This window comes from Streptomyces marokkonensis, assembly GCF_039539045.1.
GTDB lineage: Bacteria > Actinomycetota > Actinomycetes > Streptomycetales > Streptomycetaceae > Streptomyces > Streptomyces marokkonensis.
This window is the reverse complement of the sequence record NZ_BAABCQ010000004.1, coordinates 1-110,505: the sequence shown is the minus strand read 5'-3', so window position 1 is coordinate 110,505 and position 110,505 is coordinate 1. Positions and strand designations below refer to the sequence as shown.

Genomic DNA, 110,505 nt, shown 5'->3' with positions numbered 1-110,505 from the left:
GCGTGGCCGTCCCCTCACGTAGAGTGCCGAAGACGACACACAGCCCCGTAACTCTTTCGAGTGACCGTCGTTGAGAGTGCGGAGGCGGTTGAAGGAACAAGTGCTCGGGCGGACGTCCGGGACGGTCGACCGCACAGGTGACGATTTCGTACCAGCCTGGAGGCTCAACGTGACGCGCATCAGCTGCGGAGGACGGCCATGACTTCCGTCCTCGTCTGCGACGACTCCCCGCTTGCCCGAGAGGCGCTTCGCCGGGCGGTCGCGACCGTGCCCGGCGTCGAGCGCGTGACGACGGCCGCCAACGGCGAGGAAGTCCTCCGCCGCTGGGGTGCCGACCGCTCGGACCTGATTCTGATGGACGTGCGCATGCCCGGCCTGGGCGGCGTCGAGACCGTCCGGCGGCTGCTGTCCGCCGACCCCGGTGCGCGCATCATCATGCTCACCGTCGCCGAGGACCTGGACGGCGTGGCCCTCGCGGTCGCCGCCGGTGCCCGCGGCTACCTGCACAAGGACGCCTCGCGCGCCGAGCTGCGCGCCACGGTCACACAGGCCCTCGCCGACCCGACCTGGCGGCTCGCCCCGCGCCGGCTGCGCTCGGCCGAGATGGGTGCCGCGCCCACCCTCACCGCGCGTGAGATCCAGGTCCTGGAGGGCATGAGCCACGGCCGTTCCAACGCGGAGATCGGCCGTGAGCTGTTCCTCTCCGAGGACACCGTCAAGACCCACGCGCGGCGGCTCTTCAAGAAGCTCGGCGCCTCGGACCGGGCGCACGCGGTCGCGCTCGGCTTCCGGTGGGGCCTGGTCCGCTGAGGGCACCCCGTGTGGTGGAGGCCGAAAGGGCCCGTCGGGGGCGTCATGGGCCCCGCTTATCGCGAGGTGGGCGGGGCGGACAAGGCGACCCGCCGGGTGCCCGCTGCTCGTTTCGCCGCGGATGACGCATCCTTGAGGTGTGGAGTTCCTCGGGGACGAGTCGGTCGAGCGGAAGGGGAGGGCGCAGGGTATGAGTTCCGGCGCACCTGCTCATAACGCTTCGGTGCACAACAACGGGCACGGAGCCACGGATCGGACAGCCGCAAGGCACCATGGACCGATGCGTGACGACGAGGCGGCCCCTGATCAAGGGACGGTCGGTGGGCTCGTCCACCGCGCCGTCGACGGGGACGAGCAGGCCACGCACGACCTGCTCGCCCATGTCCACCCCCTGGCACTGCGCTACTGCCGCACCCGGCTGTCCCGGCTGCCCGGCGACGCCCGGCACTTCGTCGAGGACCTCGCTCAGGAGGTCTGCGTCGCCGTGCTGCTCGCGTTGCCCCGCTACAAGGACACCGGCCGCCCGTTCGAGGCGTTCGTCTTCGCCATCGCCGCTCACAAGGTCGCCGACCTCCAGCGCGCGGCGATGCGGCACCCCGGTTCGACGGCCGTCCCCTCCGACGAGATGCCCGAGCGGCCGGACGACTCGCTGGGCCCGGAGGAGCGCGCCCTGCTCAACAGCGACGCCGCCTGGGCCAAGAAACTCCTGGCCAACCTGCCGCAGAACCAGCGCGAGCTGCTTCTGCTGCGCATCGCGGTCGGGCTCACCGCAGAGGAGACCGGGCAGATGTTGGGAATGTCACCAGGCGCCGTGCGGGTCGCCCAGCACCGGGCGCTGAGCCGGCTGCGGGCCCTGGCAGAGCAGTAGTCGGCGCCGGCCGGCGTCCTGAAGGGGTGGCGGCCACCGTGCGTACGAAGCTACGAAGACGGCGGGCTGCCTTGATCGTGGAATGAGCCACGTCCACTTCCCGTTAGCATGGACATCCGCACCGATCAAGGCCATTTGGGGAAGGTGTCATGACTGCAAACGTCGACGGAGTGCCCGAGAAATTCGCGACGCTCGGGCTGACCTACGACGACGTGCTGCTGCTGCCGGGCGCATCCGAGGTGCTCCCCAACGCGGTCGACACCTCGTCCCGCATCTCCCGCAACGTCCGGGTCAACATCCCGCTGCTCTCGGCGGCGATGGACAAGGTGACCGAGTCCCGCATGGCGATCGCCATGGCCCGCCAGGGTGGTGTCGGTGTGCTGCACCGCAACCTCTCCGTCGAGGGCCAGGTGAACCAGGTCGACCTCGTCAAGAGGTCCGAGTCCGGCATGGTCACCGACCCGATCACCGTGCACCCGGAAGCCACGCTGGCCGAGGCGGACGCCCTGTGCGCCAAGTTCCGCATCAGCGGCGTCCCGGTCACCGACCCGGCCGGCAAGCTGCTCGGCATCGTCACCAACCGGGACATGGCCTTCGAGTCCGACCGCGCGCGCCAGGTGCGCGAGGTCATGACTCCGATGCCGCTGGTCACCGGCAAGGTCGGCATCTCCGGTGTGGACGCCATGGGGCTGCTGCGCCGCCACAAGATCGAGAAGCTTCCGCTGGTCGACGACGCGGGTGTCCTCAAGGGCCTCATCACGGTCAAGGACTTCGTCAAGGCCGAGCAGTACCCCCACGCCGCCAAGGACGCGGAGGGCCGCCTGTTGGTCGGCGCCGCCGTCGGCGCCAGCCCCGAGGCCCTGGAGCGCGCCCAGGCCCTGGCTGCCGCGGGCGTGGACTTCCTGGTCGTCGACACCTCGCACGGCCACAACAGCAACGCCCTGAGCTGGATGTCGAAGATCAAGTCCAGCGTCGGCGTGGACGTGATCGGCGGCAACGTCGCCACCCGTGACGGCGCCCAGGCCCTGATCGACGCCGGCGTCGACGGCATCAAGGTCGGTGTCGGCCCCGGCTCCATCTGCACGACCCGCGTCGTCGCCGGCATCGGCGTCCCGCAGGTCACCGCCATCTACGAGGCCTCCCTCGCGGCCCGCGCCGCGGGCGTCCCGCTGATCGGCGACGGCGGCCTGCAGTACTCGGGCGACATCGGCAAGGCCCTGGCCGCCGGCGCCGACACGGTGATGCTGGGCAGCCTGCTCGCGGGCTGCGAGGAGTCGCCGGGCGAGCTGCAGTTCATCAACGGCAAGCAGTTCAAGTCCTACCGCGGCATGGGCTCCCTGGGCGCCATGCAGTCCCGTGGCCAGGGCAGGTCCTTCTCGAAGGACCGCTACTTCCAGGCCGAGGTGGCGTCCGACGACAAGCTCGTGCCCGAGGGCATCGAGGGCCAGGTGCCCTACCGCGGCCCGCTGGCCAACGTGCTGCACCAGCTCGTCGGCGGTCTGCGCCAGACCATGGGGTACGTGGGCGCGGCGACGATCGAGGAGATGGAGTCGAAGGGCCGCTTCGTGCGGATCACCTCGGCCGGTCTCAAGGAGAGCCACCCGCACGACATCCAGATGACGGTCGAGGCACCGAACTACAGCCGCAGCAAGTAGGCAGAGAAGTAAGCAGAAGAAGTAGGCAGAAGAAGTAGGCAGAACGCCTTCCAGGGCGGCCCCGGGAGCATCCGGGGCCGCCCTCGGCGTGCCCGTCGGGGAGACCCGCCGCGCCCGTCGGGGATACTGGAAGGCGCTGCAACGCATCAGGGAAAGGCCACAGACGTGACTGAGATCGAGATCGGGCGCGGCAAGCGCGGCCGCCGGGCGTACGCCTTCGACGACATCGCCGTCGTCCCCAGCCGCCGTACGCGGGACCCGAAGGAGGTCTCGATCGCCTGGCAGATCGACGCCTACCGCTTCGAGCTGCCGTTCCTGGCCGCTCCCATGGACTCGGTCGTCTCCCCGGCCACCGCCATCCGCATCGGCGAGCTGGGCGGCCTCGGCGTGCTCAACCTGGAAGGGCTCTGGACGCGGTACGAGGACCCGCAGCCGCTGCTCGACGAGATCGCGGAGCTGGACACGGACAACGCGACCCGCCGCCTCCAGGAGATCTACGCGGCTCCCATCAAGGAGGAGCTGATCGGGCAGCGCATCAAGGAGGTGCGCGACTCGGGCGTGGTCACCGCCGCCGCGCTCTCCCCGCAGCGCACCGCCCAGTTCTCCAAGGCGGTCGTCGACGCGGGCGTCGACATCTTCGTCATCCGCGGCACCACCGTCTCCGCGGAGCACGTCTCCGGCTCGCACGAGCCGCTGAACCTGAAGCAGTTCATCTACGAGCTGGACGTCCCGGTGATCGTCGGCGGCTGCGCCACCTACACCGCCGCCCTGCACCTGATGCGCACCGGCGCGGCGGGCGTCCTCGTCGGCTTCGGCGGCGGCGCGGCCCACACCACGCGCAACGTGCTCGGCATCCAGGTGCCCATGGCCACGGCAGTGGCGGACGTGGCGGCGGCTCGCCGCGACTACATGGACGAGTCCGGCGGCCGGTACGTGCACGTCATCGCCGACGGCGGTGTCGGCTGGTCCGGCGACCTGCCCAAGGCCATCGCCTGCGGCGCCGACTCGGTGATGATGGGCTCGCCGCTGGCCCGCGCGACCGACGCGCCGGGCAGGGGCAACCACTGGGGCATGGAGGCCGTCAACGAGGAGCTGCCCCGCGGCAAGAAGGTCGACCTCGGCACGGTCGGCACCATCGAGGAGATCCTCACCGGCCCCTCCCGCAACCCGGACGGCTCGATGAACTTCTTCGGCGCGCTGCGCCGGGCGATGTCGACGACCGGGTACAGCGAGCTGAAGGAGTTCCAGCGCGTCGAGGTGACGGTGGGGGACTCGCAGCACCGGCGGTAGCGGTAGTCGTCCGACGGCTCTGACGGCTCTGAAGAGGCCGGTCGCCCCTGACGGGGGCGACCGGCCTCTTTCGCATGCTCAGGGGCGTACGCGGGGGCGCGTGACACGGTCACCCAGCGCGCCCCCTCCTCACAACCGGTGCGCCGCCCCCGTGGGCGTCGCCCCCCGCGTGTCCAGCAGCAGCTGGGCCTTCACCGACAGGCCCTGGAGGTCGTACGTGCGGTGCTGCTGGAGGAGGATCGTCAGGTCGGCGTCGGCGGCGGTCTCGTAGAGCGAGTCGGCGCGGGGGACGGGGCGGTCCAGGACCTTCCAGGACGGGACGTGCGGGTCGTGGTAGCTGACGGCGGCGCCCATCGACATCAGGCGGGTCGCGATCTCCTCGGCCGGGGAGGCCTGCTGGTCGGCGAGGTCGGCCTTGTAGGTGACGCCGAGGAGCAGGACACGGGCGCCGCGGGCCGACTTGCCGTGCTCGTTGAGGAGGGCGGCGGCGCGCTGGACGACGTAGCGGGGCATCTGGGAGTTGACCTGCTGGGCCAGTTCCACCATGCGCAGGCTGTGGGGGGCCTGGCCGGTCAGGTCCTGCGGGACGGAGTGGCCGCCGACGCCGGGGCCGGGGCGGAAGGCCTGGAAACCGAAGGGCTTGGTCTCGGCGCAGCGCAGGACGTCCCACAGGTCGACGCCCAGGTCGTCGCAGAGGACGGCCATCTCGTTGACGAGGGCGATGTTGACGTGCCGGAAGTTTGTCTCCAGGAGCTGGACCGTCTCCGCCTCGCGGGGGCCACGCGCGCGTACGACCTTGTCGGTGAGGCGGCCGTAGAAGGTGGCGGCCGACTCGGTGCAGGCGGGGGTGAGGCCGCCGATGACCTTCGGGGTGTTGGCCGGGGTGAAGTCACGGTTGCCGGGGTCGACGCGGCTGGGGGAGTAGGCGAGGTGGAAGTCGCGGCCGGCGCGCAGCCCGGAGCCCCGCTCCAGAAGGGGGCGCAGGAACTCCTCCGTCGTCCCCGGCCGCACGGGTGACTCCAGGATCACCGTGGTGTGCGGGCGCATGTGGGCTGCCAGGGTGCGGGCGGCCGCCCCCACCTGGGTGAGGTCCAGGCCGCCGTCCGCGCCGGGTGGGGTGGGTGCGCAGATGACGGCGGTGCGGACGCGGCCCAGCTCGGCCGGTCCGGCAGGGGTACGGAAGCCCGTCGCGAGCATCCGGCGCACCTCGGCCGGGGTGAGCGGGTCGGCCTCGGGGCCGGTGCGGTAGCCGAGGGTGGGGATGCCTGCGGTGACGGCGGCCTGGGCCAGGGGCAGGCCGTACGGGCCGAGTCCGATGACGGCGAGATCTGCGGGCATGGCGTGGGCCGTCCTTCCCAGTAACCGAAGCGGGACAGGTGCGCAAGCCCGGTGGACAGGATGGGCGAGCACAACGTCAGACTAGGAGTAAATATGACCGATTTGCGGGATTGATCGGCCGGGTTTCGGCGAGTGTCGGGTGGCGACCCTGAGCTGCGGGGAAGTTGTCCACAGGTCGGCGGGGAAGTTGTCCACAGGTTGAGGCTGTGCGGCGACCGATGTCGGGCAGGTCGGTCAGAATCTGGGCATGGTGGGTACCAGGAACCGAGCTTCGCCCCGACGGGCGCGGCCGACGCGACCGACAGCGGGAGGCAGCAGTGAGGACAGCGACCCTGGGGCCGGCGCAGCGCGCCGAGTCACTCGCGGCCATGGCCGAGCGCGAGCTTGACGTACTGGTGGTGGGCGCCGGCGTGGTCGGCGCGGGCACCGCCCTCGACGCGGTGACGCGCGGCCTGTCCACCGGCCTGGTCGAGGCACGGGACTGGGCGTCGGGCACCTCCAGCAGGTCCAGCAAGCTGATCCACGGCGGCCTGCGCTATCTGGAGATGCTCGACTTCGCCCTCGTACGGGAGGCGCTGAAGGAGCGCGGACTGCTGCTGGAGCGGCTCGCGCCGCATCTCGTGAAGCCCGTGCCGTTCCTGTACCCCTTGCAGCACAAGGGGTGGGAGCGGCTGTACGCCGGCTCCGGCGTCGCGCTCTACGACGCCATGTCGATGGCCCGCGGACACGGCCGGGGCCTGCCGGTGCACCGGCACCTGAGCCGCGGTCACGCCCTTCGTGTGGCACCCGCGTTGAAGAAGGACGCGCTGGTCGGCGCGCTCCAGTACTACGACGCCCAGATGGACGACGCCCGCTTCGTGGCCACGCTGGTGCGCACGGCGGCGGCGTACGGCGCGCCGGTCGCCAACCGCGCGCGCGTGACCTCCTTCCTGCGCGAGGGCGAGCGCGTGGTCGGCGCGCGCGTCCAGGACGTCGAAGCGGGCGGCGAGTACGAGATCCACGCCAAGCAGATAGTGAACGCCACCGGGGTGTGGACCGACGACACCCAGTCGATGGTGGGCGAGCGCGGCCAGTTCCACGTCCGCGCCTCCAAGGGCATCCACCTGGTCGTGCCCAAGGACCGCATCCACTCCAGCACCGGTCTGATCCTGCGCACCGAGAAGTCCGTGCTCTTCGTCATCCCCTGGGGCCGGCACTGGATCATCGGCACCACGGACACCGGCTGGGACCTGGACAAGGCCCACCCGGCCGCCTCGAGCGCGGACATCGACTACCTGCTGGAACACATCAACTCGGTGCTGTCCGTACCGCTCACCCGCGACGACGTGGAGGGCGTGTACGCCGGTCTGCGCCCGCTGCTGGCCGGTGAGTCGGACGCCACCAGCAAACTGTCGCGCGAGCACACCGTCGCGCACCCGGTGCCCGGCCTCGTCGTCGTGGCGGGCGGCAAGTACACGACGTACCGGGTGATGGCCAAGGACGCCGTGGACGAGGCGGTGCACGGGCTCGACCTGCGGGTCGCGGACTGCGTCACCGAGGACACGCCCCTGCTCGGCGCCGAGGGCTACCGTGCGCTGTGGAACGCGCGGGCGCGGGTCGCCGCGCGCACCGGACTGCACGTGGTCCGCGTGGAGCACCTGCTGAACCGGTACGGCGCCTTGGCCGAGGAGGTGCTGGAGCTCATCGCCGCCGATCCCTCCCTCGGCGAACCGCTGCACGCCGCCGACGACTACCTGCGCGCCGAGGTCGTCTACGCCGCCTCCCACGAGGGCGCGCGGCACCTGGACGACGTACTGACCCGGCGCACCCGCATCTCGATCGAGACCTTCGACCGGGGCACGCGCAGCGCCCGCGAGGCCGCCGAACTGATGGCACCGGTGCTGGGCTGGGGCAGGGACCAGGTCGAACGGGAGATCCAGCACTACGAGAAGCGAGTGGAGGCCGAGCGGGAGTCGCAGCGCCAGCCGGACGACCTGACGGCAGACGCGGCCCGCCTGGGAGCGCCGGACATCGTGGCGCGATAGGGCACCCGTCGGGGCAGGCGGGAGGCACGCGCCAGGGCAGGTGGCAGGGGCCGCCGAGGCAGGTGTGACGCAGGGTCACCCTGCCGTGTCAGCCGCCCCTCACCCGCTCGGCGCCAGAGGCACCCTGGGCGTCGAGCACTTGTCGGGTGAGGGACAATGAAGGCTCTGTCAGGGCGGGTTGCATGAGGGGACGCATGTCGGAGGCGGAGCGGGCGGGGACATCCCGTACGGACAAGAGCGCACGTCTCCTCGCCGGGCGGTACCGGCTGGGAGACGTGCTCGGCCGCGGCGGCATGGGGACGGTGTGGCGGGCGGAGGACGAGACCCTGGGTCGCACGGTCGCCGTCAAGGAACTGCGGTTTCCGGGGAACATCGACGAGGAGGAGAAGCGGCGCCTGATCACGCGCACGCTGCGCGAGGCCAAGGCGATCGCGCGGATCCGCAACAACAGCGCCGTGACCGTCTTCGACGTGGTCGAGGAGGACGACCGGCCGTGGATCGTGATGGAACTCGTCGAGGGCAAGTCGCTCGCCGAGGCCATCCGTGAGGACGGCCTGCTGGAGCCGAGGCGCGCGGCGGAGGTCGGCCTCGCCGTCCTCGACGTCCTGCGCTCCGCGCATCGCGAGGGCATCCTGCACCGCGACGTGAAGCCGTCGAACGTACTGATCGCCGAGGACGGCCGGGTCGTCCTCACCGACTTCGGCATCGCCCAGGTGGAGGGCGACCCTTCCATCACCTCCACCGGCATGCTGGTCGGCGCCCCCTCCTACATCTCCCCGGAGCGGGCCCGTGGCCACAAGCCGGGGCCGGCCGCCGACCTGTGGTCGCTCGGCGGACTGCTCTACGCGGCGGTGGAGGGCTCTCCGCCCTACGACAAGGGCTCCGCGATCGCGACGCTGACCGCGGTGATGACGGAGAACCTGGAGGAACCGAAGAACGCCGGCCCGCTGCGGGACGTCATCTTCGGGCTGCTCAACAAGGACCCCGCCCACAGGCTCGACGACGCGGCTGCCCGCGCGATGCTCAACAAGGTCATCCACGCCCCGGACAGGGCGGCCGAGACCGAACCGGCCGACGCCACCAAGGTGGTGCCGCTGCCGCCGCAGCCGGACGGGCGGCCACGCCGGGGCGGTTCGGCGGGCGCCGGGGGCAAGCGGGGCGAGGAGGCCGGGGAGCGGTTGCGCGGGGCACTGCGTTCCGTGCGCAAGGCCGCCGTGGGGGCGGGTGCGGCCGGTGCCGCGGCTGCCTCCCGTACCAAGCAGGGCGGGGCCGACCGGGCAGCCATGCCGGGTTCCGCCGGATCGGCTGGTTCCGCCGGAACCTCCGGATCGGCCGGATCCGTCGGTGCCGCTGCCGCCCAGGGGCCCGTCGGGACGGGTTCCGCCACCACGCCGGTGACGGGTGCGGGTGCCGGAACCGGCCCCGGAGTGACAGCAGGAGTGGGCTCGCAGCCCGCGTCCAACGCGCCCGCGGGTGCCCGTAGGTCCGGCTGGCCCGTCGTACCGCCGCCGGACCTGCCGCCCCGGCCCGTGCGCAGGGCGCCGCTCACCGACGTCGTGCCCCGCCGGACACTGGTGATCATCGCCGTCGTCGTGGCGCTCGCCGTCCTCGGCACCGTGCTGGCCCTCACGCTCGGCGGCGGCGACGAGAACGCGGCCGATGGCGGAAGCGGTGACAAGGCCGTCGCCTCCGCCACGGCGAGCGGCGACACCGGGCAGGGTGAGGGGAACGGGACCGGTACCGACGGATCCGCCTCGGATCCGGCGGCGGACGGGGCCCCGGGCGGCGCTCCGGGCTCCGGAGCGAGCGCGTCCGGTGACGCCGGCACCGGGTCCGGCTCGGACGATGACGACGACGCCGAAGAGTCCGGCGACGACGAGGGCGCGGACACCACCCACCAGGGCAAACAGGGCTACAGCATCGGACTGCCCGAGGACTGGAAGTACCGGTCCACGGGCTCCGCGGGCGACCGGTTCACCGGCCCCAAGGGGCAGAAGCTGCTCGTCGCCTGGACGTCCACGCCCAAGGGCGACCCGGTCGAGGACTGGAAGAACCAGGAGCGGTACATGGTCCGCTCCCAGTACAAGAAGATCCGCATAGAGAAGGTCGGCTACCGCGGCTGGAACGCGGCGGACTGGGAGTTCACCTACACGGACGGCGGCACCAAGTACCGGACCGTGGACCGCGGTTTCGTTGTCAACGACCACCAGGGCTACGCGCTCATGTACACCGCGAAGGCCGCGGACTGGGACAGTGACCTGCGCCGGGACACCTGGCGGACGCTGACGAAGACCTTCCAGTCCAAGTCCTGAAGCCAGGGGCTCAGGGTTTGAGCGGCCCGATATCTGGCATCCCCTCTTTGTGGGTTGCCTCCGGCACGTATCGTGAGTGCTCGCGGACCGTACGCAGCCGGAACGGCCCGCCGGGCGAACGGAATTGACCGACGGGCTGCCGGGGGTGGCGACGTGGACGACTATGCGGGACGGGTACTCGCCGACCGCTACCGCCTGCCCCTGCCGCCGTCCGACGAGTACGAACTCACCGAGAGCCGGGCCTTCGACACCTACAGCGGTCAGGAAGTCCTGGTCCGCCAGGTGCCGCTGCCGGAGGTCGTCGAGGCCGAGGTGCTCGACGCGGACGGCCTGCCCGAGGGCTTCACGGCCCGGGACGGCGGCGTCCGGCACCCCGGGAGACGGCAGTCGGACGCGCGCGGCGGCCCCCGCCGGCCCGTCGACCCGGTGGTACGTCGAGCCGTCGCGGCGGCGCAGGCCGCGGCCGCCGTCCCCGACCATCCGCGTCTGGACCAGGTCTTCGACGTGTTCGCCGAGGGCGGCTCGCTGTGGATCGTCAGCGAGCTGGTGGCCGCCAGGCCACTGGCCGCCCTGCTCGCCGAGGAGCCGCTGACGCCGTACCGGGCGGCCGAGGTGGCCTCCGACGTCCTCCTGGCACTGCGTGTGCTGCACTCGTACGGCTGGGTGCACCGCAACATCACCGCGCGCACGGTGCTCGTCTGCGACGACGGGCGTGTGATGCTGACCGGCCTGGCGGTCGGGGCGGCGGAGGAGGCGCTGTGCGGGTACGACCCGGTCCCCGCCCCCGAGGACGACGACGACCGGGCCGCGGCGATCGCCCCAGACGGGACCTTCGGCCGGGGGAGTGGTGCGGAGAACGGGGCCCTTGGTCCCGGCGGTGCCGAGGGCGGGACCGGGGCCGAACTTTCGGGACCCGGTGGTGCGGGTGGTACCGGGTCCCGGGCCGTTGGTGCCGGTACTGGGACGGGTGGTCCCGGTACCGGGGCCGGTGGTACCGGCACCGGGCTTCCCGGTTTCGGGGGTGCCGGGGGAGTGGCGGTGGCGGGGCTTCCTGGTCCCGGTGGTGCCGGTCCCGGGCTTCCCGGCCCCGGTCGGGCCGGCTCCGAACTTTCTGGTCCCGGAGGTGCCGGTTTCGGGGACACCGCTCCCGGGGATGCGCAGACCGGGATGCTGGGACCGGGCGGTGCCGATCCCGAGGCCGCCCGGCGGGCCGCCATCGAGGCGCGGACCGTGGGCGGGCTGCCGGTGACCGGGGGTCAGAGGCCGGGCGGTGCCGCCGGGGTCGCCCCGGCGCAGCTCGACGCCGGCGGAGACGTCCGCGCAGCGCGCGCCGGAGCGATCGCGGCGTACCGCGCCGGTGCCCGGGCCGCCGCCCGCGTCCAGGAGGCGCAGAACGGCCGCGCGGCCCTGCCCGGCGCCCGCCCGGCCCCCGACGGCGACACCGACACCGCCCAGCGGTCCCGCACACCCGGCACGCCCCCCTCCGGCGCGCAGCCCACCGAGGCGGCCCGGTCCGACGCCGCCCCGCCCGGGCAGATCGACGACCCCTACGGCGTACGTACGACTTCCTGGCACGGTGCCACGCCCCGCCCCACAGGCAGCCCGGCCCCCGCCGACCCTGCCACCTCCTCCACTCCCTTCGCTCCGCCGGCCGGACGGGCCCGGCCCGGCGCACCACGACCGGAGCCCGGTCCCGAGACAACGGCCGTCGGCGCCGCGTCGGCCGCAGGAGGCCCCGGGCCGGCCGCCGGGCACTGGGACGACCCGGTCGCACGCAACCCCGCACCGCGCGGCCCGGCCACCGCACTCGCTGCCGAACGGGCACGCCAGACGCGGATGGCCGTGGTCGGGCCGGTGACCGAGCGCTGGGCTCCGGAACAGGCCGGCCCGGTGCACGAGAACTGGCAGCTGGCCGCGCCCATCGGACCCGCCACCGACCTGTGGGCGCTGGGCGCGCTGCTCTTCCGTGCCGTACAGGGGCACGCGCCCTACCCGGAGGAGTCGACCGCCGAGCTGGTGCAGATCGTGTGCGCGGAGCCCCCGGCGTTCGCCGAGGAGTGCGGCCCGCTGCGGCCGGTCGTGGAGTCGCTGCTGCGTCAGGACCCCACCGAACGCATCGACTTCGAGGAGCTGAGCGGCTGGCTGCGGTCGCTGGTGCGGTCCGCGCCCGAACCGGAGGCCGGCCTGCACGTCATCTCGGCCCCGCCCGCCGTGACCGGCCGACTGCCCATCGTGCGCCGGCGGGGTGAGCTGGTGCGCAGGCGGCGCGCCGGGCTGCCCGCGCACCACGGACGGCACAAGCGGGGCCGGCAGGAGACGCCCCGTTCGCCGCGCAGTCTCGGCCGGACACTGCTCCTGCTGATACTGCTCGCCCTGGCCGGAGCCGTCGCCTACGCGATGTTCTTCATGCCGAAGGGCGACACGAGCGGCACCGGGGCCACCGACCGTACGGGCGCCGCCGGCGAGGCGAGCCCGGCGCCGCCCGAACGCTCCCCGGACGTCAGCAGCGAGCCCCGGCCGGAGCAGTCGTCCCCGAAGTCCGACCCCAGCGCCTCTCGGACGGAGAGCGGCTCCACCGGGACGCAGACCAACGACCCCGACGTCGCCGACGGATTCACACTGCGCAAGGACGCCGAGGGATTCCGCGTCGCCGTCGCCGAGGGCTGGGACCGCACGCCCCGCAACGGCAGCGGCCAGGTCGTCTACGCCAAGGGCGACTTCGAGCTCATCGTCGTACCGGGCCGGGATCGCGCGTCCGAGTACGGCGACGACCCGATGGCCTACCAGCGCGACAGCGAGCCGGAGTTGGAGTCGTACCGCGCCTCCAGCTGGGCCACCTCCAGCGGACTGAAGACCATCGAGGTCGGTGGACGGACCATGGTGCAGGGGCAGTTCACCTGGTCCGCCGCCGACGGTGGCGAGCTGTACGTGCGTAACCTCGCGACGCTGATCGACGGGCGCTACCACGTGCTGCAGGTGCGCGGCCCGGAGGCGGAGCGCGATGAGGTGACCCGGCTGTTCGAGCAGGCCTCGGCGACCTACCAGTACACGGGCTGACGGCAGTTCGGCCCGATGGTTGCCTCCTTGCACGGAAAGCGACAACCGTCACAGAGCGGTTCCCAGGGCACCCCACCCGTTCCCCGGGCGCGGTCCGGTCCCTAGTCTGGCCCTGACAAGAGCATTGCGGGGCAACGTGAATCAGATGCAGGGCCGGCTCGTCGCGGGCCGTTACCGGCTCGGCGAGACCATCGGCAGCGGCGGCATGGGCCGGGTGTGGCGCGCGCACGACGAGGTGCTGCACCGGACTGTCGCCATCAAGGAGCTGACCGCCGCACTCTACGTCTCCGAGAGCGACCAGGCGATCCTGCTGAAACGCACTCGGGGCGAGGCACGCGCGGCGGCGCGGATCAACCACTCGGCCGTCGTCACCGTGCATGACGTACTCGAACACGACGGCCGGCCCTGGATCGTGATGGAGCTGGTCGAGGGCCGCTCGCTGGCCGATGCGGTGAAGGAGGACGACCGGGTCGAGCCACGGGAGGCGGCCCGTATCGGACTGTGGGTGCTGCGGGCCCTGCGCGCCGCGCACACCGCCGGAGTCCTGCACCGCGACGTCAAGCCCGGCAACGTGCTCCTCGCCGACGACGGCCGGGTCCTCCTCACCGACTTCGGCATCGCGCAGATCGAGGGCGACTCCACCATCACGCGGACCGGTGAGGTCGTCGGCTCCGTCGACTACCTGGCGCCCGAGCGGGTCCGCGGCCACGATCCCGGCCCCGCCTCCGACCTGTGGGCGCTCGGCGCGACGCTGTACACGGCGGTGGAGGGCAGGTCGCCGTTCCGCCGCACGTCACCGCTCACCACCATGCAGGCGGTCGTCGAGGAGGAGGCCACCGAGCCCGGGTACGCCGGACCGCTCGGGCCCGTCATCAGCGCGCTGTTGCGCAAGGAGCCCGCCACGCGGCCCGACGTTACCGAGACCGAGCAGATGCTCGCGGAGGCGGCGGAGGGACGGCGTTCGAACGCGGCCCAGGCGTACGTGCCGACGACGTGGTACTCGGGATCACGGGGACAGAGCGACACGCCCCACCCCGGGACACCGGGGCCGGCGGGCGGGGCCCCCGCGACGCCGTACCAGCCGATGGCCGGCCCCCCTGCGGTCGGCCCTACGGCGGTCGGTCCGACGGTTGCCGGTCCGATGACGGCCGGTCCGACGGCGGGTGGCCCCGTGCCGATGGGCCACACACCCGCCGGGTACACGCCGGCCGGCGGCGTCCCGCAACGCTCCCGGCGGCGCCGCCTGCGCACGCTCGCCCTGGTCCTCGCCGTCGCCGCCCTCATCGGCGCGGGCACCGCCGTGCTGCTGCAACAGCGGGGCCAGGACGGCACGGAGGCGGGTCCGGGCACCACCGACTCCCCGTCCTCCTCTCCCTCTCCCTCTCCTTCCGCCTCCGCCACCCCCGGCAAGAACCCCGGCGGTTCCGTCCCGGCCGGCTGGGTCCGCCGGGACGACCCGGTGGGTTTCAGCCTCTCCCTGCCCGAGGACTGGCAGCGGGTGCCATTCGACGAGGACGGCGAGCTCCAGCAGATCGACTACACCCCCGACAACGGCAACCACTTCGTCCGCATCGCCGTCGACACCGCCCCCGACTACAACGACCCGTACGCCCACCAGCTCGACCTCGATCTGCAGCTCCAGCAGCGGCTGGTCGACTACCGGCGTGTCGGCCTGGAACGGACCACCTACCGTGACCACGACAGTGCCCGCTGGGAGTACACCTGGACCGCGCTGCCGAAGGACACCGAGTTCCCCGGGCCGCGCCGCGCCGTCGAGGAGACGTACATGTCCCGGGACGGCGTCGAGTACGTCATCTTCATGGCGGGGCCCGTCGATGACTGGGAGACCACGCGGCAGCAGTTCCGGACGGTGCTGCAGAGCTGGCAGGAGAAGACCGCCTGAGCGCGTGAGTGCCTGAGCGCCTGAGTGCATGAGTGCATGAGTGCCCGACCGCCCGAACCGCGCCGTGTGACGGCCGGATACCGTCGCAATCGCGTCCGAGAGCCCGTCGGTTGTCGGCCACCCGGGTCGCGGCGGCCCGGAGCGGGCCCGTCCGGTGGGGCATGATGGGACGCATGATGACCGAGGGGGCGGGCGGGCGTGTCATCGCGGGCCGTTACCAGCTCCATGAGCGGCTCGGCCGCGGCGGCATGGGCATCGTGTGGCGGGCGACCGACCAACTGCTCGCGCGCGAGGTGGCCGTGAAGGTGCTCCCTCTCGACGAGACCCTCTCGGCGGCCGAGGCCCGGCGACGCCGTGAGCGCACTCTGCGCGAGGCTCGCGCGGTGGCCCAGCTGAGGCACCCTCACGTCATCGTCGTGCACGACGTCGTCGAGGACGACGAACGTGCGTACATGGTCATGGAACTGGTCGACGGCGGCTCGCTCGCCGACCGCGTCCTCGGCCAGGGCCCGGTCGACGCCACGGAGGCGGCCCGGATCGGCATCGCCCTGCTCGACGCCCTGGGCACCGCGCACGCGGCCGGCATCCTGCACCGGGACGTGAAACCGTCGAACGTGCTGGTGGCCGAGGACGGCCGGGTCGTCCTCACGGACTTCGGCGTGGCCCAGGTGGCGGGCGCCACCACCCTCACCGAGACCGGCTCCTTCGTCGGTTCCCCCGAGTACACCGCCCCCGAACGGATGTCCGGCGCCGGGACCGGACCGGAGTCCGACCTGTGGTCGCTGGGCGTGCTGCTGTGCGCGGTCCTCAGCGGCGCCTCGCCCTTCCACCGGGACTCGCTGGGCGGTGTCCTGCACGCCGTGGTCACCGAGGAGATCCGCCCGCCCGCACAGGCAGGGCCCATCCTCCCGGTCGTGCGGGGCCTGCTGGAACGCGACCCGCAACGGCGGCTGGACGCGGCGGAGGCGGAACGGATGCTGAGCGCCTTCCTGGCCACGGGCCGTACGCCCGCGCCGCCCGGCAGCGGTGAGCCCCGGCGCGTGTCGCGGGGCGTGCTCATGGCGGTGCTGCTGGTCGTCGCGGCGGCGGGCGCGGGAGTCACGGCGGCGGCACTGCTCGCGGACGGCGGCGACGGCGGCGGCGGAGGCGGAGGCGGAGGCGGAGGCGGGGGCAGTACGCCGACGAGTTCGGCACCCGTGACGCCGACGACGGGGCCGACGACGGGGCCGACGTCTCCGTCCGGGGTCTCCTCCGGGGGCTCCCCCGACGTCACCTCCGATATGTCCTCGGGGGCTTCCTTCGCGTCCGTGTCCCCCTCGGAGTCACCCGCAACGCACCTAAACAGGAGATAAGCGGCGGCGCGCGTCACGGGTCTGTGACCGCGGGCCACGGGTGGTGGATTCGGACACCTCCGGCGCGATATGGATGGACCCATGAGCAGCAACGGGGGACCCCGCAACGGGTCGGACGAGCCGACGAGTTTCGACCTGCAACCACCGAATCCGCCCGTCGCCGTGCCGCATCCCGGCAACCCGTACGCGGCGCCCACCCAGGTCGTGCCGCACCAGTCGTCACCGTCGCCGCAGTCGGTGTCCCCGTCCCCGTCGGCACCGCGCCCCGGACCCGCCAAGTCGCCCACGCAGGACCCGGGCGCCGGGCGGCTCATCGCCGGCCGCTACCGGCTGACCGCCAAGCTCGGGCACGGCGGCATGGGCACGGTGTGGCGGGCCAAGGACGAGACCGTGGACCGCGAGGTCGCCGTCAAGGAGCCCCGCGTACCCGACCACCTCCCCGAACGCGAACGGGACAACGCCTTCGAACGGATGCGTCGCGAGGCGCGCGCCGCGGCCCGGCTGGACCACCCCGCCGTGGTCAACGTGCACGACGTGGCCGTGGTCGACGACCAGCCGTGGATCGTGATGGAGCTGGTCCGGGGCCGCACGCTGGGCGACGCGTTGCAGGAGGGCACGCTGGACGCGCGCGAGGCGGCCAGGGTCGGTCTGGAGGTGCTCGGCGCGCTGGAGGCCGCGCACGCGGCCGGCATCCTGCATCGCGACGTGAAACCGGACAACGTACTGCTCGGCCGGCACGACCGGGTCGTCCTCACCGACTTCGGCATCGCCCAGATCGAGGGCGAGACCAACCTGACCGACACCGGCGGCTTCGTCGGCTCGCCCGAGTACATCGCCCCGGAACGGGTGTTGGGCCGGCGCCCGGGCCCCGCGAGCGACCTGTGGTCGCTGGGCGTGTTGCTGTACGCGGCGACGGAGGGCGTCTCGCCGTTCCGCCGCAGCAACACCCCCGCCACGCTCCAGTCCGTGCTCAACGCCGCGCCCGCGCCGCCCGCCTCGGCGCGGGGGCCGCTGGCCGAGGTCATCACGGGCCTGCTGGACAAGGACCCGGCGCGCCGCCCGGACGCCGCCCGGGTCCGGACCCTGCTGGACGCCGCCGCGAACCCGCCGGCACCGGCGCCCACCCAGGTCGTACGGGTCGCCGAGGGGCACGGACCGTCCGGGCCGGGGTCCAGGTGGAGCGTCCGGCTGGGCCGCAACGCGTGGATCACCCTCGGCGTGGTGGTCGTCGCGGCGGCCGTGGCGTCGTACCTGGTGGTCGCGGCCCCCTTCGCGGGGCCCTTGCCCGAGGGCTGGAAGCAGCACGAACTCCCCGACAAGGCGGGCATGAGCGTCGCGGTGCCGGCCGACTTCGTGAAGCCGAAGGAGCACGCCGACGGCTGGGACGGCACCAACGAGACGTTCACCGACCCGAGCGGGATGGTCGTCGTCCACGTGGACCGGGACATCAAGGCCGACGACGAGGACGGCGACTTCCCCGCCACCGCGAGCGCCCACGCCTGGTCGGACTGGGACAGGCTCAAGGACGGCGACTACTCCCAGGACATCGCGGACGCTCCCGCTCCCAAGGGCGAACCGGTCGAGACCGAGTACAAGGGCGACAAGGCCGCCGAGAACACCATCGAATACACGACCACGGACTCGCAGAACCCACGTGACCGCGAGTACCACGTGCTCTACTACACGGCCGAGAACGGCGACAACTACCGGGTCTCGATCGACTACCCCGGCAGCGGCTACTTCGTCGACGAGGGACGCGAGATCGCCCGGACGGTGGTCGCCAACTGGGAGGTCGGGAATTCCTGAGGGCAGTCTCGCCCCGTAACGCGCTGATCAGCGGGTTTGTTGCCAGCGATCACTGGCGTTGTGTGAGCACTCGGTGAATCCCGATTACCGACGGGTACACAAAGCCCTCGCGGCGTCATACCCTGCGGCTCATGACGGACGCGCACGCCCCGGAACTGACCGGCACGAACCCTCTCGCCCCCGCCCCCGAGGGCGCCCGCACCGCTGCCGACGTGGTCACGCCCGAGCTGGTCGCCCAGCTCACCAAGGGCGTGGCCGGCTCCGGCCGCACCGCCAACCACACGCCGTTCACCGGTGAGAAGCTGGCCGACCTGCCCGAGTCGACGCCCGAGGACGTGGCCGGCGCCTTCGAGCGGGCCCGCGCCGCCCAGGTCGTGTGGGCGCGCGTCCCGGTACGGCAGCGCGCCGCCGTCCTGCTGCGGTTCCACGACCTGGTCCTCGAACGCCAGGCCGAGGTCCTCGACCTCATCCAGCTGGAGACCGGCAAGGCCCGCCTGCACGCCCACGAGGAGGTCCAGGCCGTCGCCGTCGCCGCCCGGCACTACGGCCGCAAGGCCCCCGCCTACCTGCGGGCCAAGCGGCACACCGGAGCCGTACCGACCCTGACGAAGGTCACCGAGCTGCGTCATCCGCGCGGCGTCGTCGGCCAGATCGCCCCCTGGAACTATCCGCTGGAGCTGTCCGTCGGTGACGCGCTCCCCGCGTTCGTCGCGGGCAACGCGGTCGTCATGAAGCCCGACACCGAGACCTGCCTGACCGCCCTGTGGGCCCGTGACCTGCTCATCGAGGCCGGGCTGCCCGCCGAGGTCTTCCAGGTCGTCCTCGGCGACGGCCCGGTCGTCGGCCCCGAGGTCGTCAGGCACGCCGACTACGTCTCCTTCACCGGCTCCACCCGTACCGGCCGCGAGGTCGCCCAGGGCGCCGCCGCCCGCCTGGTCGGCGTCTCACTCGAACTCGGCGGGAAGAACGCCATGCTGGTCCTCCAGGACGCCGACGTCGAGAAGGCCGCCGCGGGCGCCGTCCGCGCGTGCTTCTCCTCCGCCGGCCAGCTCTGCATCTCCATCGAGCGGCTCTACGTCCACGAGTCGGTCGTCGACGCCTTCCTGGACCGCTTCGCCGCCCGCACGAAGGCCATGCGGCTCGGTACCTCCCTCTCCTACGGCGCCGACATGGGCTCGCTGGTGGGGGAGCGGCAGCTGGAGACCGTGAAGGCTCATGTGGCGGACGCCGTGGAGCGGGGCGCGAAGCTCGTCGCCGGCGGCGTCGCCCGCCCGGACATCGGCCCGTACTTCTACGAACCGACCATCCTCGACGGGGTCGCGGCCCCCATGACCGTGTGCACCGAGGAGACCTTCGGCCCGGTCGTCTCCGTCTACCGGTTCAGGACCGAGGACGAGGCGGTCGAACACGCCAACTCCACGCCGTACGGTCTGAACTCCTCGGTCTGGACGAAGGACGCCCGGCGCGGCCGCGGCGTCGCTACCCGCCTGCGCACCGGCACGGTCAACATCAACGAGGGCTACGCGTCCGCCTACGGCAGCGTCCAGTCCCCGATGGGCGGCATGAAGGACTCCGGCCTCGGCCGCCGGCACGGCTCCGAGGGGATCCTCAAGTACACCGAGGCCCAGACGGTCGCCCACCAGCGGCTGCTGCCGATGGCGCCGTCGCTGGGGATGGACGACGCCGCGTACGCGGCCTTCATGAGCCGGAGCCTGCGCCTGATGAAGGCCTTCCGCCTCCGCTGATTTCCCAACCAACGCCCGTTCTCGACGAGGAGAGCACGTGTCGCAGGAGAAGTCCGTCCAGACCCGGGACGAGAACGGGTACGACTACGACGTCCTTGTCGTGGGCTCCGGCTTCGGCGGCTCCGTGTCCGCCCTCCGCCTGACGGAGAAGGGATACCGGGTCGGGGTCCTGGAAGCGGGCCGCCGCTTCACCCGGGAGTCGCTGCCGAAGAACTCCTGGGACCTGAGGAACTACCTCTGGGCCCCCAAGCTCGGCATGTTCGGCATCCAGCGCATCCACCTGCTCGGCAATGTCATGGTCCTGGCAGGTGCCGGGGTCGGCGGCGGCTCCCTCAACTACGCCAACACCCTCTACGTGCCGCCGCAGCCCTTCTTCGACGACCCCCAGTGGCGTGGCATCACCGACTGGCACGACGAGCTGACGCCGTACTACGACCAGGCCCGGCGGATGCTCGGCGTTCGCCTCAACCCGACGATGACCCCCTCCGACGTGCACCTGAAGGCCGCCGCCGAGCGGCTGGGCGTCGGCGACACCTTCCACATGGCGCCGGTCGGCGTCTTCTTCGGCGACGGCGACGACGCCGACGGCGCGACCAGGGCGAAGCCGGGCGAGCGGGTGGCCGACCCCTACTTCGGCGGCGCGGGCCCCGACCGCAAGGCGTGCAACGAGTGCGGCGAATGCATGACCGGCTGCCGCCACGGTGCGAAGAACACCCTCAACGAGAACTACCTCCACCTCGCCGAGAAGGCGGGCGCCGTCGTGCATCCCATGACGACGGCCGTCTCGGTCACCGAGGACTCGCGCGGCGGATTCGCGATCGCCACCCTCCCCACCGACCGCCGGAAGAAGGGGACGGGCCGCACCTTCACGGCCCGCCGGGTCGTCCTGGCCGCCGGCACCTACGGCACCCAGACCCTGCTGCACCGCATGAAGGCCAACGGGCAGCTTCCGCACCTGTCCGACAGGCTCGGCGAGCTGACCCGCACCAACTCCGAGGCCCTGGTCGGCGCACAGACCGACGACCGGCGCTACCGCAGGGCCACCGGCGAGTCGCGGGCCGACTTCACACGCGGTGTCGCCATCACGTCCTCGATCCACCCGGACGCCAACACCCACATCGAGCCGGTCCGTTACGGCAAGGGATCCAACTCGATGGGCGGCCTGTCCATCCTCCAGGTCCCGTACGCCGGGCAGTCCGCCTCGGGCGCGTCCCGTGTCCTGGGCTTCCTGGGCCACGCGGTCAGGCATCCTTCGCTGGCCCTGCGCTCCCTGTCCAAACGACGCTGGTCGGAGCGGACCATCATCGGCCTGGTGATGCAGTCGCTGGACAACTCCCTGACGACCCACCTGAAACCGACGGGCGTCGGCAAGGGCCTGCTCACCGCCCACCAGGGCCACGGCTCGCCCAACCCCAAGCAGATCAGGGCCGCGACGGAGGGCGCTTCGGCCCTCGCGGCCGAGATCAACGGCTTCGCCGGCTCCAACGTCGGCGAGTTGATGGGCACCCCGCTCACCGCGCACTTCCTGGGCGGCTGCCCGATCGGCGCCTCCCGGGAGAGCGGCGTCATCGACCCGTACCACCGGCTCTACGGCCACCCCGGCATCTCGGTCGTCGACGGCGCCGCGATCTCGGCGAACCTGGGCGTCAACCCGTCCCTGACCATCACGGCACAGGCCGAGCGGGCGATGTCGTACTGGCCGAACAGGGGCGAGAGCGACCCGCGCCCGGCCCAGGGAACGGCGTACGAGCGCCTGGCCGCCGTCGAGCCCAGGTCCCCGGCGGTCCCGGCGGAGGCCTTCGGGGCGCTGCGGCTTCCGTTCCTGGGGATACCGACGGTGCCTCCGAAGAAGTAGCGGAAGCGGTCACCCGCACGGAACACACGGGCACCTGCACGGAACACACGGGCACCCGCACGGAACACGCAGAAGGACCTGCGCCCCCCTCCGAGCGCAGGTCCTTCCCGTCTTGAGGCGGGCCGTGCCGGCCCCGCCGGTTACGCCTCGGCGCCGGTCTTACGGCGCCGCATCGCGAACACCGCGCCGCCACCGAGGACGACGGCGAGTCCGCCGACGAGCCCGATCGTCGGCAGCGCGGAGCTGGAGCCGGTCTCGGCGAGGCTGCCGGTGACCTGCGGCGTGTCGCTCGACGGCTTGTCCACGCTGACGGGAGCCTTGCCGCCTTCCTGCGGCTTGGTGCCCTCCGTGTCCGTGCCGGCGGCCACGATCTGGAACTTGTAGGCGACGTCACCGAAGCCGGTGCACTCGCCGTCCGCGTCACCGTAGATGGTGGCGCCGAGGGTGAAGCCGGCGCCGACGGGGGCGGAGGCCTTCACGTTGATCCGCATCGGGATGTGGACCTCGTAGTCGGGCGCCAGCTCGTCGGTGTAACCGATGTAGCCGACCGCGTAGCCGATGTCGTTGAGGTCCTCCCAGACCTTGTCGCCGGGGTTCCAGGCCTGGAGGCTGACCTTCTTGCTCTCGAACAGTTTCTCGCCGTTCCGGTCGGCGGACGCGCCGGCCAGGTACTCGAGGTTCTGGAGCGTGGAGTCGGAGTTGTTGGCCACGTTCAGCGAGAACTTGTGCCAGCCGGTGCCCACCGCGATCTTGCCGGGCAGGCCCGCGATGTTGACGTCGACCTTGGTGTCCTCGCACACGGACGGCTCGGGGTCCGGGGTCTTCGTCTCCTCGGGAGCGGAGGTGCTCGGCGACGGGTCCGCGGTCGCGGTCGCGCTCGTCTCCGACTGGCTGGGAGTGGGAGTGCCCTCGCCGGCCGTCTCGCTCGCGGACGTGCTCACCGAGGCGCTCGGAGCGGTCGTGGTCTCGCTCGTCGACTCGCTCTGGGACGGGGACGCCCCGGTGGACGGGTCCGTGGTCGGTTCGCCCGTGGAAGTGCTGCTGGACGTGGCGGTCGGGGACGGTGACGCGTCACCGTCCGCGTAGGCGGCCGGGGAGGCGAGCAGCGCGACCGGGGTGATCACTGCCGTGGCGGCCGCTGCCGCCATGGCGCGACGAAGCTTCATGAAGACCTCAGGTGGTCCGGGCGTACCGCGTGCGGCGATACGGGAGAGTCAGGGAGGCCTCCGCGTGTGGGGCGCGGGTGTGGCCCTTGGTTCGGTCCGTACGCCTGTTTGATCAGTGAAACCTGTGAATGGTTGCCCCCGAACTCACAGAACCTTTATGTGGCCTGCGTCACTCCGACAGGCGGGGCAGGCGGGGCAGGCGGGGCAGGCGGGGCAGGAGCCGGCATGGCGAAGGGCCCCGCGGGATGTGCGCCGCGGGGCCCTTCCTCAGCCAGCACCGGCGTCAGGGCGTCGCCGGTGCCTCGGAAGCGGCGCCGGGGGGTTGCGCCGCCAGCTTCGAATGGCAATGCAGTTGAGTGGGCCGAGGGGGACTAGGCCGCCCCGTCGGCCGGCCCCGGGCGTCCCCGGAGCCGGCCGTTCTCTAGGGTGACCGGGCTGCTGTCCCCTGCCGTCCGGTCACTTTCCTGGAGCGAGGTCCCACGACGTACGGCACGGCCGTCCGTCTCATCGCTCCAGCGAGCCACGCGTGGTTCTTTCGGGCCCGCACCTGGCTGACACGGACACCGGGACCAACGATGCCGCTCGCCTCCTGGTCACGCGCCGTACGGGTGAGAAGGCGCCCGAACTGACCTACGACACTCAGACGCGTCCCCGGCACAGCTCCAGCGTCGTCATCGCCAGCGCCGTACCCGGCCGGCCCAGCGCCTGGCGGTAGTGGTCGAGGACCTCCATCTCGCGGGAGAGGTTCACGCGCCGGCCGCCGGAGGCGATGCGCGCCTCTTGGATGACGGCCGAGACGGCCATCCGTTCCTGGATCAGCCCGATGATCCGGTCGTCGAGGGCGTCGATGCGTTCACGAGCGCCGGTGATCACACCGGCGGCCTCGGCAGTGCGGGCGCCGGTCTTTTCCGCCGCGGTGCTCGTGCCCGCCGCGGTGCTCGTGCCCGCCGCGGTGCTCGTGTCGGCCGTGGTGCTCTTGTCTGCTGCTGCGGTGACGGTCATGTCGGTGGCTCCTCGTCGAAGGACGGTGGTGCCCCCGGAGCGACAGGACCCGGAAACGCCAGACGCCCCGGGCCTTGTCGGCCCGGGGCGCCTGGGAAGTCGCTTGTCAGTTGCTCAAGCAGCACGACCATGGCAGCCGGTGGGCCGGTTGCCATAGGTAAAGACGAAGGTCTGGTGCGTGAGCATGGGCTCAGTATGCCCCGGGGACGGACGGTGTCCAAGCCGGTTCGCATGGTGAGACGTGGAGGCGGGGTGACCGTGGTGCCGTGGCCGGGGCGGGGCCACCTGCCCGTCTCGGTAGAATCGGCAGTACAAGACCCCCGCCCGACCGCCGGAAGGCACCCCGTGTCATCAGCGACTCCCGCTGCCGCCGCCCCCGACACCGTCCTGGTCGTCGACTTCGGCGCGCAGTACGCCCAGCTCATCGCCCGCCGTGTCCGCGAGGCGCGGGTCTACAGCGAGATCGTGCCGAGCTCCATGCCGGTCGCGGAGATGCTCGCCAAGAACCCGGCGGCCATCGTTCTCTCCGGCGGCCCATCGTCGGTGTACGAGCCCGGCGCCCCGACCGTCGACCGCGCCCTGTTCGAGGCCGGCGTCCCCGTCTTCGGCATGTGCTACGGCTTCCAGCTGATGGCGCAGACCCTCGGCGGCACCGTCGACAACTCCGGCGCCCGTGAGTACGGCCGCACCGAACTGTCGGTCTCCAAGCCGTCCTCCACCCTCTTCGAGGGCACGCCGGCCGAGCAGGCCGTGTGGATGTCCCACGGCGACGCCTGCTCCGCCGCCCCCGAGGGCTTCACCGTCACCGGCTCCACGGACGTCGTCCCGGTCGCCGCCTTCGAGAACGACGAGAAGAAGCTCTACGGAGTCCAGTACCACCCCGAGGTGATGCACTCCACGCACGGGCAGCAGGTGCTGGAGCACTTCCTGTACCGGGGCGCGGGCCTGCGCCCGGACTGGACCACGGGCAACGTCATCGAGGAGCAGGTCGCGGCGATCCGCGAGCAGGTCGGCGACAGGCGCGCCATCTGCGGCCTGTCCGGCGGCGTGGACTCCGCCGTCGCCGCCGCCCTCGTCCAGAAGGCCATCGGCTCCCAGCTGACCTGTGTCTACGTCGACCACGGCCTGATGCGCAAGGGTGAGACCGAGCAGGTCGAGAAGGACTTCGTCGCCGCGACCGGCGTGCAGCTGAAGGTCGTGGACGCGAGCGAGCGGTTCCTGAACGCGCTGGCCGGTGTCTCCGACCCGGAGCAGAAGCGGAAGATCATCGGCCGCGAGTTCATCCGCGTCTTCGAGCAGGCCCAGGCCGAGATCATCGCCGACGAGGGCCCCGCCGTGGAGTTCCTCGTCCAGGGCACGCTCTACCCGGACGTCGTCGAGTCCGGCGGCGGCACCGGCGCGGCGAACATCAAGTCCCACCACAACGTCGGCGGGCTCCCCGAGGACCTCGAGTTCCAGCTCATCGAGCCGCTGCGTCAGCTGTTCAAGGACGAGGTCCGGATGGTCGGCCAGGAGCTCGGTCTGCCGGACGAGATCGTCCAGCGCCAGCCCTTCCCGGGGCCGGGCCTGGGCATCCGCATCGTCGGCGAGGTCACCAAGGAGCGGCTCGACCTGCTCCGCGAGGCCGACGCGATCGCCCGCGAGGAGCTGACCGAGGCCGGCCTCGACCGTGATATCTGGCAGTGCCCCGTGGTACTGCTCGCGGACGTCCGCTCCGTCGGCGTCCAGGGCGACGGCCGCACCTACGGCCACCCGATCGTGCTGCGGCCCGTCTCCTCCGAGGACGCGATGACGGCCGACTGGTCCCGGCTGCCGTACGACGTGCTCTCCAAGATCTCGACACGGATCACCAACGAGGTCAAGGACGTCAACCGGGTCGTCCTCGACGTGACCTCGAAGCCCCCGGGGACGATCGAGTGGGAGTGATCCCCGGCCCTATGCGCGCCTGACCGTGCGCAGGGACTCCCCGGGCTGCCAGACCTGGACGACCAGGCAGGCGTCCTCGACGCAGGTCCGCACGATCTCCGTCAGCTCGGTACGGAAGAGGTGGAACGGCTCCGGCGGTTCCACCTCTTTCACGTAGGCGGCCCGCCTCTCGGGGTCCTCGACCTCGATCGCCCGGCCGCCGATCCGCACGTCGCCACCGCCCATACCGGTGCCGTCGCCAGGATTCGCCTGCAACGCGAACCGCGGGTCACGGCGCAGGTCGAGCGCCTTCAGCGAGCCCGGCATCATGCCGAGCCACAGCTCGCCGCCCAGGAAACGCACCTCCAGCCCGGTGGTGCGGGGCGAGCCGTCCTTGCGCAGGGTGGCGAGCGTGTGGTGGGTGTACGCGCCGAAGCGCGCCTCGACGGTGGCGGCCAGCGCGGGTTCGACGGCGGCGAACTCGGCCCAGTTGGCGTCGGTGCTCGATGTCATACACCCGAGTGTGGACCCCAAACCCGACACCTTCTGTCGGGTATGAAGTCAGCAAATCCGAAACTCCGAAAATCAGAAACTCCGGAGCACGGCCGCCTTGGTCGTGGCGAACTCCGCGTCCGTGAGCACGCCACTGCGATGCAGGTCGCCCAGCTCGCGCAGTCGGCGCAACAGGACGTCGTGATGATCGGCCGGGGTCGGTACGGCTGGTGGTGGTGAGCCCGCCGCGCGCGGCGGGTAGGCCGTGTGCGTGTGCGTACGGGCCGACGGGTGCGGCAGCCGGGCCGTGACCGCCGTGGCGATCAGCGCGGTGAGCAGGTCGCGGCGGGTGCTGCCCCACAGATCCAGCGCGTACGGGTCCTTCTCCGGCAGCAGCGCGGCGAACGCCGTCTCCCGGGTCACGAACCGCAGAAAACCGTCCTTCGCCCCCGAGTTGGGCAGCCACTCGACCTTCGTCAGATCGCCGACGTCGATGATCCGCGGGCCGGTGGCGCGCTTGACGCGATCGGAGGTGTCGGCCCAGTCGATCCGCACCTGGGCGCCGTCGAAGGAGACCGTGCCGTCCGAGGAACGCGCCGAGACCGGCACCGGCGGCCCGGGCAGCAGGTAGGCCTTTGTGGGCTCTCTGGGGATCTGGTCGAGTAGCAGCGCGTGGCGGATCTCCTCGGCGATGTACTCGGCGACCCCGCAGCGGTCGGTCTCCACCGTCAGCCGGTAGGGGTCCGCCGCGTCGGGCAACCGGCCGCCGGTCGCCTGGAGGAGGGGGTCTGCGCCCTCGCGCAGCCGCAGCCGCAGCCGCCCGCGTCTGCGTTCCGGTTCGAGGGCGACGCCCGTGACCGCCTCCAGCGGCACCGAGACCTCTCCGTACGTCTGCCGGAACAGTGACACCGAGCGGTGCCGACCCGGCGTGATCCGGACCGTACTGCCGTCGAACGCCCAGGTCCCGTCGCGCTGGATGATCTCGGCCATAAGGGAATTCTCGCAGTCGGGTCAACATGGCGGTCCGCGTGTCACCCGCGCTGAGCAGAGCGGACCGGGGGCGGCAGGCGCGCAGGGGGTGGTGTACGGCACAATTCGCTTTCGTCCCATGGGACTTACGGGTGCTGCCGCAGGTGGTTCCTTGGTTGTCGTTGCTGGATTTTCGCAGGGCTGCGGGAAGGCGGGCGTCGGTCGTGGCGGTGCAGGAGGCGAGACGCGGGAGCGGCTCGGACAAAGGCGCGTACGAGGCGGCGCACGGGGGCGGCTGCACCTGCGGGGACTGCCCGCACGGCGCCCGTGAGGGGCACCGCCGGGCGGTCGCCGCGTTCCTGCTCAGGCGGGACGAGTTCGCCGCCGGGCAAGGGCTGCCGGCCGCGGTGGCCCACTCGGCGTCCGCCTCCCGGCAGTGGGTCTCGGAGGAGCTGACCCAGTCCGCGGGGCTCGTCGCCGAACGCGGACGCGCCGAGGGCCGGGCGTGGCTCGCGGGCCTGGGACGCCACACGGCGGCCTTGGTATGGGCCGCGGTCGTGCTGCTGCTCCTCGGGCAGTCGTTCACCGCCATCGGGGCCGGCTGGACGGCGGCGCGCACCGCCGGGCTCGCGGCGGCGCTGGTCGTGGCCGGTGCGCTGACGGCGGCGTCGTGGTTCCACCGGGCGCGGGGCGGGGCGCTGGCCCCGGTCATCGGCGAGGACAACCGCCTGTCCACCTCCCGGGCCGTCGCCGCGGTCTGGGTGCTCTTCGTCGCCTACGCGGTGCTCGTGCTGGCCGGGCAGCTGGCGGTGGCCTCGGGCAACGGCCGACGGGACGCGCTGATCTCCGGGCTCGAACTCGCGCGCGGCGCCGGTGCGGTGACCGTGCTCGCGGTGGTGTGCGGGATCGCGGTTCTGGTACGGCGGGTGGTCGGACTGCGGGTGCTGGGACAGCGGCTGCAGAAGGTACGTGCGGACCGGCCGCGCGCGGCCGACCTGCTGACGGACGACGCGGGACGTGGGTCCTTCGCCGACATCCAGTACGTGGTGATCAGCACCGTCGCCCTGGTGTTCGCGGCGGTACGGCTGGCCCGGCGCCCGGAACAACTGCCCGACCTGCCGTGGGGGCTGGCGGTCGTGGTGCTGGTCTCGGCGGCGACCTACCTGGCGGGGAAGTACGCGGAGGGCGGGCGCCCCGTGGTCCTCTCCGTGGTCCGGGCACGGGAGGCCGGTGACCTGGACGCCCCGATTCGCACCGGCGACGACATCGAGATCCGCGGCGCCGGCTTCGTACCACCGGGTGCCCAGGGTGCGGACCGGCTGTCCCGGATGGTCGTCCGCATCGGCGCGGTCAACGTCCACGTGCCCCTGGTCCCCGTGACGGGCGGCTTCAGCAACCCCTCGGACGACCTGTTGACGGTCCCGGTACCGGCGGATGTGGAACCGGGTCGGGTGGACGTCCAGGTGGTCACGAGCGCGGGTGTGGAAACCAACCGGTACGCCATCGACGTGACGGACTGACGCCCCGCCGCGTCCGCAGCCGACGACAGCCTCTCGAAACGGAAGCTTCCGATCGAAACGGAAGCCTCTCGAAACCGAACGGGAAGAAACCTGTCCAAGGAGGATTGAGCGAGGCCTCCGCGTCGTACGTATGGTCTGTTGAGGGGTCTCTGCACGCGCGGGCGAGAGGCGGCTGACAATGGTGACTCACGGTATGCGGACGGATGCGCACACCTCGCATCCGGGCGGCGGTGGGGACTGGCGGGACCACGCCACCCGGTACGCCCTCCTGCCACTACGGATCTTCTTGGGCGTCACCTTCATCTACGCGGGCCTGGACAAACTCACCGACAGCGCCTTCATGAAGGACGCGGGCGCCGGCTCAGTCGGCGACATGATGCGTACCGTCCGCGATTCCTCGGCCCTCCCCTCTCTGGTCGACCTGGCCCTGAAGAACCCCGCCGGCTTCGGCTACGCCATCGCCCTGGGTGAGCTGGCCGTCGGCATCGGAGCTCTGCTGGGTCTGCTGACCCGGCTGGCGGCGCTCGGTGGCGCGCTGATCTCGCTCAGCCTGTGGCTGACCGTCAGCTGGGCCTCCGACCCTTACTACTACGGCAATGATCTCGCCTACTTGATGGCCTGGACCCCGCTCGTCCTGGCGGGCGCTCCGCTGCTGTCCCTGGACGCCGCGCTTCGCTCCCGGCGACGACAGCGGATGGGCGGCGGATACCAGTAGGCTCCGCCGCGTCGACCGGCGGCCGTGCCGGTCCTGTCGGGCGGAGTCGGCGGAGTCGGTGGAGTCGGCGGAGTCGGCGGCCGGAGTGGTCACCGATGGCCGGCTCGGCGCACCCTCCGACGGCTCGGGGTGTCCTCCGAGGGTCCGTCGTGTAAACGCGTGAACTATTGCTGCCGAGTGTTCACGTCCCGCTCATTTGAGCGGCCGTCACCGCGCAGGGTCGGCCCACGGGTGCCGGCCGTCCGAGTCCGAGCACTGTCAGCTGTCACGCCGAGAGGTCCGCCCGGGGCCCACCCTCCTTCGCTGCGCGGAGCGTCCCATGGCGTCGGTGTACGGCCCGGGTGCAGACTCCGACCACTCCCGCGGTGCAGAGCCCGCCCACGACGACGGGGATCACCACGAACCACGGCGTGTCCCAGAGACCGCCCGCGTCGCCCGCGTAGATGACGCCCGCCAGGGTCAGGAAGAAGCCGGCGACCAGTCGGCCGGGCTGGAACCTATGACGTAGCACGGGTCACCTCCGCCTGTCCGACGCCGACCTGGAGGTCGAGGTCGAGCGTGCCGGCGTTCTTGCCGTCCGTGGTGGGGGACAGGGTGACCTCCTTGTGCTTGCCCGGTGCCACGTCCACGTCCTGGTTGTTGTCGCCGGGCAGCTGGATGTCGCCCACGCCCACCTGGACGCTCAGCCGCACGGTCACGTCCTGCGGCACGACGACCCGTATTCGGCCCAGGCTCACGTCGGCCCGGGTGGTCACCGTCTGTCCCTCGGCCAGGTCCAGCCCGGACAGGTCGAGTGTGCCGCTGCCGGCACCGATGTCGTACTGCTCGCGCACACCCGCCACCGTCGTGGGCTCCCAGGTGGTCCGGACCCACTCGGTGCCGACGTCCTTCGGCACGGCCGCCGTCCCGGCGAGCAGACCCGCCGTGATGACCGCCAGGAAGATCGAACCGGCTCCCGTGCGCCCGAGGAAGGCGCTGACCGCGATGCCGACGCCGAAGACGGCGAGCGCGCAGGCCAGGCCGGTCTGCAAACTGGTGCCGAGTGGCTGCTCGTCCCAGGTCAGCCGGGTGCCGAGGAAGCCCGCGAGCAGGGCGAGGAGGAAGACCCAGCCGCCGATTCCGCGAGGTCCGCGCGGCTGCGGGTGCCGCGGTCGCCGGTCGTCGCCGCCGGCGGCGGCGCGGTCGCCGCCCTGGACTCCGCGGCCGATGTTGACGGCCGCCGCGATGTCACGCTCCTCGGAGTCCGGTGGGCCCCACAGATATCCCGTCCCGCCGATGTGAGTGCCGTCCTTGACCATGGGGTCGCGCCACCAGGAGGGCCAGGTGAGCATGATCGGCGGCGCCTGGGCCTCGGGCGGGGCGTCGGCGACGGCCTGGGCGGAGAGGGGGTCGGGGGCGGGGGCTCTCCGCTGCCGGGACCAGTAGCCGGCGCCCGCGAGAAGGAGGGACAGGACGACGCCGAAGCTCAGCACCCCGCCGTTGTTCAGCATGGTCAGGAAGACCCCGCAGCCGACCAGGGCGAACAGCACGGCCGCCAGTGCGTGGCCGTCGACCCGGCCGGTCAGCAGCTTGCGCACCTCGTTCTCGTCATCGTCGTCGTAGGGGACGAAGAGCCAGGCGAAGCCGTAGAAGATGAGGCCGATGCCACCGGTCGCGGAGAGCACCGCGAGGGTGATCCGGAAGATGACCGGATCCATGTCGCACTGCCGTCCGAGGCCCGCGCACACCCCGGCGAGCGTCTTGTGCCGCCGGTCGCGCCGGAACTTGTGGGGCGGACCGGGGACATCGGGGCCTGCGGGGACGCCCGCCCCGGCTGCGGCACCCGCGGCATCCGCGGCGGGCGCGGCATCCTGCGGCCCGGCGCCCCGTGATGGGCGCGGGCCGGGACCGGGTCCCGGACCCGTCGCGGCGTGCTCGTGATCTGTCATGAGTCCATGGTGACGGGCGCGGCGCCGTGACGGCAGTCGGTTCGACCCTGGTCGGACCCTGATATCGGCCCTGACATGACGCCGGGGGAGCGTTCGAAGCACCGGGCGCCCGAAGATCAGGGGAGTCTCGGGGACCGACCCTGATGCTCCGACTCCCACGGTCGTGTGACCATCAGTGTCATGCCGGAAGCCGCAGCAGCACCACTTCTTGAACAGCGGCCGCCGCGCAAGCTCTACCGCAGCAGCGACGGACGCTGGCTCGGTGGCGTGGCGCGGGGGCTCGCCGGGCACCTCGGGCTGCCCGTCATCTGGGTACGGTTCATCTTCGTAGGCCTGTTCATGGCCGACGGTCTCGGCGCGCTGCTGTACGCGGCCTTCTGGTTCTTCGTACCGCTGGGCGTCGGCGGCGTCGACGCCCAGCGGCCGCCGTCCCTCGTCACCTCCGAGACCTCGCCGGACGGCCGCCGCAGACTCGTCACCCGCAAGCCCGACAGGGGCCAGATCGTCGCCCTGCTCCTCATGGTCGTCATCGCCCTGGTCTTCGTGGGGAACGTCGACCTCGGTGGCGGAGCCAAGGCCTACCTCTGGCCGACGGTGCTCGTCGGCGCGGGCGTCGCCCTCGTCTGGCGCCAGGCGGACAACGCCCGCCGGGCCCGCTGGGCCGAGGTGGGGCGCCATCGGCGCACCGTCACCCTGCTGCGCTCCGTGGCCGGCGTCCTGCTGGTGACGGCCGGTGTCACCGGCATCTTCGTCCTGCAGGGGTCCGCCGCCCACCTCGGCTCCGTTCTCCAGGCGGCCCTCGCCGTCCTCGTCGGCATAACGCTCCTCGCCGGCCCCTACCTGGTGCGGATGACGCAGGACCTCTCGGAGGAGCGGCTGATGCGCATCCGGGCGCAGGAGCGCGCCGAGGTCGCCGCCCACGTCCACGACTCGGTGCTGCACACCCTGACGTTGATCCAACGCAACGCGGAGAGCGCGAGCGAGGTGCGCCGCCTCGCCCGGGCCCAGGAGCGCGACCTGCGCGCCTGGCTCTACAAGCCCGAGGGCAACGGCAAGGACGAGGACGACGAGCCCACCACGCTCGCCGAGGCCGTGAAGCGCAATGCCGCGGAGGTGGAGGACAAGCACGGCGTTCCCATCGAGGTCGTGGTCGTCGGCGACTGCCCCCTCGACGAGAGAATCGCCGCACAGATGCAGGCCGGACGCGAGGCGATGGTGAACGCCGCCAAGTACGGTGGCGAGGGCGGCGCCGTTCAGGTCTTCGCCGAAGTCGAGGGCAGGACGGTCTTCGTGTCCGTCCGGGACCGAGGCCCCGGCTTCGACCTCGAATCGATACCCGCCGACCGGATGGGTGTCAGAGAATCGATCGTCGGCCGCATGGAACGCAACGGCGGCACGGCGCGGCTGCGCGCGGTGCCGGACGGCGGCACCGAGGTCGAGCTGGAGATGGAGAGGGCGGAGAAGACGTCATGAGCGACCCGACCGAGGCGAACGGAAACACGGGAGCGGGCGAGGCGGCCCAGCCCGCACAGCCGGCGAACGGCGGCGCGGCGGAGCGTCACGTACGCGTGGTGCTCGTCGACGACCACCGCATGTTCCGCACCGGCGTCCAGGCCGAGATAGGCCAGACCACCGAGACCGGCGTCGAGGTCGTCGGCGAGGCCGCCGACGTCGACCAGGCCGTCACGGTCATCACCGCGACCCGTCCGGAGGTGGTCCTCCTCGACGTACACCTCCCGGGCGGCGGCGGTGTCGAAGTCCTGCGCCGCTGCGCCCCCTTGATGAGTGACGCGGAGCAGCCCGTCCGCTTTCTCGCCCTGTCCGTCTCGGACGCGGCGGAGGACGTGATCGGCGTGATCCGTGGCGGCGCCCGCGGCTACGTGACCAAGACGATCACGGGCACGGACCTGGTGAACTCCGTCTTCCGCGTCCAGGAGGGCGACGCCGTCTTCTCCCCGCGCCTGGCCGGTTTCGTCCTCGACGCGTTCGCCTCCACCGACGCCCCGCCGGTCGACGAGGACATGGACCGACTCACCCAGCGCGAGCGCGAGGTGCTGCGCCTGATCGCCCGCGGTTACGCGTACAAGGAGATCGCCAAGCAGCTGTACATCTCGGTCAAGACGGTCGAGTCCCACGTCTCGGCGGTCCTCCGCAAGCTCCAGCTGTCCAACCGCCACGAGCTGACACGGTGGGCTACGGCGCGGCGGCTGGTGTGAGCACGCGGGGTGGCCGGGCGGAGGGGGTGCGCCGGTAGAGACTCCCCCTGACGTGGCCCCAGCAGCGTGTGATCATGCGTGCATGGCGTCTGGGCGGATCATCTTCCTCAACGGTACCTCCAGTTCGGGAAAGTCGAGCATCGCTCGGGAGCTTCTGGCGATCCTGGACGACGGCGTCTTCTTTCACATGGCGGTCGACACCTTCAACGCGATGCGGAGCAAGCGAGACCTCGGGGCCGACGAGCTCGATGCCGCGTTGCGGCGGACCCGGATGGGCCTTCACCGCTCGATCGCGGCCATGGCCGAGGCGGGCAACGACATCGTGGTCGACCATGTGCTGAGTGAGCCGTGGCGGCTGCTCGACTGTCTGACGTTGTTGCCGGCCGAGGACGTACTGTTCGTCGGTGTGCGTTGCCCGCTGGACGAGTTGACCCGACGCGAGCTCGCCCGGGGTGACCGCCCGTCGGGCCTTGTCGCCCACCAGTACGAGCGTGTGCACAGCCACGGTGACTACGACCTGGAGTGCGACACGGGCACGGCGAGCCCGCGTGAGTGCGCGCAGCGGATCAGGGATTTCCTCCCACACCGCCCCACCCCCACCGCCTTCACCCGGCTCCGCCTGAGACACGTCGGCTCGCCTCCTCGCTGACCCCAGGCACGCGTGACATCTCGAACCACACCTCCTTGCCGATGCCGCAGTCCCTTCCCTCCGCGCCCCAGTCGTCCGTCAGGGCCACCACCAGCGCCAGGCCTCGGCCCGACACGTCGTCCGGGCAGGCCGTGGCGGGTGTCGGGAGTGTGGCGTCGGCGTCCGTCACCGTGACGCGGAGGCGGTCGTCCGTGAGCAGGCAGCGGGCCCGGATCTCGCGGCCGGCCGGGACCCGGGCGTGGCGGTACGCGTTCGTCATCAGCTCGCTCAGGAGAAGCTCCGCCGTGTCCGTCATGTCCTGCGGCAGCTCCCAGGAGGCCGCCTGATCGCGGAACAGCGCGTGTGCCCGGCCCACGCTGCGCGCGTGACGCGGTAGCCGCCACCCGATGTCCTTCGGTGTCGTCGTAGGCAGTGGCGGCCACGGGGTCTGCATGCGCTGTTCATCCCTTGCGTCGATGTTTGGTGGTTGGCGAGATCACCGTCCCGGCTCGCGCGTAGCCTCACGAGTGACGGAGCGGGTACAGCGAGTGCCTGTACCCTGCGTGGCCCGGCGGAGGTACGCGTGTCGACCGAGGTGAACTCCCAGCCACCGATCGCGTGGCGGTACTGCGGCAGCCAGATCAAGATGTGGCGTGCGGGGGCCGGCGTCGGCCGCGATGCGCTGGCCAAGGAAGCCGGTTACGACTACGAGTACGTCAAGTCGATGGAGAACGGCCGCCGTCGGCCCACGCTGCGGCTGTTGCAGATCGCGGATCAGGTGTGCGGGGCCGGCGGGAAGCTGGTTGCCGCGCAGGAGTATCTGAAGCCGGAGCCGTTCCCGACCTTCTCGCAGGACTTCATCCGGTACGAGTCCGAGGCCATCTCGCTCAGCACCTACGAGCCACTGCTCATCCCTGGGCTCCTGCAGACAGAAGATACGGCCCGATCGCTACTTAAAGCTCACTGGCCCCCGCTGGATGACGAGACCGTTGAAGAGCGCGTGACGGCGCGACTCAAGCGCCAAGACCTACTGACGAAGCAGACCAGATCCTTCAGCTTCGTGATCGGCGAGTCTGCGCTGCGCAACAAGGTTGGAGGAGCCGAAGCGCACTCAAGTCAGCTGCGCCACCTGTTGACCGTGTCGCAGCAACGGAATGTCACGGTGCAGGTGCTTCCCGTCGTTGGCGCACATCCTGGCCTCAACGGGCCACTTGTCTTGTTGGAGACCCCGGAGCACGAGCATGTTGGGTATGAGGAGGGACAGACGGCTGGCGTCCTGTATTCGGATCCGAATCGCGTCAGTATCGCCACGCAGCGCCATGCGATGATCCTTCGACTGGCGTTGAGTCTTTCGGAGTCCGCGCCATTCATCGGCAAGGTGGCGGAGGGGCAATGAACAGGGACCTGCGGTGGTTCAAGTCCACGTACAGCGGTACCGAGGGTGGTAACTGCCTCGAAGTAGCCCTCGACTGGCGTAAGTCCGGCCACAGCGACAGCCAGGGTGGCAGCTGCGTCGAAGTCGCCCCATGCCCCCACACCATCCACGTCCGGGACTCGAAGCTCGGGCCCCGGAGCCCCCGGTTTTCCGTCGACGGAGCGGCCTGGGGTGCCTTCGTCGCGTACGCGCGTACCGGCGCTTGAGCTTCGAGGGGCGAGGCTCGGGAGTCGAGCGGCGTTTGTGAGGAATGGTGGTGGGGTTCAACCCACCCACCGCCCACCCTCCCGGCGGCGAAGGGCCGTTCGTCAAGCCGGGGTGACTTTTCGTGATCGGGTTGCGACGCACTGTCGCCACCCTCTAGCGTTCCCGGCAACAAACAACCCCGGTCGGGTGTTACCAGCACCCGCCGGGGTCTCACCTCAAGATCGAAAGCTAAGGAACCGATCTCGTGGCTTACCAAGACTCTAACGCCGCCCTGCCCGCACCCGCGCTCATCCCATGGCCAATCCCGGCTACGGCAAGCGCACCGCCCCGGTCGAGCCCGGCGCCGCCTTCCGGCCCGTCGACTTCTCGCACCTTCCCGCCCGCGAGGCCTACATCGCCGCCTACGTGCACCGGCTGCCGGAGGGCGCCGCGATGGACGTGAAGAGCCTCGCCAAGGCGCTCCCGCTGTACGGACAGCAGGCCGTCCGCAGCGCGCTCAACTTCCTCTCCCGCGCCGGGCATCTGCACCGTGTGCGGGGCCTCGCCGCGAACGGCGACGGCGGCACGCGCTGGGTGTTCCGTACGTTCTGGTCCAGCACCGCGCGGGACAACGCCTGGTGGGCACGCCTCCTGGGTGGTGACGTCACCGTGGACGTCGCGACGCCGGTCGACGGCACGGGTGAGGCCACCCCACCGAGTGAGCCCGCGCCCGCGCCCGTACCTCTCACCCCCGAAACGCACCGCTCCACCGCCTACCGCACCCTCGCCCGGCTCGGGCGGGTCGAACCGCGCCTCGCCCTGTCCGACGCCGACTGCAACGACCTCGCCGACCTGGTCGTCCCCTGGCTGGAACGGGGAGCCAGTTCCGTCTCGCTGATGCAGGCCCTCACCTGCGGCCTGCCCGACGTCGTGCACTCGCCGCGCGGGCTTGTGGGCCGTCGGCTGCGGGACAAGTTGCCGCCCGTGCCGACGCCCGCCACGGGACCGGACTCGACGCCCGGCGTCCCCGAGCCCCGCCTCCTCGGTCGCCTCATGCCGGAGTGCACCGAGTGCGGCGTACCGGGGCGGCCCGCCGCCTTCGACGGTGGGCTGTGCCAGGGATGCCGTACCGTCGCGCCGCGTGGCGACGCCCGGTACGTCGTCGAGAAGGCTCCGCCCGTCGCCGCGTCCCGTGCCGTCGCGCTTGCCCGCGAGGCGGCGCTGGCGGCCCGTGACCGCCGTCGCCAAGCCGTCACTGTCACACCACCCGCGTAGCCCCCGCGAACGGCATCACGTCGAGCGGGGCGACGCGGACCGGGGCCGACGGGTTCGGGGCGTGGATCATGCGGCCGTCGCCGATGTAGATGCCGACGTGACTGATGCCCGAGTAGAAGAAGACCAGGTCCCCCGGACGCAGTTCGGACCGTGAGACACGGCGACCCGCGTCGATCTGGGCGTAGGTCGTGCGGGGCAGGGAGACGCCGGCCGCGCGGTAGGCGGCCTGGATGAGGCCCGAGCAGTCGAAGGCGTCGGGGCCGGTCGCGCCCCACACGTAGGGGCTGCCGATCTTCTGGTGGGCGTAGGCGACGGCCGCCGCCGCACGGGCGTTGGGCGCCTGGGAAGAAGAGGCGGCCGGGGCGTCGCGGTCGGCCTCCGAGGAGCGTGAGGCGCGGTCGTTCGTGCCGTGGGCGAGGCCGGCGCGTTCCTCGGCGGTCAGCCGGGACAGGAGGCGGCGGGCCGTCTCCAGCTTGCCGGTGACGGTCTCGCGGTGGCTTTTCAGTTCGGCCCGGCGGGACGTCAGTGAGGTCACCTCGATACGGGCGGCTCCGCGCAGCTGCTCGATCTCCCGGAGTTCCTTGCGTACCCGGCCGACGGCGGCCGTCTGCCGGCTGCCCACCCGCTCGACGAACGCGGCGTCGGCGAGATACCGGTCGGGGTCGGCGGAGAGTGCGAGTTGCAGGGCCGGGTCGAGGCCGCCGCTGCGGTACTGGGCCGCCGCGACCGAGCCCAGCGCCTCGCGTGCCGAGTTCAGCCGGCCCTCCTTGCGGGCCGCCTCGTCGCGCAGTTCCTCAAGGCGCTGCTCGGCGGCGTCCGCCCTTTCCTTCGCGCCGTTGTACTTCTCGGTGGCGATCTCCGCCTCCCGGTAGAGCTTGTCCACCTTGGCCTTGACCTGTGTAGCGGTGGGCTTCGGGTCGGCGTGCCCGGTCCCGCCGCCCAGGGCCGTGGCGGTGGCCGCGCCCGCGAGGGTGATCGTGACCGCCGTACGGACTCTCCCGCCGCCCATCGCGCGCTGTCGCGGCCTGCGGTGCGTTCCCACCTGCGATCCACGTCCTTCCGTACGGCTCGATTCCGGTTGCCTGCGGGAGGACGCTAGGCGCGCCGGTAACGGCCGGGTGGCGGGATGCGCGGAAGTGGCGGTACTGGATCGACCGGCGACCGTAAGTGAGCAGAGGGTCGATTCACGACTGTCGTCTTCACGCTGAGTGATGACCGATGTGACGGAACGGGGGTAGTTGAGAGGTGTGAGGTGTTACGGGGTGCCTGTGCGTGCCGAGGGAAGTGCGGGCGTCCTCGCGGGCGGGCCGGTGTCGGAGGGTGTCCGGGGCCCTGATTAGGCTCCGGCCTCATGGACGTACTCATCCACATCTTCGTCGGTCTGCACATCATCGGCATCGCGTCGCTCCTCGGAGGCTTCCTGACCCAGATGAAGGCGATGGGCCAGGGCACGGCCCGTTTCGTTCCGGCGATGCTGCACGGCGCGCTGACGATGCTGGTCACCGGCGTCATCCTGATCGGCCTCAACCAGGCCGACGACCAGTCCGTCGACAACGTGAAGATGGGCGTGAAGCTCGCCGTACTGATCGTGATCCTCGGTCTGGTCTACGTGAAGCGCGACGACGAGAAGGTGGAGAAGCCGCTGTTCGGGCTGGTGGGCCTGCTGACCGTGGTGAACATCTTCATCGCCGTGCTGTGGACCTGAGGGCGGCGGTGCCCATGTCCGGGGCCGGGGACCGGAGCCCCGCCCTGGCCTGGGCGACCGCCCCGGTCGCGACCACCAGCCACGCGGCCACCGAGATCCACAGCAGGGCCTGGCCCGGTGCTTCCAGCCACGGGACGTCGATGACGGCGGCGACGGACAGCGTCGCCGCCGCCGTCATGCCGAGCGGGAAGACGGTCGACCAGCGGCGTACGTCGTAACGGATCCGGGGCCACGCGATCTCGGCGGCGAGGAGCGCCGCGTACCAGGCGAGGTCGAGGGCGAGCAGGAAGACGGTCACGTCGTGGAGGACGGCGTAGTCGTCGTCGTTCCACAGGTACATGCCAGTCCCGGCCGCCGCGAGCAGCTTGGCACCCGCGAGCGCCGAGATGGCGAGCGCGCCGCCCGCCACCCAGTGGTCGCCGCTGCCCCGGGCCACCTGCCGCAGATCGAAGCGGAACAGCGCGATCAGGTAGAGCACGATGCCCAGCCAGAAGGGCACCAGCGACGCGTGCGCCAGCCAGGGCGTCGTGGTCGCCGCTGCCAGCGTGGCGCCGAGTACGGCGAGGCCCTCCGTGGCCACGCAGCCCAGGAACACGGCGCCCGGCATCCTGCGCCCCCAGTGCCGTACGACCAGGAGCAGCAGCACCGGCCACAGCAGTGCCGCCAGGGCCAGCAGGGCCGCCGCCAGGAGCGGCCGGTCGAGCAGGGAGAAGCGGGTGCCGAGCACGGTGGTGGCGGCGACGGCGGTCAGCGCGCCCGGCGTCCCCGCCCGCGTCAGCCACTGCGCGCGCTCGACCAGCAGCAGGTAGACGAAGTTCGCCGCCAGCGTCAGCCAGGCGGCGCAGGCCAGGACCAGGGCGATCCGGGACAGGATCTCGTGGCCCGTCAGGTGCAGGGCGACCGACACGATGCCGGTCGCCATCACCGCGGCCCCGGCCGCCGGCGGGCGCTGCGCCCACCAGGCGCGCAGCGGGTAGGGGGAGGTGGGAGAGGTGCCGGATGACATGTGCCCGATGCTAGAGAGCGGCGGGGGTCAGGCCGGGCGCACCACGCTGTGGATCGACGACTCGCCGTCGTAGAAGACCGACTCCTCGCGGACGTACGCGCCCGGCTTCGGCGCGTGGATCATCATGCCGTCGCCGATGTAGAGGCCGACGTGGGTCACGTCGTCGTAGAAGAAGACCAGGTCACCGGGTTGGGCCTGGGAGATCGGGACCGTCGTGCCGGTCTCGACCTGGTCGTAGGTCGTGCGCGGCAGGGTCACGCCCGCGGCCTTCCAGGCGGCCTGGGTGAGGCCCGAGCAGTCGTAGGAGCCGGGGCCCGTGGCGCCCCAGACGTACGGCTTGCCGATCTGGGCGCGGGCGAAGGCGAGCGCCTTCTCGGCCTTGGTGCCGTACGAGGAGTCCGGGGTGGAGGAGTCCGATGCGGTGGACCCGGACGATCCGGTACCGGTCTCGCCGGAGGAACCCGTGGAACCGGAACCGGAACCGGAAGCACTCTCCTGCTGGGCGGCCTCCTGCTGGGCCGCCTGTTCCCGTTCCTGCCGTTCCCGTTCCTGCCGTTTCCGCTCCTCGGCCTGCTGCTTCGCCAGTTCCGCGGCCTTGCGGTCGGCCTCCTCCTGCTTCTTCTTCTCGATCGCCGCGAGCCGGGCCTTCTCCTCGGCGGTCAGCCTCGACAGCAGTTCGCGCGCGGTGGCCAGCTTCTCCTGGACGGTGCTCTTGGCGGTCTTCAGGTCGTTCTGCGACTCGGTGAGCGTCTCGAGGCTCTGGGTGGCCTCCCGGCGCTTCTCCATGGTCTCGGACTGCTGTGTGACGTAGTCGTCGACCGCGGTCTTCTGGCGGCCGGTGAGGCGGCTCATCAGCTGGTTCTGGTCGAAGTAGTCCTGCGGCGAGTCCGCGAGCAGGAAGGTCGCGGTCTCCGGGACCGCGGCGCCCGTGCGGTACTGGGCAGAGGCGAAGGTCCCCAGCTCCTCGCGCGCCTCGTTGAGCTTCTGGGTGCGCCGGGCGACGTCGTCGAGGAGGGTGTCGACCTGCTTGCGCTGCTTGGAGGTCTTCTCCCTGGCCGCGTTGTACTTCTCGGTCGCCGAACCGGCCTGGCGGTAGAGTTCGTCGACCTTCTTCTCGACCTCTTCGAGGCTCGGCCTGTCGTCGTCCGTCGGCGCGGCGGTGGCCGTCTGGGACAGCAGGGCGACGGAGGTGAGGGCGGCGGTGGCCAGGACGGGGGCCCGTATGCCCGCGACGCGGGTACCCGTGGGACGCGACTTGCGGTGCGACGCCAAGGAGGCGACTCCTTCCAGGCTCCGCCTACCGGGTTGGCGGTGGGGGTCCCCCCGGCCTTTCGGGCTCTGGGGGAGGTTCGGGCGGTATTGCTCGGAAGGGTCGCCCTACGGCGGCCCGCCCCGTCGAGGGCGGTGGGCCGATTCATCCCAGAGGTTCTCGGTGGGTCCCCGGCTCCGGGCGCCGTGCGGGCACACCGGACTCGGCGGAGGCCGCGCGGCCCGGCGGGGTTCGCCGGAGGGAGGCGTGCGGCCTGCCCGCACCGTAGCCAACTCGTGTGGCGGCTGTGAAGGTTGGCGGGTGATATGCCCGATACATTTTCGTGACCTTCGGTTCGGGGTCACTCTTCGTGTCCCGGGCTGTCGCAGGGCGTGCCCGGTGGCCGAATGCCGGGCATTTTCCGGGGTGGCGGTGGGTTGTCGGTGGGGCGCCCTAGACTCGGAGAGCGATGAGCAGCCTCTTTGACGAAAGCTTCCTGGCGAGCCTCCAGACCCCCCGGGGTCACGAGGAGGAACCCCCGCCGCCACCCGAGGACGATCACGGACCGGAGCCGGTTCCGCATGATCTGTTCGGCGGGAAGTTCGACGTGCCGCCGGACCGGGACACCCACTACCGCGACGGCGCCCCACGCCCCGCGCTGGACGCCGCCGCGCTCCTGGAGGGGCTGAACGAGAACCAGCGCGCGGCCGTGGTGCACTCCGGCTCTCCGCTGCTCATCGTGGCCGGTGCCGGCTCCGGCAAGACCCGCGTGCTCACCCACCGCATCGCCCACCTGCTGGCCGAGCGGAGTGTCCACCCGGGCCAGATCCTCGCCATCACCTTCACGAACAAGGCCGCGGGCGAGATGAAGGAGCGCGTCGAGCAGCTCGTCGGCCCGCGCGCGAACGCGATGTGGGTGATGACCTTCCACAGCGCGTGCGTCCGCATCCTGCGCCGGGAGTCGAAGAGGCTGGGCTTCACGTCGTCCTTCTCGATCTACGACGCCGCCGACTCCAAGCGCCTGATGGCACTCGTCTGCCGCGACCTGGACCTGGATCCCAAGCGCTTCCCGCCCAAGTCCTTCAGCGCGAAGATCAGCAATCTCAAGAACGAGCTGATCGACGAGGAGGACTTCGCCGCCCGGGCCGCCGACGGCTTCGAGAAGACCGTCGCCCAGGCCTACGCCATGTACCAGTCGCGCCTGCGCGAGGCCAACGCCCTCGACTTCGACGACCTCATCATGACGACGGTCAATCTGCTCCGCGCCTTCCCGGACGTCGCCGAGCACTACCACCGCCGCTTCCGGCACGTCCTGGTCGACGAGTACCAGGACACCAACCACGCCCAGTACTCCCTGGTCCGTGAGCTCGTCGGCACGTCCGAGCACCCCGTCGACGTGCCGCCCGAGGTCGACGTGCCGCCCGCCGAGCTGTGCGTGGTGGGCGACGCCGACCAGTCGATCTACGCCTTCCGCGGCGCCACCATCCGCAACATCCTCCAGTTCGAGGAGGACTACCCGGACGCGACGACGATCCTCCTCGAGCAGAACTACCGCTCCACCCAGACGATCCTCACCGCCGCCAACGCGGTCATCGAGCGCAACGAGTCCCGCCGCCCCAAGAACCTGTGGACCAACCAGGGTGCCGGCTCGCAGATCACCGGGTACGTCGCCGACACCGAGCACGACGAGGCCCAGTTCGTCGCCGACGAGATAGACCGCCTCACGGACGCGGGCGAGGCGAAGGCCGGAGACGTCGCCGTCTTCTACCGGACCAACGCGCAGTCCCGTGTCTTCGAAGAGGTCTTCATCCGCGTCGGCCTGCCCTACAAGGTCGTCGGCGGCGTCCGCTTCTACGAGCGCAAGGAGGTCCGGGACGTCCTGGCCTACCTGCGGGTGCTGGCCAACCCCGAGGACTCGGTGCCGATGCGCCGCATCCTCAACGTCCCCAAGCGCGGCATCGGCGACCGCGCCGAAGCCATGATCGACGCCCTCTCCCAGCGCGAGAAGATCAGCTTCGCGCAGGCGCTCAGGCGGGTCGACGAGGCGTACGGCATGGCCGCGCGCTCGGCGAACGCGGTCAAGCGGTTCAACACGCTCATGGAGGACCTCCGTACGATCGTCGAGTCCGGAGCCGGACCGGCCACCGTGCTGGAGGCGATCCTCGAACGCACCGGCTACCTGGCCGAGTTGCAGGCCTCCACCGACCCGCAGGACGAGACCCGCATCGAGAACCTCCAGGAACTCGCGGCCGTCGCCCTGGAGTTCGAGCAGGAGCGGGCCGAGAGCGAGGAGGCCGGGACCCTGGCCGACTTTCTGGAGAAGGTCGCCCTGGTCGCCGACTCCGACCAGATCCCGGACGAGGAGGACGGCGACGGCGTCGTCACCCTGATGACCCTGCACACCGCCAAGGGCCTGGAGTTCCCGATCGTCTTCCTCACCGGCATGGAGGACGGCGTCTTCCCGCACATGCGCGCCCTCGGCCAGGCCAAGGAGCTGGAAGAGGAACGGCGCCTGGCGTACGTCGGCATCACGCGCGCCCGTGAACGGCTCTACCTGACCCGGTCGACGCTGCGCAGCGCCTGGGGGCAGCCGTCGTACAACCCGCCCTCCCGCTTCCTCGAGGAGATCCCGGCACCCCACCTGGAGTGGAAGCGGACGGGGGCGAACGGGCCCGCGCCCTCCGCACCGGTCTCGGGTGTGGCGGCCTCGCTGTCGTCGTCCCGCTCCCGCTCCTCGGTGTCGGGCGCGTCCGGCTTCGCCACGCGCCGGTCCGCCTCCGCCTCTGCTGAGCAGTCGACGGTTTCGGTGGCCGTCGGCGACCGCGTCACGCACGACCAGTTCGGGCTCGGCACGGTGGTCGCGGTCAAGGGCACGGGGTCGAACGCCGAGGCGACGATCGACTTCGGGGACACCAAGCCGAAGCGGCTGCTGCTGCGGTACGCGCCGGTGGAGAAGCTCTGACCTGCGGGAGCTGAGGGTGTTGCGTGTTGCGTGTTGCTCGGTGGCGCGGGTGGTGGGGTTGGCGGGGTTGGCGGTGCGGGTGCTTCGAGCGCCCGCACGTCGGCCGGGCTCCGCGCGCGGGCCCGGTCTGCTGAGACGTTACGGCGTCACGACGGGTTGAGGCCGTGGCTGCGCAGCCACGCGAGCGGGTCGATCGCCGCACCGCCCGATGGCCGGACCTCGAAGTGCAGGTGCGGGCCGGTCGAGTTGCCCGAGTTGCCGGAGAACGCGATCGCGTCGCCGGCCTTCACCGTCGTACCGGAGGGGACCTGATAGGTGGAGAGGTGGCAATACCACGTCTCCGTGCCGTCCTTCGCGGTCACGATCATCATGTTCCCGTACGCGCTGTTGTACTGCGTGCGGACCGTGCCGTCGGTCGCGGCCATCACCGACGTGCCGTACGAGACGGGGAAGTCGATCCCGCTGTGCATGGACATCCAGTTGATGCCGGCCTGGCCGTAGTACGCGCTGAGGCCGTGCTGTGCGACCGGGAGCGCGAACTTGGGACGCAGTCGCTCCTTGCGGGCCGCCTCCACCGCCGCTCGCTTCTTCTCGGCCGCCTGCTGGGCCTTGAGGTCGATACGCTCCTGGGTCCGGCTGGCCCGGTCGGCGAAGTCGTCGGCCCCGGCGGCAAGGCTCGTGAGTTGGGTGTCCAGCTTGTTGTTGGCGGCGGAAGGCTTCACCGGAGCCGCTTTCGCGTTGCCCGCCGCTCCCGAGTCGGCGGTGTCCGCCGCGGACGCCCTGGTCTCCTTGCCGTCGTCGCCGGTCAGGTTGCCCACGGAGGCCGCGGCGATGCCGGCGACGCTCATCACGCAGGCCGACGGTACGGCGATGGTCAGCAGCGCCGAGCGTTTGGCGGGCTGGCGGCGGCGGGAACGCGCCCCACTACGGGAGGAGGTGCGCGCGGCCGGGACCCGGGCGGCCGGGTCGACCTCTTCCTGGCCCTCCAGGAGAGCGGTCACCGTGGGGAGTTCACCGGTGACGGCCAGGTCGTCGTCGCGCGAAGCGGCTTCCTCGGCGGCCGGGGGGGTGTCCGGCGTGAGGCTCTGCGGCGTTCCCGTCTCCTCCGGCGTTTTCGCCGGAGTGCTGTCCGAGTTCCACTGTGTGGCGTCGTAGGCGCCGGTGTCGACGGTGCCGCTGCCGAATGCGCCGGTTGCGAGGGCAGCGGTTTCGAAGGCGCCGGTGCCGAAGGTACCCGTCGCGAAGGTGCTGGTCGCGAGTGTGCCGGTTTCGAAGGTCTGCGTGCCCCAGTCCCACTGCTGGGTTCCCTCGGCAGGCTCGCCGGGCAGGTCCGGCTGGGCCCAGGCGCCGGTGTCCCACTGCCCGGTGGCCTCGGCGCTCGTGGCCTGCGGCGGCACGGAGGCGGACTGCGGGTAGTCGGCCGTCCACGTGGTCGTGTCGTAGGCACCGGTGTCGTAGGCGGCGTGGTGCTGGGCCGCGTACGCGTCGTAGTTCAGGGTCTGCCCGCTGCCGGTGGACCACTGGGTGGCGTCGTACGTACCCGTGGCGTCGTAAGCGCCCCTGGTGTCGTACGAGTCCGTGGCGTCGTAGGTCCCGGTCCCGGTGTCCTGGCCCGGGAGGCAGCCGAAGAGGGGGTCGGCGGCGAAGGTCGGCGTGGTGGCGTCGCCGGTGGAGAAACCGGTGGTGTCGTATGCGCCGTACGTGGTGAGGTCGCCGTACTGGGCCGCCCCTGTGCCGTACGACGCGTACTGCGCCGGATCGGCATCGGAAGCCGAGGCCGGGGTGGTCGTGGTCCCCGACGGGTGACGGTCGTTCACCAACTTCTCTTTCGCCTCGACAACAGGGGCTGCCAGAGCAGTGCGGCGACTGTACCCGGCGGTATACGGGCACGACAATCTTCGGCAGGTTTCACGCGTGAAGGAAACGGGCAATCGGCCGTGTTTTGGGGGACGGCGGGCACGAGTTTGGCTTTGTGTTCGATGTTTGTTCGATGGCGAATGGGTTGCGTCGGCCGGGATTTTGGAACCGCGGTCAGGGTTTTCGGCGTCTTCCCAGAACTCGGGCGACCGTCAGGCGACCGTCAGACCGCCGGCTCGCTTGCCGGTTTCCGTGCCCGCTTCCGCCTCCACGGTGTCGAGCGCCTGTCGAATCCCGGTGGCCACGGCGGGATGTACCGGGAGGGCGAGGTGGCCGATGCCGCTCACCCTGACGTTCTGCACCGTCAGGTCGGGATGGTCGAGGCAGGCGGTCTCCAGCGGGTCCATCACGCGGTCCAGGTCGCTCCAGAAGCTGACGAACTGCGTACGGCAACCGGGTGACGGCCGGGTGAGTTCCTCGAGCACCGCTGACCCGGGGCGCATCTGGCGCACGATCGGGTGCGCGTTCGCCAGGGGGATCACGCGGGTGCCGGTGTGCGGGGTGCCGAGCGTCACGAGCGTCCGGACGCGGAGGTCCCCGGCGAGGCGCTGCACGTAGTACCGCGCGATCAGCCCACCGAGGCTGTGTCCGACGATGTCGACCCGGTCACTGCCCGTCCGCTCGCAGATCTCCTCCACGTGCCGGCCGAGCAGCTCGGCAGCGGTGCGGATGTCGCAGGTCAGCGGGGAGTAGTTCAGTGACTCGATCTGGTGCCTGCCGTGCTGGGCCAGGCTGCGACGCAGCAGCAGGAAGACCGAGCGGTTGTCGATGAAGCCGTGCAGCAGGACGACCGGGGGGCTGGTGCGGGCCGGGAGCCGTGGAATGGGAGGGGAGGGCTGCGGCTCCTGGGAGCCGGTCAGCGGGAGGGCGGGCACGGGGCGGCGCTCCTGGATGATCCCCGAGGGGTAGAGGAGCACGTGCCCGGCGAGAATCGCGACCTCCAGGGCGCTCGCCTTCAGGAGGGTCAGGGAGAGCCCGGTCAGCCGGCCCGGAAGCCCCGCCAGTTCCGGTAGTCCTGGCAGCCCCGGTAGTCCTGGCAGCCCCGGCAGGCCGGGCAGTAGGCGCTGGAAGAGCGGGAGAAGGGGCAATGCTGCCGTGGTGACCTTCATGGGCCGACCTCCTGTCGCGGCACGCGCAGGGACGCCTCTGTCCCCCGTGTGCCCTCGTGGAGAGCCGTGACACCAGTGATTGGTGATGTTTGTGAGGTTTGCCCGTTCGGGCGTGCCGATGTGCGGCGGCGGCGCCCTGGGAGCTCTGTGGTGTCGTGAAACGGCGACGAGGCCCGCTGCGGTCCTGCCCTGCCTTCGCTGCGGCTCTCCGTGCGCGTGTTGCCGCCGCGCCCTGGAACGGTGCGTGGCGAACTTGTCCCACCGTGTGATTTCCCCCTCTGTATCCACCGCGAAACTGCCGCTTGCGGGATGCTGGCTATAACGTTCGTTCACCTCACCGGATGGTGCGGTGCGGGGCGTCTGTGCCGCGAAGGTGTGTGCTTTGCATTCTTCGTGCACCATGTGCGTCTTACTGGGCGCTGTGCTCCTGTGTGCGGCGTCGGCGAAGTGTGCGGTACTTGTCGGTACGGATGGATGTAGTCGCTTCATGGAGGCAGTGATGGGTGTGGCAGCCGGTCCGATCCGCGTGGTGGTGGCCAAGCCGGGGCTCGACGGCCACGATCGCGGGGCCAAGGTGATCGCGCGGGCGTTGCGTGACGCCGGTATGGAGGTCATCTACACCGGGCTCCACCAGACACCCGAGCAGATCGTGGGCACCGCGATCCAGGAGGACGCCGACGCGATCGGCCTGTCCATCCTCTCCGGTGCGCACAACACGCTCTTCGCCGCCGTGATCGAACTGCTCCGGGAGCGGGACGCGGCGGACATCCTGGTCTTCGGCGGCGGGATCATCCCCGAGGCGGACATCGCCCCGCTGAAGGAGAAGGGTGTCGCGGAGATCTTCACGCCCGGGGCGACGACGGCGTCGATCGTGGACTGGGTACGGGCGAACGTGCGGGAGCCCGCGGGAGCCTGAGGGCTGTCCTCCGGTTCACGCCGCAGAAGCGGGTCCGGCACGCACGAGGGACTTCCCGCGCGTCGGCTCAGCCCTCCGCCTCGCCTCCGCCCTCCGTCCTCCGCCCGTAGGAAGTCGGCTGGGCCGCCCGTGAGTAGTTGGTGGGCTGCTTGTGGGCCGCTCATGGGCGGTCGAGAGCGGTCATGGGCGCGGGCGGTCGTCAGTGATCGTGAGTGCGGGCGCCGGCGGTCGTGGGTGTGGGCGGTACTCACGGGGCGTCGGTCCGCGTGGCCCGCGTCCTGGTGTCAGTGCCGTGCGCCTTCCACCCCTGCCTCCAGCTCCCCGGCCATCGCCGCGCGCAACCGCAGCGTCGTGACGAGCCGCTGGAACGCCTCCGCCCAGTACCCCCCGGCTCCCGGCGACGCGTCCTCCGGTTCGTCCGGTATCGCCAGCAGGCCGTCGAGTCGGCCCGCCTCCGAGGGGTCGAGGCAGCGTTCGGCCAGACCCATGACGCCGCTGAAGCTCCACGGGTAACTGCCCGCGTCCCGGGCGATGTTGAGCGCGTCGACCACTGCCCGTCCGAGGGGCGGGGCCCACGGGACCCCGCACATGCCGAGCAGCTGGAACGCCTCGGACAGACCGTGCGTCGCGATGAACCCGGCGACCCACTCGGCCCGTTCGACGGAGCGCAGGGTGCCGAGCAGTTTGGCCCGCTCGGCCAGGGACACCGCGCCCGGCCCTCCGGCCTCGGGTGCCGTGGGTGTCCCCAGCAGAGCCCTCGCCCACGCGTTGTTCCGCTGCCGTACCGCGGCCCGGCACCACGCCGCGTGCAGGTCCCCCTGCCAGTCGTCCGCCACCGGAAGAGCGATGATCTCCTCGGGGGTACGTCCACCGAGCCGTGCCGACCAGGATCCGAGCGGGGCCGCTTCCACCAACTGGCCGAACCACCAGGACCGCTCCCCACGACCCGAGGGCGGCTTGGCGACGACGCCGTCCCGCTCCATGCCCGCGTCGCACTCGTGGGGCGCCTCGACAGCGATCACCGGAGGGTCCGGGGCGCGGTCGAGGGACACGCACGTCACGGCCCGCGCCGCCATCCGCGCGGCGAGCGCCGAACCGGGTAGTGCGGACAGCAGCTCCGCCGCCGTCGCCCGCACGTTGCGGCTGCGGTCGGCCAGCGCCTGCTCCAGGAACGGTTCGTCCGCCGGCTCCAGTCCCGTCCGCAGCGAGTCGAGGAACATCAGCCGGTCCTCGGCCCGCTCCGTCGCCCAGGTCGAGGCGAGCAACTCGCGCGCGTCCCCGGAATCGCGGGCACGCAGGGACGCCAGCAGCGCGACCCGCTCGGCGAACAGGCCCTCCTCCCAGAGCCGGCGCACCCGCTCCGTGGCATCCGGGCCCAGCAGCTCGGTGCCTCCGCCCGGCGTCGCGCGCAGGGCGAACCGCCAGTCCGGATTCAGCCGGGCCAGCCACAGGGCCCGGGGCCCCGCGAAGGCCAGCGCCGCCGGACGCAGGTCCGTACGCCCTCGCGCCGCGTCCAGCAGGGCCGGCAGCGCCTGGGGAGGTGCGGCGTAACTGCGGGCGTTCGCCGTCGCCAGCCACTGGGGCAGCAGCTCCATCAGGTCGGGGGCGGCACCCCTGCGGCCGCCGCCCCCTGCGCCGGGGCGGTCGGTGAGCAGCATCGTGAGCCGGCGGGCCGCCGCGGCCGGCAACGGCGGACGGGGGTCCTCCGGGGCAGGCTCCGGGCGCCGGGGCGCGCGGGCGGGGCGCAGTCCGGCGCGCCGGCGAACGGTCTCCGCCGCCGCGGCGTCCAGCAGCGCCGCCGGCGCACCGGGGCCGCGTTCGCAGTCCGGGGGAGTGCGGCGGTCCGTGCCGAGCAGTGCCGAGGTGACGAGTTCCTCCCAGACGCCCGGCACGGGCGCGTCCGCGGGAGCGGGTGTCCTGGTCATGAGGCCCCCTCAGGTTCCAATACGGTTGCGTGTCGTCGAGTGCCGGTTTGTCGAGTGCCGGTCTGTTGGACCCCCGGTCCGCCGAGTTCCGGCCCGTCAAGTTTTGGCCTGTCGTATTTCGGTGGGTCGGTTTCACAAGGTCGGGCGTCATCGTGTCCGGCTCCGTTCCACCCGTTCCACCCGTTCCACCCGTTTCGCTTCGTCCGGCTGCGTTTCACGGGGCGGTCAGTACAGCGGCACCGCCGGGCCGGGCCCGGTCGGCCAGGCCGTCAGTGGGGTGAAGCCCCGGTGGCCGCACTCGCCGAAGACCTTGACGGGCGCACCACCCGACAGGGCGACCAGGCGCCACAGCCCCGGGCGGTTGCCGGCCGCAGGGGCGAGGGGCAGTGCCAGATCGCCGTCGGCGTCCGCCAGCTGCCAGGAGTCGCCGTCCGGTACCGGGACGACCCGCTCCAGGGTCACCGGCACCGAATCCAGCCACGGGTCGTCACGGAGGGCCCCGCCGTAACGGATGGCCGCCTGGGACGGCGTCACCCCCCTCGGGCGTATCTCCGCCGGCGCGGGCGACGCGAACTGCCGGCCCAGAGCCGCTCGCAGCTGACCCGCGCCTGGATACGCCGTCACCTCCGCGTCCAGAGTCAGCCCCACCGGCAGTGCCGGCTCCGGGGCCCGGCCCGCGGCGCCGTAGGAGAGGAGCAGCGCGTTGCGGTCCGTCTCCTCGCCGTACAGCCAGACGCGGCGGATTGTCAGCCGCGCGTCCGAGGTGTCGTACTGGGCGAGGACGAGCCAGCGGTCCCGCACCGGGGAGCCGTCCGCGGAGGTCGGCAGGCCGACGCGTGAACGGACCGTCGCCGCCAGGCCGTCCGGCAGCCGCTCGCGGCGCAGCCAGCCCTGGTCGAGTAGGTGAAGGAGAGCGCACTCCTCCAGCAGCCTGACCGGCCAGCCGGGACCGGACGACGGTATGGCCCCCAGCTCCCGCACCCGAGAGGCCAGTCCGGAGGCCTGGGCGTCGACCATGCGGGCCGCTGTCTCCTCCCACAGCCCGTACCCCGCCTGCTCCGCGCCGGCCAGCCCGCCGCGCAGCAGGTCCGTCAGCCGCTGCTCCAACTCCGTCGCGCCCGCGGTGATCCGCCCGGCCCGCTGTTCCGCCCGGCGTCGTGCCGCCTCCGGATCACCGGGCCCGGCCGCGGCACCGGATGCGCCCGCCGCCGTCTTCTCCGCCGTGTGCTCGCGTCGTCCGGCGAGCCACTGGTCCGCCCAGTCCGGGGGCTTGGCCACCGGTACCGCGAGCTCGCCGCCGACCCACAGCAGCAACAGCCCGAGCGCGTGCTTGCACGGAAACTTGCGGCTCGGGCAACCGCACTTGTACGCGGGCCCGGACACGTCCGCGATGTCGACGACCGTCTGATACGGCCTGCTGCCGCTGCCCTTGCACAGCCCCCACACCGCCCCCTCGTCGGAACTCCCCACCTCGGACCACGGCCCGGCCGCGCCGAGCTTGCTTCCCGCTGTGCGTGACGCGGCGTCAGGCGCCAGTGCCAGCACCTGGTCCGCGGTCCAGCGCACCCCCTGCTGTGTCATGCCTCCGAAGGTAGGTCCCGCCACTGACAATCGGCCGAGACAGCGCATCCCCGCAGGTCAGAGCGATTGTCAGTGGCGTGGTGCACCGTGGGTGACAGATCGAACCGGCCGAGCTGGAGGGGGAATCAGCCATGCCTGTGTCTGTAGAACCGACGCCCACGGAACCGACGCCCACGGAACCGACGCCCACGGAACCGACGTCCGCCGAACCGACGCCCGTTGAACCGGCGTCCGCAGAAGGCGCGTCCGCCGGCCCGGGCCGGAGCGGGGCCACGGCCGGGGTGGAGGTCTTGCGGCCGCACGCCGAGAACGCTTTCGCGGCCGAACTCACCGCGCTCGCCGCGCAGGACGACCGTCCGCGCCCGGTCCGCTGGAAACTGTCGCCATGGGCCGTCGCCACCTATCTGCTCGGCGGCACTCTGCCCGACGGCACGGTGATCACCCCGAAGTACGTGGGCCCCCGCCGGATCGTCGAGGTCGCCGTCACCACGCTCGCCACCGACCGCGCCCTGCTCCTGCTGGGCGTGCCCGGCACCGCGAAGACCTGGGTTTCCGAACACCTCGCCGCAGCCGTCAGCGGCGACTCGACCCTGCTGGTTCAGGGCACCGCCGGCACCCCCGAGGAGGCCATCCGCTACGGCTGGAACTACGCGCGACTCCTGGCCCACGGCCCCAGCCGGGACGCCCTCGTGCCCAGCCCGGTGATGCGGGCCATGGCGGAGGGCATGACCGCCCGGGTGGAGGAACTGACCCGCATTCCGGCCGACGTGCAGGACACGCTCATCACGATCCTGTCGGAGAAGACCCTGCCGATACCGGAGCTGGGACAAGAGGTGCAGGCCGTCCGCGGCTTCAACCTGATCGCCACCGCCAACGACCGGGACCGCGGGGTCAACGACCTGTCCAGCGCCCTGCGCCGCCGCTTCAACACCGTGGTGCTGCCGTTGCCGGAGACCGCCGAGGCCGAGGTCGAGATCGTCTCGCGCCGAGTCGACCAGATCGGCCGCTCCCTCGACCTGCCGTCGGCGCCCGACGGCGTCGACGAGATCCGCCGGGTCGTCACCGTCTTCCGCGAGCTGCGCGACGGGCTGACGAGCGACGGGCGCACGAAGGTGAAGTCGCCCAGCGGCACGCTGTCGACGGCCGAGGCCATCTCCGTCGTGACCAACGGTCTCGCACTGGCCGCCCACTTCGGCGACGGGGTGCTGCGGCCGGGTGACGTCGCCGCGGGCATCCTCGGCGCCGTCGTCCGCGACCCGGCCGCCGACCGTGTCATCTGGCAGGAGTACCTGGAGACGGTCGTCCGCGAGCGTGACGGCTGGAAGGACTTGTACCGGGCCTGCCGGGAGGTGAGCGCGTGAACAGCATGTGGATGCGGACGCGACGCGGGACGGGTGTTTGGGCGCTCGGCTCGACGGGGGACGACGAGGACTCGACCTGGACCCGTGGGCGAGGGGGACGGCGTGACCGGCACTGACCGGACCGGCAGCGGGGGGAGTGGTGCCGGGGGCTTCGGGGGTGGACCGTGGCTGCTGGGCGTACGCCACCACGGTCCGGGATCGGCACGGGCGGTCCGGGCCGCGCTGGAGGCTGCCCGGCCGGGCATCGTGCTCATCGAAGGCCCGCCGGAGGCCGACGCCCTGATCCCGTTGGTCGCCGACGAGGACATGCGGCCGCCGGTCGCGCTCCTCGCCCACGCAGTGGACGAACCCGGTCGCTCGGCTTTCTGGCCGCTGGCCGAGTTCTCCCCGGAGTGGGTGGCCGTCCGCTGGGCCCTGGAACACGACGTGCCGGCCCGCTTCATCGACCTGCCCGCCGCGCACACGCTCGCGTGGCAGGAGGCGGAGGGCGCGGGGGAGAAGACGGAGGCGGAGCCGGGGGAGCCCGGCCCGGGCGAGGGGGACGAGTCCGGTGCCGCCTGCCCCGACGTCCGAGCCGATCCGCTCGCCGCCCTCGCCGCGGCCGCCGGCCACGACGATCCCGAGCGCTGGTGGGAGGACGTCGTCGAGCACCGGGGCACGGGGGGCGGGGACGCACTCGCGCCGTTCACGGCGCTGGAGGAGGCCATGGGGGCGCTGCGGGAGACGGAGGACGAGGGCGGGCGCGACCGTGACCTGGTGCGGGAGGCGCACATGCGGCTCCAGGTACGGGCGGCGGGGCGCGAGTTCCCCCAGGGCGTCGCCGTGGTCTGCGGGGCCTGGCACGTGCCGGCGCTTCGCCGCAAGGTCACCGTCGCCGCCGACCGGGCGCTCCTGAAGGGGCTGCCCAAGAGCAAAGTGGACATGACCTGGGTCCCCTGGACCCACCGCAGGCTCTCCCGGGCCAGTGGATACGGGGCGGGCATCGAGTCGCCGGGGTGGTACGGGCACCTGTTCGGCGCAGCGGACCGGCCGGTGGAACGCTGGCTGACCAAGGTGGCCGGCCTGCTGCGGGAGGAGGACCGGGTCGTCTCCTCGGCGCACGTCATCGAGGCGGTACGGCTGGCCGGCACCCTCGCGGCGATGCGCGGGCGTCCGCTGCCCGGACTGAGCGAGACGACGGACGCCGTGCGGGCGGTGATGTGCGAGGGCTCGGACGTGCCGCTGGCGCTGGTGCACGACCGGCTGGTGGTGGGGGACGTGCTGGGCGAGGTGCCCCAGGGGGCACCCGCGGTGCCGTTGCAGCGGGACCTCTCCCGGATCCAGCGGCGGCTGCGGCTCAAGCCGGAGGCGCGAGAGCGGGAGCTGGAGCTCGACCTGCGCAAGGAGACCGACGCGGGACGCAGCAGACTGCTGCACCGGCTGCGGCTGCTCGGCGTGGGCTGGGGGGAGCCGGCCGCCTCGCGGGGCAGCACGGGCACGTTCCGGGAGACGTGGCGGCTGCGGTGGGAGCCGGAGCTGTCGGTACGGGTCGCCGAGGCCGGGGTGTGGGGCACGACCGTGCTCGCCGCCGCGACCGCCAGGGCCGAGGCCGACGCCGTCACGGCGCGCGGCCTCGCCGATGTCACCGCGCTGGCCGAACGCTGCCTGCTGGCCGAACTGCCGGACGCGCTCGCCCCGGTCATGCGGATACTCGCCGACCGCGCCGCGCTCGACACGGACGTCGGCCACCTCGCCCAGGCCCTGCCGGCCCTCGTCCGTTCCCTGCGCTACGGCGATGTGCGCGGCACCGACACCGGCGCCCTCGCCGAGGTCGCCGCGGGCCTCGCCGAGCGGGTCTTCGTCGGTCTGCCCGCGGCCTGCACCGCACTGGACGCGGACGCGGCAGAGGAGATGCGCCGCCACGTGGACGCCGTGCACGGGGCGGTGGGCATGCTCGGTGACGCCCCCGCGCCGGGCCACGGCGACCTGCGGTCCCGCTGGCGGGCCGTACTGCGGTCCCTTTCCGCGCGGGACACCGTGCCCGGCGTCGTCCGGGGGCGCGCCGTACGGCTCCTGCTGGACGACGGTGAGCTGGTGCCGGACGAGGCGGCGCGGCTCATGGGCCTGGTGCTGTCACCGGGGACGCCACCGGCGGACGCGGCGGCATGGGTCGAGGGCTTCGTCGGCGGGGGCTCGGGCGGCGGCATGCTCCTCCTCCACGACGAGCGGCTGCTCGGCCTGATCGACGCCTGGCTGACCGGCGTACCGGCGGAGGCGTTCACGGACGTGCTGCCGTTGCTGCGGCGCACCTTCTCGGCCTATGAGCCGGGAGTGCGGCGCAGCCTCGGTGAGCTGGTCCGGCGCGGACCGGAGTGGCGGGGGAATGTGACGACGGCCGGCTCCGGAATACCCGGCTTCGCGACCACGATCGACACCGCACGCGCCGATGCCGTGCTGCCGGTCGTCCGGCTCTTGCTGGGCATGGACGCGCCGGATACGCCGGATACGCCGGACGCGCCGGATACGCCGGACGCGCCGGATACGCCGGACGCGCCGGACGCGCCGGACGCGCCGGACGCGCCGGACGCGCCGGACGCGCCGGACGCGCCGGACGCGCCGGACGCGCCGGACGCGCCGGACGCGCCGGATGTGGCGGATGTGGCGGATGTGGCGGACCCGGTGGTCGTGGCGGACGCGACCGAGGAGGCGGACGCGGCGGGCGGGGTGGATACGACCGACGCGGGCACCGGAAACGCCCGGCCCGCCGCGGGCGGCCGGCGGCCGGGTGCTGACGACGACGACCTCGTGGGGGTGGACGCATGACGACCGAGCCGGTGGAGGCCGACACGGCACAGGAACGGCTGCGGCGGTGGCGGCTCGTGCTAGGCGGCGACCCGGCCGACGGCACCGGCCACACGCTCGCGGGACCGGACGCCGCGATGGACGGGGCGCTCACCGCGCTCTACGGGAAGCGGGACACCCCACGGGCGGGGCGCGACCGTTCGGCGGGACTCGGGGCCTCCGCACCGGCCGTGGCGCGTTGGCTGGGGGACATCCGGACCTACTTCCCCTCCTCCGTCGTGCAGATCATGCAGCGGGACGCGATCGACCGGCTCGGCCTCGCCGCGCTCCTGCTGGAGCCGGAGATGCTCGAGGCCGTGGAGGCCGACGTGCACCTTGTCGGCACCCTGCTCTCCCTCAACAGGGCGATGCCGGAGACGACGAAGGAGACGGCGCGGGCCGTCGTGCGCAAGGTCGTCGAGGACCTGGAGAAGCGGCTCGCCACCCGCACCCGGGCCACCCTCACCGGCGCCCTGGACCGCAGCGCCCGGATCAGCCGGCCCCGCCACCACGACATCGACTGGAACCGCACGATCGCGGCCAACCTCAAGCACTACCTGCCCGAGTACCGGACGATCGTGCCGGAGCGGCTCATCGGTTACGGGCGGGCGTCCCGGTCCGTGAAGAAGAAGGTCGTCCTCTGTGTCGACCAGTCCGGGTCGATGGCGGCGTCGGTCGTGTACGCGTCCGTGTTCGGCGCGGTGCTGGCATCCATGCGGTCGATCGACACCCGGCTCGTCGTCTTCGACACGGCGGTCGTCGACCTCACCGATCAGCTCGACGATCCGGTCGACGTGCTCTTCGGCACCCAGCTCGGCGGCGGCACGGACATCAACCGCGCGCTCGCGTACTGCCAGTCGCAGATCACCCGGCCCACGGAGACGGTGGTCGTGCTGATCAGCGACCTGTACGAGGGAGGCATACGGGACGAGATGCTCAAGAGGGTCGCGGCGATGAAGGCGGCGGGGGTGCAGTTCGTGACGCTGCTGGCGCTGTCCGACGAGGGAGCGCCCGCGTACGACCGGGAACACGCGGCGGCGCTCGCCGCGCTGGACGCGCCGGCCTTCGCCTGCACGCCCGATCTCTTCCCGGAGGTGATGGCGGCGGCGATCGAGAAGCGGCCGCTGCCGATACCGGACGCCGGGTGATGATCCGACGATCGGAGGCGGCCTGATTCCTGTCAGGGAGCGGGCCTCACCGGGTCGACAGTCCGCCCGGCGAGGCCCCCGCCGGGGGACAGGCCCCTCCCGGGTGAGGCCTGTCCCCGGTCCACGGAGCTGCCTCGGCCAGGCCCCCGCCCGCCCCTCACGCCCGGCACCCCGTGCCAGTGAGCGCGGCATCATGTGACAGGCATCACCGCTCAGGTGTGACCCACGATTTAGAGACCCCTCGCAAGCGGCGATAACCTGCGAGATGGACATGCCGCGCGCTCGGACACCGTGTGCGCCCCCCTTGTGACTCACAGCGGACGTCACGTTGCCCTTCGCGGCACGCCCACGCATCCAACGAACCACGAGATCACTGATAGGGACGGAAGCGCGTGGACCTGTTCGAGTACCAGGCGAGGGACCTCTTCGCCAAGCACGATGTACCGGTGCTGGCCGGTGAAGTCATCGACACGCCTGAGGCGGCGCGCGAGATCACCGAGCGCCTGGGCGGCAAGTCCGTCGTCAAGGCGCAGGTGAAGGTCGGTGGTCGTGGCAAGGCCGGTGGTGTGAAGCTGGCAGCCTCCGCGGACGAGGCCGTCGCACGGGCGACGGACATCCTCGGCATGGACATCAAGGGCCACACGGTCCACAAGGTGATGCTGGCCGAGACCGCCCCGGAGATCGTCGAGGAGTACTACGTCTCCTTCCTCCTCGACCGTGCCAACCGCACCTTCCTCTCCATCGCCTCCGTCGAGGGCGGCGTGGAGATCGAGGAGGTGGCGGCCACCCGTCCGGAGGCCGTCGCCAAGACGCCGATCGACGCGATCGACGGCGTGACGCCCGAGAAGGCGCGCGAGATCGTCGAGACCGCGAAGTTCCCGGCCGAGGTCGCCGACAAGGTCGCCGACATCCTCGTCAAGCTGTGGGACACCTTCATCAAGGAGGACGCCCTCCTGGTCGAGGTCAACCCGCTGGCCAAGGTCGTCTCCGGCGACGTCATCGCCCTCGACGGCAAGGTGTCGCTCGACGACAACGCCGAGTTCCGTCACCCCGACTTCGAGGCCCTCCACGACAAGGCCGCGGCCAACCCGCTCGAGGCCGCCGCCAAGGAGAAGAACCTCAACTACGTCAAGCTCGACGGCGAGGTCGGCATCATCGGCAACGGCGCGGGTCTCGTCATGAGCACCCTGGACGTCGTCGCGTACGCCGGTGAGGCGCACGGCAACGTCAAGCCCGCCAACTTCCTGGACATCGGTGGCGGTGCCTCCGCCCAGGTGATGGCGAACGGCCTGGAGATCATTCTCGGCGACCCGGACGTCCGTTCCGTGTTCGTCAACGTCTTCGGCGGCATCACCGCCTGCGACGAGGTCGCCAACGGCATCGTCCAGGCGCTGAAGCTCCTGGAGGACCGCGGCGAGAAGGTCGAGAAGCCGCTCGTCGTCCGCCTCGACGGCAACAACGCCGAGCTGGGCCGCAAGATCCTCACCGACGCCAACCACCCGCTGGTCCAGCGCGTCGACACCATGGACGGCGCGGCCGACAAGGCCGCCGAGCTGGCCCACGCCGCCAAGTAAGCACTCAGGACGAGGACACCAACACACCATGGCTATCTGGCTCAACAAGGACAGCAAGGTCATCGTCCAGGGCATGACCGGTGCCACCGGCATGAAGCACACCAAGCTCATGCTGGGTGACGGCACCAACGTCGTGGGCGGCGTCAACCCGCGCAAGGCGGGTCAGTCCGTGGACTTCGACGGCAACGAGGTACCGGTCTTCGGCACCGTCAAGGAGGCCATCGAGAAGACCGGCGCCAACGTCTCCGTCATCTTCGTGCCGGAGAAGTTCACCAAGGACGCCGTCGTCGAGGCGATCGACGCCGAGATCCCACTGGCCGTCGTGATCACCGAGGGCATCGCCGTGCACGACTCGGCGTCCTTCTGGTCGTACGCCGGCAAGAAGGGCAACAAGACCCGGATCGTCGGCCCGAACTGCCCCGGCATCATCACGCCGGGCCAGTCCAACGTCGGCATCATCCCGGGCGACATCACCAAGCCGGGCCGCATCGGTCTGGTCTCGAAGTCCGGCACGCTGACGTACCAGATGATGTACGAGCTGCGTGACATCGGCTTCTCGACCGCCGTCGGTATCGGTGGCGACCCGATCATCGGCACGACGCACATCGACGCGCTCGCCGCGTTCGAGGCCGACCCCGAGACCGACCTGATCGTCATGATCGGTGAGATCGGTGGCGACGCCGAGGAGCGTGCGGCCGAGTTCGTCAAGGCCAACGTGACCAAGCCGGTCGTCGGTTACGTCGCCGGCTTCACCGCGCCCGAGGGCAAGACCATGGGCCACGCCGGCGCCATCGTCTCCGGTTCGTCCGGCACCGCCCAGGCGAAGAAGGAGGCCCTGGAGGCCGCCGGTGTCAAGGTCGGCAAGACGCCGACCGAGACGGCGAAGCTCGCCCGCGCCATCCTCGCCGGCTGACGCACCTCGCCGGCTGACACACCTCGTCGGCTGACGCACCTCGTCGGCTGACGCACCTCGTCGGCCGAGTACCTTTCCGGCCGATCCGGTACGCCGAGTGGCCCGCCCTGTTCACGGGGGCGGGCCACTCGGCGTACGGCATGTCGGGCGAGTCCGGCCGGGTCATTCGAGCCGGGGCGTCAGCCGCTCCGGTCCGTCCTGCAGCTGGTCCCGCAGCTTCTGCCGCAGCTCCAGCTGTTCGTCCGACAGGGCCCCCGGCGCCACCCGGGGCGGCACCCCGCGCACCGTCTCCCCCGGGGACACGGGCGGTTCGTAGTGCGTGGGCGAGGTGCGCAGGGTCAGGGCCGTGCTCCCGATCAGGGCGACCGTGAAGGCGATCGCGGCCCGGGTCCAGAACCGCGCCCGGCGCTCGCTGCCCAGCCGCACCGTCGGTGGCCTGCCCGCCCGCAGCCGTTCGTTCGACGCCAGTTCCGCCAGCCGCCGGTGCAGCACCCGGGGGTCGGCCAGCTCGGGGAGCCGGTCGGCGACGGCCTCACGGGCGCGCAGGAGCCGGTTCGCCGCCGCAGGAGTGCTCGCCTCCGTCTCCGCGGCCGTCTCCGGCAGGTCCAGGCCCACACCGTCGTACAGCACGAGCGTGCGGCGGTGCGGTGCGGGGAGTCTGAGGAGAGTGTTCAGCAAGGTGCGGTCGCCGGGGTCGGCGGGCGGCGGCTCCGGATGCCGGTGGCGCAGCCGGAACCGCTGCCAGGGCGAGAGCGCGAACTCGTACGCCGTCGCCCGCACCCAGCCCACCGGGTCGCGGTCGCGGGCCACCTCGGGCCAGTGCTCCCAGGCGGCTTGGAAGGCACGCTCCACCGACTCGCGCGCCAGCTCGCGGCGGCCGGTCAGCAGGAACGTCTGCCGTACGAGGGCGGAGGCGCTGAAATCGTAGAGCGCGTCGAAAGCCTGAACGGGTGTCAAGGCGACGGTGCCGGGCCTTGGCGCGGGGCACGGATCCGGTCCCGACTCCTGTTCAGCCGCTCGCGTTCCCGTTCCCGTTCCCGTTCCCGCGGCCGCTTCCGCCGCTTCCGCCGCTTCCGCCGCTTCCGACGCCGGCTCCGCCTCCGTGTCCGCCTCCTCCCCCGCCTCCGCCTCGGGTTCCGGCTCCCACGGGGCCAGTGGCTTCGCGGGGAGTACGAGGCTGTCGACGGCCTTCTCGGAGATGCGCGCCGACCCGGCGCCGACGGCCACGACGACGACGGGTACCGGCTCCGGCTGTCGCGCCGTAGTCTCCCGGGCGAGGGCGTTCAGCAGTTCCGCGTACGCCTCCCGTTTCCGGCCGCGCGGAGTCGTGCGGCCGCTCTCCCACGCACGGACCGTCCCGCGGGTGACACCCACCCGTTCCGCGAGTTGAGCCTGCGTCAGGGCAGCGGCCTCACGCAGGCGTCGGCGTGCCTTGGGAGGAGGGAGCGGGGTGGCGGGACTCCGCGTCACAGGGCACTCCTTCGTACGAAAAAGTACATAAACATATATTGGGCGACACATCGGACGTTCGCCTGTTACGCCGGGAAAGCGCGTGTCGTTGGGAGCATGGCGGGCGTGATCCAGACGACCGTTCGCCGAGCCCCGCTGTCCCTGCTGCGCACCCGCTGGCGCGACCGGTCGCCCGGGCTGGCCGCCGGGCTTGTGGGCGGCGCGCTCGCGGCGGGACTGGGACTGGCGTCGTACGCCGTGCTCGTGACGGTGCTGTGGACCAGTTCGCCGTACCCCGACAACGGACCCGGCGGTGCCCTGCGCGTCGCCGCGGCGCTGTGGGTGCTGGCGCACGGAGCCGAACTGGTCCGTGCCGACACGCTCTCCGGCGGCTCCGCGCCCGTCGGTGTCACGCCGTTGCTGCTGCTTCTGCTTCCGGTGTGGCTGCTGCACCGGGCGGCCCGGGACGCCACGGATCCGGGGGGCGGCGTGGGGTTGGTCGTAGGGGCGGGTGCGGGTGTGGGGATGGGCGTGGGGGCGGAGTCCGGGGCACGCCCGGGCGGGGGCGGCACCCTTCCGGACAGCGGGCCGCCGCCCGTCTCCGCGCGCATCGCCTGGGCGGGCGTGGTGCTCGGTTACCTCGGCGTCGCCGTGCCCGTCGTGCTGTACTCGGCGGGTGCGGCGCTGCGGCCCTCATGGTGGGCGGTGGTGTGGCTGCCGGTGGTGGCCATGGGCGCGGCGGGCGCGGGCGTGTGGACGGCGTTCGGCCGTCCGGGCGGGCCGGTGGGACGGGCGCTGGGGGTGCTGCCCCGGAGCGTGCGGGAGCTGGTGGTGGAGCCGGACGCGCGCCTGGGCGCCGCGACGCGCGCCGCGGGCGCCGGTGCGGCGGTCCTTGTCGGAGGCGGGGCGCTGCTGCTCGCGGTGTCGCTGGTGTGGCACGGAGTCGCCGCCCGGGACGCCTTCCTGCAGCTGACCGAGGGATGGTCGGGACACTTCGCCGTGCTGCTGCTCTGTCTGACGCTGGTGCCGAACGCGGCGGTGTGGGCGGCGGCGTACGCCCTCGGCCCCGGATTCGCGCTCGGCGCCGGGCATGTGGTCGACCCCTTCTCCTCCGCCCCCGCGCCGTTGCTGCCGCCGTTCCCGCTGCTGGCGGCGGTGCCGGACGCGGACCCGGGTACGCCGCTGCACTGGGTGGCCGGGCTGGTGCCGCTGGCGGCTGGGGTGGTGGTGGGGTGGTTCACGGCGCGGGCGGCGACCGGGGCGGACCCGGGCGCCGCGGAGGCCGCCGTGGCGTGGTCGTGGTGGCGGACCGTCGGGGCCGCCGCCCTGGCCGCCGTGCTGTGCGCGGTTCTCCTCGCCCTGCTGGCCGCGCTGGCGGGTGGGCCGCTCGGAGGTGGCGCCCTGGCCCGGTTCGGGCCGGTGTGGTGGCAGGCCGGGGGCGCGACGCTGGCGTGGGTCACCGTGGTGGCGGTGCCGGTGGCGGTGGGCGCGCGGGTGTGGTGGGGCCGGGGGAGGGGCGCTGCCGCCGTTCCGGCGCAGGCGGGGGAGGCCCGGGGTGTGCCGCCCGGCGCCGGTGGGCGTCGGTGGGCACGGGCCGTCCTGTCCTCGGCGGGACAGTGGCGGGGCCGGGCGAAGGCGGGCCCCGCCGGTGGTGGCCCTGAACAGGCCACGCCCTCGGACGCCGGACGCCGGACGGGCTGAGCCGCCCGGCACCAGGAAGTCGACGTCAGGAAGTCGACGTCAGGAAGCCGACGTCGACAGGTCGACGTCAGGAAGCCGACGTCGACAGGTCGACGTCAGGAAGCCGACGTCGATAGGCCGACGTCAGTCCTCCGTGCCCAGCAGGTCCCGGAGCTGTTCCGGGAGGTGGGTCTCGCAGGACTGTTTCGCCTGGTTGGTCAGGGCGTCGTTCCGGCAGGTGTAGTAGTCGTTGTAGATCAGCTGGGCGCTGAAGGACGCGGCTACCAGGACGATGGCCAGGGAGGACGTGACCAGGCCGCTGATCGCGGCGGTGCGCTGCGGGCGGCCGGTCTGCGCCGCGGGCGGGGCCGGGGCGTCCGGGTCGGCGGCGGCGCGGGGCTTGGCGCGCAGCGCGCTGATGCCCCAGTACAGGGCGAGCGCACCGAGCAGCAGCGCCACGTACGGCCAGGTGAAGAGCGCGAAGAAGAGCGCCCACATGCCGCTCAGCAGGGCATAGCGGGCACGCCGCTGGGTGGGATCCGTCGGGTCCCAGCGCTGACCGGTGTTACCGCCCGACCCCTCGGGGCCGGAACCGGACGTGCCGGGCCGCTCGCCGAAGCCGCCGGGGGAGCGGCCCGGCTGCCGGTCGCTCCACTGCCGGCCCCACGGCGAACGTCCGCCGCCGCCCTGGGAATCACCCTGGGAATCACCGTCGTCACCCGTCGGGGGCCGAGGCTGCCAGGGGCGGTCCGGCGAGCCCTCCGGGGGCGGTGCGAACGGATTGTCCTTGTCGGTGGCGCCGTCCCGATCGCCGCCGTTCGTCCCGTCCGAGGGGGTGTCGGGCGGTGAGGAGGGGCGCTCCCGCAGCAACACGGTGCTGCGCTCCCCTGGCTGTGCCGACTGCTGGGGGAGCGTGAGCAGTCGCAGGCTGCGGTCCGGCATCAAGTGAGCGTCTTCCCCTTGGCGATAAGGAACGGGCGAACTGGTCGGCACGACTGGTGAACGCGTGACGCGCGAGTCGCGTTCCCGGTCCGGCTCCACGCAGACGCTACCTTCCGGCCACGCCCCCGTCCCGAGGGGGCCGCCCGGTGTGCCGGTATCGTTGCTGACGGTCGGCCGCTTCGTAGACTTCCCCGTATTCGGGGGCGCGAAGCATTCGTACGACCACACAAACAGACGAACGCACAAAATCGTACAGACATGAAGTGAAGGTCGATGTCTGGACGAATGTACGGAAACCGACCCGCACAGACCCGCTCCCCGAGAAAGGCCCCCACCGTGGCCGCCAAGCCCGTGGCCCAGCGAGCCAAGCGCCTCGTCGTGCTGGTCTCCGGATCCGGCACCAACCTGCAGGCGCTCCTCGACGGGATCGCCACCACCGGCGTCGAGGCCTACGGGGCCGAGATCGTCGCCGTCGGCGCCGACCGCGACGGCATCGAAGGACTCGCCCGCGCCGAGCGCGCCGGGCTGCCGACCTTCGTACGAAAGGTCAAGGACTACGGGAGTCGCCCGGAGTGGGACGCGGCGCTCGCCGAGGCCGTCGCCGCCCACGAGCCGGACCTCGTGGTCTCGGCCGGGTTCATGAAGATCGTGGGCAAGGAGTTCCTGGCCCGCTTCGGGGGGCGGTTCGTCAACACCCACCCCGCCCTCCTCCCCAGCTTCCCGGGGGCCCACGGGGTGCGGGACGCGCTCGCGTACGGCGCCAGGGTCACCGGCTGCACCGTCCACTTCGTCGACGACGGCGTCGACACCGGGCCGATCATCGCGCAGGGCGTGGTGGAGATCCGGAACGAGGACGACGAGAGCGCTCTGCACGAGCGCATCAAGGAAGTCGAGCGAAGGCTGCTCGTCGATGTCGTGGGGCTGCTCGCCCGCAACGGCTATCGCATTGAGGGACGAAAGGTAGTTATCCAGTGACCGCCACCGCCGGAAGCAACAAGCGGGCCATCCGTCGCGCGCTCGTCAGCGTCTACGACAAGACCGGGCTCGAGGACCTCGCCCGCGGGCTCCACGAGGCCGGCGTCGAACTCGTCTCCACCGGATCCACGGCCGGCCGCATCTCCGCCGCCGGTGTCCCCGTCACCAGGGTCGAGGAGCTCACCGGCTTCCCCGAGTGCCTGGACGGCCGCGTCAAGACCCTGCACCCCAAGGTGCACGCCGGCATCCTCGCCGACCTGCGCCTGGACAGCCACCGCCGGCAGCTCGGCGAGCTGGGCGTGGAGCCGTTCGACCTGGTCGTGGTCAACCTCTACCCGTTCCGCGAGACCGTAGCCTCGGGCGCCACCCCCGACGAGTGCGTCGAGCAGATCGACATCGGCGGCCCGTCGATGGTCCGCGCCGCCGCCAAGAACCACCCGTCCGTGGCCGTCGTCACCAGCCCCGCCCGCTACGCCGACGTGCTCTCCGCCGCGCAGGACGGCGGCTTCGACCTCGCCGCACGCAAGCGGCTGGCCGCCGAGGCCTTCCAGCACACCGCCGCGTACGACGTGGCCGTCGCCTCCTGGTTCGCCTCCGAGTACGCCCCCGTGGACGAGTCGCGGTTCCCCGACTTCCTCGGCGCCACGTACGACCGCGCCCACACCCTGCGCTACGGCGAGAACCCGCACCAGCCCGCCGCGCTCTACACCTCCCCCGAGGGTGGTGGCCTCGCGGTGGCCGAGCAGTTGCACGGCAAGGAGATGTCGTACAACAACTACACGGACACGGACGCCGCCCGCCGTGCCGCGTACGACCACGACGAGCCGTGTGTCGCGATCATCAAGCACGCCAACCCGTGCGGCATCGCGGTCGGCGCGGACGTCGCCGATGCCCACCGCAAGGCGCACGCCTGCGATCCGCTGTCCGCGTTCGGCGGCGTGATCGCGGTCAACCGCCCGGTGTCCAAGGAGATGGCCGAGCAGGTCGCCGAGATCTTCACCGAGGTCATCGTCGCGCCGGACTACGAGGACGGCGCGCTCGAGGCCCTCACCAAGAAGAAGAACATCCGCGTGCTGCGCGCCCCCGAGGCCCCCGCCGCCCCGGTCGAGGTCAAGCCCATCGACGGCGGCGCCCTCCTCCAGGTCACCGACCGCCTCCAGGCCGAGGGCGACGACCCCGCCACCTGGACGCTGGCCACCGGCGAGGCACTCTCTCCGTCGGACCTGGCCGACCTGGCCTTCGCCTGGAAGGCGTGCAGGGCCGTCAAGTCCAACGCGATCCTCCTCGCCAAGGACGGCGCCTCCGTCGGCGTCGGCATGGGCCAGGTCAACCGGGTCGACTCCGCGAAGCTCGCGGTGGAGCGGGCGGGCGCCGAGCGCGCGCAGGGCGCGTACGCCGCGTCCGACGCCTTCTTCCCCTTCCCGGACGGCCTGGAGATCCTCACCGAGGCCGGTGTGAAGGCCGTGGTCCAGCCAGGCGGCTCGGTCCGCGACGAGCTGGTCGTCGAGGCGGCGAAGAAGGCCGGCGTGACGATGTACTTCACGGGGACGCGGCACTTCTTCCACTGACGCCGAGCTCGAGCCCTCGCGGTACGCGTTGACCGCGACGAAGCCGTACGCGGGCCCGGAGCGTGCGTCACGCACGCTCCGGGCCCGGCCGTCAGGTCGTCCCGCGCAGCGCCGCCCAGGTCTTGGGCCCCACCTCTCCGTCCACCTGCAGCCCCTTGGCGCGCTGGAACCTCTTGACTGCCGTCACGGTGTCCTCGCCGAACTGGCCGTCCACGCCCGCGCGGCCGACGCCGTAGCCGCGCTTGGTGAGCATGCACTGCGCCTGTACGACGCGCTGCCCCGTGTCGCCGTACCGGATGATGGCGGTGCCGGAGTAGTAGGAACACCCGGAGATCCAGGCCGGGGTGGAGGGCTCGGAGGCGGTCTCGGTGACCGTGGTGGTCGGGGCGGCGGCCTGATCGCCGTCCCTCCCGGTGTCTGCGGCCGCGCCCCCGGCGCCCGCCCCGGGAGTCGTGGTCTTGCCGGGCACGCCTTGCGAGCCACCGTCGGAACCCCGGTCGCCGCCCTGGCCGGCCCCGTTCTCCCCCTCGCTCTCCTCACCGTCCTTGCCGCCGTCCTTGCCGTCGTCCGTCTTCTCCTCCCCGTGCTCCTCCTTCTCGCCGGACGGAGACGAGGAGGCCTCGGGCAGGGACGAGGGCCGTCCGTCGTCGGCACCGGTCGCGCCGGCCGAGGCCGACGGTGTGGCGGGGGCGGCCGTCTCGTCGAGGGGCGCCCGAGAGAGCAGGAAGCCGCCCGCGGCGACGGCGCACACGGCGAGCACGGCGGTGACCACGAGGTACGGCTTCTTCCGTCCGCGCCGCTCGTGGATCCCATCCCTCGTGGCAGCCGGTGCCGGTGTGACCGAGTCGAACTGCCCCGGAGGGGTCGGCGAACCGTAGGGACCGTAGGCCGGGCCGTACGCCCCCGGCGGCGTCGGCGGCCCGAACCCCGGCCCGTACCCCGGCCCGGGCACCGGTGCCGGTGCGGGGAAGGGGGCGTGGGCGGGGGCGGGTGCGGATGAGGGCGAGGGCGAGGGTGAAGAGGCCGGCGTCGGTGTCGGAGCGGCGCTCGGCACCCGTTCCGTCGGCGTACGGAAATGCCCCGTCTGCCGGGCGGAGGCGGCCTCCAGCACCGCGCAGCCCTCGCTCAGGGCGAGCAGCCTGGCGCCCAGCGGCTCCTGCCAGTCGGAGGCGGGACCGTGACCGGCGGCCGTGGCGGCGTCGACCAGTCGTTGCGGAGTGAGCCGGCCGGCGGGGTCCTTGGTGAGGCAGGCGGCCAGCAGCGCGGCCAGCCCGGCGTCCACCGACGCGAGTTCGGCCATGACCTCCGGCCGGGGTTCCTCGAACGCCACCCGGTGCATCACGTCCACCCCGGTCCCGTCGCCGAAGGGGGCGTGGGCGGTGGCCGCGTAGATGAGGGTTCCCGCGAGCGAGAAGACGTCGGAGGCGGTGTCGCAGCGCCCCTCCCGCAGATACTCCGGCGACATGAACGCGGGCGTGCCGACCCGGCTCCCGGTCCCGGTGATGGCGCTGCTGTCGACGGCTTGCGAGATGCCGAAGTCGATGACGTGCGCGCCGCCCGGGGACAGGATCACGTTGGACGGCTTCAGGTCCCGGTGGACGACTCCGGCGGTGGCCAGCGCGGACAGCGCCCGCCCCAGCTCGGCCACCAGCCGCCAGGCGCCCGCCGGTTCGAGTGTGCCGCAGTTCTGGACCGCCTCGGCGAGATTGAGGCCGGGCAGGAACTGCGTGGCCATCCACAGCACCGACTCCTCGAACCCGGTCCCGAGTAACCGTGGTGCGTACGCCGTCCGGACCCGGGCCTGCACGGAGGCCTCCCGCTCGAACCGCCGCCGGAACTCGGGATCCTCGGCGTACTCGGGCCGGATCACCTTGACCGCGGCGAGCCCGGGGCCGTCGTCGGCAGGCCGCGCCAGGTAGACCCGGCCCATGCCACCGCTGCCGAGCAGGCCGAGCGGTACGTACGGCCCGATACGGGCGGGGTCGGCGGCCCGCAGTGGTGCCGCGCCGGTCTGCCGCAGGGCGGCCTCGCCGGACGCCGGAGTGTACGGCGACGCCGGCCGCTGGTCTGTCATGAGTTGAGTCCCCCGACTGCTCTTTCATCCACAAAATGGTGTTCTGTCACACCAGCTTGCCGAGAGGTTACCGTCCCGGGGCGGGGGCGTGGCCCCGGAGGCGGGTGGCGGGAGGCGGACGGCGGCTCCCGCCGACGGCGCGGTCGTCCGAGGCGCGGGCCGAGGCAGTGTGGCCGGCCCTCCGACGCCGGTGGCGGCGCCGAGACCGCGTCCCACTGGCCGACGCCGCCCGGACCTCCGCGCTCACATCACGCCACGGCGTTGCTGACCGCCGTGATGTGGTCCGTGAGCCCCGAGTCGTCGTACAGGTCGATGACGAGCCGTCTGCCGTCAGTGATGTCCAGGTCGTACGTGCGGGAGTCCACGGCGGCAGAGGAGGTGCCCGCCGACATGACCCCGCCGACCCGGACCTTGCGTCCGGCCTCGTTGTAGTAGGACACGGTCACGTAGTAGGTGTCTCCGTCGTCCCGGGTGTCGTAGACCCAGAGGAGCTCGTCGTGCGGGTGGAACTCCACCTTGCCGATCCAGGTTCCCCTGTTGACGTCGAGGTGGATCTTCATGGCCACCCCACCGGGGTCGTGCTTGAAGTAGGTGCCGTCGTGGGGGTCCGGGTGGCTGCAGGGGCAGGTGTCCGTGTCGTAGGGGATGGGCTGGACGCGCGGGTCGGGCGAGTACGCCTGGGCCGGTACCGCCGTGGCGAGCATGGCGCCGGTGGCCAGGCTCGCCCCCGCGAGGAGCCCGGCAATCCGCCTTCTGCGTGTCATGAGTGTCCTCCGTCAGTTGCCGGTGGGTGTCGGCGAACCCTTCGGCCGTCGGCCGGCGGGCCCGCAAGTGGGTCGGTCGTGTCAGTTGCGGTTGTTGGCGGTGCAGGAGGCGCACGACGGGCCGAATTCGCACCACACCGTCCTGCCGGCCCCGTCGTCCGCACGCCCGAGCGCCGTGCGACCGTGTCCGGCGACGGGAGGCCGCGGCCGACCGTCACGACTCCGGAACTCCGAAGGGCCCGACGCCGGTGTTCCTCACCCGCGCCCGGATCCGCTTCGCCGGGTCCCGCTACGCCACCGCGTGCGCACTGCCGATGTAGTCGGACCTGTCGTTGCCGTCGTAGTAGGCCCCGGCGGGGTCGGCCGTGGCGAGCAGCGTGCCCGCGGTGGGGGCCGCCCCCGTCAGCAGCCCGGTGATCTGTCGCTGGACGTTCATGCGCTTCCCCGTCCCTCCCGGAGCGAGCAGCTCGGTGTGCCCGGCGGTGCGGCCATTCTGGGCGGCCGGGTGTCGGTGGGGTACCTGCAACTGTCGAGGGTTGCCCACGAGGATTCAGTCCCCGGTCCCTTCCTTGCGCAGCGCCCGCCAGGTCCCCGGCCCGACCATCCCGTCCGCGTCCAGCCCCGCCCGCTTCTGGAAGATGACGACCGCACCGTGCGTCATCGGGCCGAAGTCGCCGTCCACCTCGCCGACCTCCTCGATCCCGTGCAGGTGCCGGAGCAGGCACTGCAACTCCCTGACCTGGCTCCCTCCGTCTCCTCGCTTGATGGTGAAGTCCCAGGTGCCGCTGTGGCCCGCCGTGTAGCCGGTGCCGTGGGAGGCGTCCTCGTACTCCACGGGCTTCTCACAGGTGGGAGGCGCCGCGGCGGCCGGGGCCGAGTCCCACGGGGCGGTGTGGACCAGGCTCGCCGCACCCACGATCGCGGCCGCGAGCGCCGCCGCCAGGACCGGGCGCCGCCACCGTCGGGGACGCAGCCTCGGCAGCCGCGCCGAGGGGGAGGTGCCCGCGGCCTCCTCCACCCGGCGCAGCAGCGCGGCGGTGTCGGAGGGGCGTTCCGCGTGGGTCGGGGCCAGGCAGTCCCGCAGGATGTCCCGCCAGACGTCGGGGAGCCGGGCGGACAGGCGTAGTTCCTCACGGCCGTGCGCGTAACGCGTCGCCGCGTCGGCGCGGGCCTCCGAGGTGGCGCCGGGCAGCGGAAAGGATCCCGTGAGGACGACGTGCGCGAGGACGCCGAAGGCCCAGACGTCGGCCGAGGGGCGGATCCGCGTCCCGCGCTCGTCGACCTCGGGCCACAGGAGTTCGGGCGGGGTGTAGTCCGGGGTGGCGAAGGCGGGGGCGTAGGCGTGCGTGCCCTCCATCTCCGCCGCCATGTTGAAGTCGGCGAGCCGCGCCGAACCGTCCGTCATCAGCAGCACGTTGGCCGGTTTCAGGTCCCCGTGCACCCAGCCGGCGCGGTGCAGCTGGTGCAGGCCCTCGCAGATCTGCGCCAGCAGGGCGGGTCCGGCGTCCGGGCACGGGGTCCGGGCCAGTACGGCGTCCAGGGAGCCCTCGGCCCGCTCCAGCACCAGGACGGTGGCGCCGTCCAGCTCGGGGTGGTCCGGGTCGTCGACGGTCAGCGTGTCGTACATCCGGATCAGTCGGGGCGAGCGGAGCCGCCGCAGTAGCTGCACCTCGCGTTCGGCCAGGTCGCGCAGGTGGTGCAGCTGGCGAGGGGTGCGGGTGCCGGTGGACAGGAACTTCAGCGCCGCCCGGCGCGGCAGCTCGCCGCCGTCGGAGGCGCGGCCGGGCGTGGCTTCGGGGCTGCGGCGGGTCGCGTCGTAGACCGTGGCGAAGGCGCCGGACGCCAGTGGCTCGCGCACTTCCCACGGCCCGATCCGGTACCCCTTCGGCACCGGGACCGCGTACGGCCGCCCGGTCACCGTGCCGCTCCGCTCGCAACCGGCGCGAGCACCACGAGGTCGTCCTCGCGGACCAGGTCGAAGCGGAGGGCGAGGGAGGCCAGGGACTCCTTCTTGCCGTGCGTGCGCCTGCCGGGTTCGGCCGTGTCCGGGCCGGGTCTCAGCCGCAGTTTGAGGGCGAGGTAGTCGATGTTCCAGTAGACGGCCGAGCGGCTTACCTTGGGCCAGCTCGGGCGCAGCCGCTCCACTATCTCCTCGACGGCGGGCAGCGGGGCGCGGGGCTCACCGCGCAGGCGCCGCTCGCACAGGGCGGCCAGGACCGCGAAGTACCGTTTGGTGCGGTCCAGGGCGAACGCCGGGACGGTGCCCGTCCCCTCCAGCCCACCGCGCTCGACGCTGCGGAAGGCGTGCCGCGGTGCCCAGACGTCGAAGGTGAGCAGGTCACCCGCGGCGGGCAGGGTCACGCGCGCCAGTTCGAACGGTACGGGCGCCTCCACACGGCCCGGAGCGACCTTGATGTGCTCGCCGGCGCCCTCCGGGTTCTCCACCACGTAGGTCTGGTCCTCGCTGAGATTGCTCAGCAGCCAGAACGTCCGGTGCGCCGCGATCTCCCCGGCGACCCGGGGCACCCCCGCGTGTGCGATGACGAGCCCGCCGTTGCCGGGTTCGGCGGCCCTGCCGAACTCGATGCGCTCACCCGCGCTGATCCTGATCTGGTCGGTCACACTGCCGCACGACGGCGGCACGACGATGACGCTGTACATGGAGTCGTCCCCCTCCCCCGATTGCTCGAGGTCAACATTCCCCAGTCCAACAACGGGCAGCGTACGGGAGACGGACAAGGGCGACCCAGGCATTCGGACGCGTCGGCGGGTCGGGTGGTCACCGGCCGACGAAACGGCCCGGCCCCTCCGTGGAGGGAACCGGGGCCGCCTTTCGGACATGCTCCGGGGAGCGGATCAGCAGGGGCGCAGGGACCAGATCGGGTCCCAGGTCGCCGTGCCCGCCTGGTAGGCGGTCGACGTCCAGCGGACGCTGCCGTCCTTGTTGAAGAACTTGGCGACCGTGCCCGGTGTCTGGTTGTTGGTGAACGGGCCGTTGCCGGTCCAGTTGGTGACGTTCCACGTCTGGCACTTGTAGAAGTCGAACTTGGTGCCGTTGACGATCATGCAGAGGTGGCCGTAGCCGCAGGCCAGGTCCCGCGCGGCCTTGGTCCTGGGCGCCTCGGTGACGGTCAGTCCCTCGTACTTGACCGCGTCGGCGGTCACGTGCAGGGGCTTCGGCTTGTCGGCCAGCACCTCCTCGGCCGCCTGCTGGAGAGCGGTCACCCGGGTGCCGGCCGGGTCGGCGGCGGTGGCCGCGACCGTGGAGCCGGCGACCAGGGCCGAGGCCGCGAGGAGCAGCGCGGCGGGCTTGATGATGTTCACTGTGTTTCCCCCATGAACGTCGGTGTCGTACCGCCGAAGCGGTGTGCTCACACCGTGCCCGGGGCGCCCGCCGCGCGGTACCTCGTAACTCTCAGGGTCACTTCTTCCCGGGCGGCGTGTACTCCTTGAGGTGGTGGGCGACGCGGTCGGCGTAGTCGCGGTACTTCGGGGGAACCCCGTCCGCGTCGTTCACCTTTCGGTACGACGTCCGGTAGGCGACGGCGATCAGCACCCGGCGGTCGCCCGGCAGGCCGGCGTCGAGGCGTGGCGTGATCCAGCACAGGTAGCGGCCCATCGCCGGGATGGACTCGGCGGGCGGGAACGGGGGCTCGGGGACGGTCTCGCCGGGCGTGCCGTCCTCGTTCATCCACCAGCGCAGGACGGTCGGGGTCCAGCGGGCGATGCCGTACTCGTTCTTCGCGGGGTCGGAGAGGTCCGGGTCGAAATCGCTCTCCACCTTCAGTATGGCCGCGATCAGGGGCGGGCCGACCTCCTCGCGGTCGCAGTCGTGGGCCGTCTCGACGATCAGCAGGCGGTAGGCGGGTGGCACGCCCCGGTCGGTACGCAGCTCGGCGGAGCCGTAGGAGGCGGCGGAGACCGTCGCGGTGCGGCCCCCAGGGCCCTGGTCGGTGAATTCGGGGCCGGGTCCGCCGCCGCGGTCGTCGTTGCGGGCGCTGATCCCGTAGCCGAGCGCGGCGAAGACCACGGTGGCGGCCGCCACGGCGAGGACCGCCCGCCGGGTACGCGTACGGGGCGGCAGGACGGACCGGATGGACCGGATGGACCCGGCGCGTCGGACGGTGTCCTCCGTGGTCGCCGCCACACGTCGCAACAAGGCGTCCGTGCCGATGCGTTCGACGTGGGTACGAGTCAGACACGCGCCCACGATCTCCCGCCACACCTCGGGCAGCGCGGGCGACAGCCGCAGCTCCTCGGTGCCGCGCGCGTAGGCGGCCCCGGCGTCGCGGCGGGCCGTCGGGGTGCCGCCGGGCAGCGGGAAGGACCCGGTGAGCACGAGGTGGGCGAGGACGCCGAAGGCCCAGACGTCGGCGGAGGGGCGGATGCGGCGGCCGCGCTCGCCGATCTCGGACCAGAGAAGTTCGGGCGGGGTGTAGTCCGGGGTGGAGAAGGCGGGGGTGTAGGCGTGGGTGCCTTCCAGCTCGGCGGCCATGTTGAAGTCGGCGAGCCGGGCCGAACCGTCCCGCATCAGCAGTACGTTGGCCGGTTTCAGGTCTCCGTGCACCCACCCCGCGCGGTGCAGCTGGGCCAGGCCCTCGCAGACCTGCGCGAGCAGCGCGCCCCCGGCGGCCGGGCACGGCGACGCGGACAGCAGGGCGGACAGTGAGCCCTCCGCCTTCTCCAGTACGAGGACGGTGGCGCCGTCGAGGGCGGGACGGGCTGCGTCGTCGACGACGAGGGTCTCGTACATCCGTACCAGCCGGGGCCGCCGCAGCCTGCGGTGCAACCCCACCTCGCGCTCGGCGAGTTCGCGCAGATGCGTCAGCTGGCGGGGCGTGCCCGTACCGGTGGGCAGGAACTTCAGGGCGGCCGTACGCGGCAGACCGGCGGCGTCGCCGTCGCCGACCCGGCGGGCCTCGTACACGCTGCCGAAGGCGCCCGTGGCGATGGGCGCCCGTACCTCCCAGACACCGATCCGGTAGCCCTTCGGCACGGTGACGGCGTACGGCCCGGTCACCGGGGCACCCGGCGCGGCGGTGCCGTGAGGACCACGAGGTCGTCCTCCCGTACGAGGTCGAAGCGGAGCGCCATGGAGACCAGGCACTCCTTCTTGCCGTTGAGCCGCGCGCCCGCCTCCGCCGCCTCCGGGCCCGGCTTGAGCCGCAGCTTTACGGCGAGGTAGTCGATGTTCCACTGGACGGACGTGCGCGACGCGGCCGGCCAGCCGGGCCGCAGCCGCTCGACGACCTGCTCCACGGTCGGCAGCGGGGCGTGCGGCGCCCCGCGCAGCCGTGGTTCGCACAGGGCGGCCAGGACGGCGAAGTACCGCTTGGTGCGGTCGACGGAGAAGGCCGGGGCGGTCGGCTCGCCGTCGCTGCCGCCCTCCGCGCGCAGATAGTCGTGGCGCGGCGCCCACACCTCGACCGGCAGCAGGTCGCCCGCGGCGGGCAGCACGATCCGCGAGAACTCGAACGGCACCGGCGCGTCCAGCCTGCCCGGCGCGACCTTGATGTGCTCGCCGGCGCCCTCCGGGTTCTCCACCACGTAGGTCTGGTGGGTGGACAGGTTGCTCATGGTCCAGAAGGTGCCGTGGGCGGTGATCTCGCCCGCTCTGCGCGACACTCCGTCGTGCCCGATCAGCAGGCCGCCCTCGGGCACGGACCGCCCGAAGACGAGGCGCTCGCTCGGTGCGAGCCGGAACTGGGTGCGGGTGGGTTCGTCCTCCGTGGTCGGCGGAGGTACCACGATGATGCTGTACAAGGTGCGTCTCCCCGTGCCTGACGGCTACCCACGTCAGACTATTGCGACGCACCGGGGCCGTGTCCCCCTCGTACGGGTGAGACACGGCCCCAAGAGGTGATTGGCGCGAAGTGTTCCGTTCCGGACGCCCGTTCAGTACCGCGGCCGGTTGAACCAGTAACTGGCGTTCCTGTTGGCGCAGAAGACGATGATCAGGATGCCGAGGATCAGGCTGAACAGGGCGAAGACGTTGGCGCCCAGCAGGTTGACCACGCTGACCAGCGTCACGACCGAGCCGTAGACGATCGCGGAGACCCGCGCACCGCCGCGGCCGGTCGCGAACTTGGCACCTGTGAATATCGCCCAGAACGCGAACGCCAGGACGACCACCCCCAGACCGATCATGATGCCCGCGCCGATGTCCGTGAAGGTGTCCGCGTCCTGCGCCGAGATGCTGGGATCGGAGTTGAGCTCGTCCTTGATGTAGTCGGCGAACCGGGAGCTGGCCGCGATCATCAGCACGCCGCCGATGACCTGGAAGGCGCCGAGCACGAACAGCATCACGCGCGCGGCCTTCACCGTGCCGGGCATGACCGAGGGGCCGGGTGCGTGGCCGCCGCCGTGGGGGTGGACCGGCGGCGCCGCGGGGTAGCCGTAGCCGGCCGGTCCCTGGGGCTGCTGCTGCGGGTATCCGTAGTTCGGCTGCTGGCCGGGCTGCCGGCCCTGCGGCGGGCCGTAGGGGTTGTTCGGGTCGCCGAAACTCATGGCGGGACTTCCTCCGTCGTGTCAAGTGCGGGGACGACGCGCGGCTCGACTCGGAGGAGGTTCGTCGTAGCGGTTCGCCCCCCCCCGGTACGGCCCCGCGGCACTGTGACGGCCAATCGTTCTTGACCGGTCTCTTACTTGTCCAGCCCGGTCACAAGGTGTTGTGCAAGTGCAACAGCGTCGATCATGGAAGGGCGCTGTGGGACACGTCCCGTAGCGCCCGGATGGTGCCCTGGTGGCGCCCCGGCGAGGCCCCGGTGACGATCCGGCGAGGCTCTGACGGGGCCCCGGTGGTGCCCGGATGCCGGGCGGATTGGAACCGGGGGCCGGTCATCCGCGAGGATGGGGGGCATGACCGCCCAGATTCTCGATGGCAAGGCCACCGCAGCCGCGATCAAGTCCGAACTGACCGCCCGCGTGGCGGCGCTGAAGGAGAAGGGCGTCACGCCCGGCCTCGGCACCGTCCTGGTCGGCGACGACCCCGGCAGCCAGAAGTACGTCGCCGGCAAGCACCGCGACTGCGCACAGGTCGGTATCGCCTCCATCCAGCGCCACCTGCCGGCGACGGCGACGCAGGAGGAGATCGAGGCGGTCGTCCGCGAACTGAACGACGACCCGTCCTGCACCGGTTACATCGTCCAGCTGCCGCTGCCCAAGGGCATCGACGAGAACCGCATCCTGGAACTGATGGACCCGGACAAGGACGCGGACGGCCTGCACCCGATGAACCTCGGCCGCCTCGTCCTGAACGAGCCGGCCCCGCTGCCCTGCACCCCCAACGGCATCCTCACCCTCCTGCGCCGCTTCGGTGTGGAGATCAAGGGCGCCGAGGTCGTGGTCGTCGGCCGCGGTGTCACCATCGGCCGGCCGATGCCGCTGCTGCTCACCCGGCGCAGCGAGAACGCCACCGTGACCCAGTGCCACACCGGCACCCGGGACCTGGCCGCCCACCTCAGGCGCGCGGACATCGTCATCGCCGCGGCCGGCTCCCCGCACCTGGTCCGCCCCGAGGACGTCAAGCCGGGCGCGGCCGTCCTCGACGTCGGCGTCTCGCGGAACGCCGAGGGGAAGATCATGGGTGACGTGCACCCCGGCGTGGCCGAGGTCGCCGCCTGGATCTCCCCGAACCCCGGCGGCGTCGGCCCCATGACCCGGGCCCAGCTGCTCGTCAACGTGGTGGAGGCGGCGGAGCGCAGTGCCGGCTGACGACACCGACGCCGAGCGCCCGGAAAGCCCGGAGGCTGGGGAGGACCGGGGGCGGCCTCGGGAGGGCGCCGAGGGCGGCGTGGAGAGCCCCGAGGGCGAGGACATCACCGTCCGGGACCCCGTCAGCGCGCCCGACGCGGAGGGCAGGCCACGGCGGATCACCCGACGGTTCCCGCTCTTCACCCGCGACACCGCGCGCCCCGAGGGCGGCGGCCGGACCGCGGCCGGTGACGCCCCGGCGCCCGCCCGGCAGTGGCCGATCCTGCTCGTGGTCGGCCTGGTCGGAGTGGGCCTGCTGCTGACCGCGCTGGACGTGTTCCGCTGGGGTCTGGTCCTGATCGGCGCCGCGCTGTTGTTCGGCGCCGTGCTCCGCTGGATGATGCCCCACGTCGGCATGCTTGCCGTGCGCTCGCGCTTCACGGACATCGCCACCTACGGAGTCCTGGGCCTCGGCATCGTCCTGCTGGCGTTGATGGCCCAGCCGGAGCCGCTGCTGGAGATCCCGTTCCTGAAGGACACCCTGCACTTCACGGTCAGCTAGGAGATGTCGGGTCCTTCCGCGGCCCGGGCCCTGGCAACGGCCCGTCCTCACCCCCGTGGAAGGACGGGCCGCCGCCTGGCCCCACACTCCAGTACGCGGAACGCGCTGATCAACGCCTGCCAGGGCGCTGTGGCACGGAAGTGACCGTTCCGCTACTCCGCTACTCGACTGTGCGCGCCGTGCAACACGGGACACGGGTGCCGAGCGTGACCATCCATGCGTGTTCCGTCGGACGAGGTATTGACAAGTTCGCGGATTCACCACGAAGTCGTTCAGGGACAGCGCTAGCCTCAGGGGCTCGGTTCAGGGCATGGGGTGGCCGGTGGGACACTGGACCCGGGTCGGTGGGCGTGCGACGGTGCATGTTCGCGACCTCTGTGCTCCTGTGCGCCCCCACCCCGGGAACTGAGATCCTGACCGGGCGCATCCCTGTGGGTAGCCAGAACGGGGACTACGGGCGGGACGCCGCGCGCGGGACCAAGCGGGGAACGAACAGCACGTCACCGGGGGGAAGAGGGGGAAGCAATGCCTCGTTGGAAGGCCTTGCCGGATGAACTCGATCCGCAGATCAAAGAGTTCACCAGCCAGTTGCGCCGACTTGTGGACCGTAGCGAGCTCAGCGTCGCGTCGGTGGCCGACGCGACGGGCTACAGCAAGACGTCCTGGGAGCGCTATCTGAACGGCCGGCTGCTGGCGCCGAAGGGTGCCATCGTGGCCCTGGCCGAGGTGACGGGGACCAACCCCATGCACCTGACCACCATGTGGGAGCTGGCCGAGCGCGCCTGGAGCCGTTCGGAGATGCGCCATGACATGACCATGGAGGCCATTCGGATCTCCCAGGCGCGCGCCGCGCTCGGTGGTGAGCTGGGCGCGTCCGCGGCCAAGTCGGGCAGCGGCGGCAGGAGCGGCAGGGGGAGCCGAACCGGCCGCCACGGCGGCGGCGCGACGGCCACCCCGGGGATCGCGGGGCCGGCCGGTGTGGCGCCCACGCTGCCGCCTGCGGTGCCCGTGCAGCCGACGGCCGCCGACAGCCCCGACTCGGCCGTCGGCACGGTCCGGGGCGGCGGCACGTCCGGCGCGCCCTCGGTCCCGTCGTCCGGTGGCGCGGCCGACGGCAACTCGTGGGGCATCGCCGGATACCGAGGACCGGCGCCGACCGGTGACCGCACGGCGCGGTCCGGTACCGGTACCGGTACCGGACCTGAGGGGACCGCGCGGACCACGGCGATGCCGACCGTCGCCGCACCGAACGGCCACGGGCCATCGGGGCACTCGGCAGCGTCGGGGCCGTCGGGCACGTTCGGTGAGCCCCCGCGTGACGGCTCCCGTTCGCGGGGCCGGTCCTCCGGGGGCGGCAACAAGCGGATGACGACGTTCGTCGCGGGTGTCGTCGGCGTGCTCGTCGTGATCGCGGGAGCCTTCTTCCTTCTGAACGACGGCGGTGACAAGGAGAACGAGGGCGCCAAGCCCTCCCCGTCGCCCACCGTGAGTACCGACACCGAGCTGCCGCCGGGCGTCAAGTGCAGCGGCGACGCCTGCACCGGCAAGGACCCGGAGATCATGGGCTGTGGCGGCGACCTGGTGACCACCGCCGCGACCGCCACCGTCGGTACGGCCGCCGTCGAGGTCCGCTACAGCAAGACGTGCGGTGCCGCGTGGGCCCGCGTCACCCAGGCGGCACAGGGCGATGAGGTCCAGGTCAGCGCGGGCGGCGAGAACCAGCAGACGGGCACGGTCACCGGGGCGGCCGACACCGTCGCGTACACCCCGATGGTGGCGGTGAAGTCCGCGGCCGTGGCCAAGGCGTGCGTGACGCTGGCCGCCGGCCAGGAGGGCTGCACGGCGTAGCCGGCCGCATGGGGATGGCCCGTATGGGGATGGCCCGCATGCGGGTGGCCCGCATGGCGGTGGCCCGCATGGTGCCGGCTCGCACGGGGGAGCAGTGCGCAGGGAGGGATGCGGACCGTACGGACACGCGTGCGGGCCGCACCGGAAGAAAATCGTCCGCGGAGGCATGGCCCGCCGTGTCACGGGCACGCGAGAAGTACCCCCACGGGAGTCCGGCAACGGTATCCCCGAACGGCGGCCGCTTGGTCCCTCCTCTCCCGGACCGGCGGCCGCCTTCTCATGCCCCCGAGCCCAGGTGCCGCCGCCCCCGCCCTCTGCGGCGCCCTGCTCGCCTCTGCCGCGCCCCGGCCCCTGCCGCGCCTCAGCACGCCCCTGCCGTGTCCCCGTTCACGCACGTGGGTGACCCGGCGGTGGTCCTGTGGGCCGGGCCACACCGACCCGGACGTCCCGGGCATGCCAGGCGCGATAGCCTGACGGCTGGATGGATCTCTTGATACCAAGAGATCGATCAAACGCCCGGGGCAGGGACGCCCCACCGCCAGCTGTCATACGGAGAACGCCATGACCCGCACTCCCGTGAACGTCACCGTCACCGGCGCGGCCGGCCAGATCGGTTACGCCCTGCTCTTCCGCATCGCCTCCGGCCAGCTGCTCGGCGCGGACGTGCCGGTCAAACTGCGCCTCCTGGAGATCACCCCGGCGCTCAAGGCCGCCGCGGGCACCGCGATGGAGCTGGACGACTGCGCGTTCCCGCTCCTTCAGGGCATCGAGATCACCGACGACCCCAACGTGGCCTTCGACGGCGCCAACGTCGCCCTCCTCGTGGGCGCCCGCCCGCGCACCAAGGGCATGGAGCGCGGTGACCTCCTGGAGGCCAACGGCGGCATCTTCAAGCCGCAGGGCAAGGCCATCAACGACCACGCCGCGGACGACATCAAGGTCCTCGTCGTCGGCAACCCGGCCAACACCAACGCCCTGATCGCCCAGGCCGCCGCCCCGGACGTGCCGGCCGAGCGCTTCACCGCGATGACCCGCCTGGACCACAACCGCGCGCTGACCCAGCTCGCGAAGAAGACGGGCACGACGGTCGCCGACATCAAGCGCCTGACCATCTGGGGCAACCACTCCGCCACCCAGTACCCGGACATCTTCAACGCCACCATCGCCGGCAAGAACGCCGCCGAGGCCGTCAACGACGAGAAGTGGCTGGCGGAGGAGTTCATCCCCACCGTCGCCAAGCGCGGCGCCGCCATCATCGAGGCACGCGGTGCCTCGTCGGCGGCTTCCGCCGCCAATGCCGCCATCGACCACGTCCACACCTGGGTCAACGGCACCGCCGAGGGCGACTGGGCGTCCATGGGCATTCCGTCGGACGGCTCCTACGGCGTCCCGGAGGGCATCATCTCCTCCTTCCCGGTCACCACGAAGGACGGAAAGTACGAGATCGTCCAGGGCCTGGAGATCAACGAGTTCTCCCGCGCCCGCATCGACGCCTCCGTCAAGGAGCTCTCGGAGGAGCGCGAGGCGGTCCGCGGTCTCGGCCTCATCTGAGGTTGCCGCCGGCGCCGACGCCGTCAGCTCACGTGGGCCCCGTTCCGGTTCTGTCCGGAGCGGGGCCCACGTCTGTCCGCGGGGAGCGCCGACGCCGACGCCGACGCCGGCCGCGGCCCCGGCCCCGGCCCCGGCCCCGAGGGGCATGACCCGTGTCTCCGGTCCCGTCTCCCGACGCCTCCGCTTTCCCTGGAGGAGCTGACTACTCTATGGTGATGGCCCGTCACGCTCGATGCACCTGGCGGCCCTTCGCATCCCGGGAGTCGCGTGAGCACCGCATCCGTTCCACACCAGCCGCCGCACCAGCCGCAGCCGCCGCACCAGCCGCCTCCGGACCCGCTCCCGCCCGTTCCAGCACACGCCAGCGAGGCCACGAGGCTGCTGTGTGCGGGTGCCTATCTCGACCCCGGCTACCGGGCCCGAGTGATCGAGGAGCTGCACCTGAACGAGCAGCGGATCGTGGCGCCGTCCCTCGGCTTCGACGCGGCCCGCGTACTCGCCCACGCCCTGCGCGCCCGCCGGGTGGAGGCGGGCTGGGCCGCGGCCATCGTGGGCCTGTGGATCATCGGGTGGCCCCTGACCGGCGGCGTGATGGTCGTCTATCTGCTGCCCAGTCTGCTGCTGGCCTGGGCGGTGTTCCTCCGCGGTGACGACCCACAGGCATCGACCAGACGCAAGTCGGCGGCGCTCGTCGTGCGCTGGCTGGGCCGCATGGTGTTCGCGCTGTTCCTGATCGCCACGCTGGTCACCGCGTTCTCCAGCCGGGAGGACGCCGAGGCCGCGGGCGCCGGAGACGACCTGCGGGCCTATCTCCTGCGCCTGCTGCCCGAGCTGTCGCGCCAGTTCGGCGGCCACGACATGGTCACGGCGGTGCAGGCCTGGCTCGCGCTCCTGCTGTTCGTGGTGGTGGCCCTGTGCGCGGGTGCGCAGCGCAGTCAGTTCGCCCGGGCCCTGAACGGCGAGCTCTCCCCGGAGCGGTTTCCGGACGCCGTCTCCGACCCGGCGGAGCAGGCCGAGAGTCCGCGCTTCCAGCGGCTGAAGCAGCGCATCCGGCTGGAACAGCACGCCCCGATGATCACGTACCACGAGGCACACCCGTTCTGCGGTGCCGGCCAGGCGTACGACACCTGGGTACTCTCCGTGCAGATGCGTCCCGCCGACGGGCAGGAGACGCGCCCGCTGAGCAACCGGACGGTCCTGGACACCGTCCGCCCGCTCCTGGAGGGGCTGCGGTTGCCCCCGGAGTACGCGGGGCACGCGGTCCGCGACAGGCTGCGGTGGCTGGAGATCGACGAGTGCGTGTTCCTGCCCGCCGAGGGCCTGGCCCGTCGCCAGATCGCCCCGTACAGCCGGGAGGCGTTCGTGGACCACCGGGACCGCGCGGTGGAGGAAGGGGCCGAGAAACGGCGGCACTTCCTGCGGGCACGGGTCGGCGGCTGGGAGGAGGAACTGGTCGTCACCGTCTACGTGCGCGTCCACACCCAGGGCCGCATGCTCATGCTGGAGATCGCCCCGCATGTGCTGATGCCGGTGCGTGAGGACTTCAAGGACGCCGACCGCACGGCCCACCGGCTCCGCAACAGCGGCCTGCTCGGCAAGGCGACCTGGGCGGCCGGGCAGGTCCCCGCCTCGGCGGCCCGCTCCTTCCTCACCCTGTGGCAGGCCGCAGGCTACAGCTGGACACTGCTCACCGGCGGGTACGGCGCCGCCCTGCCCGACGGCCCCGCCGTCTCCGTACGGGAGCTGGGCGCGGCCCGCTCCGGGTCGCTCTTCCAGCAGATGGACGTCGACCGCTACCTGCGAAGCATCCAGGACCGCATCGCGCACGGCGTCCGGACCGCTCTGGCCGATCACGGATACCAGACCGGCGAGTTCGTCCAGAAGGTCGTCAACATCAGCAACGGCGGCGTGCACATCGACACCGTCGCGCGCAGCACCTTCGCGATCGGCACGCACGCCCGCGCGACCGCCACGGCGGACGGCGGAACGCAGGACCCGTTCACCAACTCCTCGGCCACCGGCGGCACCCGGCACCAGGCCGGCCACCCGACCGGCCCCCGAGCCGGACAGCAGAAGGGACCCGACAACGATGACCACGGCTGATGAGCCGGGCGTCAGCATGGGCGACGTCTCGCACAGCACCTTCGCCATCGGCAGCCACGCGCACGCCGAGAGCCACCACCACGCTGCCCCCCAGGACGCGGCGGACGCGGAACTGCTCGACGCGGTACGTGAGTTGCGCTCCGACCTCACCAGGGTCAGGGGCACCGACCGGATCCGGGAACTGGACGCGGCCCTGGCCGACACCGAGGAGGAGATCACCCGTACCGGAAGCGCCGCGCCGAGCAGGCGGCAGCGGCTGCGGGACCTGCTCACCGACGCCGAGTCGGTGCTGACCCTGCTGGCGTCGGCCGGGGCACTGGCCGGCCTGCTCGGGACGTGAGAAGGAGGATGGCGTGACGAACGGGGGCGGACGGTACTGGAACGAGGAAGCCCAGCGTTGGGAGGACGGCGCGACGGACACGCCCCGGGTGACCCTGCCGCCGCCCGCCCCGCCGGACCGGGAGCCCTTCGTGCCCCAGGGCGCGGTCGGGGACCCCGACGCGCGCACCGGCGAGGGGAACGTCCCGGCCCCGTCGCCGGGGCGGCACCCGTCCGGCGGTCACGGCTCCCGGACGGTGCGGACGGTCGTGGCGGCGGCGGCCGGAGTCGGGATCGCCGTCGGCCTGGTGGTGACGGTGGGCTTCGGCGGCGACAGCGGTGACCAGGATGGCGCCCCGCCCTCGAGCGCGCCCCCGGCCGCCGCGCCGTCGCCCTGGACGGACGTCCCCGAGGAGTCCGGTACGGACATCGGTACGGACATCGGTACGGACCCCGCCACCGACACCCCGACCCCGACCGCCGCCGAGCCACCGGGCGGCTACACCACCCGGCAGGACCCGGAGGGTTTCAGGATCGCCGTGCCCGACGGCTGGCTGCGCACCGCGGTCGGCTCGCGGTTCGGCATGGACGTCGTCAACTACCGCAGCGCCTCCGGTGACCGGCGGATCCAGGTGTACCAGGTGGCGGAGTCCACCCCCGAGGAGTCGGTCGAGCTGTACCTGTCCTCCGACGTGGCCAAGCCGCCCGGCTTCAGGGTGCTCAAGGTGGAGCGCGTGGACGCCCCAGTCGTCGGCGGCACCCGGATGGAGTACGTCGCAGACTCCCTCAAGGGCGAAACCGGCATCGGCGTCTGGCACGTCTACGACCAGCGCTTCGAGTCCGAGGACGGCAAGGTCTACGCCGTCGCCTCCTACGGGCCCGACGTCGACGGCGGCACCAGAGCGCTGCGCAACCTCACCACGGCACTGAAGTGGTTCTGCCCCCCGGAGGGGCACTGCCCGGCGTCTCCCTGACCCCTCCGTTTCGCCGCTTTCCTCACGTACCTCCGTGATGCGGAACACTCCCGCCCACCAATCGCGCATGCAATTGAGGGACAGGGGCATGTGCCCCACGCTTCGGGGTGACACGCATGGTCACCCCGGGTGACTGAGTGGGAACGGAAGGCATTGAGGATCATGGCGGACAGTACGGAACTCCGGGCGCGCGACACCATCCACGCCGGCGGCGAGTGGCGAGCGGCCGTCTCGGGGCACACGCGCGAGATCCTCGACCCCGCGGACGCCCTGCCGTTCGCCGTGATCGCGGAGGGCGACGAGCAGGACACCGACCTGGCGGTGGCCGCCGCCCGGCGCGCCTTCGACACGGGTGAGTGGCCGCACACCCCGGTCGCCGAACGCGCCGCCCTGCTGCGCCGCGTCGCCGACCTGCTCGTCCGCGACCGCGAGACGCTCGGCCTGCTGGAGAGCCGCGACGCCGGCAAGACCGTCGAGGAGGGGCGGGTCGACATCGACTGCGTCGCCGACGCCTTCCGCTACTTCGCCGACCTGGTCGCCGGCGAGGCCCCCGGCCGGGTCGTCGACGCCGGCTCGCCCGACATCCACAGCGTCGTCGTGCACGAGCCGGTCGGCGTCTGCTCCATGATCACGCCCTGGAACTACCCGCTCCTCCAGGCCAGCTGGAAGATCGCCCCGGCGCTCGCCGCCGGCAACACCTTCGTGATCAAGCCCAGCGAGATCACCCCGATGACCACCGTCGCCCTGATCGACCTGCTGGTCGAGGCCGGCCTCCCCACCGGCGTCGCCAACATCGTCACCGGCCCCGGCCACACCGTCGGCGCCCGGCTCGCCGAGCACCCCGACGTCGACCTGGTCTCCTTCACCGGCGGCCTGATCAGCGGCACCAAGGTCGCCCAGGCGGCCGCCGTCACCGTCAAGAAGGTCGCCCTCGAACTCGGCGGCAAGAACCCCAACGTGGTCTTCGCCGACGCCTGCGGGACCGAGGAGGGCTTCGACACCGCCGTGGACCAGGCCCTCAACGCCGCCTTCATCCACAGCGGCCAGGTCTGCTCCGCCGGCGGCCGGCTCATCGTCGAGGAGTCGGTCCGCGAGCGCTTCGTCGCCGAACTCGCCCGCCGCGCCGCGAGGATCCGCCTCGGCCGCGGCACCGAGGACGGCGTCGAGTGCGGCCCGCTCGTCTCCGAGCAGCAGCGTGCCAAGACCGAGGACTACGTCGCCTCCGCGCTGGCCGAGGGCGCCGAACTGCGCTGCGGCGGCAAGCGCCCCGAGCCGTCCCCCCAGCGACCGGAGAGCGGCTACTTCTACGAGCCGACCGTCCTCGACCACTGCCACCGCGAGATGAAGGTCGTGCGGGAGGAGGTCTTCGGACCGGTGCTCACCGTCGAGACCTTCCGTACCGAGGACGAGGCCGTAGCCCTCGCCAACGACACCGAGTACGGTCTGGCCGGTGCCGTCTGGACCGCCGACGCGGGACGGGCCCGCCGGGTCGCGGGCCGGCTCCGTCACGGCACCGTCTGGATCAACGACTTCCACCCCTACCTCCCGCAGGCGGAGTGGGGCGGCTTCGGCAAGAGCGGCGTCGGCCGCGAACTGGGTCCCGCGGGCCTTGCCGAGTACCGCGAGAGCAAGCACGTCTACCAGAACCTCGCCCCGAAGCCCGTCCGCTGGTTCACCGGCTGACCCGGGCTCAGCTCCAACGCGGCTCACCGCGCCCGGGCTCAGCACCAACGCGGCTCACCGCGCCCGGGCTCAGTTCCGGCGTGCCTCACCGCGCCCTCCCGGCGCGCACTCTCCCGCCCGTGTCCGCCGCCGCACCTCCCCACCCGGCTCCCCACCCGGCTTCCCACCCAGCTCCCCACCCAGCTTCCCACCCAGGTCCCCGTCCGCTCACCCTCTGGAGTACCTCCATGCCCGAGACCACCCATGTCTACGACTACGTCGTCATCGGCGGCGGCACCGCGGGATCGGTGATCGCCTCCCGCCTCACCGAGAACCCGGACGTCACCGTCGCGGTCATCGAGGGCGGGCCCAGCGACGTCGGCCGCGACGACGTGCTGACCCTGCGCCGTTGGATGGGCCTGCTCGGCGGGGAGCTGGACTACGACTACCCGACCACCGAACAGCCACGCGGCAACTCGCACATCCGGCACAGCCGCGCCCGGGTGCTCGGCGGCTGCTCCTCCCACAACACGCTCATCGCCTTCAAGCCGCTGCCGTCCGACTGGGACGAGTGGGAGGCGGCCGGCGCCAAGGGCTGGGGCGCGGTGCCGATGGAGGCGTACTACGCGCGCCTCAAGAACAACATCGTCCCGGTCGACGAGAAGGACCGGAACGCCATCGCCCGCGACTTCGTCGACTCCGCGCAGAAGGCCCTGGAGGTGCCCCTCGTCGAGGGCTTCAACAAGAAGCCGTTCACCGAGGGCGTCGGCTTCTTCGACCTCGCCTACCACCCCGAGGACAACAAGAGGTCGTCGGCGTCGGTGGCGTACCTGCACCCGGTGATGGACGAGCGCCCCAACCTCACGATCATGCTGGAGACCTGGGCGTACAAGCTCCAGCTCGACGGCACCCGCGCCGAGGGCGTCCACGTCCGCACCAGGGACGGCGAGGAGATCCTCGTCCGGGCGCGGAACGAGGTCGTACTCTGCGCCGGTGCGGTCGACTCGCCCCGCCTGCTGCTGCACTCGGGCATCGGCCCCCGCGAGGACCTCGAGGCGCTCGGCATACCCGTGGCGCTCGACCTGCCCGGTGTGGGCGAGAACCTGCTCGACCACCCCGAGTCGGTGATCGTGTGGGAGACCAACGGGCCCATCCCGGACAACTCCGCGATGGACTCCGACGCCGGTCTGTTCGTGCGCCGCGACCCCGAACACCCGGGCCCCGACCTGATGTTCCACTTCTATCAGATCCCGTTCACGGACAACCCGGAGCGCCTCGGCTACGAACGCCCGGAGTTCGGCGTCTCCATGACCCCGAACATCCCCAAGCCGAAGTCCCGTGGCCGGCTCTACCTGACCAGCGCCGACCCCTCCGTGAAGCCCGCCCTGGACTTCCGCTACTTCACCGACGAGGACGACCACGACGGCCGCACCCTCGTCGACGGCATCCGCATCGCCCGCGAGGTCGCCAGGACCGAGCCGCTGGCCGGCTGGCTCAAGCGCGAGGTCAGCCCCGGCCCGGACGTCACCGGCGACGAGGAGCTGAGCGAGTACGCCCGCAAGGTCGCCCACACCGTCTACCACCCGGCGGGCACCTGCAGGATGGGCGCCGCCACCGACGAGCAGGCCGTCGTCGACCCCGAGCTGCGCGTCCGCGGCCTGACGGGCCTCCGCGTCGCCGACGCCTCCGTCTTCCCGACCATGCCCGCCGTGAACCCGATGATCGGTGTGCTCATGGTCGGCGAGCGCGCCGTCGAGCTGATCGGCGGTGACGCCCGATGAGCGCCACCACCAACGCCAGTACGCCGCCGGGTACCGACGGCGGCGACGAGTCCACCGCTCCCGTCTTCTCCGTGGACGGCCTGTGGAAGGTCTTCGGCCCGAAGGCCGCCCGGATCCCCGCCGACCCCGAGCTGAGTGCCCTGGGCCCGGCCGAGCTGCGCTCGCGCACCGGCTGCACGGCCGCCGTGGCGGACGTCTCCTTCGACGTCCACAAGGGCGAGGTCTTCGTCGTCATGGGCCTGTCCGGCTCCGGCAAGTCCACCCTCGTACGCTGCCTGACCCGGCTGATCGAGCCGACGGCCGGGTCCATCGCCATCGACGGCGAGGACGTCCGCGCGATGGACAGGTCCCGGCTGCGTGAACTGCGCCGCCACCGTGCCGCGATGGTCTTCCAGCACTTCGGCCTGCTTCCGCACCGCAGTGTCCTGGACAACGTGGCGTACGGCCTGGAGGTCCAGGGCATGGGCCGCGCCGAGCGCCGCGAGCGCGCCGCCGCCATCGTCGCCAAGGTAGGCCTGGAGGGCCTGGAGCACCGACGCCCCGGCCAGCTCTCCGGCGGCCAGCGCCAGCGCGTCGGCCTCGCCCGCGCCCTCGCCGTCGACCCCGAGGTGCTGCTCTTCGACGAGCCGTTCAGCGCGCTCGACCCGCTGATCCGGCGCGACATGCAGGAGGAGGTCGTCCGGCTGCACCGCGAGGAGGGCCGCACGATGGTCTTCATCACCCACGACCTCCAGGAAGCCCTCAAGCTCGGCGACCGCATCGCCCTGATGCGCGACGGCCGCGTGGTCCAGCTCGGCACCCCGGAGGAGATCGTCGGCTCGCCCGCCGACGACTACGTCCGCGAGTTCGTCCGCGACGTGCCCCGCGAGCAGGTCCTCACCGTCCGTACGGCCATGCGCCCGGCCTCCTCGGCCGACGAGGCCGGCACCGGCCCCGCGCTCCGGCCCGACGCCACGGTGTCGGAGGCCATCGAGGCCGTCGCCCGGGCAGGCACCCCGGCCCGTGTGATGGACGACGGCCGCTGCCTGGGCGTGGTCGACGCGGATGCCCTGCTGGAGGTGGTGGCCGGTGTGGCCGCGCCCGGCCGTGCGGCCGGGGCGGCACGGGAGGGCGCAGGGGCGGCACCGGAGGAGCGCCGCGAGCCGACCACCCCGCTCCCCGCCACCAGCGGGGAGCCGGTCTAGTGACAACGATCACCGCACCGGCCCGGAAGTCCGCCCCGTCAGGCATCCTCACCAACCCGGCCGCCCGCAAGCTCCTGGTACTGGCCCTCGCGGCAGCCGTCCTCGTCCCCCTCGCCGTATCCCAGTGGGGCGGCACCACCTGGCCGGCCGCCCTCACCGTCGACGTCTCCGAGCCGCTCGGCAGGGCCAGCGACTGGATCATCGACAACCGCGACAGCCACCCGCTGTTCCTCTACTTCTTCGGCCACGTCAGCAACGTCGTCGTCATCGCCGTACGCGCCGTGTACCTCACCCTCCTCGCCGTCGGCTGGGCCGGGGTCACCGCGATCGGCGCCCTGATCGCCTGGCGCGTGGCCGGCGTGCGGTCGGCCCTCGGCACCGCGGCCGCGTTCCTGGCCTGCGGTCTGCTCGGCATGTGGGTGCCGACCATGCAGACCCTCGCGCTGATGGTCGTCTCCGTCCTCGCGTCGGTCCTCGTCGGTGCCCTGCTGGGCCTGGCCGCGGGTCTCTCCGACCGGATGGACCGCGTCCTGCGCCCGGTGCTCGACACCATGCAGGTGCTGCCCGCCTTCGCCTACCTCCTCCCCGTGGTCCTGGTCTTCGGCATCGGCGTCCCCGCGGCCGTCCTGGCCACCGTCGTCTACGCCGCCCCGCCCATGGCCCGGCTCACCGCCCTCGGCCTGCGCGGCGCCGACAAGGAGGTGCTGGAGGCCGTCGAGTCGCTCGGCACCACCGCCCGCCAGCGGCTGCTGACCGCCCGCATCCCGCTGGCCCGCAAGGAACTGCTCCTCGGCGTCAACCAGACGATCATGATGGCGCTCTCCATGGCCGTCATCGCCTCCGTCATCGGCGCCGGCGGCCTCGGTGACCGCGTCTACCAGGCGCTCGCCTCGGTCGACGTGGGCGCGGCGCTCGCGGCCGGCATCCCGATCGTGCTGCTCGCCGTCGTCCTGGACCGCGTGACCGGCGCGGCGGGGGAGCGGCTCGGCGAGACCGGGAAGTCGCCGCTGACCTGGCTGTACGCCCTGGCCGCCGCCGCGGCCGTCGCGGTCGCCGGACGGATCGCCGGGTTCCTCGACTGGCCCGACGCGTGGGAGGTGAACATCGCCGAACCCGTCAACCGGGCCGTCGACTGGATGACCGCCCACCTCTACTCCGGCGTCCCCGTCGTCGGCGGCACCGCCGACTGGGCCGCCCACTTCACCAGCGGCGTTCTCAACCCGCTGAGGGACGGCCTGCAGTGGCTGCCCTGGTGGTCCGTACTCCTCGTCGTCGCCGCCCTGGCCTGGCTGATCGGCACCTGGCGCACCGCGCTCACCGCCGTCCTCGCCATGGCCGCGATCGGCGTGCTCGGCGTGTGGAAGCCGTCCCTGGACACGCTTTCGCAGGTCCTCGCCGCCGTCGCCGTGACGCTGGTCATCGGCTTCGCCGCGGGCATCGCCGCCGCCCGCAGCGACCGCTTCGAGCGCGCGCTGCGGCCCGTCCTGGACGTGTTCCAGACGATGCCGCAGTTCGTGTACCTGATCCCGGTCGTCGCCCTCTTCGGCGTGGGCCGCGCCCCGGCCGTGGCCGCCGCGGTCGTCTACGCCCTCCCGGCCGTGGTCCGCATCACCGCCCAGGGGCTGCGCCAGGTCGACCCGGCCGCCATGGAGTCGGCCCGCTCGCTCGGCGCCACCAGCGGGCAGCAACTGCGGCAGGTCCAGCTTCCGCTGGCCCGCCGGTCCCTGCTGCTCGCCGTCAACCAGGGCGTCGTCCTCGTCCTCGCCGTCGTCATCATCGGCGGCCTGGTGGGCGGTGGCGCGCTCGGCTACCAGGTCGTCTTCGGCCTGGCCCAGGGCGACCTGGCGACCGGCCTGGTGGCCGGCGCGGCGATCGTCTGCCTCGGCCTGATGCTCGACCGGGTCACCCAGCCGACCGAACGCCGTCCGAGGAAGGGAGCCTGACATGCGGATGCGTACGACCTCCGCGCTCGCGGGCGTGGCCGCGCTGACGCTGCTGACCGGCTGCGGTGCCGCCGACATGACCAAGCAGGCGTCCCCGTACGCGGGCGCCCAGGGTGCCAGGACGGTGACCCTCTCCGTGCAGTCCTGGGTCGGCGCACAGGCCAACGTGGCCGTCGCCCAGTACCTGCTGGAGCACGAGCTCGGGTACCGCGTCGACACCGTCCAGGTCGACGAGGTCCCCGCCTGGGACGCGCTCAGCCAGGGCCGAGTCGACGCCATCCTCGAGGACTGGGGCCATCCCGAGCAGGAGCAGCGCTACGTCGAGGACAAGAAGACCATCACCCCCGGAGGCGACCTCGGCGTCACCGGGCACATCGGCTGGTTCGTCCCGACGTACTTCGCGAAGAAGCACCCGGACGTGACGGACTGGAAGAACCTGAACAAGTACGCCGAACTGCTGCGCACCGCGGAGAGCGGCGACAAGGGCCAGCTGATGGACGGCTCCCCGTCCTACGTCACCAACGACAAGGCGCTGGTGGAGAACCTCGACCTGGACTACAAGGTCGTCTTCGCCGGCTCCGAGGCCGCCCAGATCACCCAGATGCAGCAGTTCGCCAAGGAGAAGAAGCCCTTCCTGAGCTACTGGTACACCCCCCAGTGGCTCTTCGAGAAGGTGCCGATGACCGAGGTGAAGCTGCCGCCGTACGAGGAGGGCTGCGACGCCGACCCGGCGAAGGTCGACTGCGCCTACCCGGTCACCGAACTGCAGAAGTACCTCAACGCCGACTTCGCGGAGAACGGCGGCGAGGCCGCGGAGTTCCTCAAGGACTTCAAGTGGACGACCGAGGACCAGAACCAGGTCTCTCTCATGATCGCCGAGCAGAAGATGCGGCCCGAGGAGGCGGCGGAGAAGTGGGTGGACAGCCACGAGTCCGTCTGGAAGAAGTGGCTGCCCTGACCCTCACTTCACGAGTCCGGCCGCGATCTCCCGCAGCGCACCCGCCGCACGCCGCTGGAGTCCCGGCCCGAACGTGACGCGGGTGGCCCCGAGTCCGCCGAGTTCGGCGGGCGAGGGGCCTTCCCCGGGCAGCGCGCCCACGTTGACCGGCCCCTGGATCCCGGCCCGCAGCAGCGGCAGTACACCGGCCGGGGCGAAGATCGGGTACACGCAGTCGGCGCCGGCGGCGACGTACAGCGCGGCCCGCCCGATCGCCGCCTCCGGGTCGTCGACGCCCCTGACGAACGTGTCGACCCGGGCGTTGACGAAGAGTCGGTCCCCGGCCGCCGCCCGGACCTCGGCCAGCCACTCGGCGTGCTCGTGCGGGTCCTTGAGCACCCCGTCGACGGAGTCCTCCAGGTTGCAGCCCACTACGCCGGCCTCCAGCAGCCGCTCCACCAGTTCCTTCGGCGCCAGCCCGTACCCGTCCTCGACGTCCGCCGACACGGGTACGTCCACGGCCCGCGCGATCCGCGCGACGGCCGCGAACATCTCGTCGGCCGGGGTCGCCCCGTCCTCGTACCCCAGCGACGCCGCCACGCCCGCGCTGGGCGTCGCGAGCGCAGGGAACCCGGCCTCGGCGAGGACGCGGGCGCTCGCCGCGTCCCAGGGGCCGGGCAGCACGAGGGGGTCGCCCGGGGCGCGGCCGTGGTGAAGGGCGCGGAAGCGGTCCGCCCCGCTCACCGTCACGCGTGCTGCCCCGGGGTGTAGTGGCCCGGCGTCAGCCGGCACGTCACGCCGAACCGGTTCCAGGCGTTGATCACCGTGATCGCGGCGATCAGCTGGGCCAGCTCGGCCTCGTCGAAGTACTTCGCGGCCTTCCCGTACACCTCGTCCGGCACGAAACCGTCCGTCAGGACGGTGACCGCCTCGGTCAGCTCGATCGCCGCGAGCTCCTTCTCCGTGTAGAAGTGCCGTGACTCCTCCCAGGCGGCCAGCTGCACGATCCGCTCCACGCTCTCACCGGCCGCGAGGGCGTCCTTGGTGTGCATGTCCAGGCAGAAGGCGCAGTGGTTGAGCTGGGAGGCACGGATCTTCACCAGCTCACTCAGCTTCGGGTCCAGCCCCTGGTTGGCCGCCTTCTCCAGTCGGAGCATCGCCTTCCAGACCTCGGGTGCGTGCTTGGCCCACTCCAGCCGGGGGGCCTCTTCGGGGGCGAAGGCGTCGGGAGCCGCGGTGGTGTTCTCGTTCGTCGTCATGCTTCGAGACTAGAAGCGAGGCAGCCCACGGGTATGGTCCATTTCCATGGGGAAATCATGGGCCACTTCCGGCGTCGACCTGCACCTGGACCGTTCCGGCCCCGGACTGCGCCGCGGCCTCACCGACGCCCTGCGCGAGGCCGTCCGCGGCGGCCGGCTGGCTCCCGGCACCCGGCTGCCCTCCTCACGCTCGCTCGCCGCCGACCTGGGCGTGGCGCGCAACACGGTGGCCGAGGTCTACGCCGACCTGGTCGCCGAGGGCTGGCTCGCCGCCCGTCAGGGATCCGGCACCCGAGTGGCCGACCGCACGCCCGCCACGCCCGACCGCACGCCCGCCACGCCCGGCCGCGCACCCGCCACCCCCGACCGTACGCCCGCCACCCCCGGCACCCACGACCACGCACCCGCCACCCCCGACCGCATCCCCGGCAGCCACGTCCACCACCCGGCATCACCCCGCCCGGCATCACCCCGCCCGGCACCGCACCGGCGTGAGCCGGGCCGGCCGGCCTACGACCTCGTCCCCGGGACGCCGGAACTCGCCTCGTTCCCCCGGGCCCAGTGGCTGCGGGCGGCCCGCCGCGCCCTGACCGCCGCCCCCGACCGGGCCCTCGGCTACGGCGACCCCCGCGGCCGCGTCGAACTGCGCACCGCGCTCGCCGGTTACCTCTCCCGCGCCCGCGGTGTGCACGCCGACCCGGACAGGATCGTCGTCTGCGCCGGCTTCCTCGGCGGCCTCGGCGTCCTCGCCGAACTGTTGCGGCACCGGGGAGCGCGCTCCGTGGCGGTCGAGTCCTACGGCCTTCCCCACCACCGCCGGCTGCTCGCGCGCGCGGGCTGCGACACGCCGCCACTGCCGTTCGACGATCGGGGCACCCTCCCCCTCGCCGACCCGGCCGCCGCCCGGGCCGCCCTGCTGACGCCCTCCCACCAGTTCCCGCTGGGCCTCCCGCTGCTCCCCGAGCGCCGGACCGCGCTGATCGACTGGGCGCGCCGCACCGGCGGGCTGGTCCTGGAGGACGACTACGACGGCGAACTCCGCTACGACCGCCAGCCCGTCGGAGCCCTCCAGGGCCTGGACCCCGACCGCGTCGTCTATCTGGGCACCGCCAGCAAGTCCCTCGCCCCCGCGCTGCGCCTGGGCTGGCTGGTGCTGCCGCCCTCGCTCGTCGAGGACGCCATGGACTGCATGGCGGGCCGCACCCCGGGCGCGCTCGACCAGCTGACCCTCGCGGAGTTCCTCGGCTCCGGCGACTACGACCGGCACGTCAGAGCCGCCCGGCTGCGCTACCGACGCCGCCGCGACTCCCTGGTCGCCGCCCTCGCCGAGCGCGCCCCCGAGGTGCGCGTCACCGGCATCGCCGCCGGACTGCACGCCGTCCTCCGACTGCCCCCCGGCACCGAGCAGCAGGTCGTCCGGGCCGCCGCCTGGAACGGCCTCGCGGTTCACGGCCTGTCCACGTTCCGGCACCCGGACGCCGCCGTCGCCCCGCTGGACGCCCTCGTCGTCGGTTACGGCACCCCGCCCGAGCACGCCTGGGCAGGGGCCCTGGACGCGCTCTGCCGGGCGCTGCCGTAGAGTCCCCCGGCGGCGGTCGTACACTCGATCGGTCCAACCATCGGCCCAACCATCGGCCCAACTGACGTACAGAAGCGCGGACAACGGGGGAGACGGACATGGCAGAGACCCGGCGACGGCTGCGGTCGAGCACCGTGGTGCTCGGCGGCATGGGAGTGCTCGCGGCGACCCTGAGCGCCTGCGGCTCGGACCCCGACCGGCGCTGCGTGGACCGCGACAGCTACGACTACATCTACGGCTACAAGGTCGTCGCCGACAAGAACTGCAAGTCGGGCTCGTCCGGCGGCTCGTACGGCAAGGGCGGCAAGAAGTCCGGCTCCAAGGTGGGCGACGCCGACTGGTACTACGACGGCGACGTCAGCAACGGCTGGGCCGACTCCGGCACCTTCAGCCGCGAAGAGGCCGTCGACCGCGGCGGATTCGGCTGCTCCGGCTCCGGCAGCGGCGGCGGCTGAGCCCGGTCATGGAACGCCGCACCACCGATCCCCGCCCCGGCTGGCAGCAGACCGTGGAGGAGCAGGGCTGCATCTACCCCCTGACCCGCTACCCCGACGACTCCCTGCGCCCCTACTGGGACGAGAGCGCCTACTACGTCTTCTCCCTCCCGGAGGTCGAGGCGCTGGAAGAGGTCGTCGAGGAGCTCCACCGCATGTGCCTGGCGGCGGCCGAGCACATCGTCACCGCCGGCCGCTTCGCCGACCTCGGCATCACCGACCCGCGCGTGGTCCGGGCGGTCACCGAGGCCTGGCGGCGCCGCGCCGAACTCCCCTCCGTCTACGCCCGCTTCGACCTGCGCTACGACGGGACGGGGCCCGCCAAGCTCCTGGAGTACAACGCGGACACCCCGACCTCCCTCGTCGAGGCGGCGTCCCCGCAGTGGTTCTGGATGGAGGAGTGCTTCCCCGGCGCCGACCAGTGGAACAGCCTCCACGAGCGCCTCGTCGACGCCTGGAAGAAGCAGGCAGCCCTCCTTCCGCCCGGCAGCCCGCTGTACTTCGCGCACTCCACGGACGACGAGCTCGGCGAGGACCTCATGACGGTCGCCTACCTCAAGGAGACCGCCGAGCAGGCCGGCCTGGAGACCGACTGGATGCCCGTGGAGGAGATCGGCTGGGACCGCCTGTCCGGCCGCTTCGTCGACAACAGGCTCCGTTTCATCCGCAGCATCTTCAAGCTGTACCCCTGGGAGTGGCTCACCACCGACCGCTTCGCCGACCACGTCCTGGACACCCTCGACAACGGCGGCGGCACCGGAACCACCCTGTGGATCGAGCCCGCCTGGAAGATGCTGCTCAGCAACAAGGCCCTGCTGGCGATCCTCTGGGAGCTGTACCCCGGCCACCCCAATCTCCTCCCGGCCTACCTCGACGGCCCGAGGGAGCTGGCCGGCACGGCGGGCTACGTCGCCAAGCCCCTGCTGGGCCGCGAGGGCGCGGGCGTCACGCTCCACGAGCCCGGCGCCGCCCCCGTCGTACGGGACGAGCCCTGCTGCTACCAGGAACTGGCCCCCCTGCCCGACTTCGACGGCAACCGCGTCGTCCTGGGCGCCTGGGTGGTGGAGAACGAGTCGGCGGGCCTGGGCATCAGGGAGTCGTCGGGCCTGGTGACGGACGAGTACGCCCGCTTCCTGCCCCACGTGATCCTGTGAGGAGACCCGACCCGACCCGACCCGACCGGCGCTCCCGCATCGCGGACACCCACGGCGCCCGCCGGACGCACCCGGTACGCTGACCGCGGGCCGTGACTGGCGCGCTAGGGATGGGACGAACCATCGGGAAGCGGCCCCCGGACCCGCACCGCCGGGACCGGCACTGTGCCGTGCGCCTGGGCCGTACCGTGAACGCCGAACGCCACGTCCCGGAGGTCCCGATGCCCGCCGAGCAGCCCCTCTCCACCGAGTCCACCGCCTACCGCGCCGCCCTCGACGTGATCCGCGCCGTCGAGCCGCGCGTCGCCGACGCCATCGGCCAGGAGGTCGCCGACCAGCGCGAGATGCTCAAGCTGATCGCCTCCGAGAACTACGCCTCCCCGGCCACCCTCCTGGCGATGGGCAACTGGTTCAGCGACAAGTACGCCGAGGGCACCATCGGCCGCCGCTTCTACGCCGGCTGCCGCAACGTCGACACCGTCGAGTCGCTGGCCGCCGAGCACGCCCGCGAGCTCTTCGGCGCCCGGCACGCCTACGTCCAGCCGCACTCCGGCATCGACGCCAACCTCGTCGCCTTCTGGGCCGTCCTCGGCGCCCGCGTCGAGGTGCCCTTCCTGGAGAAGACCGGCGTCCGCCAGGTCAACGACCTGACCGACGCCGACTGGGCCGAGCTGCGCCAGGCCTTCGGCAACCAGCGCATGCTCGGCATGTCCCTGGACGCCGGCGGCCACCTCACCCACGGCTTCCGCCCGAACATCTCCGGCAAGATGTTCGACCAGCGCTCCTACGGCACCGACCCGGCCACCGGCCTGATCGACTACGAGGCCCTGCGCGCCTCCGCCCGCGAGTTCAAGCCGCTGATCATCGTCGCCGGCTACTCCGCGTACCCCCGCCTGGTGAACTTCCGGATCATGCGCGAGATCGCCGACGAGGTCGGCGCGACCCTCATGGTCGACATGGCGCACTTCGCCGGCCTGGTCGCCGGCAAGGTGCTGACCGGCGACTTCGACCCGGTCCCGCACGCCCAGATCGTGACGACGACCACCCACAAGTCCCTGCGCGGCCCGCGCGGCGGCATGGTCCTGTGCGACGACTCCCTCAAGGACCAGGTCGACCGCGGTTGCCCGATGGTCCTCGGCGGCCCGCTCCCGCACGTCATGGCCGCCAAGGCCGTCGCCCTCGCCGAGGCCCGGCAGCCCGCGTTCCAGGACTACGCGCGGCGCATCGTCGACAACGCCCGCGCGCTCGCCGAAGGCCTGACCAAGCGCGGCGCCACCCTGGTGACCGGCGGCACGGACAACCACCTCAACCTGATCGACGTGGCGTCCTCCTACGGCCTCACCGGCCGCCAGGCCGAGGCCGCGCTCCTCGACTCCGGCATCGTCACCAACCGCAACGCCATCCCCGCCGACCCGAACGGCGCCTGGTACACCTCCGGCATCCGCGTCGGCACCCCGGCGCTCACCACCCGCGGCCTGGGCACGGCGGAGATGGACGAGGTCGCGGGCCTGATCGACCGGGTCCTGACCACCACCGAGGCCGGCACCACCAAGTCGGGCGCCCCCTCGAAGGCGGCGCACGTCCTGGACGCGAAGACCGCGGACGAGATCTCGCACCGCGCGACGGACCTGGTGGCGGGCTTCCCGCTCTACCCGGAGATCGACCTCGGCTGAGGTCGCCTACCAGGGGAACGAGCCTGTGGCGGAACCTGAGACAATGGCGCGTATGGCCTCTGAACGTCCCCGCGTGCTCTCCGGTATCCAGCCGACCTCAGGCTCGTTCCACCTCGGCAACTACCTCGGTGCCGTCCGCCAGTGGGTCGACATGCAGAACACCCACGACGCGTTCTACATGGTCGTCGACCTGCACGCGATCACGGTCCCGCAGGACCCGAAGCAGCTCCGCGAGAACACCCGCGTCGCCGTGGCCCAACTCCTCGCGGCCGGACTCGACCCGGACCGGTGCACGCTGTTCGTCCAGAGCCACGTCCCCGAGCACGCCCAGCTCGGCTGGCTGATGAACTGCATCACCGGCTTCGGCGAGGCGTCCCGGATGACCCAGTTCAAGGACAAGTCCGCCAAGCAGGGCAGCGACCGCACCACCGTCGGCCTGTTCACGTACCCGATGCTGATGGTCGCCGACATCCTGCTCTACCAGGCCGACCAGGTCCCCGTCGGCGAGGACCAGCGCCAGCACCTGGAGCTGACCCGCGACCTCGCCGACCGCTTCAACCAGTCCTACGGCGACACCTTCACCGTCCCGAGCGCGTACATCCTCAAGGAGACGGCGAAGATCTACGACCTGCAGGAACCGACCGCCAAGATGAGCAAGTCGGCGGCCACCCCCAAGGGCCTGATCAACCTGCTCGACGAGCCGAAGGCCACGGCCAAGAAGGTGAAGAGCGCGGTCACCGACACCGACACCGTGATCCGCTTCGACCGCGAGCACAAGCCCGGCGTCAGCAACCTGCTGTCGATCTACTCCACCCTCACCGGCGCGACGATCCCGGAGCTGGAGCAGAAGTACGAGGGCAAGGGCTACGGCGCGCTGAAGACGGACCTCGCCGAGGTCGTCGTGGAGTTCGTCACGCCGTTCCGGGAGCGCACCCAGCAGTACCTGGACGATTCGGAGACCCTCGACGCGATCCTGGCCAAGGGAGCGGAGAAGGCGCGTGCCGTCGCCGCGGAGACCCTCGCCCGGGCGTACGACGGGTTGGGATTCCTGGCCGCCAAGCACTGAGCGGCGGCACCACCCGGAGCAGCCGCGGCACCGACCGGAGCAATGCCCGGAGCAGCGCCCGACCAGCGTCCGGCCACGGCCCGAACGCCACCCCGCGCTGATCCCGGCACCCCCAGTGCGCCCCGGCACGCCGCCGTAGCGCTGCACATCACTCCGGTTGCGCCTGCCCCGGGCCCGGTCGTGGCCTTACAGTCGATATCCGGGTGTCCGACACAGCGACACACGACGAGTGACACGTGACGACAGGAGACGACGTGGGGACCGTAACGATCGGCGTGTCGATCGCGGTCCCGGAGCCTCACGGCAGCAAGCTCCAGCAGCTGCGCGCGGGCTTCGGTGACGCCGCTGCTCACGGCATCCCCACGCATGTCACCCTGTTGCCGCCGACCGAGGTCGACGGCGCCGCGCTGCACGCGATCGAGGCGCACCTGGCGGAGGTGGCGGCGCGCGGCCGGCCCTTCCCGATGCGGCTGTCCGGCACCGGGACCTTCCGGCCGCTGTCGCCCGTGGTCTTCGTCCAGGTGGTCGAGGGCGCCGCGGCCTGCTCCTGGCTGCAGAAGCGCGTCCGTGACACCTCCGGGCCGGTCCCCCGCGAACTGCAGTTCCCGTACCACCCGCACGTCACCGTGGCGCACGGTATCGAGGAAGCGGCGATGGACCGCGCCTACGAGGAGCTGTCCGACTACGAGGCCCAGTGGCCCTGCACCGGCTTCGCGCTCTACGAGCAGGGCGCCGACGGGGTGTGGCGCAAGCTGCGCGAGTTCCCCTTCGGCAGCACCACGGTGCCCCCGCAGGCGGGCCGCGTGGAGAGCGGCTCCCTGCCGGTCCGCCAGCCCCTGCCCGGGGCCTCGGACGGTCTTGAGCCTCGGACGGCCTCAGGCCTCGGACGGCCTTGAGCCCCGGACGGGCTCACACCGGCAGCCGACGGAACACCGCCCGCGGCAGATGCCGCAGCGCCGACATCACCACGCGCAGCGCACCGGGCACCCACACGGTCTCCGAGCGGCGCCGCAGCCCCACCTCGATGGCCGTGGCGACCGCCTCCGGCGTCGTGGCGAGCGGCGCCTCCTCCAGCCCGGCGGTCATCCGCGACCGCACGAACCCGGGGCGTACGACCATGACGTGCACGCCGGTGCCGTGCAGCGCGTCGCCGAGGCCCTGCGCGAAGGCGTCCAGGCCGGCCTTGCTGGAACCGTAGATGAAGTTGGCGCGGCGGGCCCGCTCCCCGGCCACCGAGGAGAGCACCACCAGGGAGCCATGGCCCTGCGCCTGGAGCGCGCGGGCGCTGACCAGGCCGGCCGAGACCGCGCCGGTGTAGTTGGTCTGCGCGACCCGCACGGCGTTCAGCGGCTCGCGCTCGTCGTGCGCCTGGTCGCCCAGGACACCGAAGGCCAGCAGCACCAGGTCGATGTCGCCCTCGGCGAATACCTTGCCGAGGGCCGCCTCGTGGGACTCGGTCTCGAGCGCGTCGAAGACGACGGTGCGCACCTCGGCGCCGAGACCGCGCAGTTGCTCGGCGGCCCCGTCCAGGGCGGGGGAGGGGCGACCGGCCAGCCACACGGTGCGGGTGCGGCGGGCGACCAGACGGCGCGCGGTGGCGAGCGCGATCTCGGACGTACCGCCGAGGACGAGAAGGGACTGGGGGATGCCGAAGGCGTCCTTCACGACAGCTCCTGGAGTTTGTGGAGAGGGGCCTGGAGGCGGCCTGGAGGGGCCTGGAGGGGCCTGGAGGGGTCCTGAAGGGGCTCCTAGAGGCCGAGGCGCCGGGACAGGTCCGAGACGAACACCCCGCGCGGGTCCAGCTCCGCGCGCAGCGCGCGGAAGTCGTCCAGACGCGGGTACATCGAGGCGAGCAGCTCCGGCCGCAGCCGGGAGTCCTTGGCGAGGTAGACCCGGCCGCCGGCCGCCACCACCTCCTCGTCGAGGCCGTCGAGGAAGGAGCCGAGGCCCGGCAGGCCCGCCGGGATGTCCAGGGCGAGGGTCCAGCCGGGCACCGGGAAGGAGAGCCAGCCCGGGTCGCCGTCCCCGAACCGCTTGAGGACGGCGAGGAAGGACGGGCAGCGGTGCTCGGCGATGCGCCGCACGATCCGGCGCAGGGCGTCCTCCCGGCCGTGCCCGACGACGAACTGGTACTGCACGAAGCCGCCGCGGCCGTAGATCCGGTTCCAGTGCGGGACCCCGTCCAGGGGGTGGAAGAAGGTGGAGATCCGCTGGAGCTGCCCGGTACGCCCGCGGGGGGCCCTGCGGTACCAGAACTCGTTGAACAGGCCCACCGTCGTCCGGCTGAGCAGCCCGTCCGGGACGAGGTCGGGGGCGGCCGGGAGACGCGAGGTGCGGAACGTCAGCGGGGCCCGCCGCACGCGGGAACGGGCGGGCAGCGCGTCCAGCGGGGCGTGGTCGCCCCGGGTGAGCACCGCGCGGCCGGTCGCGGCACCGCGCGCGAGGAGGTCGATCCAGGCGACCGAGTAGCGGTAGCGGTGGTCGCCGTCCGTCAGGCGTGCCATCAGGTCGTCCAGGTCGGCGGCGCGCTCGGTGTCGACCGACATCAGCGCGGTCTCGACCGGCTGGAGCCGTACGGTCGCGGTGAGGATCACACCGGTCAGGCCCATGCCGCCGGCGGTCGCGTCGAACAGCGGCGTGCCCCGGTCCACGGTGCGGACCCGGCCGTCGGCGGTGAGCAGCTCGAAAGAGAGCACGTGCCGGGCGAAGGAGCCCGACACGTGGTGGTTCTTGCCGTGGATGTCCGCGCCGATCGCCCCGCCGACCGTCACGTAGCGGGTGCCTGGCGTCACCGGCACGAACCAGCCGAGCGGCAGCAGCACCTCCATCAGCCGGTGCAGGGAGACCCCCGCGTCGCAGAGCACGGTGCCGCCGGCGACGTCGATGGCGTGGACGCGGTCCAGGGCCGTCATGTCGAGCACGTCGCCCCCCGCGTTCTGCGCGGCGTCCCCGTACGCCCGTCCCAGGCCCCTGGGGATACCACCGCGGGCTCCGCAGCGCCGGACGGCGACGGCGGCCTCCTCGTACGTCCGCGGGCGGACCAGCCGGGCGGCGGTGGGCGCGGTGCGGCCCCAGCCCGTGACAGGACCCCACTCGGCGTCGGACCCCCGTCCGGCGTCGGCATCCCACTCGGCGTCGGCATCCCACTCGGCGTCGGCATCCCACTCGGCGTCGGAACCCCGCCCGGCGTCCGGATCCCACTGGGCGTCGGGGACCCAGTCGCCGCCGGAGCCCGAGTCGGCGTCGGAGCCCGAGTCGGCATCGGGAACGGTGTCGGCAGACATGCCGGTGACCGTATCGTCACTATGCGAACGATTGGTTCCAGAACATTCTGCCCGTCCCTGAAACGGGTGATTAATGGTATGTCGCTCGATCATGTCGGACTTCCGGAGCCGTTGGCGTGAACAGTGAGTCCACATGGACGACCTCGACGACATGGACCACCGGATCGTGACGGCACTCAGAGCCTGCGGCACGGACCCGCGCGTGGCCGGTGCCGCGCGTGCCCTGTCCTGGGCCGGGGAGCACGGAGCGGTGTGGCTCGCGGCGGGCCTCGCCTCGGCCGCCGTGGACGGCACGCGGCGCGCGGCATGGCTGCGCGGCACCGCGCTCACCGCGGGCGCGCACGTCGTCAGCATGGGCCTGAAGCGCGTCGTGCGTCGCCCGCGCCCGGCGCACGTCGTGCCTCTGGTGCGCACCGCCGGCCGGCACTCCTTCCCCAGCTCCCACGCCACCTCGGCCGCGGCGGCCGCCGTCGTCTTCGGCGCGCTCGGCGTCCGCGCGGCCTGGCCGCTCGCCGTCGCGGTGTGTGCCTCTCGGCTGGTCACCGGCGTCCACTACCCCTCCGACGTCGCCGCGGGCGCGGCCCTGGGCGCGCTCACGGCCCGGCTCGGCGCCGACTGGATGCGCGGAGGCATTCGTGACTGACACGGCCGTCCTGCGGCAACGCGCCACCCCCGAACGGCGGCGGGAGCCCGCACCGCCCCGCGGGAAAGCACTCCTGGCCGGCCTGCTCCGGACCGCGCGCCCCCGCCAGTGGGTCAAGAACGTCCTGGTCGTCGCGGCCCCGGCCGCCGCCGGTGAGCTGTTCTCCCGGCACACGCTGACCCGGCTGGCCCTGGTCTTCGTCCTGTTCACCGCCTGCGCCGCCGCCGTCTACCTCGTCAACGACGCCCGCGACGCCGAGGCCGACCGTGCCCACCCGGTCAAACGGCACCGCCCGGTCGCCGCCGGACAGGTCCCGGTGCCGGCCGCGTACGCCGTCGGCGGCGCCCTGGGCGTCCTCGCGCCCCTCGTCGCGGCCTGGCTGTGCCCGCCGCCCGTCGCGGCCCTGCTGACCGCCTACCTCGCGATGCAACTGGCGTACTGCGTCAGCCTCAAGCACGTCCTGGTCGTCGACCTCGCCGTCGTCACCACCGGCTTCCTGATGCGGGCGATGATCGGCGGACTCGCGCTCGGCATCCCCCTGTCGCGCTGGTTCCTCATCACGACCGGCTTCGGCGCGCTCTTCATGGTCGCCGCCAAGCGCTACTCCGAAGCCGTCCAGATGGCCGAAAAGGACGGTGCCACGCGCGCGTTGCTCACCGAGTACACCACCGGCTACCTCCGCTTCGTCTGGCAGCTCGCGGCCGGCGTCGCCGTCCTCGCCTACTGCATGTGGGCCATGGAGGAGGGCGGCGTCCCGCACACCAGCGTGCTGCCCTGGCGCCAGCTGTCCATGGTCGCCTTCGTCCTCGCCGTCCTGCGCTACGCCGTGTTCGCCGACCGCGGTACCGCCGGCGAACCCGAGGACGTCGTCCTGCGCGACCGGGCGCTCGCGCTGATCGGCGTGGCGTGGGTGGCGATGTACGGCCTGGCGGTGGCCAATTGGTAGCCGGACGGCGCGAACTGCTCGGCTTCGCCGCCGTCGGCCTGCTCGCCTACGCCGTCGACCTCGGCCTCTTCACCTGGCTGCGCGGCCCGGCCGGTCTCGGCCCGCTCACCGCCAAGGCCCTCTCCTTCGTCGCCGGCTGCTCCGTGGCCTACACGGGCAACGCGCTGGGCACCTACCGGCACGCCCGGCCGCGGGGCCTGCGCCCGTACGCCGTGTTCTTCGCGGTCAACGCCGCCGGAGCCGCCGTACAGCTGCTGTGCCTGGCCGTCAGCCACTACGGCCTCGGACTCACCTCGCAGCGCGCCGACACGGTCTCCGGCGCGGGAGTCGGCATGCTCCTGGCCACGGTCCTGCGTTTCTGGGGCACAAGAACACTGGTCTTCCGCACCGGCACAGGAACCGGTGACACGACGGGATCATGGACCGGGGCGAGTGGGGGCAGGGTCGGATCATGGACTGGCTGAAGAAGCTCCCCGTGGTGGGCCCGTGGGTGGCGCGGGGGGCGGCCACGCACGCGTGGCGCTCGTACGAGCGGCTGGACCGGGTGAAGTGGAGCCGGCTGGCCGCCGCCATGACCTTCACCAGCTTCGTCGCCCTCTTCCCGCTGCTCAGTCTGGCCGCCGCCGTCGCCGCCGCCACGCTCAGCGAGGACCAGCAGGGCAGGCTCCAGGACACGGTCGCCGAGCAGATTCCCGGCATCGCCGACAAGCTGAACATCCAGGGCCTGATCGACAACGCCGGCACCGTCGGCCTCATCGCCGGCGCCCTGCTGCTCTTCACCGGCATCGGCTGGGTCGACGCCACCCGGGGCTGCCTGCGCGCCGTCTGGGAGCTGCCCGACGAGGAGGAGAACCCGGTGGTGCACCGGGCCAAGGACGCGGGCGTCCTGATCGGTCTCGGCGGCGCGCTCCTGGTCACCGTCGGCATCTCCACCGTCGCCTCGGCCATGGTCGGCTGGATCATCCGACAGCTGGGCATCGCCGAGGGCGGCTTCGGCGGGGTGCTGCTCCACGTCGCCGCGTTCGTCGTCGCCGTGCTCGCCGACTTCCTCCTGCTGCTGTACGTCCTGACCCTGCTTCCCGGCGTCCAGCCCCCGCGCCGCCGCCTGGTGGTGGCCGCGCTGACCGGCGCGATCGGCTTCGAGCTGCTGAAACTGCTGCTGAGCGGCTACATGCAGGGCGTCGCCGCCAAGAGCATGTACGGGGCCTTCGGAGTCCCCGTCGCCCTGCTGCTGTGGATCAACTTCACCTCGAAGCTGGTGCTGTTCTGCGCCGCCTGGACGGCGACGGGGAGCAAAGAGGAGGAGCTGACGGAGACGGACGGAGCGGACGTCACGGGCGCGTCCGGCGACGGACCAGGTCCGGCAGCGGCCACTTCCGGTTGACCAGGAACGCACCGCCCGCGAGCAGGACCAGCAGCCCGGCGGTGATGCCGGCCGCGACGCCCACGCCGCTGGAGCCGTTCGCGGCAGGGGCCCCCGCCACCGGCTTCGCGCCCGCCGCGCCCTTCCCGGTGCCACCGGCCTCCCCGGAGGCGCTCGGACCGGGTCGCGGGCTCGCCTGAGCGGCGCTCCTCGGCGGCACCAGCTCACCCACCGGCTCCACCTTGCCGGCCGCCTGGAAACCCCAGTCGAAGAGGCGGGCGGTCTCCTTGTAGACCTCGTTGCTCTCGTCCTTCTTCGGGTTCATGACCGTGACGAGCAGCACTTTGCCGCCCTGCTCGGCGACGCCCGTGAAGGTGTTGCCCGCGTTGGTGGTGTAGCCGTTCTTCACGCCCGCGATACCCGGATAGACGTCCACGCCCGATCCGCCGGCGAGCAGCCGGTTGGTGTTCTGGATCTCGAAGTCCTCGCGGGACGTCTTGCCCTTCTTGTCCTTCTTCGTCTCGCCCGGGAACTTCGCGCGGACCGTCGAGGCGTACTCGCGGAAGTCCTTCTTCTGCAGTCCCGAGCGGGCGAAGAGCGTCAGGTCGTACGCGGAGGAGACCTGCCCCGGCGCGTCGTAACCGTCGGGGCTGACCACGGTCGTGTCGAGGGCCTGGAGTTCCTCGGCGTGCTCGTTCATGTCCTCCACGGTCCTGTCGACACCGCCGTTCATCGCGGACAGCACGTGCACCGCGTCGTTGCCGGAACGCAGGAAGACGCCGAGCCACAGGTCGTGGACGGTGTAGGTCTCCTCCTCCTTGATCCCGACCATGCTGGAGCCGGCGCCGATGCCCGCGAGGTCCGAGGAGGCGACCTTGTGCTCGGTCGTCTTCGGCCACTTCGGCAGCAGCGTGTCGGCGAACAGCATCTTCAGCGTGCTCGCCGGGGCCAGCCGCCAGTGCGCGTTGTGCGCGGCGAGCACGTCGCCGGACTCGGCGTCGGCCACGATCCACGAACGGGCGGTGAGGTCCTTCGGCAGCACGGGAGCCCCGCCCGCCAGGTCCACCTGCGTCCCGGGCTTCCCGAGCCGCGCGCCGCCCACGGCCGACATCGACGCGGGCGGAGTCACCGACGGACTGGCCGACGGACTGGCCGAGGTACCGGGCGTAGTACTGGCCGACGGGTTCGCCGTCGGGCTCGGGGCGGCGAGCGCGGTGGGCGAGAGGAGCGCGAGAGCGGACAGCGCGGCGGAGGCGACCAGCAGGGATCGCATGACGGCCTTCTGGGGTGCGGGCACGAGCGAGAACGTACCCCCCGGGAGCGGGCCGCTCCCACCCCCCTCCCCACCCCGGGCACGGATCCGGACACGGGGCGGCGATACTGAAGGCATGAAGCTCAGCCGCCCCGTCTCCTGGTTCCTGCTCGCTTTCGGGGTGTGGAGCTGGATCATCTGGATCACTTTCGTCAAAAATCTGATCAAGGACAGCAGCGGGCTCGCCTTCGAGGACGGCGACCCCACGGCGTACTTCTGGGTGCACCTGCTGCTCGCCGTCGTCTCCTTCGTATTGGGGACGGTCGTCGGGGGCATCGGGTTGCGTTCGGTGCGCGTACTGCGCCGAAGGTCATAGACGTCAAGGACGTCACAACCGAGGGGATACGACGGCATGGTGGTCGTCTTCGCGCTTGTCGCGGTGGCAGTGGTGAGCGTGCTCGTGGCGGCCAACTGGTACGTGTGGCGGCGCCTGTTCCGCGACACGACCCGGGGCCCCGGGCCCGCGCGTCGTATCGGCGCGGTGGTGATCGCCGGGGGCTGGTTGCTGGCCGTCGGCACGATGGTCGCCGGGCGCGCGGGCGCGCCCTTCTGGCTCGAGCGGGTCCTGGCCTGGCCGGGCTACCTGTGGCTGGCCCTGTCCCTCTACCTGCTGCTGGCGCTGCTCGTGGGCGAGGCCGTCCGCCCGCTGCTGCGGCGGTTCCTGGAGCGGCGGGCGGCCGGGCGGCGGGCGGCCGCGGAGCCGGAGCCGACGCCGCAGCCGCTGAGCGCTCCGGCCGTCGACACGGAGCGCATACCGGCCGGAACGGCCCCGCCCAGGACAGCCGAGGAGTCCGGAACGGGCGAGGAGCCTGAGACAGCGGGGAAGGCCGAGGTACCTGGGGCTGAGGCATCTGCAGCACCTGGAGCACCTGAAGCACCTGATGCGCCGGCCCCCGGCGCGACCGACGACGGCATGTCCGAGCGCCTCGCCCTCCCCTCCCGCCGCCTCTTCGTCTCCCGCGTCGTCGCCGGTGCCGCCGCCGCGGCGGCCGTCGGGACGGTCGGCTACGGGACGTACGGCGTGCTGAACGGCCCGACGGTGAAGCGGGTCACCCTGCCGCTGGCCAAGCTCCCGCGCGCGGCGCACGGCTTCCGTATCGCCGTGGTCAGCGACATCCACCTCGGCCCGGTGCTCGGCCGGAGCTTCGCGCAGACGGTCGTCGACACGATCAACTCCACGCAGCCCGACCTCATCGCCGTGGTCGGCGACCTGGTGGACGGCAGTGTGAAGGACCTCGGCCCGGCGGCGGCCCCGCTCGCGCAGCTGAAGGCCCGGCACGGCGCGTACTTCGTCACCGGCAACCACGAGTACTTCTCCGGCGCCGAGCAGTGGGTCGACGAGGTACGGCGGCTCGGCCTGATCCCGCTGGAGAACGCCCGTACCGAGCTGCCCCACTTCGACCTCGCCGGCGTCAACGACGTGGCGGGCGAGGACGAGGGCCAGGGCCCCGACTACGCCAAGGCCCTCGGCGACCGGGACCGGACGCGTGCGTGCGTGCTCCTCGCCCACCAGCCGGTGCAGATCCACGACGCCGTCGACCACGGCGTGGACCTCCAGCTCTCCGGCCACACCCACGGCGGCCAGCTCTGGCCCGGCAGCCTCCTCGCCGGCCTCGCCAACCCCACCGTCGCGGGCCTGGAGCGCTACGGCGACACCCAGCTGTACGTCAGCCGCGGCGCGGGCGCCTGGGGCCCGCCCACGCGCGTGGGAGCGGAATCGGACGTCACGGTGATCGAACTCGCCTCGCCGAAGGCCTAAGACCTGCCCCGCGGCCCCTCCTCGGGGACGACGGCGTCCCCAGGTGGGTCCTCGGGAACGTCCTCGGGGGGCGCCGTCCGCTTCGCCGGGTCCGGGAGCGCCCTGGTCATCCCGGGCAGGAAGTCCGTGAACAGTTCGTGCACTTCGCGCACCAGCGGGCGCAGTACCCGGAAGCGGGCCAGCGCGACGCCCCGCGCGGTGAGCCGGGCGCCGCGTTCGGCGAGGCGGTAGCTGCGCTCGCGCCCCTCCGTCCGGTCGAAGATCCAGTACAGGACGAGGCCCATCTGGGAGAGCCACATCAACTCCGGCAGGATGTCGCGCAGTTCCGCGGGCACCTTGGTCTTCGCCCCGGCGAGCACCTGCCGGTGGACGCCGATGGCCTCCACGCGCGCGTGCTCCGACTCCGGGGAGAAGGGGCTGAGCGGGCTGTCCGGGTCGGCCGCGTTCTTGAAGAACTGCACCGCGAACTCGTGGTACGGGGTCGCGATGTCCAGCCAGACCTTCAGCACGCCCGCCAACCGTGCCTCCAGGTCGGTCTCCCGGGCCAGGACCTCCCGGACCGCCGCCTGGTGCTCGGCGGCGATCCGGTCGTAGAAGCCCTGGATCAGGTGCTCCTTGCCGGCGAAGTAGTAGTACGCGTTGCCGACGGAGACCCCGGCCTCCTGGGCGATGGCCCGCATGGTCGTCCGGTCGTAACCGCGTTCCTGGAAGAGCCGCATGGCCGTCTCCAGGATCAGCGCGCGGGTCTGCTCGGACTTGCTGAGGGGGGCTCCGTCGCCGGGGCCGTCGTTCTTCGCAGGCACGGGAGTGAGCCTAACGACTGGCACAGGCGCCGTCGTCGCAGCCCGGTCCGGTGTACAGCCATCCGACGCCGGGGTCGTACACCCATCCGTCGGCCCTGCGGTAGGCCCGGCCGCCGAACTGCCCGCCCCGCCACTTGGCGGCGGCCAGGACGGCGCCCCGGGCCAGCGCGGCCCCGGTGGGCGTGCTGAGCCGGTGGGCGAGCGGACGGTGCTCCCGCAGCGCCCACAGGACGACGACCCAGGCGGCGGCGCCCCGGTAGACCTGGCCGGCGTCGCCCACGGCGGTGACCTCGTCGAGGGTGGTGGCGTGGTCGAGGCCGGGGAAGCGCCGCCGCGCCTCGTCGGACCCGGCCGGGACCAGCTCCAGCGGCACCAGCCGCCGCTGCCGCAGCAGCCAGTCCCGTACGTGGGCGCACAGGGGGCACTCGGCGTCGTAGAGGACGGTCAGCCCGCGCACCGGGGCGGCGGCCGCCCCGGGAACGCGCGCCGTCGCCGGCGTCCGTGGCATCGGTTCAGGCCCCGGCCGTCGGGGCGGCCCAGCCCTGCGGCGGGACCGGCGGGATCTGCTCCCGCTCCATCATCCCGCGCCGCCGGATCCGGTTGAGGACGTACACGTTGCCCAGGTGCATCACGCCGAGCACCAGGAGCACCACGCCCAGCTTGGTCGAGAGCGCCTCGAAGATCTGGCGGGTGTCGGCGATGGTCTCGTCACCGCTCAGGTAGAGGGCGACGAAGCCGAGGTTGACGAGGTAGAAGCCGACCACCAGGAGGTGGTTGACGGCGTCGGCGAGCTTCTCGTTGCCGTGCAGGACGTCGGCTAGGAAGACCCGGCCGTTGCGGCTGAGCGTGCGGGCCACCCAGATGGTCAGACCGATGCTGACCAGCAGGTAGATGACGTAGGCGATGACGGTGCGGTCCATGCCCCACCCCTCCTTGAACGCGTTCAAAACGCTGACGGGAGAGACTGTAGACCTGCTTTTGAACGTGTTCAACTCGTGAGGGGGGTGGTCCGCGTCACGGGCGTCGGCCGAGCTCCGGCCGCTTGGAGTAGTCCGTGAGTCCGATGACGTTGCCCCACGGGTCGGCGAACTCGACGGTCCAGCCGGTGGCGACGGGGAAGGATTCGTCGAGCGGCACCACTCCCGCGTCGCGCAGCGCCCGGGCCGCGGTGCGGGCGTCCGGCACCTCCAGCCACACCCGCGCGGACGGCCACATCGGTGGCCGCCGCCCGAATTCCTCCTCCACCCGCAGCAGGATGCCGGGCGTCTCGCCGCCGGCCTTCAGCAGCGCGATCCCGGCCTCGTCGAGCCGGAAGGCGACCGGGAATCCGGCCCGCTCGTAGAAGCCGACGGCCTCGCCGAGGTCCCCGACGGGCAGCAGCACGTTGTCGAACCCGAGCAGTTCGTACGACTCATGATCTGACATGACGTCACATTAGGTGCGTACGGCGCGAAGTGGGGCGGACCCGCGGCGGGGCGGCGACCGGGTCACCCGCCCGGACGGACGGCCGCTCCCGGACCCGGCT

Annotated in this window: 91 protein-coding genes and 1 riboswitch; of the genes, 56 read left to right on the top strand and 35 right to left on the bottom strand. The window is 72.3% G+C overall.

What is annotated here, in order from left to right; translation table 11 throughout:
- The first annotated feature begins 198 nt into the window (after positions 1 to 198).
- The 4 genes from ABEA26_RS01990 (at position 199) to ABEA26_RS01975 (ending at position 4,623) form a co-directional block, all read left to right on the top strand.
- The gene (locus ABEA26_RS01990) at positions 199 to 810 is read left to right on the top strand and encodes a response regulator transcription factor (RefSeq protein ID WP_003948568.1); all 612 of its coding nucleotides are present in this window, start codon (positions 199 to 201) and stop codon (positions 808 to 810) included.
- Positions 811 to 1,090: 280 nt separating this feature from the next.
- The gene (locus tag ABEA26_RS01985) at positions 1,091 to 1,678 is read left to right on the top strand and encodes a sigma-70 family RNA polymerase sigma factor (RefSeq protein WP_345588558.1); all 588 of its coding nucleotides are present in this window, start codon (positions 1,091 to 1,093) and stop codon (positions 1,676 to 1,678) included.
- A gap of 149 nt (positions 1,679 to 1,827) precedes the next feature.
- Positions 1,828 to 3,333: an IMP dehydrogenase gene (gene guaB, locus ABEA26_RS01980; protein WP_345588557.1), complete on the top strand. Its 1,506-nt coding sequence runs from the start codon at positions 1,828 to 1,830 to the stop codon at positions 3,331 to 3,333.
- A 165-nt stretch (positions 3,334 to 3,498) separates the two neighbouring features.
- Positions 3,499 to 4,623 carry a GuaB3 family IMP dehydrogenase-related protein gene (locus ABEA26_RS01975; protein WP_279560307.1) on the top strand — a complete coding sequence of 375 codons (1,125 nt, stop codon included), beginning with the start codon at positions 3,499 to 3,501 and terminating at the stop codon, positions 4,621 to 4,623.
- Positions 4,624 to 4,752: 129 nt separating this feature from the next.
- Here the strand turns inward: ABEA26_RS01975 and ABEA26_RS01970 are convergent, their stop codons facing one another.
- A complete protein-coding gene (locus ABEA26_RS01970; RefSeq protein WP_345588553.1) occupies positions 4,753 to 5,961 on the bottom strand; it encodes a nucleotide sugar dehydrogenase in 1,209 nt (402 codons plus the stop codon).
- Between the two features lie 317 nt (positions 5,962 to 6,278).
- Between ABEA26_RS01970 and ABEA26_RS01965 the strand changes: the two genes are divergently transcribed.
- The 8 genes from ABEA26_RS01965 to ABEA26_RS01930 all read left to right on the top strand — a co-directional run bounded on the left by ABEA26_RS01965 (position 6,279) and on the right by ABEA26_RS01930 (position 22,015).
- On the top strand, positions 6,279 to 7,985 hold the full coding sequence (locus tag ABEA26_RS01965; protein WP_345588552.1) for a glycerol-3-phosphate dehydrogenase/oxidase: 1,707 nt from the start codon (positions 6,279 to 6,281) through the stop codon (positions 7,983 to 7,985).
- Between the two features lie 194 nt (positions 7,986 to 8,179).
- Positions 8,180 to 10,297, top strand: coding sequence for a serine/threonine-protein kinase (locus ABEA26_RS01960; protein ID WP_345588564.1), 2,118 nt, complete (start codon positions 8,180 to 8,182; stop codon positions 10,295 to 10,297).
- Between the two features lie 153 nt (positions 10,298 to 10,450).
- Positions 10,451 to 13,354 (top strand): protein kinase, encoded by a 2,904-nt coding sequence (locus ABEA26_RS01955; RefSeq protein ID WP_345588550.1) that lies wholly within the window; start codon positions 10,451 to 10,453, stop codon positions 13,352 to 13,354.
- 145 nt (positions 13,355 to 13,499) lie between these two features.
- Positions 13,500 to 15,257: a serine/threonine-protein kinase gene (locus tag ABEA26_RS01950; RefSeq protein WP_345588548.1), complete on the top strand. Its 1,758-nt coding sequence runs from the start codon at positions 13,500 to 13,502 to the stop codon at positions 15,255 to 15,257.
- A 164-nt stretch (positions 15,258 to 15,421) separates the two neighbouring features.
- Positions 15,422 to 16,609, top strand: a complete 1,188-nt coding sequence (locus ABEA26_RS01945; protein WP_345588563.1) for a serine/threonine-protein kinase — start codon at positions 15,422 to 15,424, stop codon at positions 16,607 to 16,609.
- A gap of 81 nt (positions 16,610 to 16,690) precedes the next feature.
- The gene (locus ABEA26_RS01940; RefSeq protein WP_345588546.1) at positions 16,691 to 18,415 is read left to right on the top strand and encodes a serine/threonine-protein kinase; all 1,725 of its coding nucleotides are present in this window, start codon (positions 16,691 to 16,693) and stop codon (positions 18,413 to 18,415) included.
- 131 nt (positions 18,416 to 18,546) lie between these two features.
- On the top strand, positions 18,547 to 20,160 hold the full coding sequence (locus tag ABEA26_RS01935) for a succinic semialdehyde dehydrogenase (RefSeq protein WP_345588545.1): 1,614 nt from the start codon (positions 18,547 to 18,549) through the stop codon (positions 20,158 to 20,160).
- A 37-nt stretch (positions 20,161 to 20,197) separates the two neighbouring features.
- Positions 20,198 to 22,015, top strand: coding sequence for a GMC family oxidoreductase N-terminal domain-containing protein (locus ABEA26_RS01930; protein ID WP_345588543.1), 1,818 nt, complete (start codon positions 20,198 to 20,200; stop codon positions 22,013 to 22,015).
- A 140-nt stretch (positions 22,016 to 22,155) separates the two neighbouring features.
- Here the strand turns inward: ABEA26_RS01930 and ABEA26_RS01925 are convergent, their stop codons facing one another.
- Positions 22,156 to 23,181, bottom strand: coding sequence for an LPXTG cell wall anchor domain-containing protein (locus ABEA26_RS01925; protein WP_345588541.1), 1,026 nt, complete (start codon positions 23,179 to 23,181; stop codon positions 22,156 to 22,158).
- Between the two features lie 639 nt (positions 23,182 to 23,820).
- Entirely contained in the window at positions 23,821 to 24,183 is a 363-nt protein-coding gene (locus tag ABEA26_RS01920) for a chorismate mutase (protein ID WP_345588539.1), read from the bottom strand.
- 345 nt (positions 24,184 to 24,528) lie between these two features.
- On the opposite strand from ABEA26_RS01920, the gene guaA reads away from it, so the two are divergent.
- Entirely contained in the window at positions 24,529 to 26,109 is a 1,581-nt protein-coding gene (guaA, locus tag ABEA26_RS01915) for a glutamine-hydrolyzing GMP synthase (protein ID WP_345588537.1), read from the top strand.
- Between the two features lie 9 nt (positions 26,110 to 26,118).
- On the opposite strand, the gene ABEA26_RS01910 is transcribed toward guaA, so the two are convergent.
- Together ABEA26_RS01910 and ABEA26_RS01905 are read right to left on the bottom strand one after the other, a co-directional pair.
- On the bottom strand, positions 26,119 to 26,601 hold the full coding sequence (locus ABEA26_RS01910) for a pyridoxamine 5'-phosphate oxidase family protein (protein WP_345588535.1): 483 nt from the start codon (positions 26,599 to 26,601) through the stop codon (positions 26,119 to 26,121).
- A gap of 72 nt (positions 26,602 to 26,673) precedes the next feature.
- Positions 26,674 to 27,570 carry a DUF4429 domain-containing protein gene (locus ABEA26_RS01905; protein ID WP_345588534.1) on the bottom strand — a complete coding sequence of 299 codons (897 nt, stop codon included), beginning with the start codon at positions 27,568 to 27,570 and terminating at the stop codon, positions 26,674 to 26,676.
- A gap of 203 nt (positions 27,571 to 27,773) precedes the next feature.
- Between ABEA26_RS01905 and ABEA26_RS01900 the strand changes: the two genes are divergently transcribed.
- Together ABEA26_RS01900 and ABEA26_RS01895 are read left to right on the top strand one after the other, a co-directional pair.
- Entirely contained in the window at positions 27,774 to 29,069 is a 1,296-nt protein-coding gene (locus ABEA26_RS01900) for a hypothetical protein (protein WP_345588532.1), read from the top strand.
- A 193-nt stretch (positions 29,070 to 29,262) separates the two neighbouring features.
- On the top strand, positions 29,263 to 29,784 hold the full coding sequence (locus tag ABEA26_RS01895; protein WP_345588530.1) for a DoxX family protein: 522 nt from the start codon (positions 29,263 to 29,265) through the stop codon (positions 29,782 to 29,784).
- Positions 29,785 to 30,049: 265 nt separating this feature from the next.
- Here the strand turns inward: ABEA26_RS01895 and ABEA26_RS01890 are convergent, their stop codons facing one another.
- Positions 30,050 to 30,295 carry a hypothetical protein gene (locus ABEA26_RS01890; protein ID WP_345588528.1) on the bottom strand — a complete coding sequence of 82 codons (246 nt, stop codon included), beginning with the start codon at positions 30,293 to 30,295 and terminating at the stop codon, positions 30,050 to 30,052.
- Entirely contained in the window at positions 30,282 to 31,712 is a 1,431-nt protein-coding gene (locus tag ABEA26_RS01885) for a PspC domain-containing protein (protein WP_345588526.1), read from the bottom strand. Before ABEA26_RS01885 ends, ABEA26_RS01890 begins: the two co-directional genes overlap by 14 nt.
- A gap of 180 nt (positions 31,713 to 31,892) precedes the next feature.
- Here ABEA26_RS01885 and ABEA26_RS01880 point away from each other — a divergent pair, with 180 nt between their 5' ends.
- The 3 genes from ABEA26_RS01880 (at position 31,893) to ABEA26_RS01870 (ending at position 34,577) form a co-directional block, all read left to right on the top strand.
- Entirely contained in the window at positions 31,893 to 33,185 is a 1,293-nt protein-coding gene (locus tag ABEA26_RS01880; protein WP_345588524.1) for an ATP-binding protein, read from the top strand.
- On the top strand, positions 33,182 to 33,928 hold the full coding sequence (locus ABEA26_RS01875) for a LuxR C-terminal-related transcriptional regulator (protein WP_345588523.1): 747 nt from the start codon (positions 33,182 to 33,184) through the stop codon (positions 33,926 to 33,928). The genes ABEA26_RS01880 and ABEA26_RS01875 overlap by 4 nt, the downstream gene beginning before the upstream one ends.
- Positions 33,929 to 34,010: 82 nt before the next feature.
- Entirely contained in the window at positions 34,011 to 34,577 is a 567-nt protein-coding gene (locus ABEA26_RS01870; protein ID WP_345588522.1) for a chloramphenicol phosphotransferase CPT family protein, read from the top strand.
- Here the strand turns inward: ABEA26_RS01870 and ABEA26_RS01865 are convergent.
- Positions 34,534 to 35,010, bottom strand: a complete 477-nt coding sequence (locus ABEA26_RS01865; RefSeq protein WP_345588520.1) for an ATP-binding protein — start codon at positions 35,008 to 35,010, stop codon at positions 34,534 to 34,536. The genes ABEA26_RS01870 and ABEA26_RS01865 overlap by 44 nt on opposite strands.
- A 129-nt stretch (positions 35,011 to 35,139) precedes the next feature.
- On the opposite strand from ABEA26_RS01865, the gene ABEA26_RS01860 reads away from it, so the two are divergent.
- The 3 genes from ABEA26_RS01860 (at position 35,140) to ABEA26_RS01850 (ending at position 37,452) form a co-directional block, all read left to right on the top strand.
- Positions 35,140 to 35,952 carry a helix-turn-helix domain-containing protein gene (locus tag ABEA26_RS01860; RefSeq protein ID WP_345588518.1) on the top strand — a complete coding sequence of 271 codons (813 nt, stop codon included), beginning with the start codon at positions 35,140 to 35,142 and terminating at the stop codon, positions 35,950 to 35,952.
- Positions 35,949 to 36,197 (top strand): DUF397 domain-containing protein, encoded by a 249-nt coding sequence (locus ABEA26_RS01855; protein ID WP_345588517.1) that lies wholly within the window; start codon positions 35,949 to 35,951, stop codon positions 36,195 to 36,197. Before ABEA26_RS01860 ends, ABEA26_RS01855 begins: the two co-directional genes overlap by 4 nt.
- 295 nt (positions 36,198 to 36,492) lie before the next feature.
- Positions 36,493 to 37,452 (top strand): MarR family transcriptional regulator, encoded by a 960-nt coding sequence (locus ABEA26_RS01850; protein ID WP_345588515.1) that lies wholly within the window; start codon positions 36,493 to 36,495, stop codon positions 37,450 to 37,452.
- On the opposite strand, the gene ABEA26_RS01845 is transcribed toward ABEA26_RS01850, so the two are convergent.
- The gene (locus ABEA26_RS01845) at positions 37,436 to 38,494 is read right to left on the bottom strand and encodes a C40 family peptidase (RefSeq protein ID WP_345588513.1); all 1,059 of its coding nucleotides are present in this window, start codon (positions 38,492 to 38,494) and stop codon (positions 37,436 to 37,438) included. The two genes, ABEA26_RS01850 and ABEA26_RS01845, sit on opposite strands and share 17 nt — an antisense overlap.
- A 309-nt stretch (positions 38,495 to 38,803) precedes the next feature.
- Between ABEA26_RS01845 and ABEA26_RS01840 the strand changes: the two genes are divergently transcribed.
- Positions 38,804 to 39,157, top strand: a complete 354-nt coding sequence (locus ABEA26_RS01840; protein WP_345588511.1) for a hypothetical protein — start codon at positions 38,804 to 38,806, stop codon at positions 39,155 to 39,157.
- Here the strand turns inward: ABEA26_RS01840 and ABEA26_RS01835 are convergent.
- Positions 39,135 to 40,163, bottom strand: coding sequence for a tellurite resistance/C4-dicarboxylate transporter family protein (locus ABEA26_RS01835; RefSeq protein WP_345588509.1), 1,029 nt, complete (start codon positions 40,161 to 40,163; stop codon positions 39,135 to 39,137). The genes ABEA26_RS01840 and ABEA26_RS01835 overlap by 23 nt on opposite strands.
- Positions 40,164 to 40,190: 27 nt before the next feature.
- Positions 40,191 to 41,435: a C40 family peptidase gene (locus tag ABEA26_RS01830; RefSeq protein ID WP_345588507.1), complete on the bottom strand. Its 1,245-nt coding sequence runs from the start codon at positions 41,433 to 41,435 to the stop codon at positions 40,191 to 40,193.
- Positions 41,436 to 41,881: 446 nt separating this feature from the next.
- Here ABEA26_RS01830 and pcrA point away from each other — a divergent pair, with 446 nt between their 5' ends.
- Positions 41,882 to 44,374, top strand: a complete 2,493-nt coding sequence (gene pcrA, locus ABEA26_RS01825; protein ID WP_345588505.1) for a DNA helicase PcrA — start codon at positions 41,882 to 41,884, stop codon at positions 44,372 to 44,374.
- A 146-nt stretch (positions 44,375 to 44,520) separates the two neighbouring features.
- Here pcrA and ABEA26_RS01820 read toward each other — a convergent pair whose 3' ends face one another.
- Positions 44,521 to 46,191 (bottom strand): M23 family metallopeptidase, encoded by a 1,671-nt coding sequence (locus ABEA26_RS01820; protein WP_345588503.1) that lies wholly within the window; start codon positions 46,189 to 46,191, stop codon positions 44,521 to 44,523.
- Positions 46,192 to 46,443: 252 nt separating this feature from the next.
- Positions 46,444 to 47,400, bottom strand: coding sequence for an esterase/lipase family protein (locus tag ABEA26_RS01815; protein ID WP_345588501.1), 957 nt, complete (start codon positions 47,398 to 47,400; stop codon positions 46,444 to 46,446).
- A 499-nt stretch (positions 47,401 to 47,899) separates the two neighbouring features.
- Here ABEA26_RS01815 and icmB point away from each other — a divergent pair, with 499 nt between their 5' ends.
- Positions 47,900 to 48,316 (top strand): coenzyme B12-dependent isobutyryl CoA mutase small subunit, encoded by a 417-nt coding sequence (gene icmB, locus ABEA26_RS01810; RefSeq protein ID WP_345588500.1) that lies wholly within the window; start codon positions 47,900 to 47,902, stop codon positions 48,314 to 48,316.
- Between the two features lie 284 nt (positions 48,317 to 48,600).
- Here icmB and ABEA26_RS01805 read toward each other — a convergent pair whose 3' ends face one another.
- Both ABEA26_RS01805 and ABEA26_RS01800 read right to left on the bottom strand, forming a co-directional pair.
- Complete coding sequence (locus ABEA26_RS01805) at positions 48,601 to 50,241, bottom strand: DUF5691 domain-containing protein (protein WP_345588498.1); 1,641 nt, start codon at positions 50,239 to 50,241, stop codon at positions 48,601 to 48,603.
- A gap of 225 nt (positions 50,242 to 50,466) precedes the next feature.
- The gene (locus ABEA26_RS01800; protein WP_345588496.1) at positions 50,467 to 51,822 is read right to left on the bottom strand and encodes an SWIM zinc finger family protein; all 1,356 of its coding nucleotides are present in this window, start codon (positions 51,820 to 51,822) and stop codon (positions 50,467 to 50,469) included.
- Positions 51,823 to 51,953: 131 nt separating this feature from the next.
- On the opposite strand from ABEA26_RS01800, the gene ABEA26_RS01795 reads away from it, so the two are divergent.
- The 5 genes from ABEA26_RS01795 to sucD all read left to right on the top strand — a co-directional run bounded on the left by ABEA26_RS01795 (position 51,954) and on the right by sucD (position 59,638).
- A complete protein-coding gene (locus ABEA26_RS01795) occupies positions 51,954 to 53,183 on the top strand; it encodes an ATP-binding protein (protein WP_345588494.1) in 1,230 nt (409 codons plus the stop codon).
- Positions 53,184 to 53,285: 102 nt separating this feature from the next.
- Complete coding sequence (locus tag ABEA26_RS01790) at positions 53,286 to 55,985, top strand: DUF5682 family protein (RefSeq protein WP_345588492.1); 2,700 nt, start codon at positions 53,286 to 53,288, stop codon at positions 55,983 to 55,985.
- Positions 55,982 to 57,151, top strand: coding sequence for a VWA domain-containing protein (locus ABEA26_RS01785; protein ID WP_345588490.1), 1,170 nt, complete (start codon positions 55,982 to 55,984; stop codon positions 57,149 to 57,151). The genes ABEA26_RS01790 and ABEA26_RS01785 overlap by 4 nt, the downstream gene beginning before the upstream one ends.
- A 392-nt stretch (positions 57,152 to 57,543) precedes the next feature.
- Positions 57,544 to 58,725, top strand: a complete 1,182-nt coding sequence (sucC, locus tag ABEA26_RS01780; RefSeq protein WP_345588488.1) for an ADP-forming succinate--CoA ligase subunit beta — start codon at positions 57,544 to 57,546, stop codon at positions 58,723 to 58,725.
- A gap of 28 nt (positions 58,726 to 58,753) precedes the next feature.
- On the top strand, positions 58,754 to 59,638 hold the full coding sequence (gene sucD / locus ABEA26_RS01775; protein WP_345588486.1) for a succinate--CoA ligase subunit alpha: 885 nt from the start codon (positions 58,754 to 58,756) through the stop codon (positions 59,636 to 59,638).
- Positions 59,639 to 59,800: 162 nt separating this feature from the next.
- Here the strand turns inward: sucD and ABEA26_RS01770 are convergent, their stop codons facing one another.
- Positions 59,801 to 61,108 (bottom strand): helix-turn-helix domain-containing protein, encoded by a 1,308-nt coding sequence (locus ABEA26_RS01770; RefSeq protein WP_345588484.1) that lies wholly within the window; start codon positions 61,106 to 61,108, stop codon positions 59,801 to 59,803.
- A gap of 96 nt (positions 61,109 to 61,204) precedes the next feature.
- Here ABEA26_RS01770 and ABEA26_RS01765 point away from each other — a divergent pair, with 96 nt between their 5' ends.
- Positions 61,205 to 62,788: a cell division protein PerM gene (locus tag ABEA26_RS01765; protein WP_345588482.1), complete on the top strand. Its 1,584-nt coding sequence runs from the start codon at positions 61,205 to 61,207 to the stop codon at positions 62,786 to 62,788.
- 123 nt (positions 62,789 to 62,911) lie between these two features.
- Here the strand turns inward: ABEA26_RS01765 and ABEA26_RS01760 are convergent, their stop codons facing one another.
- Positions 62,912 to 63,709 carry a hypothetical protein gene (locus tag ABEA26_RS01760; RefSeq protein WP_345588480.1) on the bottom strand — a complete coding sequence of 266 codons (798 nt, stop codon included), beginning with the start codon at positions 63,707 to 63,709 and terminating at the stop codon, positions 62,912 to 62,914.
- Between the two features lie 336 nt (positions 63,710 to 64,045).
- Here ABEA26_RS01760 and purN point away from each other — a divergent pair, with 336 nt between their 5' ends.
- Together purN and purH are read left to right on the top strand one after the other, a co-directional pair.
- Complete coding sequence (purN, locus tag ABEA26_RS01755) at positions 64,046 to 64,684, top strand: phosphoribosylglycinamide formyltransferase (protein ID WP_345588478.1); 639 nt, start codon at positions 64,046 to 64,048, stop codon at positions 64,682 to 64,684.
- Complete coding sequence (gene purH, locus ABEA26_RS01750) at positions 64,681 to 66,252, top strand: bifunctional phosphoribosylaminoimidazolecarboxamide formyltransferase/IMP cyclohydrolase (protein WP_345588476.1); 1,572 nt, start codon at positions 64,681 to 64,683, stop codon at positions 66,250 to 66,252. Before purN ends, purH begins: the two co-directional genes overlap by 4 nt.
- Positions 66,253 to 66,343: 91 nt before the next feature.
- On the opposite strand, the gene ABEA26_RS01745 is transcribed toward purH, so the two are convergent.
- The 9 genes from ABEA26_RS01745 to ABEA26_RS01705 form a co-directional block, all read right to left on the bottom strand.
- Entirely contained in the window at positions 66,344 to 68,326 is a 1,983-nt protein-coding gene (locus ABEA26_RS01745) for a protein kinase domain-containing protein (protein ID WP_345588474.1), read from the bottom strand.
- Positions 68,327 to 68,574: 248 nt separating this feature from the next.
- The gene (locus tag ABEA26_RS01740) at positions 68,575 to 69,090 is read right to left on the bottom strand and encodes a hypothetical protein (RefSeq protein ID WP_345588472.1); all 516 of its coding nucleotides are present in this window, start codon (positions 69,088 to 69,090) and stop codon (positions 68,575 to 68,577) included.
- 289 nt (positions 69,091 to 69,379) lie between these two features.
- Positions 69,380 to 69,526 carry a hypothetical protein gene (locus tag ABEA26_RS01735; RefSeq protein WP_345588470.1) on the bottom strand — a complete coding sequence of 49 codons (147 nt, stop codon included), beginning with the start codon at positions 69,524 to 69,526 and terminating at the stop codon, positions 69,380 to 69,382.
- A gap of 114 nt (positions 69,527 to 69,640) precedes the next feature.
- Positions 69,641 to 71,008: a protein kinase domain-containing protein gene (locus ABEA26_RS01730; RefSeq protein WP_345588468.1), complete on the bottom strand. Its 1,368-nt coding sequence runs from the start codon at positions 71,006 to 71,008 to the stop codon at positions 69,641 to 69,643.
- Positions 71,005 to 71,751: an FHA domain-containing protein gene (locus ABEA26_RS01725; RefSeq protein ID WP_345588466.1), complete on the bottom strand. Its 747-nt coding sequence runs from the start codon at positions 71,749 to 71,751 to the stop codon at positions 71,005 to 71,007. Before ABEA26_RS01725 ends, ABEA26_RS01730 begins: the two co-directional genes overlap by 4 nt.
- Positions 71,752 to 71,946: 195 nt before the next feature.
- The gene (locus ABEA26_RS01720; protein WP_345588464.1) at positions 71,947 to 72,414 is read right to left on the bottom strand and encodes a hypothetical protein; all 468 of its coding nucleotides are present in this window, start codon (positions 72,412 to 72,414) and stop codon (positions 71,947 to 71,949) included.
- Between the two features lie 97 nt (positions 72,415 to 72,511).
- On the bottom strand, positions 72,512 to 74,110 hold the full coding sequence (locus tag ABEA26_RS01715; protein ID WP_345588462.1) for a serine/threonine protein kinase: 1,599 nt from the start codon (positions 74,108 to 74,110) through the stop codon (positions 72,512 to 72,514).
- Positions 74,107 to 74,853 (bottom strand): FHA domain-containing protein, encoded by a 747-nt coding sequence (locus ABEA26_RS01710; RefSeq protein ID WP_345588460.1) that lies wholly within the window; start codon positions 74,851 to 74,853, stop codon positions 74,107 to 74,109. Before ABEA26_RS01710 ends, ABEA26_RS01715 begins: the two co-directional genes overlap by 4 nt.
- A 132-nt stretch (positions 74,854 to 74,985) precedes the next feature.
- Complete coding sequence (locus ABEA26_RS01705) at positions 74,986 to 75,597, bottom strand: hypothetical protein (protein WP_345588459.1); 612 nt, start codon at positions 75,595 to 75,597, stop codon at positions 74,986 to 74,988.
- A gap of 351 nt (positions 75,598 to 75,948) precedes the next feature.
- Here ABEA26_RS01705 and ABEA26_RS01700 point away from each other — a divergent pair, with 351 nt between their 5' ends.
- From ABEA26_RS01700 to ABEA26_RS01645, 12 genes are all read left to right on the top strand, one after another.
- Positions 75,949 to 76,803 (top strand): bifunctional methylenetetrahydrofolate dehydrogenase/methenyltetrahydrofolate cyclohydrolase, encoded by an 855-nt coding sequence (locus tag ABEA26_RS01700; protein ID WP_345588457.1) that lies wholly within the window; start codon positions 75,949 to 75,951, stop codon positions 76,801 to 76,803.
- A complete protein-coding gene (locus ABEA26_RS01695) occupies positions 76,793 to 77,344 on the top strand; it encodes a DUF3017 domain-containing protein (protein ID WP_345588455.1) in 552 nt (183 codons plus the stop codon). Before ABEA26_RS01700 ends, ABEA26_RS01695 begins: the two co-directional genes overlap by 11 nt.
- Positions 77,345 to 77,869: 525 nt before the next feature.
- Positions 77,870 to 79,192, top strand: coding sequence for a helix-turn-helix domain-containing protein (locus ABEA26_RS01690; protein ID WP_345588453.1), 1,323 nt, complete (start codon positions 77,870 to 77,872; stop codon positions 79,190 to 79,192).
- 561 nt (positions 79,193 to 79,753) lie between these two features.
- On the top strand, positions 79,754 to 80,743 hold the full coding sequence (locus tag ABEA26_RS01685; RefSeq protein WP_345588451.1) for a malate dehydrogenase: 990 nt from the start codon (positions 79,754 to 79,756) through the stop codon (positions 80,741 to 80,743).
- A 267-nt stretch (positions 80,744 to 81,010) separates the two neighbouring features.
- Positions 81,011 to 82,846 (top strand): hypothetical protein, encoded by a 1,836-nt coding sequence (locus ABEA26_RS01680; protein WP_345588449.1) that lies wholly within the window; start codon positions 81,011 to 81,013, stop codon positions 82,844 to 82,846.
- A complete protein-coding gene (locus tag ABEA26_RS01675) occupies positions 82,833 to 83,186 on the top strand; it encodes a hypothetical protein (RefSeq protein ID WP_345588447.1) in 354 nt (117 codons plus the stop codon). Before ABEA26_RS01680 ends, ABEA26_RS01675 begins: the two co-directional genes overlap by 14 nt.
- Before the next feature lie 13 nt (positions 83,187 to 83,199).
- Complete coding sequence (locus ABEA26_RS01670) at positions 83,200 to 84,138, top strand: hypothetical protein (protein ID WP_345588445.1); 939 nt, start codon at positions 83,200 to 83,202, stop codon at positions 84,136 to 84,138.
- Positions 84,139 to 84,300: 162 nt separating this feature from the next.
- Complete coding sequence (locus ABEA26_RS01665) at positions 84,301 to 85,821, top strand: aldehyde dehydrogenase family protein (RefSeq protein ID WP_345588443.1); 1,521 nt, start codon at positions 84,301 to 84,303, stop codon at positions 85,819 to 85,821.
- A 227-nt stretch (positions 85,822 to 86,048) separates the two neighbouring features.
- A complete protein-coding gene (locus ABEA26_RS01660) occupies positions 86,049 to 87,581 on the top strand; it encodes a GMC family oxidoreductase (RefSeq protein ID WP_345588442.1) in 1,533 nt (510 codons plus the stop codon).
- Positions 87,578 to 88,765: a quaternary amine ABC transporter ATP-binding protein gene (locus ABEA26_RS01655; RefSeq protein WP_345588441.1), complete on the top strand. Its 1,188-nt coding sequence runs from the start codon at positions 87,578 to 87,580 to the stop codon at positions 88,763 to 88,765. Before ABEA26_RS01660 ends, ABEA26_RS01655 begins: the two co-directional genes overlap by 4 nt.
- Positions 88,765 to 90,708: an ABC transporter permease gene (locus ABEA26_RS01650; protein WP_345588439.1), complete on the top strand. Its 1,944-nt coding sequence runs from the start codon at positions 88,765 to 88,767 to the stop codon at positions 90,706 to 90,708. Before ABEA26_RS01655 ends, ABEA26_RS01650 begins: the two co-directional genes overlap by 1 nt.
- A 1-nt stretch (position 90,709) precedes the next feature.
- Complete coding sequence (locus ABEA26_RS01645; protein ID WP_345588438.1) at positions 90,710 to 91,666, top strand: ABC transporter substrate-binding protein; 957 nt, start codon at positions 90,710 to 90,712, stop codon at positions 91,664 to 91,666.
- Positions 91,667 to 91,669: 3 nt separating this feature from the next.
- On the opposite strand, the gene ABEA26_RS01640 is transcribed toward ABEA26_RS01645, so the two are convergent.
- On the bottom strand, positions 91,670 to 92,389 hold the full coding sequence (locus ABEA26_RS01640; protein ID WP_345588561.1) for an isocitrate lyase/PEP mutase family protein: 720 nt from the start codon (positions 92,387 to 92,389) through the stop codon (positions 91,670 to 91,672).
- A 2-nt stretch (positions 92,390 to 92,391) separates the two neighbouring features.
- On the bottom strand, positions 92,392 to 92,904 hold the full coding sequence (locus ABEA26_RS01635; protein ID WP_345588436.1) for a carboxymuconolactone decarboxylase family protein: 513 nt from the start codon (positions 92,902 to 92,904) through the stop codon (positions 92,392 to 92,394).
- Positions 92,905 to 92,950: 46 nt separating this feature from the next.
- On the opposite strand from ABEA26_RS01635, the gene pdxR reads away from it, so the two are divergent.
- The 6 genes from pdxR to ABEA26_RS01605 all read left to right on the top strand — a co-directional run bounded on the left by pdxR (position 92,951) and on the right by ABEA26_RS01605 (position 99,766).
- Positions 92,951 to 94,483: a MocR-like pyridoxine biosynthesis transcription factor PdxR gene (pdxR, locus tag ABEA26_RS01630; RefSeq protein WP_345588434.1), complete on the top strand. Its 1,533-nt coding sequence runs from the start codon at positions 92,951 to 92,953 to the stop codon at positions 94,481 to 94,483.
- Between the two features lie 98 nt (positions 94,484 to 94,581).
- Positions 94,582 to 94,938, top strand: coding sequence for a hypothetical protein (locus ABEA26_RS01625; protein ID WP_345588432.1), 357 nt, complete (start codon positions 94,582 to 94,584; stop codon positions 94,936 to 94,938).
- A gap of 8 nt (positions 94,939 to 94,946) precedes the next feature.
- Positions 94,947 to 96,131 carry a glutathionylspermidine synthase family protein gene (locus tag ABEA26_RS01620; protein WP_345588430.1) on the top strand — a complete coding sequence of 395 codons (1,185 nt, stop codon included), beginning with the start codon at positions 94,947 to 94,949 and terminating at the stop codon, positions 96,129 to 96,131.
- Between the two features lie 82 nt (positions 96,132 to 96,213).
- Positions 96,214 to 96,320, top strand: a riboswitch (ZMP/ZTP riboswitch).
- A gap of 32 nt (positions 96,321 to 96,352) precedes the next feature.
- Positions 96,353 to 97,804 (top strand): glycine hydroxymethyltransferase, encoded by a 1,452-nt coding sequence (locus ABEA26_RS01615; RefSeq protein WP_345588559.1) that lies wholly within the window; start codon positions 96,353 to 96,355, stop codon positions 97,802 to 97,804.
- A 52-nt stretch (positions 97,805 to 97,856) separates the two neighbouring features.
- Entirely contained in the window at positions 97,857 to 98,870 is a 1,014-nt protein-coding gene (trpS, locus tag ABEA26_RS01610; RefSeq protein ID WP_345588428.1) for a tryptophan--tRNA ligase, read from the top strand.
- A gap of 254 nt (positions 98,871 to 99,124) precedes the next feature.
- Positions 99,125 to 99,766 carry a 2'-5' RNA ligase family protein gene (locus tag ABEA26_RS01605; protein WP_345588426.1) on the top strand — a complete coding sequence of 214 codons (642 nt, stop codon included), beginning with the start codon at positions 99,125 to 99,127 and terminating at the stop codon, positions 99,764 to 99,766.
- A gap of 13 nt (positions 99,767 to 99,779) precedes the next feature.
- Here the strand turns inward: ABEA26_RS01605 and dprE2 are convergent, their stop codons facing one another.
- Both dprE2 and dprE1 read right to left on the bottom strand, forming a co-directional pair.
- Positions 99,780 to 100,535 carry a decaprenylphospho-beta-D-erythro-pentofuranosid-2-ulose 2-reductase gene (dprE2, locus tag ABEA26_RS01600; protein ID WP_345588425.1) on the bottom strand — a complete coding sequence of 252 codons (756 nt, stop codon included), beginning with the start codon at positions 100,533 to 100,535 and terminating at the stop codon, positions 99,780 to 99,782.
- Between the two features lie 83 nt (positions 100,536 to 100,618).
- Positions 100,619 to 102,154 carry a decaprenylphosphoryl-beta-D-ribose oxidase gene (dprE1, locus tag ABEA26_RS01595; protein ID WP_345588424.1) on the bottom strand — a complete coding sequence of 512 codons (1,536 nt, stop codon included), beginning with the start codon at positions 102,152 to 102,154 and terminating at the stop codon, positions 100,619 to 100,621.
- 133 nt (positions 102,155 to 102,287) lie between these two features.
- On the opposite strand from dprE1, the gene ABEA26_RS01590 reads away from it, so the two are divergent.
- Genes ABEA26_RS01590 through ABEA26_RS01575 form a run of 4 tightly spaced genes read left to right on the top strand, consistent with a single transcriptional unit; the run spans position 102,288 to position 105,127 of the window.
- Positions 102,288 to 102,797 carry a phosphatase PAP2 family protein gene (locus ABEA26_RS01590; protein WP_345588422.1) on the top strand — a complete coding sequence of 170 codons (510 nt, stop codon included), beginning with the start codon at positions 102,288 to 102,290 and terminating at the stop codon, positions 102,795 to 102,797.
- The gene (locus ABEA26_RS01585) at positions 102,790 to 103,743 is read left to right on the top strand and encodes a decaprenyl-phosphate phosphoribosyltransferase (RefSeq protein ID WP_345588420.1); all 954 of its coding nucleotides are present in this window, start codon (positions 102,790 to 102,792) and stop codon (positions 103,741 to 103,743) included. Before ABEA26_RS01590 ends, ABEA26_RS01585 begins: the two co-directional genes overlap by 8 nt.
- Positions 103,737 to 104,207 (top strand): GtrA family protein, encoded by a 471-nt coding sequence (locus ABEA26_RS01580; protein ID WP_345588418.1) that lies wholly within the window; start codon positions 103,737 to 103,739, stop codon positions 104,205 to 104,207. The genes ABEA26_RS01585 and ABEA26_RS01580 overlap by 7 nt, the downstream gene beginning before the upstream one ends.
- On the top strand, positions 104,195 to 105,127 hold the full coding sequence (locus ABEA26_RS01575) for a YihY/virulence factor BrkB family protein (protein ID WP_345588416.1): 933 nt from the start codon (positions 104,195 to 104,197) through the stop codon (positions 105,125 to 105,127). The genes ABEA26_RS01580 and ABEA26_RS01575 overlap by 13 nt, the downstream gene beginning before the upstream one ends.
- Here the strand turns inward: ABEA26_RS01575 and ABEA26_RS01570 are convergent.
- A complete protein-coding gene (locus ABEA26_RS01570; protein ID WP_345588415.1) occupies positions 105,075 to 106,403 on the bottom strand; it encodes a D-alanyl-D-alanine carboxypeptidase family protein in 1,329 nt (442 codons plus the stop codon). The two genes, ABEA26_RS01575 and ABEA26_RS01570, sit on opposite strands and share 53 nt — an antisense overlap.
- A gap of 91 nt (positions 106,404 to 106,494) precedes the next feature.
- Here ABEA26_RS01570 and ABEA26_RS01565 point away from each other — a divergent pair, with 91 nt between their 5' ends.
- Complete coding sequence (locus ABEA26_RS01565) at positions 106,495 to 106,734, top strand: SCO4848 family membrane protein (protein WP_345588414.1); 240 nt, start codon at positions 106,495 to 106,497, stop codon at positions 106,732 to 106,734.
- Between the two features lie 36 nt (positions 106,735 to 106,770).
- Complete coding sequence (locus ABEA26_RS01560) at positions 106,771 to 108,177, top strand: metallophosphoesterase (RefSeq protein WP_345588413.1); 1,407 nt, start codon at positions 106,771 to 106,773, stop codon at positions 108,175 to 108,177.
- Here the strand turns inward: ABEA26_RS01560 and ABEA26_RS01555 are convergent.
- From ABEA26_RS01555 to ABEA26_RS01540, 4 genes are all read right to left on the bottom strand, one after another.
- Positions 108,174 to 108,980, bottom strand: coding sequence for a TetR/AcrR family transcriptional regulator (locus ABEA26_RS01555; RefSeq protein ID WP_345588411.1), 807 nt, complete (start codon positions 108,978 to 108,980; stop codon positions 108,174 to 108,176). The two genes, ABEA26_RS01560 and ABEA26_RS01555, sit on opposite strands and share 4 nt — an antisense overlap.
- A gap of 10 nt (positions 108,981 to 108,990) precedes the next feature.
- Entirely contained in the window at positions 108,991 to 109,488 is a 498-nt protein-coding gene (locus ABEA26_RS01550; protein ID WP_345588409.1) for a thiol-disulfide oxidoreductase DCC family protein, read from the bottom strand.
- Between the two features lie 4 nt (positions 109,489 to 109,492).
- The gene (locus ABEA26_RS01545; RefSeq protein WP_345588407.1) at positions 109,493 to 109,900 is read right to left on the bottom strand and encodes a hypothetical protein; all 408 of its coding nucleotides are present in this window, start codon (positions 109,898 to 109,900) and stop codon (positions 109,493 to 109,495) included.
- Between the two features lie 94 nt (positions 109,901 to 109,994).
- A complete protein-coding gene (locus ABEA26_RS01540; protein WP_345588405.1) occupies positions 109,995 to 110,405 on the bottom strand; it encodes a VOC family protein in 411 nt (136 codons plus the stop codon).
- Positions 110,406 to 110,505: the final 100 nt, after the last annotated feature.

What these genes read in the sequence shown, in the direction of transcription:
- ABEA26_RS01990 (WP_003948568.1), top strand. Translation starts at nt 199, where the DNA reads ATGACTTCCGTCCTCGTCTGCGACGACTCCCCGCTTGCCCGAGAGGCG.
- ABEA26_RS01985 (WP_345588558.1), top strand. Translation starts at nt 1,091, where the DNA reads ATGCGTGACGACGAGGCGGCCCCTGATCAAGGGACGGTCGGTGGGCTC.
- guaB (WP_345588557.1), top strand. Translation starts at nt 1,828, where the DNA reads ATGACTGCAAACGTCGACGGAGTGCCCGAGAAATTCGCGACGCTCGGG.
- ABEA26_RS01970 (WP_345588553.1), bottom strand. Translation starts at nt 5,961, where the DNA reads ATGCCCGCAGATCTCGCCGTCATCGGACTCGGCCCGTACGGCCTGCCC.
- ABEA26_RS01960 (WP_345588564.1), top strand. Translation starts at nt 8,180, where the DNA reads ATGTCGGAGGCGGAGCGGGCGGGGACATCCCGTACGGACAAGAGCGCA.
- ABEA26_RS01950 (WP_345588548.1), top strand. Translation starts at nt 13,500, where the DNA reads ATGCAGGGCCGGCTCGTCGCGGGCCGTTACCGGCTCGGCGAGACCATC.
- ABEA26_RS01945 (WP_345588563.1), top strand. Translation starts at nt 15,422, where the DNA reads ATGGGACGCATGATGACCGAGGGGGCGGGCGGGCGTGTCATCGCGGGC.
- ABEA26_RS01940 (WP_345588546.1), top strand. Translation starts at nt 16,691, where the DNA reads ATGAGCAGCAACGGGGGACCCCGCAACGGGTCGGACGAGCCGACGAGT.
- ABEA26_RS01935 (WP_345588545.1), top strand. Translation starts at nt 18,547, where the DNA reads ATGACGGACGCGCACGCCCCGGAACTGACCGGCACGAACCCTCTCGCC.
- ABEA26_RS01925 (WP_345588541.1), bottom strand. Translation starts at nt 23,181, where the DNA reads ATGAAGCTTCGTCGCGCCATGGCGGCAGCGGCCGCCACGGCAGTGATC.
- ABEA26_RS01920 (WP_345588539.1), bottom strand. Translation starts at nt 24,183, where the DNA reads ATGACCGTCACCGCAGCAGCAGACAAGAGCACCACGGCCGACACGAGC.
- ABEA26_RS01910 (WP_345588535.1), bottom strand. Translation starts at nt 26,601, where the DNA reads ATGACATCGAGCACCGACGCCAACTGGGCCGAGTTCGCCGCCGTCGAA.
- ABEA26_RS01905 (WP_345588534.1), bottom strand. Translation starts at nt 27,570, where the DNA reads ATGGCCGAGATCATCCAGCGCGACGGGACCTGGGCGTTCGACGGCAGT.
- ABEA26_RS01895 (WP_345588530.1), top strand. Translation starts at nt 29,263, where the DNA reads ATGCGGACGGATGCGCACACCTCGCATCCGGGCGGCGGTGGGGACTGG.
- ABEA26_RS01885 (WP_345588526.1), bottom strand. Translation starts at nt 31,712, where the DNA reads ATGACAGATCACGAGCACGCCGCGACGGGTCCGGGACCCGGTCCCGGC.
- ABEA26_RS01880 (WP_345588524.1), top strand. Translation starts at nt 31,893, where the DNA reads ATGCCGGAAGCCGCAGCAGCACCACTTCTTGAACAGCGGCCGCCGCGC.
- ABEA26_RS01875 (WP_345588523.1), top strand. Translation starts at nt 33,182, where the DNA reads ATGAGCGACCCGACCGAGGCGAACGGAAACACGGGAGCGGGCGAGGCG.
- ABEA26_RS01870 (WP_345588522.1), top strand. Translation starts at nt 34,011, where the DNA reads ATGGCGTCTGGGCGGATCATCTTCCTCAACGGTACCTCCAGTTCGGGA.
- ABEA26_RS01865 (WP_345588520.1), bottom strand. Translation starts at nt 35,010, where the DNA reads ATGCAGACCCCGTGGCCGCCACTGCCTACGACGACACCGAAGGACATC.
- ABEA26_RS01855 (WP_345588517.1), top strand. Translation starts at nt 35,949, where the DNA reads ATGAACAGGGACCTGCGGTGGTTCAAGTCCACGTACAGCGGTACCGAG.
- ABEA26_RS01850 (WP_345588515.1), top strand. Translation starts at nt 36,493, where the DNA reads ATGGCCAATCCCGGCTACGGCAAGCGCACCGCCCCGGTCGAGCCCGGC.
- ABEA26_RS01840 (WP_345588511.1), top strand. Translation starts at nt 38,804, where the DNA reads ATGGACGTACTCATCCACATCTTCGTCGGTCTGCACATCATCGGCATC.
- ABEA26_RS01835 (WP_345588509.1), bottom strand. Translation starts at nt 40,163, where the DNA reads ATGTCATCCGGCACCTCTCCCACCTCCCCCTACCCGCTGCGCGCCTGG.
- pcrA (WP_345588505.1), top strand. Translation starts at nt 41,882, where the DNA reads ATGAGCAGCCTCTTTGACGAAAGCTTCCTGGCGAGCCTCCAGACCCCC.
- ABEA26_RS01815 (WP_345588501.1), bottom strand. Translation starts at nt 47,400, where the DNA reads ATGAAGGTCACCACGGCAGCATTGCCCCTTCTCCCGCTCTTCCAGCGC.
- icmB (WP_345588500.1), top strand. Translation starts at nt 47,900, where the DNA reads ATGGGTGTGGCAGCCGGTCCGATCCGCGTGGTGGTGGCCAAGCCGGGG.
- ABEA26_RS01805 (WP_345588498.1), bottom strand. Translation starts at nt 50,241, where the DNA reads ATGACCAGGACACCCGCTCCCGCGGACGCGCCCGTGCCGGGCGTCTGG.
- ABEA26_RS01800 (WP_345588496.1), bottom strand. Translation starts at nt 51,822, where the DNA reads ATGACACAGCAGGGGGTGCGCTGGACCGCGGACCAGGTGCTGGCACTG.
- ABEA26_RS01795 (WP_345588494.1), top strand. Translation starts at nt 51,954, where the DNA reads ATGCCTGTGTCTGTAGAACCGACGCCCACGGAACCGACGCCCACGGAA.
- ABEA26_RS01785 (WP_345588490.1), top strand. Translation starts at nt 55,982, where the DNA reads ATGACGACCGAGCCGGTGGAGGCCGACACGGCACAGGAACGGCTGCGG.
- sucD (WP_345588486.1), top strand. Translation starts at nt 58,754, where the DNA reads ATGGCTATCTGGCTCAACAAGGACAGCAAGGTCATCGTCCAGGGCATG.
- ABEA26_RS01765 (WP_345588482.1), top strand. Translation starts at nt 61,205, where the DNA reads ATGGCGGGCGTGATCCAGACGACCGTTCGCCGAGCCCCGCTGTCCCTG.
- ABEA26_RS01760 (WP_345588480.1), bottom strand. Translation starts at nt 63,709, where the DNA reads ATGCCGGACCGCAGCCTGCGACTGCTCACGCTCCCCCAGCAGTCGGCA.
- ABEA26_RS01745 (WP_345588474.1), bottom strand. Translation starts at nt 68,326, where the DNA reads ATGACAGACCAGCGGCCGGCGTCGCCGTACACTCCGGCGTCCGGCGAG.
- ABEA26_RS01740 (WP_345588472.1), bottom strand. Translation starts at nt 69,090, where the DNA reads ATGACACGCAGAAGGCGGATTGCCGGGCTCCTCGCGGGGGCGAGCCTG.
- ABEA26_RS01735 (WP_345588470.1), bottom strand. Translation starts at nt 69,526, where the DNA reads ATGAACGTCCAGCGACAGATCACCGGGCTGCTGACGGGGGCGGCCCCC.
- ABEA26_RS01725 (WP_345588466.1), bottom strand. Translation starts at nt 71,751, where the DNA reads ATGTACAGCGTCATCGTCGTGCCGCCGTCGTGCGGCAGTGTGACCGAC.
- ABEA26_RS01705 (WP_345588459.1), bottom strand. Translation starts at nt 75,597, where the DNA reads ATGAGTTTCGGCGACCCGAACAACCCCTACGGCCCGCCGCAGGGCCGG.
- ABEA26_RS01700 (WP_345588457.1), top strand. Translation starts at nt 75,949, where the DNA reads ATGACCGCCCAGATTCTCGATGGCAAGGCCACCGCAGCCGCGATCAAG.
- ABEA26_RS01690 (WP_345588453.1), top strand. Translation starts at nt 77,870, where the DNA reads ATGCCTCGTTGGAAGGCCTTGCCGGATGAACTCGATCCGCAGATCAAA.
- ABEA26_RS01685 (WP_345588451.1), top strand. Translation starts at nt 79,754, where the DNA reads ATGACCCGCACTCCCGTGAACGTCACCGTCACCGGCGCGGCCGGCCAG.
- ABEA26_RS01675 (WP_345588447.1), top strand. Translation starts at nt 82,833, where the DNA reads ATGACCACGGCTGATGAGCCGGGCGTCAGCATGGGCGACGTCTCGCAC.
- ABEA26_RS01665 (WP_345588443.1), top strand. Translation starts at nt 84,301, where the DNA reads ATGGCGGACAGTACGGAACTCCGGGCGCGCGACACCATCCACGCCGGC.
- ABEA26_RS01660 (WP_345588442.1), top strand. Translation starts at nt 86,049, where the DNA reads ATGCCCGAGACCACCCATGTCTACGACTACGTCGTCATCGGCGGCGGC.
- ABEA26_RS01655 (WP_345588441.1), top strand. Translation starts at nt 87,578, where the DNA reads ATGAGCGCCACCACCAACGCCAGTACGCCGCCGGGTACCGACGGCGGC.
- ABEA26_RS01645 (WP_345588438.1), top strand. Translation starts at nt 90,710, where the DNA reads ATGCGGATGCGTACGACCTCCGCGCTCGCGGGCGTGGCCGCGCTGACG.
- ABEA26_RS01635 (WP_345588436.1), bottom strand. Translation starts at nt 92,904, where the DNA reads ATGACGACGAACGAGAACACCACCGCGGCTCCCGACGCCTTCGCCCCC.
- pdxR (WP_345588434.1), top strand. Translation starts at nt 92,951, where the DNA reads ATGGGGAAATCATGGGCCACTTCCGGCGTCGACCTGCACCTGGACCGT.
- ABEA26_RS01625 (WP_345588432.1), top strand. Translation starts at nt 94,582, where the DNA reads ATGGCAGAGACCCGGCGACGGCTGCGGTCGAGCACCGTGGTGCTCGGC.
- ABEA26_RS01620 (WP_345588430.1), top strand. Translation starts at nt 94,947, where the DNA reads ATGGAACGCCGCACCACCGATCCCCGCCCCGGCTGGCAGCAGACCGTG.
- ABEA26_RS01615 (WP_345588559.1), top strand. Translation starts at nt 96,353, where the DNA reads ATGCCCGCCGAGCAGCCCCTCTCCACCGAGTCCACCGCCTACCGCGCC.
- trpS (WP_345588428.1), top strand. Translation starts at nt 97,857, where the DNA reads ATGGCCTCTGAACGTCCCCGCGTGCTCTCCGGTATCCAGCCGACCTCA.
- dprE1 (WP_345588424.1), bottom strand. Translation starts at nt 102,154, where the DNA reads ATGTCTGCCGACACCGTTCCCGATGCCGACTCGGGCTCCGACGCCGAC.
- ABEA26_RS01590 (WP_345588422.1), top strand. Translation starts at nt 102,288, where the DNA reads ATGGACGACCTCGACGACATGGACCACCGGATCGTGACGGCACTCAGA.
- ABEA26_RS01575 (WP_345588416.1), top strand. Translation starts at nt 104,195, where the DNA reads ATGGACTGGCTGAAGAAGCTCCCCGTGGTGGGCCCGTGGGTGGCGCGG.
- ABEA26_RS01565 (WP_345588414.1), top strand. Translation starts at nt 106,495, where the DNA reads ATGAAGCTCAGCCGCCCCGTCTCCTGGTTCCTGCTCGCTTTCGGGGTG.
- ABEA26_RS01560 (WP_345588413.1), top strand. Translation starts at nt 106,771, where the DNA reads ATGGTGGTCGTCTTCGCGCTTGTCGCGGTGGCAGTGGTGAGCGTGCTC.
- ABEA26_RS01550 (WP_345588409.1), bottom strand. Translation starts at nt 109,488, where the DNA reads ATGCCACGGACGCCGGCGACGGCGCGCGTTCCCGGGGCGGCCGCCGCC.
- ABEA26_RS01545 (WP_345588407.1), bottom strand. Translation starts at nt 109,900, where the DNA reads ATGGACCGCACCGTCATCGCCTACGTCATCTACCTGCTGGTCAGCATC.
- ABEA26_RS01540 (WP_345588405.1), bottom strand. Translation starts at nt 110,405, where the DNA reads ATGTCAGATCATGAGTCGTACGAACTGCTCGGGTTCGACAACGTGCTG.